Annotated in this window: 93 protein-coding genes and 4 tRNA genes (2 of these 97 only partly in view); 20 read left to right on the top strand and 77 right to left on the bottom strand. The window is 69.9% G+C overall.

Annotation, left to right across the window (positions count from 1 at the left end):
- Nucleotides 1–1,334, bottom strand: the 5' portion of a protein-coding gene (gene leuA, locus OG963_RS30040; RefSeq protein ID WP_371799664.1) for a 2-isopropylmalate synthase. The gene continues 454 nt to the left of window position 1, outside the view; the window shows 1,334 of its 1,788 coding nt (coding positions 1–1,334); it begins with the start codon at nucleotides 1,332–1,334; the stop codon falls past the left edge of the window.
- Nucleotides 1,335–1,627: 293 nt separating this feature from the next.
- Between leuA and OG963_RS30035 the strand changes: the two genes are divergently transcribed.
- Nucleotides 1,628–2,701 (top strand): M4 family metallopeptidase, encoded by a 1,074-nt coding sequence (locus OG963_RS30035; RefSeq protein WP_319736313.1) that lies wholly within the window; start codon nucleotides 1,628–1,630, stop codon nucleotides 2,699–2,701.
- A 109-nt stretch (nucleotides 2,702–2,810) separates the two neighbouring features.
- On the top strand, nucleotides 2,811–3,077 hold the full coding sequence (locus OG963_RS30030) for a protealysin inhibitor emfourin (RefSeq protein WP_030921050.1): 267 nt from the start codon (nucleotides 2,811–2,813) through the stop codon (nucleotides 3,075–3,077).
- A 23-nt stretch (nucleotides 3,078–3,100) separates the two neighbouring features.
- Here OG963_RS30030 and era read toward each other — a convergent pair whose 3' ends face one another.
- The 7 genes from era to OG963_RS29995 all read right to left on the bottom strand — a co-directional run bounded on the left by era (nucleotide 3,101) and on the right by OG963_RS29995 (nucleotide 9,072).
- A complete protein-coding gene (gene era / locus OG963_RS30025; RefSeq protein WP_030921053.1) occupies nucleotides 3,101–4,075 on the bottom strand; it encodes a GTPase Era in 975 nt (324 codons plus the stop codon).
- A gap of 172 nt (nucleotides 4,076–4,247) precedes the next feature.
- Complete coding sequence (locus OG963_RS30020) at nucleotides 4,248–4,601, bottom strand: cytidine deaminase (RefSeq protein WP_030921055.1); 354 nt, start codon at nucleotides 4,599–4,601, stop codon at nucleotides 4,248–4,250.
- Nucleotides 4,602–4,654: 53 nt separating this feature from the next.
- Nucleotides 4,655–5,008 carry an MmcQ/YjbR family DNA-binding protein gene (locus OG963_RS30015; RefSeq protein WP_030921057.1) on the bottom strand — a complete coding sequence of 118 codons (354 nt, stop codon included), beginning with the start codon at nucleotides 5,006–5,008 and terminating at the stop codon, nucleotides 4,655–4,657.
- Nucleotides 5,005–6,297, bottom strand: a complete 1,293-nt coding sequence (locus OG963_RS30010; RefSeq protein ID WP_093774420.1) for a hemolysin family protein — start codon at nucleotides 6,295–6,297, stop codon at nucleotides 5,005–5,007. Before OG963_RS30010 ends, OG963_RS30015 begins: the two co-directional genes overlap by 4 nt.
- The gene (ybeY, locus tag OG963_RS30005) at nucleotides 6,294–6,791 is read right to left on the bottom strand and encodes an rRNA maturation RNase YbeY (RefSeq protein WP_030921061.1); all 498 of its coding nucleotides are present in this window, start codon (nucleotides 6,789–6,791) and stop codon (nucleotides 6,294–6,296) included. The genes OG963_RS30010 and ybeY overlap by 4 nt, the downstream gene beginning before the upstream one ends.
- Nucleotides 6,792–6,803: 12 nt before the next feature.
- Complete coding sequence (locus tag OG963_RS30000) at nucleotides 6,804–7,820, bottom strand: PhoH family protein (protein ID WP_037822277.1); 1,017 nt, start codon at nucleotides 7,818–7,820, stop codon at nucleotides 6,804–6,806.
- 148 nt (nucleotides 7,821–7,968) lie between these two features.
- Nucleotides 7,969–9,072, bottom strand: a complete 1,104-nt coding sequence (locus OG963_RS29995; protein WP_093774418.1) for a carbohydrate kinase family protein — start codon at nucleotides 9,070–9,072, stop codon at nucleotides 7,969–7,971.
- A 357-nt stretch (nucleotides 9,073–9,429) separates the two neighbouring features.
- Between OG963_RS29995 and OG963_RS29990 the strand changes: the two genes are divergently transcribed.
- On the top strand, nucleotides 9,430–10,788 hold the full coding sequence (locus OG963_RS29990) for an MFS transporter (RefSeq protein ID WP_371799663.1): 1,359 nt from the start codon (nucleotides 9,430–9,432) through the stop codon (nucleotides 10,786–10,788).
- Here OG963_RS29990 and OG963_RS29985 read toward each other — a convergent pair.
- The 9 genes from OG963_RS29985 to hrcA all read right to left on the bottom strand — a co-directional run bounded on the left by OG963_RS29985 (nucleotide 10,752) and on the right by hrcA (nucleotide 21,317).
- Entirely contained in the window at nucleotides 10,752–11,744 is a 993-nt protein-coding gene (locus OG963_RS29985; protein WP_093774416.1) for an adenosine deaminase, read from the bottom strand. The genes OG963_RS29990 and OG963_RS29985 overlap by 37 nt on opposite strands.
- 35 nt (nucleotides 11,745–11,779) lie before the next feature.
- Nucleotides 11,780–12,694 carry a ribonuclease Z gene (locus tag OG963_RS29980; RefSeq protein ID WP_093930264.1) on the bottom strand — a complete coding sequence of 305 codons (915 nt, stop codon included), beginning with the start codon at nucleotides 12,692–12,694 and terminating at the stop codon, nucleotides 11,780–11,782.
- Between the two features lie 14 nt (nucleotides 12,695–12,708).
- Nucleotides 12,709–13,068, bottom strand: coding sequence for a histidine triad nucleotide-binding protein (locus tag OG963_RS29975; protein ID WP_093774412.1), 360 nt, complete (start codon nucleotides 13,066–13,068; stop codon nucleotides 12,709–12,711).
- A 128-nt stretch (nucleotides 13,069–13,196) separates the two neighbouring features.
- A complete protein-coding gene (locus tag OG963_RS29970; protein ID WP_256328131.1) occupies nucleotides 13,197–16,439 on the bottom strand; it encodes a S41 family peptidase in 3,243 nt (1,080 codons plus the stop codon).
- 79 nt (nucleotides 16,440–16,518) lie between these two features.
- Nucleotides 16,519–16,965, bottom strand: coding sequence for a hypothetical protein (locus OG963_RS29965; RefSeq protein ID WP_030921082.1), 447 nt, complete (start codon nucleotides 16,963–16,965; stop codon nucleotides 16,519–16,521).
- 196 nt (nucleotides 16,966–17,161) lie between these two features.
- On the bottom strand, nucleotides 17,162–17,908 hold the full coding sequence (locus OG963_RS29960) for a 16S rRNA (uracil(1498)-N(3))-methyltransferase (RefSeq protein WP_030921084.1): 747 nt from the start codon (nucleotides 17,906–17,908) through the stop codon (nucleotides 17,162–17,164).
- Entirely contained in the window at nucleotides 17,905–18,978 is a 1,074-nt protein-coding gene (locus OG963_RS29955; protein WP_371799662.1) for a nitronate monooxygenase, read from the bottom strand. The genes OG963_RS29960 and OG963_RS29955 overlap by 4 nt, the downstream gene beginning before the upstream one ends.
- Nucleotides 18,979–19,163: 185 nt before the next feature.
- Nucleotides 19,164–20,300, bottom strand: a complete 1,137-nt coding sequence (dnaJ, locus tag OG963_RS29950; protein WP_030921089.1) for a molecular chaperone DnaJ — start codon at nucleotides 20,298–20,300, stop codon at nucleotides 19,164–19,166.
- Nucleotides 20,301–21,317 (bottom strand): heat-inducible transcriptional repressor HrcA, encoded by a 1,017-nt coding sequence (gene hrcA, locus OG963_RS29945; RefSeq protein ID WP_030921092.1) that lies wholly within the window; start codon nucleotides 21,315–21,317, stop codon nucleotides 20,301–20,303.
- A gap of 191 nt (nucleotides 21,318–21,508) precedes the next feature.
- Here hrcA and OG963_RS29940 point away from each other — a divergent pair, with 191 nt between their 5' ends.
- Entirely contained in the window at nucleotides 21,509–22,231 is a 723-nt protein-coding gene (locus OG963_RS29940) for an MBL fold metallo-hydrolase (RefSeq protein ID WP_093774410.1), read from the top strand.
- A 25-nt stretch (nucleotides 22,232–22,256) separates the two neighbouring features.
- Entirely contained in the window at nucleotides 22,257–23,078 is an 822-nt protein-coding gene (locus OG963_RS29935; protein ID WP_093774408.1) for a DUF3097 domain-containing protein, read from the top strand.
- 144 nt (nucleotides 23,079–23,222) lie between these two features.
- Here the strand turns inward: OG963_RS29935 and hemW are convergent, their stop codons facing one another.
- From hemW to lepA, 4 genes are all read right to left on the bottom strand, one after another.
- Nucleotides 23,223–24,464: a radical SAM family heme chaperone HemW gene (gene hemW, locus OG963_RS29930; protein ID WP_371799661.1), complete on the bottom strand. Its 1,242-nt coding sequence runs from the start codon at nucleotides 24,462–24,464 to the stop codon at nucleotides 23,223–23,225.
- Nucleotides 24,465–24,497: 33 nt separating this feature from the next.
- A complete protein-coding gene (locus OG963_RS29925; protein WP_176902212.1) occupies nucleotides 24,498–26,471 on the bottom strand; it encodes an ATP-binding SpoIIE family protein phosphatase in 1,974 nt (657 codons plus the stop codon).
- Between the two features lie 205 nt (nucleotides 26,472–26,676).
- Complete coding sequence (locus OG963_RS29920) at nucleotides 26,677–28,566, bottom strand: long-chain fatty acid--CoA ligase (RefSeq protein ID WP_093930268.1); 1,890 nt, start codon at nucleotides 28,564–28,566, stop codon at nucleotides 26,677–26,679.
- A gap of 315 nt (nucleotides 28,567–28,881) precedes the next feature.
- Nucleotides 28,882–30,756, bottom strand: a complete 1,875-nt coding sequence (lepA, locus tag OG963_RS29915; RefSeq protein ID WP_078878834.1) for a translation elongation factor 4 — start codon at nucleotides 30,754–30,756, stop codon at nucleotides 28,882–28,884.
- A gap of 215 nt (nucleotides 30,757–30,971) precedes the next feature.
- Between lepA and rpsT the strand changes: the two genes are divergently transcribed.
- Nucleotides 30,972–31,238: a 30S ribosomal protein S20 gene (rpsT, locus tag OG963_RS29910; RefSeq protein ID WP_030921110.1), complete on the top strand. Its 267-nt coding sequence runs from the start codon at nucleotides 30,972–30,974 to the stop codon at nucleotides 31,236–31,238.
- 242 nt (nucleotides 31,239–31,480) lie between these two features.
- Here the strand turns inward: rpsT and holA are convergent, their stop codons facing one another.
- Nucleotides 31,481–32,467 carry a DNA polymerase III subunit delta gene (holA, locus tag OG963_RS29905; protein ID WP_030921113.1) on the bottom strand — a complete coding sequence of 329 codons (987 nt, stop codon included), beginning with the start codon at nucleotides 32,465–32,467 and terminating at the stop codon, nucleotides 31,481–31,483.
- A gap of 83 nt (nucleotides 32,468–32,550) precedes the next feature.
- Between holA and OG963_RS29900 the strand changes: the two genes are divergently transcribed.
- On the top strand, nucleotides 32,551–32,796 hold the full coding sequence (locus OG963_RS29900; RefSeq protein WP_093774402.1) for a hypothetical protein: 246 nt from the start codon (nucleotides 32,551–32,553) through the stop codon (nucleotides 32,794–32,796).
- A gap of 33 nt (nucleotides 32,797–32,829) precedes the next feature.
- Here the strand turns inward: OG963_RS29900 and OG963_RS29895 are convergent, their stop codons facing one another.
- Both OG963_RS29895 and OG963_RS29890 read right to left on the bottom strand, forming a co-directional pair.
- A complete protein-coding gene (locus tag OG963_RS29895; protein ID WP_093774400.1) occupies nucleotides 32,830–33,714 on the bottom strand; it encodes a YceI family protein in 885 nt (294 codons plus the stop codon).
- A 184-nt stretch (nucleotides 33,715–33,898) separates the two neighbouring features.
- Nucleotides 33,899–34,732: an arylamine N-acetyltransferase gene (locus OG963_RS29890; RefSeq protein WP_093774398.1), complete on the bottom strand. Its 834-nt coding sequence runs from the start codon at nucleotides 34,730–34,732 to the stop codon at nucleotides 33,899–33,901.
- Between the two features lie 101 nt (nucleotides 34,733–34,833).
- Between OG963_RS29890 and OG963_RS29885 the strand changes: the two genes are divergently transcribed.
- Nucleotides 34,834–35,289 (top strand): pyridoxamine 5'-phosphate oxidase family protein, encoded by a 456-nt coding sequence (locus OG963_RS29885; RefSeq protein ID WP_093774396.1) that lies wholly within the window; start codon nucleotides 34,834–34,836, stop codon nucleotides 35,287–35,289.
- Between the two features lie 26 nt (nucleotides 35,290–35,315).
- Here the strand turns inward: OG963_RS29885 and OG963_RS29880 are convergent, their stop codons facing one another.
- The 5 genes from OG963_RS29880 to leuS all read right to left on the bottom strand — a co-directional run bounded on the left by OG963_RS29880 (nucleotide 35,316) and on the right by leuS (nucleotide 43,818).
- Entirely contained in the window at nucleotides 35,316–37,901 is a 2,586-nt protein-coding gene (locus tag OG963_RS29880) for a ComEC/Rec2 family competence protein (RefSeq protein ID WP_371799660.1), read from the bottom strand.
- Complete coding sequence (locus OG963_RS29875; protein WP_371799659.1) at nucleotides 37,898–38,599, bottom strand: helix-hairpin-helix domain-containing protein; 702 nt, start codon at nucleotides 38,597–38,599, stop codon at nucleotides 37,898–37,900. The genes OG963_RS29880 and OG963_RS29875 overlap by 4 nt, the downstream gene beginning before the upstream one ends.
- A 486-nt stretch (nucleotides 38,600–39,085) precedes the next feature.
- Entirely contained in the window at nucleotides 39,086–39,931 is an 846-nt protein-coding gene (locus tag OG963_RS29870) for a DegV family protein (protein WP_371799658.1), read from the bottom strand.
- 138 nt (nucleotides 39,932–40,069) lie between these two features.
- Entirely contained in the window at nucleotides 40,070–40,798 is a 729-nt protein-coding gene (locus tag OG963_RS29865) for a hypothetical protein (protein WP_371799657.1), read from the bottom strand.
- Between the two features lie 152 nt (nucleotides 40,799–40,950).
- Nucleotides 40,951–43,818 carry a leucine--tRNA ligase gene (gene leuS, locus OG963_RS29860; RefSeq protein WP_093774388.1) on the bottom strand — a complete coding sequence of 956 codons (2,868 nt, stop codon included), beginning with the start codon at nucleotides 43,816–43,818 and terminating at the stop codon, nucleotides 40,951–40,953.
- 470 nt (nucleotides 43,819–44,288) lie between these two features.
- Here leuS and OG963_RS29855 point away from each other — a divergent pair, with 470 nt between their 5' ends.
- Together OG963_RS29855 and OG963_RS29850 are read left to right on the top strand one after the other, a co-directional pair.
- Nucleotides 44,289–45,653 (top strand): hypothetical protein, encoded by a 1,365-nt coding sequence (locus OG963_RS29855; protein ID WP_093930272.1) that lies wholly within the window; start codon nucleotides 44,289–44,291, stop codon nucleotides 45,651–45,653.
- Complete coding sequence (locus OG963_RS29850; RefSeq protein WP_093774384.1) at nucleotides 45,650–47,227, top strand: NADH-quinone oxidoreductase subunit NuoF family protein; 1,578 nt, start codon at nucleotides 45,650–45,652, stop codon at nucleotides 47,225–47,227. The genes OG963_RS29855 and OG963_RS29850 overlap by 4 nt, the downstream gene beginning before the upstream one ends.
- Nucleotides 47,228–47,301: 74 nt before the next feature.
- Here the strand turns inward: OG963_RS29850 and OG963_RS29845 are convergent.
- The 9 genes from OG963_RS29845 to OG963_RS29805 form a co-directional block, all read right to left on the bottom strand.
- Nucleotides 47,302–47,374, bottom strand: a tRNA-Ala gene (locus tag OG963_RS29845).
- 125 nt (nucleotides 47,375–47,499) lie between these two features.
- Nucleotides 47,500–47,733 carry a hypothetical protein gene (locus tag OG963_RS29840; RefSeq protein WP_030921150.1) on the bottom strand — a complete coding sequence of 78 codons (234 nt, stop codon included), beginning with the start codon at nucleotides 47,731–47,733 and terminating at the stop codon, nucleotides 47,500–47,502.
- Nucleotides 47,734–48,651: 918 nt separating this feature from the next.
- Nucleotides 48,652–48,724: transfer RNA gene (locus OG963_RS29835), tRNA-Ala, on the bottom strand.
- Between the two features lie 138 nt (nucleotides 48,725–48,862).
- On the bottom strand, nucleotides 48,863–49,516 hold the full coding sequence (locus tag OG963_RS29830; RefSeq protein ID WP_030921157.1) for a histidine phosphatase family protein: 654 nt from the start codon (nucleotides 49,514–49,516) through the stop codon (nucleotides 48,863–48,865).
- The gene (gene rsfS, locus OG963_RS29825; protein WP_093774380.1) at nucleotides 49,513–49,944 is read right to left on the bottom strand and encodes a ribosome silencing factor; all 432 of its coding nucleotides are present in this window, start codon (nucleotides 49,942–49,944) and stop codon (nucleotides 49,513–49,515) included. Before rsfS ends, OG963_RS29830 begins: the two co-directional genes overlap by 4 nt.
- A 116-nt stretch (nucleotides 49,945–50,060) precedes the next feature.
- Nucleotides 50,061–51,791, bottom strand: coding sequence for an LCP family protein (locus tag OG963_RS29820; RefSeq protein ID WP_371799656.1), 1,731 nt, complete (start codon nucleotides 51,789–51,791; stop codon nucleotides 50,061–50,063).
- A gap of 19 nt (nucleotides 51,792–51,810) precedes the next feature.
- On the bottom strand, nucleotides 51,811–52,428 hold the full coding sequence (gene nadD / locus OG963_RS29815) for a nicotinate-nucleotide adenylyltransferase (RefSeq protein ID WP_030921164.1): 618 nt from the start codon (nucleotides 52,426–52,428) through the stop codon (nucleotides 51,811–51,813).
- Between the two features lie 38 nt (nucleotides 52,429–52,466).
- Nucleotides 52,467–52,631 carry a hypothetical protein gene (locus OG963_RS29810; RefSeq protein WP_030921167.1) on the bottom strand — a complete coding sequence of 55 codons (165 nt, stop codon included), beginning with the start codon at nucleotides 52,629–52,631 and terminating at the stop codon, nucleotides 52,467–52,469.
- Nucleotides 52,632–52,715: 84 nt separating this feature from the next.
- Nucleotides 52,716–52,868 (bottom strand): hypothetical protein, encoded by a 153-nt coding sequence (locus tag OG963_RS29805; protein WP_176902209.1) that lies wholly within the window; start codon nucleotides 52,866–52,868, stop codon nucleotides 52,716–52,718.
- Between the two features lie 111 nt (nucleotides 52,869–52,979).
- Between OG963_RS29805 and OG963_RS29800 the strand changes: the two genes are divergently transcribed.
- Nucleotides 52,980–54,125 (top strand): M48 family metallopeptidase, encoded by a 1,146-nt coding sequence (locus OG963_RS29800; protein WP_371799655.1) that lies wholly within the window; start codon nucleotides 52,980–52,982, stop codon nucleotides 54,123–54,125.
- Here the strand turns inward: OG963_RS29800 and OG963_RS29795 are convergent.
- The 5 genes from OG963_RS29795 to proB all read right to left on the bottom strand — a co-directional run bounded on the left by OG963_RS29795 (nucleotide 54,043) and on the right by proB (nucleotide 59,195).
- Nucleotides 54,043–55,179: a hypothetical protein gene (locus OG963_RS29795; protein WP_371799654.1), complete on the bottom strand. Its 1,137-nt coding sequence runs from the start codon at nucleotides 55,177–55,179 to the stop codon at nucleotides 54,043–54,045. The two genes, OG963_RS29800 and OG963_RS29795, sit on opposite strands and share 83 nt — an antisense overlap.
- A 229-nt stretch (nucleotides 55,180–55,408) precedes the next feature.
- Nucleotides 55,409–56,008, bottom strand: a complete 600-nt coding sequence (locus OG963_RS29790; protein ID WP_371799653.1) for a hypothetical protein — start codon at nucleotides 56,006–56,008, stop codon at nucleotides 55,409–55,411.
- 66 nt (nucleotides 56,009–56,074) lie between these two features.
- Complete coding sequence (locus OG963_RS29785; protein WP_093774372.1) at nucleotides 56,075–57,358, bottom strand: glutamate-5-semialdehyde dehydrogenase; 1,284 nt, start codon at nucleotides 57,356–57,358, stop codon at nucleotides 56,075–56,077.
- 82 nt (nucleotides 57,359–57,440) lie between these two features.
- Nucleotides 57,441–57,944, bottom strand: coding sequence for a hypothetical protein (locus tag OG963_RS29780; protein ID WP_030921180.1), 504 nt, complete (start codon nucleotides 57,942–57,944; stop codon nucleotides 57,441–57,443).
- A 144-nt stretch (nucleotides 57,945–58,088) separates the two neighbouring features.
- Nucleotides 58,089–59,195 carry a glutamate 5-kinase gene (proB, locus tag OG963_RS29775; RefSeq protein ID WP_030921183.1) on the bottom strand — a complete coding sequence of 369 codons (1,107 nt, stop codon included), beginning with the start codon at nucleotides 59,193–59,195 and terminating at the stop codon, nucleotides 58,089–58,091.
- Nucleotides 59,196–59,571: 376 nt separating this feature from the next.
- Here proB and rfbC point away from each other — a divergent pair, with 376 nt between their 5' ends.
- Complete coding sequence (rfbC, locus tag OG963_RS29770; protein WP_030921187.1) at nucleotides 59,572–60,171, top strand: dTDP-4-dehydrorhamnose 3,5-epimerase; 600 nt, start codon at nucleotides 59,572–59,574, stop codon at nucleotides 60,169–60,171.
- A 52-nt stretch (nucleotides 60,172–60,223) separates the two neighbouring features.
- On the opposite strand, the gene rfbD is transcribed toward rfbC, so the two are convergent.
- From rfbD to OG963_RS29755, 3 genes are read right to left on the bottom strand one after another with little or no spacing between them, the layout of a single operon-like run.
- Nucleotides 60,224–61,129 carry a dTDP-4-dehydrorhamnose reductase gene (gene rfbD / locus OG963_RS29765; protein ID WP_371799652.1) on the bottom strand — a complete coding sequence of 302 codons (906 nt, stop codon included), beginning with the start codon at nucleotides 61,127–61,129 and terminating at the stop codon, nucleotides 60,224–60,226.
- A complete protein-coding gene (gene rfbB / locus OG963_RS29760; RefSeq protein ID WP_319325024.1) occupies nucleotides 61,126–62,112 on the bottom strand; it encodes a dTDP-glucose 4,6-dehydratase in 987 nt (328 codons plus the stop codon). The genes rfbD and rfbB overlap by 4 nt, the downstream gene beginning before the upstream one ends.
- Nucleotides 62,109–63,179: a glucose-1-phosphate thymidylyltransferase gene (locus tag OG963_RS29755; protein WP_030921196.1), complete on the bottom strand. Its 1,071-nt coding sequence runs from the start codon at nucleotides 63,177–63,179 to the stop codon at nucleotides 62,109–62,111. Before OG963_RS29755 ends, rfbB begins: the two co-directional genes overlap by 4 nt.
- Nucleotides 63,180–63,730: 551 nt before the next feature.
- Here OG963_RS29755 and OG963_RS29750 point away from each other — a divergent pair.
- Nucleotides 63,731–65,794, top strand: a complete 2,064-nt coding sequence (locus OG963_RS29750) for a hypothetical protein (RefSeq protein WP_093774366.1) — start codon at nucleotides 63,731–63,733, stop codon at nucleotides 65,792–65,794.
- Nucleotides 65,795–65,862: 68 nt separating this feature from the next.
- On the opposite strand, the gene galE is transcribed toward OG963_RS29750, so the two are convergent.
- On the bottom strand, nucleotides 65,863–66,834 hold the full coding sequence (galE, locus tag OG963_RS29745) for a UDP-glucose 4-epimerase GalE (RefSeq protein WP_030921202.1): 972 nt from the start codon (nucleotides 66,832–66,834) through the stop codon (nucleotides 65,863–65,865).
- A 280-nt stretch (nucleotides 66,835–67,114) separates the two neighbouring features.
- Between galE and OG963_RS29740 the strand changes: the two genes are divergently transcribed.
- Entirely contained in the window at nucleotides 67,115–69,346 is a 2,232-nt protein-coding gene (locus OG963_RS29740) for a bifunctional glycosyltransferase/CDP-glycerol:glycerophosphate glycerophosphotransferase (protein ID WP_093930278.1), read from the top strand.
- Between the two features lie 22 nt (nucleotides 69,347–69,368).
- Nucleotides 69,369–72,944 carry a bifunctional glycosyltransferase/CDP-glycerol:glycerophosphate glycerophosphotransferase gene (locus OG963_RS29735; protein ID WP_093774362.1) on the top strand — a complete coding sequence of 1,192 codons (3,576 nt, stop codon included), beginning with the start codon at nucleotides 69,369–69,371 and terminating at the stop codon, nucleotides 72,942–72,944.
- 81 nt (nucleotides 72,945–73,025) lie between these two features.
- On the opposite strand, the gene OG963_RS29730 is transcribed toward OG963_RS29735, so the two are convergent.
- The 9 genes from OG963_RS29730 to OG963_RS29690 form a co-directional block, all read right to left on the bottom strand.
- Nucleotides 73,026–75,059, bottom strand: a complete 2,034-nt coding sequence (locus OG963_RS29730; RefSeq protein ID WP_371799651.1) for a glycosyltransferase family 4 protein — start codon at nucleotides 75,057–75,059, stop codon at nucleotides 73,026–73,028.
- Nucleotides 75,060–75,363: 304 nt separating this feature from the next.
- A complete protein-coding gene (obgE, locus tag OG963_RS29725; RefSeq protein ID WP_030921211.1) occupies nucleotides 75,364–76,803 on the bottom strand; it encodes a GTPase ObgE in 1,440 nt (479 codons plus the stop codon).
- Nucleotides 76,804–76,945: 142 nt separating this feature from the next.
- On the bottom strand, nucleotides 76,946–77,203 hold the full coding sequence (rpmA, locus tag OG963_RS29720; RefSeq protein ID WP_028813462.1) for a 50S ribosomal protein L27: 258 nt from the start codon (nucleotides 77,201–77,203) through the stop codon (nucleotides 76,946–76,948).
- Nucleotides 77,204–77,217: 14 nt separating this feature from the next.
- Nucleotides 77,218–77,538 carry a 50S ribosomal protein L21 gene (gene rplU, locus OG963_RS29715; RefSeq protein WP_030921216.1) on the bottom strand — a complete coding sequence of 107 codons (321 nt, stop codon included), beginning with the start codon at nucleotides 77,536–77,538 and terminating at the stop codon, nucleotides 77,218–77,220.
- Between the two features lie 195 nt (nucleotides 77,539–77,733).
- On the bottom strand, nucleotides 77,734–78,795 hold the full coding sequence (locus OG963_RS29710) for an iron-containing alcohol dehydrogenase family protein (RefSeq protein ID WP_030921219.1): 1,062 nt from the start codon (nucleotides 78,793–78,795) through the stop codon (nucleotides 77,734–77,736).
- A complete protein-coding gene (locus OG963_RS29705; RefSeq protein ID WP_030921221.1) occupies nucleotides 78,783–79,535 on the bottom strand; it encodes a sugar phosphate nucleotidyltransferase in 753 nt (250 codons plus the stop codon). The genes OG963_RS29710 and OG963_RS29705 overlap by 13 nt, the downstream gene beginning before the upstream one ends.
- Before the next feature lie 271 nt (nucleotides 79,536–79,806).
- Nucleotides 79,807–83,829 (bottom strand): ribonuclease E/G, encoded by a 4,023-nt coding sequence (locus OG963_RS29700; RefSeq protein ID WP_371799650.1) that lies wholly within the window; start codon nucleotides 83,827–83,829, stop codon nucleotides 79,807–79,809.
- A gap of 232 nt (nucleotides 83,830–84,061) precedes the next feature.
- The gene (locus OG963_RS29695) at nucleotides 84,062–84,844 is read right to left on the bottom strand and encodes a TIGR03936 family radical SAM-associated protein (RefSeq protein ID WP_371799649.1); all 783 of its coding nucleotides are present in this window, start codon (nucleotides 84,842–84,844) and stop codon (nucleotides 84,062–84,064) included.
- 123 nt (nucleotides 84,845–84,967) lie between these two features.
- Nucleotides 84,968–86,197, bottom strand: a complete 1,230-nt coding sequence (locus OG963_RS29690; RefSeq protein WP_093930283.1) for a hypothetical protein — start codon at nucleotides 86,195–86,197, stop codon at nucleotides 84,968–84,970.
- 590 nt (nucleotides 86,198–86,787) lie between these two features.
- Here OG963_RS29690 and OG963_RS29685 point away from each other — a divergent pair.
- Nucleotides 86,788–87,465 (top strand): GAP family protein, encoded by a 678-nt coding sequence (locus OG963_RS29685; protein WP_093774354.1) that lies wholly within the window; start codon nucleotides 86,788–86,790, stop codon nucleotides 87,463–87,465.
- A 57-nt stretch (nucleotides 87,466–87,522) separates the two neighbouring features.
- Here the strand turns inward: OG963_RS29685 and OG963_RS29680 are convergent, their stop codons facing one another.
- From OG963_RS29680 to OG963_RS29630, 11 genes are all read right to left on the bottom strand, one after another.
- On the bottom strand, nucleotides 87,523–89,478 hold the full coding sequence (locus OG963_RS29680; protein WP_030921232.1) for a TIGR03960 family B12-binding radical SAM protein: 1,956 nt from the start codon (nucleotides 89,476–89,478) through the stop codon (nucleotides 87,523–87,525).
- 50 nt (nucleotides 89,479–89,528) lie between these two features.
- A complete protein-coding gene (locus OG963_RS29675) occupies nucleotides 89,529–91,070 on the bottom strand; it encodes a CYTH and CHAD domain-containing protein (RefSeq protein ID WP_093774350.1) in 1,542 nt (513 codons plus the stop codon).
- A 61-nt stretch (nucleotides 91,071–91,131) separates the two neighbouring features.
- Nucleotides 91,132–92,322 (bottom strand): rod shape-determining protein RodA, encoded by a 1,191-nt coding sequence (gene rodA, locus OG963_RS29670; RefSeq protein WP_093774348.1) that lies wholly within the window; start codon nucleotides 92,320–92,322, stop codon nucleotides 91,132–91,134.
- A complete protein-coding gene (gene mrdA / locus OG963_RS29665; RefSeq protein ID WP_093774346.1) occupies nucleotides 92,322–94,496 on the bottom strand; it encodes a penicillin-binding protein 2 in 2,175 nt (724 codons plus the stop codon). The genes rodA and mrdA overlap by 1 nt, the downstream gene beginning before the upstream one ends.
- Nucleotides 94,497–94,557: 61 nt before the next feature.
- Nucleotides 94,558–95,220, bottom strand: a complete 663-nt coding sequence (mreD, locus tag OG963_RS29660; protein WP_093774344.1) for a rod shape-determining protein MreD — start codon at nucleotides 95,218–95,220, stop codon at nucleotides 94,558–94,560.
- 11 nt (nucleotides 95,221–95,231) lie between these two features.
- Nucleotides 95,232–96,251: a rod shape-determining protein MreC gene (gene mreC / locus OG963_RS29655; protein WP_093774342.1), complete on the bottom strand. Its 1,020-nt coding sequence runs from the start codon at nucleotides 96,249–96,251 to the stop codon at nucleotides 95,232–95,234.
- Between the two features lie 108 nt (nucleotides 96,252–96,359).
- Nucleotides 96,360–97,379: a rod shape-determining protein gene (locus OG963_RS29650; RefSeq protein ID WP_030921249.1), complete on the bottom strand. Its 1,020-nt coding sequence runs from the start codon at nucleotides 97,377–97,379 to the stop codon at nucleotides 96,360–96,362.
- Nucleotides 97,380–97,671: 292 nt separating this feature from the next.
- Entirely contained in the window at nucleotides 97,672–98,085 is a 414-nt protein-coding gene (gene ndk, locus OG963_RS29645) for a nucleoside-diphosphate kinase (protein ID WP_030921251.1), read from the bottom strand.
- A gap of 273 nt (nucleotides 98,086–98,358) precedes the next feature.
- A complete protein-coding gene (locus OG963_RS29640) occupies nucleotides 98,359–98,700 on the bottom strand; it encodes a DUF4233 domain-containing protein (RefSeq protein ID WP_030921254.1) in 342 nt (113 codons plus the stop codon).
- Between the two features lie 4 nt (nucleotides 98,701–98,704).
- Entirely contained in the window at nucleotides 98,705–100,228 is a 1,524-nt protein-coding gene (locus tag OG963_RS29635) for a folylpolyglutamate synthase/dihydrofolate synthase family protein (protein ID WP_093774340.1), read from the bottom strand.
- Nucleotides 100,229–100,358: 130 nt separating this feature from the next.
- Nucleotides 100,359–102,980: a valine--tRNA ligase gene (locus OG963_RS29630; RefSeq protein ID WP_093774338.1), complete on the bottom strand. Its 2,622-nt coding sequence runs from the start codon at nucleotides 102,978–102,980 to the stop codon at nucleotides 100,359–100,361.
- A 138-nt stretch (nucleotides 102,981–103,118) separates the two neighbouring features.
- On the opposite strand from OG963_RS29630, the gene OG963_RS29625 reads away from it, so the two are divergent.
- The gene (locus OG963_RS29625; protein ID WP_093774336.1) at nucleotides 103,119–104,102 is read left to right on the top strand and encodes a hypothetical protein; all 984 of its coding nucleotides are present in this window, start codon (nucleotides 103,119–103,121) and stop codon (nucleotides 104,100–104,102) included.
- A 75-nt stretch (nucleotides 104,103–104,177) separates the two neighbouring features.
- On the opposite strand, the gene clpX is transcribed toward OG963_RS29625, so the two are convergent.
- The 5 genes from clpX to OG963_RS29600 all read right to left on the bottom strand — a co-directional run bounded on the left by clpX (nucleotide 104,178) and on the right by OG963_RS29600 (nucleotide 108,850).
- Nucleotides 104,178–105,476 (bottom strand): ATP-dependent Clp protease ATP-binding subunit ClpX, encoded by a 1,299-nt coding sequence (clpX, locus tag OG963_RS29620; RefSeq protein ID WP_030921263.1) that lies wholly within the window; start codon nucleotides 105,474–105,476, stop codon nucleotides 104,178–104,180.
- A 157-nt stretch (nucleotides 105,477–105,633) separates the two neighbouring features.
- Complete coding sequence (locus OG963_RS29615; RefSeq protein ID WP_030921266.1) at nucleotides 105,634–106,317, bottom strand: ATP-dependent Clp protease proteolytic subunit; 684 nt, start codon at nucleotides 106,315–106,317, stop codon at nucleotides 105,634–105,636.
- 47 nt (nucleotides 106,318–106,364) lie between these two features.
- The gene (locus OG963_RS29610; protein WP_018551584.1) at nucleotides 106,365–106,970 is read right to left on the bottom strand and encodes an ATP-dependent Clp protease proteolytic subunit; all 606 of its coding nucleotides are present in this window, start codon (nucleotides 106,968–106,970) and stop codon (nucleotides 106,365–106,367) included.
- 264 nt (nucleotides 106,971–107,234) lie between these two features.
- Nucleotides 107,235–108,623 carry a trigger factor gene (gene tig, locus OG963_RS29605; RefSeq protein ID WP_093774332.1) on the bottom strand — a complete coding sequence of 463 codons (1,389 nt, stop codon included), beginning with the start codon at nucleotides 108,621–108,623 and terminating at the stop codon, nucleotides 107,235–107,237.
- A gap of 150 nt (nucleotides 108,624–108,773) precedes the next feature.
- Nucleotides 108,774–108,850, bottom strand: a tRNA-Pro gene (locus OG963_RS29600).
- A 158-nt stretch (nucleotides 108,851–109,008) separates the two neighbouring features.
- Between OG963_RS29600 and OG963_RS29595 the strand changes: the two genes are divergently transcribed.
- Nucleotides 109,009–109,082: transfer RNA gene (locus OG963_RS29595), tRNA-Gly, on the top strand.
- Between the two features lie 75 nt (nucleotides 109,083–109,157).
- On the opposite strand, the gene OG963_RS29590 is transcribed toward OG963_RS29595, so the two are convergent.
- The gene (locus tag OG963_RS29590; RefSeq protein ID WP_030921275.1) at nucleotides 109,158–109,352 is read right to left on the bottom strand and encodes a hypothetical protein; all 195 of its coding nucleotides are present in this window, start codon (nucleotides 109,350–109,352) and stop codon (nucleotides 109,158–109,160) included.
- A gap of 481 nt (nucleotides 109,353–109,833) precedes the next feature.
- Here OG963_RS29590 and OG963_RS29585 point away from each other — a divergent pair, with 481 nt between their 5' ends.
- Complete coding sequence (locus OG963_RS29585; RefSeq protein WP_093774330.1) at nucleotides 109,834–110,988, top strand: acyltransferase family protein; 1,155 nt, start codon at nucleotides 109,834–109,836, stop codon at nucleotides 110,986–110,988.
- 5 nt (nucleotides 110,989–110,993) lie between these two features.
- Here OG963_RS29585 and OG963_RS29580 read toward each other — a convergent pair whose 3' ends face one another.
- Together OG963_RS29580 and OG963_RS29575 are read right to left on the bottom strand one after the other, a co-directional pair.
- Nucleotides 110,994–111,500 (bottom strand): HD domain-containing protein, encoded by a 507-nt coding sequence (locus OG963_RS29580; RefSeq protein WP_319325032.1) that lies wholly within the window; start codon nucleotides 111,498–111,500, stop codon nucleotides 110,994–110,996.
- 104 nt (nucleotides 111,501–111,604) lie between these two features.
- Nucleotides 111,605–112,750 carry a PP2C family protein-serine/threonine phosphatase gene (locus OG963_RS29575; protein WP_371799648.1) on the bottom strand — a complete coding sequence of 382 codons (1,146 nt, stop codon included), beginning with the start codon at nucleotides 112,748–112,750 and terminating at the stop codon, nucleotides 111,605–111,607.
- Between the two features lie 105 nt (nucleotides 112,751–112,855).
- Here OG963_RS29575 and OG963_RS29570 point away from each other — a divergent pair, with 105 nt between their 5' ends.
- Nucleotides 112,856–114,091 carry a GNAT family N-acetyltransferase gene (locus OG963_RS29570; RefSeq protein WP_371799647.1) on the top strand — a complete coding sequence of 412 codons (1,236 nt, stop codon included), beginning with the start codon at nucleotides 112,856–112,858 and terminating at the stop codon, nucleotides 114,089–114,091.
- 341 nt (nucleotides 114,092–114,432) lie between these two features.
- On the opposite strand, the gene OG963_RS29565 is transcribed toward OG963_RS29570, so the two are convergent.
- Both OG963_RS29565 and OG963_RS29560 read right to left on the bottom strand, forming a co-directional pair.
- Nucleotides 114,433–115,242, bottom strand: coding sequence for an Fpg/Nei family DNA glycosylase (locus tag OG963_RS29565; RefSeq protein WP_093774322.1), 810 nt, complete (start codon nucleotides 115,240–115,242; stop codon nucleotides 114,433–114,435).
- 82 nt (nucleotides 115,243–115,324) lie between these two features.
- On the bottom strand, nucleotides 115,325–115,343 hold the 3' portion of the coding sequence (locus OG963_RS29560; protein ID WP_093774320.1) for a ribose-5-phosphate isomerase. The gene runs 470 nt beyond the window's last position; 19 of the gene's 489 nt are visible here — the last part of the coding sequence; its start codon lies off the right edge, out of view — the gene reads right to left on this strand; the stop codon is at nucleotides 115,325–115,327.

Genomic DNA, 115,343 nt, shown 5'->3' with positions numbered 1-115,343 from the left:
ATCTGCATCCGGCGCGGCAGGTCCAGCTTGTGGTCGTTCTTCAGGACGTAGGCGATTCCGCCCTTGCCGGACTGCGAGTTGACCCGGATCACGGCCTCGTACGAACGGCCGACGTCCTTCGGGTCGATCGGCAGGTACGGCACCGCCCACTCGATCTCGTCGACGGTCCTGCCCTGGGCGGCCGCGTCGGCCTCCATGGCGTCGAAGCCCTTCTTGATGGCGTCCTGGTGGGAGCCGGAGAAGGCGGTGTAGACCAGGTCGCCCGCGTAGGGGTGGCGCGGGTGGACCTCCATCTGGTTGCAGTACTCGCTCGTGCGGCGGATCTCGTCGATCTGCGAGAAGTCGATCTGCGGGTCGACGCCCTGCGAGAACAGGTTCATGCCCAGCGTGACCAGGTCGACGTTGCCGGTGCGCTCGCCCTGGCCGAACAGGCAGCCCTCGATCCGGTCCGCGCCGGCCATGATGGCCAGTTCGGCGGCGGCGACGGCGGTGCCTCGGTCGTTGTGCGGGTGGACCGACAGGCAGATGTGCTCACGGCGCGACAGGTTGCGCGACATCCACTCGAACCGGTCCGCGTGCGTGGACGGCGTCGAACGCTCCACGGTGGCGGGCAGGTTGAGGATGATCTCGCGGCCCTCCTCGGGCTGCCAGACGTCACAGACGGCCTCGCAGACCTCCAGGGCGAAGTCCAGCTCGGTGTCGGTGAAGATCTCCGGGCTGTACTGGTAGCCGAAGATCGTCTCGTCGCCGAGGATCTTCTCCGCGTACTCCATGACCAGCCGGGTGCCGTCCACCGCGATCTGCTTGACCTCCTCCTTCGAACCGCGGAAGACCACGCGGCGGAAGGTGGGGGCGGTGGCGTTGTACAGGTGCACGGTGGCGCGTCGCGCACCGACCAGTGATTCAACAGTTCGCTCGATCAGTTCCTCGCGGGCCTGGGTGAGAACGGAGATCGTCACGTCCTCGGGGATGGCGCCCTCTTCGATGATGGAGCGGACGAACGCGAAGTCCGTCTCACCGGAGGACGGGAAACCGACCTCGATCTCCTTGTAGCCCATGCGCACGAGCAGGTCGAACATCTCGCGCTTGCGGGCCGGCGACATCGGGTCGATCAGTGCCTGGTTGCCGTCACGCAGATCGGTGGACAGCCAGCGGGGCGCAACAGTGATCCGGTTGTCCGGCCAGGTGCGGTCGGGGATTTCGACGGCCTCGTACCGGCCGTACTTGTGGATCGGCATCCCGGACGGCTTCTGCAGCGCGGTGGCGTTGGTGATCGGCGTGGGGCGGCCTACGGAGTTCTCGGCAGAGGTCCGGGGGGGATTCACGGCGGTCATGGCGTACGGCTCCTCGGGGTCCAGCAATGGGACGGCCGACTGTGTCGCTGCAGCACCAGACTCCGCGGGGAGGGGGTCGGCCTACGACTACAGGCCCTCGCCGCGGCAGCTAAGAAGAAGCAGCCCGTAACGCATGATGCAACGAGACTAACCGAGGGGTGCCTGAGACGTCGGTCCGTATCAGTATGCGGGACCGGGCGCCGGTAACGGGTAAAGAGTGATCAATCACTCCATTTCGTCAATCCCGATCGCAATCAGTGACAGATCGGTGACGCGGTGCCACAGTCGGACCCATGCAGCCTCGACCTCAGCACGGGTTCCACCCCGTCTTCTGCACGATCGTGCCGCCCCATGTTCTCGACAAGCTGTCACAGGCCGACGACCCCGGTCTCTCCGGTCCGGCCCGCCGCACCCTGGAGGGTGACGCCGCCCGGCGCACCCGCCGCCAGATGACGACCCTCGTCCCCTCCGTGCCCACCGTGGCCACCGGAACGGAGTCCGACAAGCCCGAGCGCGTCCTGTACGACTGCCGGCACGGCACGCGGCTGCCGGGCTTCAAGGTCCGCTCCGAGGGGGAGCAGCCGACGCGGGACGCGAGCGTCAACCGCGCGTACGCGGGGCTCGGCGCCACCTTCGAACTGCTGCTCACGGCATACGGCCGCCGTTCGATCGACGGCAACGGGCTGCCGCTGATCGGCTCCGTGCACTACGACGAGCAGTACAACAACGCGTTCTTCGACGGCGAGCAGATGGTCTTCGGCGACGGGGACGGCGAGATCTTCCTCGACTTCACCGTCGCCATCGATGTGATCGGCCACGAACTGACGCACGGCCTCACCCAGTACACGGCCAACCTGAGCTATTTCGGCCAGTCCGGCGCGCTCAACGAGTCGATGTCGGACGTCTTCGGCTCCCTGGTCAAGCAGTACTCGCTGGGTCAGACCGCGGACCAGGCCGACTGGCTGATCGGCGCCGGACTGCTGGCCCCCCGGGTCCAGGGGAAGGCACTGCGCTCGATGAAGGCGCCGGGAACGGCGTACGACGACGACGTGCTCGGCAAGGACCCGCAGCCCGCGTCGATGGAGGACTACATCCACACCACCGAGGACAACGGCGGTGTACATCTGAACTCCGGCATCCCGAACCGCGCCTTCTACCTGCTGGCCACGGCGCTCGGCGGCAACGCGTGGGAGCGGGCGGGCCGGCTCTGGTTCGACGTGCTCACGGGCGACGAGCTGGCCGGGGACGCGGACTTCTCGGACTTCGCCCGCCTGACGGTCGAGGCGGCGAAGGACCGCTACGGCGAGGGCGACGAACTGGAGGCGGTGCGGAAGGCCTGGTCGGAGGTCGGCGTTCCGTCCGCCTGACCCCGGGAGCGTGCCCCTCGGACATCCCCCACGCCTTCGAGGCCACGGAGGAGATTGAGGAGCGGGGTTCGGGGCAGAGCGTGGGCATCAGCCCGAGAGGAGTGAGACCTTGCGCATCGAGGTGAGTCGCACCGGCGGTTTCGCCGGCATCGCACGCCGCCGCGAGGTCGACACCTCGGGCCTGGCCGACGCAGCCGACTGGGAGGCCCTGGCCGAATCCGCGCTCGCGGACGGCCGGGGCACCCCACCGCCCGGGGTACCGGACGGCTTCCGGTACCGGATCACGGTCGGCGACCGCACCGTCCACTGCGCGGATCCGCATCTGACCGACGCGCAGCGCGCACTGGTCTCACGCGTCCTCAAGGAGGGCGCGTGAGACCGGTGCGCGGCTGACCCGCCTCAGAATCCGAGCTTGCGCAGCTGCTTGGGATCGCGCTGCCAGTCCTTGGCGACCTTCACATGCAGGTCCAGGAAGACCGGCGTGCCGAGCAGCGCCTCGATGTGCTTGCGCGACTTCATGCCGACCTCCTTCAGACGCTTGCCCTTCGGGCCGATGATGATGCCCTTCTGGCTGGGCCGCTCGATGTAGACGTTCGCGTGGATGTCGAGCAGCGGCCTGTCCGCGGGACGGTCCTCGCGCGGCAGCATCTCCTCGACGACGACCGCGATGGAGTGCGGCAGCTCGTCGCGTACGCCTTCGAGTGCGGCCTCCCGGATCAGCTCCGCGACCATGACCATCTCGGGCTCGTCGGTGAGGTCGCCCTCCGGGTACAGCGGCGGGCTCTCCGGGAGCAGCGGCGCGATCAGATCGGCGAGCAGGTCGACCTGGCTGTCCTTCACGGCGGAGACCGGGATGATCTCGGCCCACTCGAAGCCGAGCTCCTCGCCGAGGCGGGAGACGGCGATCAGCTGTTCGGCGAGCTGCTTGGAGTCGACCAGGTCGGTCTTGGTGATGATCGCGATCTTCGGGGTCTTCTTGATGCCCGCGAGTTCCTTGACGATGAATTTGTCGCCGGGCCCGAGCTTCTGGTCGGCGGGCAGGCAGAAGCCGATGACGTCGACCTCGGCCCAGGTGGTGCGTACGACGTCGTTGAGCCGTTCGCCCAGCAGGGTGCGCGGCTTGTGGAGGCCGGGGGTGTCGACCAGGATCAGCTGCGCATCCTCGCGGTGCACGATGCCGCGCACCGTGTGCCGGGTGGTCTGGGGCCGGTTGGAGGTGATCGCCACCTTCTGGCCGACCAGAGCGTTCGTAAGGGTGGACTTGCCCGCGTTGGGGCGGCCCACGAAGCAGGCGAAGCCGGCCCGGTGGGGGGCGTTGTTCTCAGCCTGCTGCGCAGCAGCTTCTGGGTTAGGTCGAGCGCTCATGGCGCCCATTGTCCCCGATCCGGGCGGCCCTGCCGCACAGCGGGCCGTCGCATGGCCTCCCGGGCGTCGTCCCAGGCCGTGCGGGTGCGGTTCCGACGGGCCCCGACACGGGACGACGGCCCGGTTCTTTCCGGTTCCGGCACCCGCGACCGGGTGCGCTCGGCGGTGCCCCGGCCCGGTGTCAGCCGGCCGTCACGCTGCGCCGGAGCACACCGTCCGGCCCGGCCAGCAGCACCGGGGTCGCCGGCCCGCCCAGGTCCCGTACCGCCGCACGGTCCGCGTCCGACGGAGCTTCGGCCTCGGAGACGATCGCGGCAGCCTCCAGGGAGGTCGCGCCGCTGGCCACGGCCATCGCGACGGCGGTCTGCAGCGCACTGAGCCTCAGCGATTCCAGCTGCACGGTTCCCGCGACATACGTGCGCCCGGTCTCGTCCCGTACGGCCGCGCCCTCCGGCACACCGTTGCGGGCGCGGGCGCTGCGCGCCAGGGTGACGATCTTGCGGTCCTCGGGGCCGAGGTCGGTGCTCTCAGTCATGTGCCGAGCATACGAAGCGGCCGACTTGTTCCCCGCTCCGCCCCCGCGGAGAACTACGCCCGGTCCAGCCGCAACCGTTCCGCCCGAGGCAGCCCGGCCACCACCAAGTCGTACGAGTCCTCGATCAGCTCCCGCAGCAATCGTCCCGGCACCCCGGACACCGTCACCGTGTTCCAGTGCCGCTTGTTCATGTGCCAGCCCGGCGCGATCGCCGCGTACTCCTCCCGCAACCGCACCGCGTCATCCGGATCACACTTCAGATTGACCGTCAGCGGCCGCGCGTCGAGCGTGCTGAGCGCGAACATCTTGCCGAGCACCTTGAACACCGAGGTCTCCGGGCCGAACGGAAACTCCTCGACGCTCGCGTTGAACTCCAGACAGAACGCTTTCAGCTCCTGCGGAGTCATTCCGTCTTCTCCCCCTCCGGCCCCACGGGCTCCACCAGCACCGTGACGATCTTGTTCCGGCGCCCCGCCGGAGACTCCGCGGTCAGCCGCAGCCGGCGCCCGTCGGGCAGGTCCACGACCGCCGACGCCCCGGCGATCGGTACCCGTCCCAGCGCTTTCGCGAGCAGCCCGCCGACCGTCTCCACGTCCTCGTCGTCGTACTCGTCGAGGTCGAACAGGTCTCCGAGGTCGCCGATGTCGAGCCGGGCGGTCACTCGGAAGCAGCCGTTCTCCAGCGCCTGGACGGGCGGCAGTTCGCGGTCGTACTCGTCGGTGATCTCTCCGACGATCTCCTCGAGGATGTCCTCGATCGTGACGATCCCTGCCGTACCGCCGTACTCGTCGATGACGACGGCGACATGGCTGCGCTCCTGCTGCATCTCGCGCAGCAGATCGCCGGCGTTCTTCGTGTCCGGCACGAACGCGGCCGGGCGCATCGCCGTGGACACCAGATCGGCTTCCGACTCCCGGTTGATGTGCGTCTTGCGGACGAGGTCCTTGAGGTAGACGACCCCGACGATGTCGTCCTCGTTCTCCCCGGTGACCGGGATCCGCGAGAACCCGGAGCGCAGGGCCAGCGTCAGCGCCTGCCGGATCGTCTTGTACCGCTCGATGCAGACCAGGTCCGTCCGCGGCACCATCACCTCGCGTACGAGCGTGTCGCCGAGCTCGAAGACGGAGTGCACCATGCGCCGCTCGTCGTCCTCGATCAGCGACTCCTGCTCGGCGAGGTCGACCATCGCCCGGAGTTCGGCCTCGCTCGCGAACGGCCCCTTGCGGAAACCCTTGCCGGGCGTGAGCGCGTTGCCCAGCAGGATCAGCAGTTGTGGGATCGGGCCCATGATCCTGGCCAGTGGCAGCAGGACGTACGCCGCGGCCGTCGCCGTGTTCAGCGGGTGCTGCCGGCCGATGGTCCGCGGCGAGACCCCGATGGCGACATAGGAGACGAGGACCATCACGCCCATCGCGACGGCCAGCGCCTCCCAGGTCTCCGCGAACTCCTTCAGGCAGGCGTACGTGACGAGCACCCCGGCCGCCATCTCGCAGGCGACCCGCACCAGCAGGGCGACATTGAGATAGCGGGTCGGGTCGCTCGCGACCTGTGCCAGCTTGTCGCTGCCGCGCCGCCCGGACCGGACCGCCTCGGCGGCCCGGAAGCTCGACATCCGGGCGATGCCCGCCTCGGCGCAGGCCGCCAGCCAGCCGACGACGATCAGCAGGACGGCTCCGGTGATGAGGGGGGCGCTCACGACACGGTCGGGGCGGGTGACGGACCGGTCAGGCCGTGCTCGGCGCGCCAGCCGTCGACGATCGCCGCCTGGAGACCGAACATCTCGGCCTTCTCGTCCGGCTCCTCGTGGTCGTACCCGAGGAGATGCAGCACTCCGTGGACGGTGAGGAGCTGGAGCTCCTCGTCCATGGAGTGCTGGGTCTCCGCGTCCTCGCCCTGCTTCTTCGCCACCTCGGGGCAGAGCACGATGTCACCGAGGAGGCCCTGCGGGGGCTCCTCGTCGTCCTTGGCCGGCGGACGCAGTTCGTCCATCGGGAAGGACATGACATCCGTCGGACCCGGCAGGTCCATCCACTGGATGTGGAGCTGCTCCATGGCGTCGGTGTCCACCACGATCACCGAGAGTTCGGAGAGCGGGTGGATCCGCATCCGCGCGAGCGCGTAGCGGGCGATGTCGAGGATCGCCTGCTCGTCGACCTCGGTTCCGGACTCGTTGTTGACGTCGATCGACATGGCGCGCTGCGACTACTTCCCGTTGTGGCTGTCTCGGTTGTCGTACTTCTCGTACGCGTCGACGATACGGCCGACCAGCTTGTGCCGGACGACATCCTGGGAGGTGAGCCGGGAGAAGTGCACGTCCTGGACGCCGTCGAGGATGTCCTGGACCTGGCGCAGACCGCTCTTCGTGCCGTTCGGCAGGTCCACCTGGGTGACGTCACCGGTGACGACGATCTTCGAGTCGAAGCCCAGGCGGGTCAGGAACATCTTCATCTGCTCGGCGCTGGTGTTCTGCGCCTCGTCGAGAATGATGAACGCGTCGTTGAGCGTGCGGCCGCGCATGTATGCCAGCGGCGCCACCTCGATCGTGCCCGCCGCCATCAGCCGCGGGATCGAGTCGGCGTCGAGCATGTCGTGCAGCGCGTCGTAGAGCGGGCGCAGATACGGGTCGATCTTGTCGAAGAGCGTGCCGGGCAGGAAGCCGAGCCGCTCGCCCGCTTCGACGGCGGGCCGGGTCAGGATGATCCGGCTGACCTGCTTGGACTGCAGGGCCTGGACCGCCTTCGCCATGGCGAGGTAGGTCTTGCCGGTACCGGCGGGTCCGATGCCGAAGACGATCGTGTGCTTGTCGATCGCGTCCACGTAGCGCTTCTGGTTGAGCGTCTTGGGGCGGATCGTGCGACCGCGGCTGGAAAGGATGTTCTGGGTGAGCACCTCGGCGGGAGTCTCGCCCTGCGGCTCCCCCTGACCGTTGCCGCTCGCCCGGAGCATGGCGATCGAGCGTTCCACTGCGTCCTCCGTCATCGGCTGCCCGGTGCGGAGCACGAGCATCATCTCGTCGAACAAGCGCTGGATCAGGGCTACGTCTACCGCGTCCCCGATGGCGCTGATCTCATTGCCCCGGACATGGATATCGGCGGCCGGGAACGCCGTTTCGATCACGCGCAGCAGCGAGTCTCCCGATCCCAGGAGCATCACCATGGGGTGTGCGGCCGGAATCCTGATCTGGGCACGCGCCTGCGGCTGTGTGGGTGTCTGAGTCATGGGCCGGCCCTCGGGCCTGCACATACCTCCCGTTGCAGGGTTCTCGCTGCTCGACAACCTCTGGATTACCAAGCCTACGACTCCGCACGGACAACACCGAGGGCTTTTTCGTACGCATGGCGAACACACGTGCCCGGATACCCCTGCGTCACGCCGGGCGGCGGAAGCCGATCGTCGGCACGGCCCGGCGCAGCGGCCAGGGCCGGGCGGCCGCGGGCAGCAGGTCCTCCAGGAACGCGTACCGCTGCAGCGCCGCGGGGTCCTGGCCGTCGCAGGTGCGGACCCGCTGCCACCAGGCGGCGATCTCCGCCCAGCCGGGCGCCGACAGGGACCCGCCGAACTCCTGCACGGAGAGCGCCGCGGTCAGTCCGGCGAAGGCCAGCCGGTCGGCCAGCGGCCAGTCCGCCAGGGTGCCGGTGACGAAACCGGCGACGAAGACGTCACCCGCCCCGGTCGGATCGAGCGCCTCGACCTCGATCGCGGGCACCTCGGCGGTGACGGCGGTCGCCGCGTCCACCGCGTACGCGCCCTCCGCACCGAGCGTGACGACGGCGAGCGGCACCCGTTCGGCCAGGGCGTGGGCGGCGGCGCGCGGGCAGTCGGTCCGGGTGTAGCGCATCGCCTCCTCCGCGTTGGGCAGAAAGGCCTGGCAGTGCTCCAGGTCGGGCAGCGCGTCCAGGTCCCACCGGCCGGTCTCGTCCCAGCCGACATCGGCGAAGATCCGGGCGCCGTGCCGGGCCGCGGTGGCCACCCACGGTTCGGTGCGGCCGGGAGCGAGTGAGGCGACGGCGGCGCGGGCGCGTGGCGGGCAGTGCGGGAAGGTCCGGTTCGCCCGGGCGGCGGGCGGCGGGGCCTCGTGGCCGTGCGAGACCATCGTCCGCTCGCCCTCGTACGCCATCGACACGGTCACCGGCGAATGCCAGCCGCGGACGGTGTGCGACATCGAGAGGTCGATGCCCTCGCCCTGCTCGAGGGCGTCCCAGCAGTACTCCCCGTAGTGGTCGTCACCGAACGCCGCGGCGAGCGAGGTGTGGAGTCCGAGTCTGGCCAGTGCGGTGGCCATGTTGGCGACCCCGCCGGGGCTGGAGCCCATGCCGCGCGCCCAGGACTCGGTGCCGCGCACCGGGGCGCTGTCCAGGCCGGTGAAGACGATGTCGAGGAAGACCGTGCCGGTGAGGAACACATCGCAGGCCGGGTCCTGCGGGGCGCGCAGTCCGTCCAGTGGGTCGATGCCTGGATTGTCTGTGCTCACCTTGCACTCCCCGGTCGTGGCAGATCCCGCCAGTGTGCCCGATACGCGTACGCATCCGGAGGGTCCGCGCCGCCGCGCCGGGAGGACGTGCGGCCGACCTGCGTGTACGCACGCTGACCTGCGTAAACAGTCGCAGTTACCCGGCCCGTAAAACTGTAAACACAAATGTGACCCAGATCACATGAGGGTGCCTTTCGGTCGACTGTGCGCACTTGATACAAATTGGCGCGCGAGCATCGCCGTCGGCGTCACCGACGGGTGCGCCGCTTCCCCCGTATTTTCCCGCATCGCCCTCCCCTGCCTTCTTTCCCCGCATCGCCCTCCCCTGCCTTCTTCGGCATGTCTTCAGGAACTTCCATGTCCTCGCGCCCCCGCGCCGCGTGGCCCCTGGTCGCCGTGTTCACCGCCGGTTACCTCGCCGCCTATCTGCTCCCCACCCTCGTCGCCAGGCTCTCCACCCATCTGGGTCTCAGTGCCGCCCAGGCCGGTCTGGTCGGCAGCGCCCTGCTGCTGAGTTCGGCCTGCGCCGGTTTCTCGCTGGCCGGCCGGGTCGAGGTGTACGGACTGCAGAGACCGGCGCGGATCGGGCTGCTCCTGGCCGTGGCCGGGTACGGCTGCGCCGCGCTGACGGCCTCCGTACCGCTGGTGGTCATGGGCGCGATGATCGGCGGCTTCGGCTCGGGTACGGCGACGGCGGTGGCCGCGGCCGGCATCGCCGCGCAGCGCGATCCGCACCGCACCTCGTCCCTGGGACTGCTCAGCGTCTCCGCGACGGCGGGCGTGCTCTATCTGACGATGCCGCACCTGGGCGGCGGCCACCGGCTGCCGTTCGCCTCGATCGCGCTGGTCGCCGTGCTCGTCTGGCCCGCCACCGCACGGCTCGGCGGCTCGGCGGCCACCGGTGCCGGCACGCCCGCCTCCGGGCGGCTGCCGCACCGCCGCTCCGGTCTGGTGCTGGCGGGCGGCATGCTCGTCTGGTCCATGGCACAGAACGCGCTGTGGGGAGTCAGCAGCCGGATCGGGGTGGTTCAGGCCGGGCTCTCCGAGGTCACCGTCGGCGCGGTGTTCGCCGCAGCGCTCGGCGCCGGGCTGCTCGGTGTGATGGGCGCCGGGGTGCTGGGCGCACGGCTCGGCCGGGCCGTACCGATCGGCCTCGGGACGATGATCATCGCGGCCAGCATCGTGCTCAGCTCGTCTGCGGGTGGCCTCGGTTCGTTCGCCGGCGGCGAGATCACGTGGAACACCGTCTACCCGGTGGTCCTGTCGTACCTCATCGGTCTGGCCGCGGCCCTGGACGTACGCGGACGCTGGGCGGTCCTCGCGGGCTCCGCGTCGTCCGTCGGCGTGGCCTGCGGCCCGGTCCTCGGCAGTGTGCTGTCCGAGGTGGCCGGCTATCCGGTGATGGGGCTGATCCTGGGCGCCGTGACGCTGCTGGTAGCCGCCCCGGTCACGGCCGTCGCGCTGCACACCGGTGGCCGTCCGCTGGTGCCCGGTTCGGTCCGCCGCCGGGGCGGCGCTCCCGCGGCCCTGCTCGCCGCCACCACCGGCACGCTGTCCGGTGCGGTGCCGAAGCTGGGCTCACCCGAACAGGCCGTCACGGAGATCAGCGTGCCCGCGCTGCGCCGCAGGCGCCTCGGCAGGAACGCGTTCCGGACGGCCGGTCCGCCGGGTGCGGGCGGTCAGTCGAACGCGTACGCCTCGACCTCCGACAGATAGCGCGACCTGCGCTCCTCGTCGTGGTCGAGGAAGGCCGCCTCGAAGGAGTTGCGGGCCAGCGTGCGCAGCTGCTCACGCTCCAGGCCGAGCGCCTCACGGACCGCGTGGAAGGTGTCTCCGACGTATCCGCCGAAGTAGGCGGGGTCGTCGGAGTTCACCGTGCAGACCAGCCCGGCGTCCAGCATCGCCCGCAGCGGGTGGTCCTCCAGGGTGTCGACGGCGCGCAGCCGCACGTTGGACAACGGGCAGAGCGTGAGCGGCACCCGCTCGGCGACGAGCCGCTTCACCAGCTCCGGATCCTCCATGCAGCGCAGGCCGTGATCGATGCGCTCGACCCCGAGGATGTCGAGCGCCTCCCGGATGTACTCGGGCGGGCCCTCCTCGCCGGCGTGTGCGACCTTCCGCAGCCCGAGCGCCTCGGCCGCCTCGTACACCTCACGGAACTTCGCGGGCGGATGCCCGACCTCCGCCGAGTCGAGGCCGACGGCGCTGATCCGGTGCAGATAGGGCTTCGCGGCGTCGAGGGTCTCCAGGGCCGACGCAGCGGACTCGTCACGCAGGAAGCACATGATCAGCTGGGTGGAGATGCCGTGCTCCTCCTCGCTGCGGTCCAGCGCCCGGCCGAGTCCTTCGACGACGGTGCCGATCGGGACACCACGGGCGGTGTGCGCCTGCGGGTCGAAGAAGATCTCCGCGTGGCGGACGCCCTGGGCGGCGGCGCGGGTGAGATAGGCGTCGGCGAGTTCCTCGAAGTCCTGCTCGGTTCGCAGGACGGCCATCAGCGCGTAGTACAGGTCGAGGAAGGTCTGCAGATCGTCGAAGAGGTAGGCGGTGCGCAGCTCTTCGGTGTTCGCGTACGGCAGCTCCACCCCGTTGCGCGCGGCGAGGACGAAGGCCAGCTCGGGTTCGAGGGTTCCTTCGATGTGGAGGTGGAGTTCGGCCTTGGGGAGTTGCACGGGTTTCTCGCTAACGAATGGTGTTGCTGTTGCTGTCACTGCTGCTGGTGGCGGGTGGGGACGGGAACACTTATCAGGTCCTGGGCGATGGTCAGTTCGCCCTCGAACCCGGCGGCGCGCGCCTGGGTGGCGAAGACGTCCGGGTCCGCGTACCGCTGTGAGAAGTGCGTGAGTACGAGATGCCGTACGCCCGCCTCCCGGGCCACCCCGGCGGCCTGTCCGGCGGTGAGATGACCGTGGTCGGTGGCGAGACGTTCGTCCTCGTCGAGGAAGGTCGACTCGATGACCAGCATGTCGCACCCATCGGCGAGCGCGTACACACCGTCGCAGAGCCTTGTGTCCATGATGAACGCGAAGCGCTGTCCCCGCCTGCTCTCGGACACCTCGTCGAGGCCCACGCCGCCCAGCGAGCCCTCACGCTGGATCCGTCCGACGTCCGGCCCGCTGATCCCGTGCTCGGCGAGCCGCTCGGGGAGCATGCGCCGCCGGTCGGGCTCGACGAGCCGGTAGCCGTACGACTCGACGGGGTGCGAGAGCCTGTGGCTGTGCAGGGTGTACGCGTCCGTCTCGGCGAGGATCCCGTCGGCGGCGACCGGGGCCTCGGTCAGCTGGACGGACTCGCGGTAGGCGGTCGCGTACCGCAGCCGCTCGAAGAAGTGCCGGCCGCTCGCCGGGTAGTGCGCGGTGACGGGGTGCGGTACCTGGTCGAGGTTGATCCGCTGGATCACCCCGGCCAGACCGAGCGAGTGGTCGCCGTGGAAGTGCGTGATGCAGATCCGGTTGATGTCGTGCGCGGCGACCCCGGCCCGCAGCATCTGACGCTGGGTGCCCTCGCCCGGGTCGAAGAGGATGCCCTCGCCGTCCCAGCGCAGCAGATAGCCGTTGTGGTTGCGGTGCCGGGTCGGGACCTGGCTGGCGGTGCCGAGGACGACGAGTTCTCGTACGGACATGGTGCGTCGGCCTGTTATCCGGGAGGCCACTGCATCCCGCGGCCGCCCAGGACGTGGGCGTGCGCGTGGAAGACGGTCTGCCCGGCACCGGCGCCGGTGTTGAAGACCACCCGGTAACCGGTGTCGGTGATCTTCTCGTCGGCGGCGATGTGCCCGGCCTCGCGCAGTATGTCGGCGGCGATCTGCGGTTCGGCGGCGGCGAGGGTGGCGGCGTCGCGGTGGTGGACGCGCGGGATGACGAGGATGTGGGTGGGGGCCTGGGGGTTGATGTCGCGGAAGGCTACGGTCGTCTCGGTCTCGCGGACGATGGTTGCCGGGACGTCTCCCGAGACGATCTTGCAGAACAGGCAGTCGGGCTGCGGTTCTCCCGCCATGGCCGGGCTCCTCGGTCGCGTGGTTGATCCGTACACCGGCATGCTATCGGGCGCGGTTGCCCCGTTCCCGATGCCGGGGCGGCGCCCCGGCATCGAGAACTGGCGAGCAGGCGAGCGAGCCCCGCCACCTACCCCGGCAGACCCGGTGCCGTCTTCGCCGGGCTCTCCGCGAGCCCCTCGAGCGCGATCCGGATCGCCGCGTCCAGCTGCGGGTCCCGCCCCGCCGCATGGTCCTGCGGCGTCATCACGACCTCCACATCGGGATCCACCCCGTGGTTCTCCACGCCCCAGCCGTATCCCTCAAGCCAGAACGCGTACTTGGGCTGTGTCACCAGCGTGCCGTCGACGAGCCGGTACCGGCTGTCGATGCCCACCACACCGCCCCACGTCCGCGTACCGACCACCGGCCCGATCCCGAGCGCCTTGATCGCCGCGTTCACGATGTCGCCGTCCGAGCCGGAGAACTCGTTCGCCACGGCCACCACCGGACCGCGCGGCGCGTCCCCGGGATAGCTGTACGGCTGCATACCGCGCGGCAGGTCCCAGCCGACGATGCGGCGGGCCAGCTTCTCCACGACCAGCTGCGACGTGTGGCCGCCCCGGTTCTCGCGTACGTCCACCACCAGCCCTTCACGGGCCACTTCGACCCGCAGGTCCCGGTGCAGCTGGGCCCAGCCGGAGCCGACCATGTCGGGGACATGGAGGTAGCCGAGGCGACCGCCAGACTGCTCGTGCACGTACGCCCGGCGGTCCGCGACCCACGCGTGGTACCGCAACGCCTCCTCGTCCGCGGTGGGCACGACGACGACATGACGCAGATTGCCGCCGTCCGCCGGCTCGACGGTCAGCTCGACCGGCTTGCCCGCCGAGCCGGTGAGCAGCGGACCGGGTCCGGTCAGGGGGTCGATCTCCTGCCCGTCGACGGCAAGGATCGCGTCCCCGGCGTGGACCGCGACGCCGGGCGCGGCCAGCGGCGAGCGGGCCGCCGGGTCGGACGTCTCGGACGGCAGGATCCGGTCGATGCGCCAATCACCGTCGTCGGTACGGGAGATGTCGGCCCCGAGCAGCCCCTGCCGGCTCGTGTCGTCGTGCCGGCCGCCCTGCGGCGTCACATACGCATGCGAGGTGCCGAGCTCCCCCTGCACCTCCCAGAGCAGGTCGACGAGGTCGTCATGGGTGGCGATGCGCGCCAGCACCGGCCGGTAGCGGTCGAGGACCCCGTCCCAGTCGACGCCGCCCATGTCGGGCCGCCAGAAGTTGTCGCGCATGATGCGGCCGGCCTCGTCGTACATCTGGCGCCACTCGGCGGCCGGTTCGACGGTACGGCGGATCCGGGAGAGGTCGACGGTGTCGCCGCCACCGTCGTGGTCGTCGTCGGAGCCTGCCGGGACACGGCTGTCGGCGGGCACGACGCGCAACTTGCCCCGGGTGTGCAGAACCAGCCGCCTGCCGTCGCCGCTGACCGCGAACCGGCTGACGTCGGAGGCGAGTTCGTCGCTGTGCAGCTTCTCCAGGTCGTACCGTTCCAGGACGGTCTCCGGCCCCCGGGAGTCCGGCGTCGCCCCTGCCGTTCCGAGCACGCCCGTCACCGGGTGCCGCAGCCACAGCAGTCCGTCCTTGGCCGCGCGCAGCGAGGAGTAGCGGGCGGCCTCGACGGGCAGCGGAACGATCCGGTCGGCGAGCCCCTCGAGGTCGATCCGGGTGACGGGCAGCGCGGTGGGGTTGTCCTGATCGCCGTCGCCGGAGCTCTTCTCCTTCTCGGTCGGGCGGCCGTGGCGCTGCGGCCCGAACGGGGAGGGTGTGGTGGCGGCGAGCGTCAGCAGGTGCGGGCGGCAGGCGCCGACGAAGGCCAGGTCGAAGACGTGCGCGTCGTAGATCGGATCGAAGGCCCGCTCGGAGAGGAAGGCGAGGTGCTTGCCGTCGACGGTGAACGCGGGGGCGTAGTCCCGGAAGCGGAGCGGCGTGGCCTCGGCGACCGACAGATCGGCGAGGTGCGCGAGCTTGAGCTGGCTCAGCGGCTCGGGCCCGGGGTGGGACCAGGCGAGCCATGCGGAGTCGGGCGAGAAGACGAGCCCGGAGGCGTCGCCGTGTTCACTGCGGTCGACCTCGTGGACCTCGCCCCTCTCCCGTTCGACGATCAGGATCCGGCCGTCGTGCGAGGCGACGGCGAACCGGCTGCCGTCGGGGGCCGCCGCCAGGTCGAGCACCCTGCCGAGGCGGCCGGCGGCCAGTCGGCGCGGAGCGGTGCCGGGGGCGATCCCGGTGGCGGGTGCGCACTCGAGGGCGTCGTCGCCCTCCGCGTCGGTGACCCAGACGACGTGCTGATCGCCGTCGGCCTGGAAGGTACGGGGCAGTCTGGCCCGCACCCCGGGTTCGACGGCCAGTGCGCGGGCCGGGCCCTCGCGGTGGGTGACCCAGTGGACGGCGCCGCGCGTCCCGACGGCGCTGCCGCGGCCGGTACGGTCCGGGGACGCCGAGTCGAGGTGGCTACCGGCGTGCACGGGGTGCGGCTGGAGGTCGGCGCGCTGGCCGCCGAGGCGGATGTCGAGACGGCGCGGTCCGGCGCCGTCGAGGTCGTCGAGCAGCCACAGCTCGCCGGCCGAGGAGTAGCTGACGCGGGTGCCGTCGGTCGTCGCGTGGCGGGCGTAGAAGCCGTCGGCCTCGGTGTGCCGACGCAGGTCGGAGCCGTCGGGGAGCGAGGAGTAGAGCGCGCCCACGCCTTCGTGGTCGGAGAGGAAGGCGAGACGTTCACCGACCCACATCGGGCATTCGATGTTGCCGTCGAGGCCCTCGTGGATCCGTACGAACTCCGCGACGCCGTCCGGTCCCTGGCCTTCCCCGGGTGCTTGCGCGAGCCACAACTTGCCCGCCGTGCCGCCCCGGTAGCGCTTCCAGGTGGCGGCCTCGCGCCCCATGGTGGCGGAGAGCAACAGGACCCGTCCGCCGGGTCCGTACGCGAGGGAGCCGACCGGGCCGTACGGCAGGGTCCGGGCGGGCCCGCCGTCGACCGGGACGGCGCGGGCCCAGCTACGGCGCAGCGACACCTGCCCCTGGGTGCTGATGACCAGGACGTCGCCTTCGGGGGTCCAGCCGCGTACGGACGTCCTGGCGTCGCCCCAGTAGGTCAGCCGCTTCGAGGGGCCGCCGTCGACGGGCGCGAGGTGCACCTCGGGGGCACCGTCCCGGGTGGAAGTCCAGGCGACGTGGGCGCCGTCCGGCGATATGCGCGGCTGGCTGACGGGCCGGTTGTCGGCGCTGACCCGCCAGGCCCGACCGCCGCCGAGCGGCGCCAACCAGACGTCGTCCTCAGCGGTGAAGGCGATCAATTCGCCCTGGACATGGGGGTACCGGAGATAGGCAGGCTGTGTCACATGGATCACCCTAGGCCGCGGTCGTGCTCCGGGGAACGGGGTTGGCCGGAGTCCGCCCACACCTGCGTGTCGGGCACACTCACTTGCCCCCGGGATATTCGATCACCGTGACGGTCACGGTGACCGTCGGCCGGGCACCGCCACCACCGCCGTTCCGGCCGTCTCCACCCTTCGTCGGCGGTGTCACACCGCCGGTCGAGGGGGCGGCGTCGCAGTCGCCGAGCCCATCGGCCTGCAGGACGGTCCTGTCGCCGACCCTCCCGGTCAAGTTCCCCCGCACACACAGGCCGTTGACCTCCTTCGTGATCTTGCCGGCGAGCGTGATGTCCTTGCCGCCCACGGTCCGGCCGCGGCAGTCGACCTGCGCCACCTGCCGCACCGACGCGGAAGGTGAGGCCGAGGAAGGCGTCGCACCGACGCCCTCGACCTCGGCCGTGCAGTTCAGCCACCGCACATCGACCCCTTTGCCCTCCAGCGCCCCGGTGCCGGCCCGGTCCGTGGTCAGGGCGACGGACGCGGAGTTCATTCCGTCGATCGGCTCACAGGCGACGGCCCCCGCAACCGCCGCACCGACAAGGCACAGTACGGCCGGAATGCGGCGGGTCCGGCCGCGCCCCCATGGACTTGATGCCCTCAATGTCCCCATACGTGGAAGCGTCCCACTACTTCCCCGCCGTGCGGTAGACCGCTTGCGGCCACACCTGACTTACGGTAAGGGGCAGTCAGGCCCAGCGGCCGGTGCGTCCGAGCAGCAGAGCCGTCGCCGCGGTGCCCGCCGTGGAGGTGCGCAGCACGCTCCGGCCGAGCCGGCAGGTCCGGGCGCCGGCCTCGGCGAAGGCTGCCAGCTCGTCCGGCGAGACACCGCCCTCGGGCCCCACGACCAGCATGATCTCGCCCCCGACCGGGAGTCCGACGGTGGCCAGCGGCTCGCTGTCGTAGTCCCGCTCCTCGTGCAGGACGGCCGCGAAGTCCGCTGCGGCCAGGAGTGCGGCAACCTGTTTGGTCGTCATGGCGTCCGTCACCTCCGGGAACAGCACCCGGCGCGACTGCTTGCCCGCCTCACGGGCCGTGTTCCGCCATTTCGCCAGGGACTTGAGGCCACGATCACCCTTCCATTGGGTGATGCAGCGCGAAGCCTGCCACGGCACGATCGCGTCGACACCGGTCTCCGTGAGGGTCTCGACGGCGACCTCGCCGCGGTCGCCCTTGGGGAGCGCCTGGACCACGGTGATACGGGGCGCGGGCCGGGGCTCCTCGTGGACCGTGCCGAGGTCCGTCAGGACGAGCCTGTCCTTGCCCTCGGCGGCCTCCACGACGCCTTCCACCCACCGGCCGTGCCCATCCGTCAGGACCACGTCCTCACCGGCGTGCAGCCGTTTCACCGATACGGCGTGCCGCCCCTCGGGCCCGTCCAGGACGAACCGCGGGCCGCTGGGGACCTGCTCGACGACGAAGACCGGTGCGGTCACTGCGTGCTCCTTGTGCTCACTGCCGCTCGCGCGGCATCCAGTTCTGCGGCGAGCAGTTCGGTCAGCCGGCCGGCCGGCAGCTCGCGTGCCATCCGGTGACCCTGGCCCGCCCACAGGGCCATGCCCTGGGCGTCCCCGGCCTTGGCCGCGGCCTTGCGCAGCCCGCTGGTGACATGGTGCACCTGCGGGTAGGCGGCGGGGGCGTACGGCCCGTGCTCGCGCATGAAACGGTTGACGAGGCCGCGGGCCGGGCGCCCGGAGAACGCCCGGGTCAGCGCCGTCCGCGCGAACAACGGGTTGGTCAGTGCCTGCTTGTGCAGCAGATGGGCACCGGACTCGGGGCAGGCCAGGAAAGCCGTTCCGAGCTGCGCCGCATCCGCGCCCGCCGCGATCACCGCCGCGATCTGGGAGCCACGCATGATGCCGCCCGCGGCGATGACCGGCACCTGGACGGTCTCGCGGACCTCGGCCACCAGGGAGAGCAGTCCCATGCCGGTGCCGTCGTTCTGCGGGTCGTCGCGGTAGGTGGACTGATGGCCGCCCGCCTCGATGCCCTGGACACAGACCGCGTCGGCGCCCGCCCACTGGGCGGCCTGCGCCTCCTCCGGCGTGGTGACCGTCACGACGGTGTACGTACCGACTCCGGCGAGCGCGTCGAAGGTGTCGCGGGTGGGGCAGCCGAACGTGAAGGAGACCACCGGAACCGGGTCCTCCACAAAGATCGCGAGCTTGGCCTCGTATCCGTCGTCGCCGCACGGGTCCGGGTCACCGAGCGGAGTCTCGTACCAGGCGGCCTCACCGACCAGCTGCTGCCGGTACACCTCGACGGCGCTCGGGTCCGCGAGGCTCGGCTGCGGCATGAAGAGGTTGACACCGAACGGCTGGCCGGTCAGCCGGCGCAGCTGTTTGATCTCGTTGTACATGCCGTCCGCCGTCTTGTACCCGGCGGCGAGGAAACCCAGCCCGCCCGCTTCCGCGACGGCCGCGACCAGCTGTGGACAGGACACACCGCCCGCCATCGGGGCCTGCACGATCGGATACCGGCAGAGATCGGTCAACGCGGATGACATGACCGCATCGTGCCACGTCGCCCGCACCCTGCCGAATCAGCCATGAGGCGGCCGGAAAGACATCCGGAGCGGGAGCCCCGAGGGGGATCCGATGACCGGACGGGGTACCGCCAGATGCGAACCGCCCGCCGGTCCAGGACCGGCGGGCGGTGCGTCGCAGTGGGCGGTGACGCGACGGACGGCACTCAGCGGCCGTTGAACGCGTCCTTGAGCCGGGAGAACAACCCCTGCTGTCCCGGCTGGAACTGACCGGTGGGCCGCTCCTCGCCGCGCAGCTTCGCGAGCTCGCGCAGCAGTCGCTCCTGCTCCGGGTCCAGCTTCGACGGGGTCATCACCTCGACGTGCACGATCAGATCGCCGCGCCCGCCACCACGCAGGTGGGTGATGCCACGGCCGTGCAGCGGGACCGACTGACCGGACTGGGTGCCCGGCCGGATGTCGACCTCCTCCAGTCCGTCGAGCGTCTCCAACGGCACCTTGGTGCCGAGCGCGCCCGCCGTCATGGGGATCGTGACGGTGCAGTGCAGATCGTCGCCGCGGCGCTGGAACACCGCGTGCGGCAGCTCGTGGATCTCGACGTACAGGTCGCCGGCCGGTCCGCCGCCGGGGCCGACCTCGCCCTCGCCCGCGAGCTGGATGCGGGTGCCGTTGTCGACACCGGCGGGGATCTTCACGGTGAGCGTGCGCCGCGAACGGATGCGGCCGTCACCGGCGCACTCCGGGCACGGGGTCGGCACGACCGTACCGAAGCCCTGGCACTGCGGGCAGGGCCGCGAGGTCATGACCTGGCCGAGGAACGACCGGGTGACCTGGGAGACCTCACCGCGACCGCGGCACATGTCACAGGTCTGGGCGGAGGTGCCGGGTGCGGCGCCCTCGCCGCTGCAGGTCGTACAGACGACGGCCGTGTCGACCTGGATGTCCTTGGTGGTGCCGAACGCGGCCTCGCCGAGATCGATCTCCAGCCGGATCATCGCGTCCTGGCCGCGCCGGGTGCGCGAACGGGGTCCGCGCTGCGACGCCGTACCGAAGAACGCGTCCATGATGTCGGAGAAGTTGCCGAAGCCACCCTGTCCGAATCCGCCCGCGCCACCGCCGCCGGAAGCGGACAGCGGGTCGCCGCCGAGGTCGTAGACCTGCTTCTTCTGCGGGTCCGACAACACCTCGTAGGCGGCGTTGATCTCCTTGAACCGCTCCTGGGTCTTCGGATCGGGGTTGACATCCGGATGCAGCTCGCGTGCGAGCCGCCGGAAGGCCTTCTTGATCTCGTCCTGAGATGCGTCGCGGCGCACGCCGAGTACGGCGTAGTAGTCCGTGGCCACTTACGACTCCGCCAGGATCTGTCCGACGTAACGTGCCACTGCGCGTACCGCTCCCATCGTTCCGGGGTAGTCCATGCGGGTCGGTCCGACCACGCCGAGTTTGGCGACTGCCTCGTCGCCCGAACCGTAGCCGACCGCGACGACGGACGTGGAGTTGAGCCCCTCGTGGGCGTTCTCGTGCCCGATACGTACGGTCATGCCCGAGTCCTTGGCCTCGCCGAGCAGCTTCAGCAGCACGACCTGCTCCTCCAACGCCTCCAGCACGGGCCGGATCATCAGGGGGAAGTCGTGCCCGAAGCGGGTGAGGTTGGAGGTGCCGCCGATCATCAGCCGCTCCTCCGTCTCCTCGACGAGGGTTTCGAGCAGGATCGAGAGCACGGTGGACACGGTTCCCCGGTCCTCGCTCTCGAAGGATTCCGGCAGATCCTGCACCAGCTGCGGGACGTCCGCGAAACGGCGTCCGACGACCCGGCTGTTGAGCCGGGCCCGCAGATCGGCGAGAGAAGTCTCACCGAACGGCGCGGGGCAGTCGATCATGCGCTGCTCGACCCGGCCGGTGTCCGTGATCAGCACGAGCATCAGCCGGGCGGGCGCCAGCGACAGCAGCTCCACATGCCGCACCGTCGACCGGGTCAGCGAGGGGTACTGCACGACGGCGACCTGCCGGGTCAGCTGCGCGAGCAGCCGTACGGTGCGGCCCACGACGTCGTCGAGGTCGACCGCGCCGTCGAGGAAGTTCTGAATGGCCCTGCGCTCCGGCGACGACAGGGGCTTGACCCCCGCGAGCTTGTCGACGAAGAGCCGGTAGCCCTTGTCCGTCGGGATGCGCCCCGCGCTGGTGTGGGGCTGGGCGATGAAGCCCTCGTCCTCCAGCACTGCCATGTCGTTGCGGACCGTGGCCGGGGAGACCCCCAGCTTGTGCCGCTCGGTGAGCGCCTTGGAACCGACGGGCTCCTCGGTGCCGACATAGTCCTGGACGATGGCGCGCAGCACTTCGAGTCTGCGTTCGCTGAGCATGGCGCACACCTCCAGCTGTGTCACTCGGTGGATCCCGGTCGTTTCCGTCGTTCCTCGAAGAGCCCTGGCACTCGATGCGTACGAGTGCCAGTAATCCCCCGCCAGTGTACGGCGGCCGGGTAGGGCCCTAGCAAGGGCGACCGGCCACGCTACCCCGAGACTGCGCAGGTCGTTGCCGATAGCGTCGCCGCATGGACGCCTCTTGGGAAGAGTTCGGCTGGGAGCGACTCGGCAACGGTGTGGGCCGACGGCGGCTTCCCGGGTGGGACGCGACGGTCGCACTGGTGGTCGGAGCGGACGGGGCGCTGCTCTTCGACACCGGATCGACGCTGCGCGAGGGCGCGGAGGTACGGGCCCAGGTGGAGGCGCTGATCGGCCGGAGGGTGACGCATATCGCACTCAGCCACCCCCACTTCGACCATGTGCTCGGTACCGCGGCCTTCTCCGGGGCCGAGGTGTACGGGGCGGTCGGAGTGACGGATCTCCTGGCCCGCGGAGCGGACGAGCTGCGCACGGACGCCGTGCGCCACGGGGTGCCCGAGGCGGACGCGGCGCAGGCGGCCGATGTGCTGGTGGCACCGCACCACCAGGTGCACGACGAGTGGACCCTCGACCTGGGCGGCGGCCGCCAGGTGCTGCTGGCGAACGTGGGCCCCGGCCACAGCGGCCACGATCTCGCGGTCCTGGTGCCCGGTTCCCCCGCCGTCGTGCTCTGCGGCGACCTGGTCGAGGAGTCCGGCGAACCGCAGGCGGGCCCGGACGCGATCCCGTCGCGCTGGCCGGCCGCACTGGACCGGCTGCTGGCGCTGGGCGGCGAGGACGCGGTGTACGTGCCGGGGCACGGTGCGCTCGTGGACGCCTCGTTCGTACGCGCGCAACGCGACCAACTGTCCACTGCGTTCGGCGTGTCGTGAGCCGTTCCCGTCCTATCGTCGTCCGATGCGCAGCTACCACCCGGATCTGACCCCACCGTGGAAGAAGTCCGCCCCCGTTCCCGAGGTCCCCGCCGAGCCCGATCTGGTCGTGGAGGAGGTCTCCAGCGGCTTCTGCGGTGCCGTGATCCGCTGCGAGAGGACGGCTCAGGGCCCGACGGTGACCCTGGAGGACCGTTTCGGCAAGCAACGGGTGTTCCCGATGGAACCTCGCGGCTTCCTGCTGGAGGGCCGGGTCGTCACCCTCGTACGCCCGTCGGCGCCCGGTCCCGTACGCCCCGCCCGCACGGCCTCCGGCTCGCTCGCCGTCCCCGGGGCGCGGGCGCGGGTGGCACGGGCCGGCCGGATCTATGTCGAGGGCCGGCACGACGCGGAGCTGGTCGAACGGGTCTGGGGCGACGACCTGCGCATCGAGGGCGTGGTCGTCGAGTACCTGGAGGGCATCGACGACCTCCCGGCCGTCGTCCGCGACTTCGCCCCCGGCCCGGACGCGCGACTGGGCGTCCTGGTCGACCACTTGGTCCCCGGTTCCAAGGAGTCGAGGATCGCGGGCGAGGTCACGGACGCGAACGTGCTGGTGGTGGGCCACCCCTACATCGACGTCTGGGAGGCGGTGAAGCCGTCGTCGGTCGGCATCGCGAGCTGGCCGGTGGTCCCGCGCGGCCAGGACTGGAAGACGGGCGTGTGCCGGTCGCTGGGCTGGCCGGAGAACACAGGGGCGGCGTGGCAGCACATCCTGTCCACGGTCCGCTCGTACCGCGACCTGGAGCCGGCGCTGCTGGGCCGGGTGGAGGAGCTGATCGACTTCGTCACGGCGCCCACGGGGTAGGCAGGGCCGCCGCGCCCGCCGTGACCGGGCTCGGACGCCTTCGGTCCGTCCGGGGTGCGCGGGCCGGGATGCGAGGGCGGAGCCCCCGGTTTCGGGCACGACCCGGTGGGGGTGCGGGCGCGCCCGCACCCCCACCGGTCCCCATCAGTCCACCAGGTCCCTGACGACCGCGTCCGCAAGGAGCCGGCCCCGCAGGGTCAGCACGGCCCGACCCTCCGCATAGGACGCCTCCTCCAGCAACCCGTCCGCCACCGCTCGTCCCGCCGCGGCCAGTCCGGCCGGTGCCAGCAGCGACAGCGGACAGCCGTCGACCAGCCGCAGCTCCAGCAGGATCCGTTCGACGCGACGGTCCTCCTCGGAGAGCACCTCGCGTCCCGCTCCCGGCGACCGCCCTTCCGCCAGTGCCTGCGCGTACGCACCGGGATGCTTGACGTTCCACCACCGCACCCCGCCCACATGGCTGTGCGCGCCCGGCCCGGCCCCCCACCAGTCGGCGCCCCGCCAGTACAGCTCGTTGTGCAGGCACCGCCCCTCCGGCGTCCGGGCCCAGTTCGACACCTCGTACCAGGAGAAGCCCGCCGCGGCCATCGCCTCGTCGGCGATCAGATAGCGGTCGGCGTGGACGTCGTCGTCCGTCATCGGAACCTCGCCGCGCCGGATCCGGCGCGCCAGCTGCGTCCCCTCCTCGACGATCAGCGCGTAGGCGGACACGTGGTCCGGCCCCGCCCCGATGGCCGCGTCCAGCGAGGCCCGCCAGTCGTCGTCGGACTCGCCGGGGGTGCCGTAGATCAGGTCGAGGTTGACGTGCTCGAAGCCCGCGGCTCTCGCCTCGGCGACGCATGCCTCGGGTCGCCCCGGCGTGTGCGTACGGTCGAGGATCTTCAGCACGTGCTGACGCGCACTCTGCATCCCGAACGAGATCCGGTTGAAGCCGCCTTCCCGCAGCTCCGACAGATAGGCCGGATCGACGGACTCCGGATTGGCCTCGGTCGTGATCTCCGCGTCGTCGGCGAGCCCGAACTCGTCCCGGATCGCCGCCAGCATCCGTACGAGATCCCCGGCAGCCAGCAGCGTGGGCGTGCCGCCGCCGACGAACACCGTACGGACCGGCCGCGGGTCGTCGCCGAGTACCTTGCGGGCCTGCCGGACCTCGCCGATCAGGTGGGCGGCGTAGTTGTCCCGGGAGGCCAATGCACCGCCGGAGCCGCGCAGCTCGGTCGCGGTGTACGTGTTGAAGTCGCAGTAGCCGCAGCGGGTCGCGCAGTACGGCACATGCAGGTAGAAGCCGAGCGGGCGGTCGGCGGCGCCTTCCAGGGCATGGCGGGGCAGGGCCCCGTCGTCGGGCACGGGTTCACCATCGGGCAGTACGGAAGGCATACCGTCCATTGTCACTCGCCGCCGGCCGTTCCCGGCCCACGCTCATTGGGCCTGCAGCACGACCAGCGCCAGATCGTCGTCCGGGGGCCGCTCGGCGAACTCGTGGACGGCCCGTTTGATGCGGTCCGCGATCCCTTCCGCGGTCAGCCCGGCGCAGCCGGCCAGCGCCTGGGCCAGACCGTCCCCGTCGTCGAACATCAGCGGCCCGGAGCGCCGCTCCGTCACCCCGTCCGTGACGCACAGCAGGCTGTCGCCCGGCGCCAGGTCGAAGCTCTGGCTCTCGTACGCGACGTCCTCGATGACCCCGAGCAGCACCTGCGGCTCGGCGGCGGGCCGCACGGTGCCGTCCGGGCGCAGCAGCAGCGGCAGCGGGTGGCCTGCGCTGGCCAGCGTGCAACGCACCCCGCCGCCGGGCAGGGGCACCATCTCCCCGTACAGCAGCGAGAGGAACCGGGGCTGCCCGCCGTCCGGCAGCTGCTGGCCGTCCTCCCGCAGATGCTGGCCGCCCTCCGTCAGGTGCTGCCCGCCTGCGGCGGCGACCATGAGGGCGGCGGCCTCGGCGGTCTCCATCGCGTCGTCGAGGAGCAGCCGGTTGAGCCGGTCCAGCACCTCGCCGACGCGGAAGCCCTCCCGGGCCAGCAACCGCAGCCAGGGCCGGGCGAGGCCGGTGACGACGGCGGCCTCGGGACCGCTGCCCTGCACATCGCCGAGGATGAAGCACCAGCGATCGCCGGGACACGCGAAGATGTCGTAGAAGTCACCACCGACGACGCCGTCGTCACTGGGCTCGTACACCAGTGAGCTGGTCACTCCGGGGATGTCGGCGACCTTGCTGGGCAGCAGTCCGCGCTGCAGGATGCGGCTGATGGTGGCCTGTCGGGTGTAGGCGCGGGCGGCGCCGACGGCGAGGCCGACACGGCGTACGAAGTCCTCGATCAGCGCGGTCACCCCGTCGGGGACGCGGGCGATGCCCTCCCGTCCCAGGAGTACGGCTCCGAGCGTGCGGCCGCCGGCGGTTATCCGATAGGCGAGCGCGGCCCCCGCACGGCCGTTGGAGCGCCTGTCGGCGCCCGGTCCTGCCCCGTCCTCGTCGGCCCCGGGCCACGGCATGGAGACGGGCCCGGTGCCCACCCGCTCCGGCAGCCGGATCGGGTCCCGCTCCAGCACGGTGCGCAGCTGCCCGGTCTCCGCCTCGTCACGGTGCCAGACGCTCGCGAGCCGGGGGACGGCCGCGGGCCCACCGTTCTCCGGCTCCAGCCAGATCGCGCACCAGTCGGCGAGTCTGGGCACGAGTAACTGCCCGGCGAGCGCCGCCACGATGTCCTCGTCGAGCTGGCCGGCGAGCAGGTCGGACGCCTCGGCGAGGAACGAGAGCGCACCGCGGCCCGCCCAGTCCGCGTCGTCGCGCAGAGCGCGCCGGGCGGTGGGGGCGAGCAGTTCGGCGGTGCGCAGACCGCTCCGGAGCTCCGGCTCCGCGGCCGCCTCGGGCAACGCGGTCCAGTCGTCGACGGGCAGCCGGGCCCAGACGGTCTTGAGGCCGGTGCGGTACGTGATGCCCCAGCGCTCGGCGAGCGCGGCGACGACCTGCAGCCCGCGCCCGACCTCGGCCGGGTCGTCCGGGTCCGCCGCGGGCACCGGGTCAGGGCGTTCGCTGCGTACGGACCGGGCGGGGTGGTGGTCGGCGACCTCCAGCACCAGGGCTGCGGCCTCGTCCTCGGCCGCCTCCTCCAGCCGGAAGAGCAGCTCGACGGTGGTGCCGGCGTGCACGACGGCGTTGGTGACCAGCTCATCGGCGACGGTCACCGCGTCGTCGGCCAGCCGGTCGCTGAAGCCCACCGCCGCGGGCAGCCCGAGCCCGGTCCACTCGGCGAGGGCGGCCCGGACGAACCGGCGCGCGGCGGCCGGCGCGAGGAGATTCCCCGGCAGGCTCGTCCGGGCGACCGGCTGCGCGTCCGCCCGCCCGACGTGGTTTCCGGGACGCTGAACGGTGTCCCGCTGCAAGGGAATGGGCCCCATGGCGCCGCTCCTGACCTGTTCTCGCACGGCCTGTTTGGCGCCGTGTGCCGCTGACGACACGGACAGAGTGACAGACCGACCCTCCCCAGAAGCACCGAGTTACCGAAGTGGGAGGAGAAGACACAGGAACGACGAGCAGGAACGGGGCTTCGGGAACAGCGGTGCGGACGGGGCGGTCCCGCCCCGTCCGCACCGTGGGCCGTGCCTAGGCCTCGCGGGCACCCACGTACATCTCGTCGATGAGGCCCTTGTACTCGCGCTCGACGACCGGCCGCTTGAGCTTGAGGCTCGGCGTCAGCTCGCCGTGCTCGACATCGAGGTCGCGCGGCAGCAGCCGGAACTGCTTGATGGTCTGCCAGCGCTGCAGGCCCCCGTTGAGCCGCTTCACATAGCCGTCGATGAGCTCCACGGCCTTCGGGGACGCCACCACCTCGGCGTACGACCTGCCTTCCAGGCCGTTCTCGGCGGCCCAGCCGAGGATGGTCGGCTCGTCGAGGGCGATCAGCGCGGTGCAGTAGTTACGGTCCGCACCGTGCACCAGGATGTTGGAGACGAACGGGCACACCGCCTTGAACTGCCCCTCGACCTCCGCCGGAGCGACGTACTTGCCGCCCGACGTCTTGATCAGGTCCTTCTTGCGGTCGGTGATCCGCAGGTAGCCGTCCACGGACAGCTCGCCGATGTCGCCGCTGTGCAGCCAGCCGTCGGCCTCCAGCACCTCCGCGGTCTTCTCCGGCTGCCGGTGGTAGCCCTGCATGATGCCGGGGCCGCGCAGCATGATCTCGCCGTCGTCGGCGATCCGTACCTCGGTGCCGGGGAGCGGCTTGCCGACCGTGCCGGTGCGGTAGGCCTCGCCCGGGTTGACGAAGGAGGCGGCGCTGGACTCGGTGAGTCCGTAGCCCTCCAGGATGTGGATGCCGGCACCTGCGAAGAAGTAGCCGATGTCGGGGGCGAGCGCCGCGGAGCCGGAGACACAGGCGCGGAGCCGGCCACCGAAGGCCTCACGGATCTTGGCGAAGACGAGGGCGTCGGCGACCTTGTGCTTGGCGCCGAGGCCGAACGGGACGGACGCCCTGCCGGTGCGCCGGAAGTTGTCCTGGGACACCTTCGCGTGCTCGCGGGCGACCTCGGCCGCCCACTGGAAGATCTTGTACTTGGCGCCGCCACCGGCCCGCGCCTTGGACGCGACGCCGTTGTAGACCTTCTCGAAAATGCGGGGCACAGCGGCCATGTACGTCGGCTGGACCACCGGCAGATTCTCGATGATCTTGTCGATCCGGCCGTCGACGGCGGTGACGTGACCGACCTCGATCTGGCCCGAGGTGAGGACCTTGCCGAAGACGTGCGCGAGCGGCAGCCAGAGGTACTGGACGTCTTCCTTGGTGATCAGGCCGGTCGCCACGGTGGCCTTGGCCATGTACGACCAGTTGTCGTGCGGCAGCCGTACGCCCTTGGGGCGGCCGGTGGTGCCCGATGTGTAGATCAGGGTGGCCAGCTGTTCGGCGGTGATCGCGTCGACCCGCTCCTTGACCGCGCCCGGGTTCTTCGCCAGGAGCTCGGCGCCGCGGGCCTCCAGATCGGCCAGCGAGAGCACCCAGCCCTCGGGGTCGGTCGCGTCGGGCTCGACGCCGTCCGGGTCGATGACGACGACATGGGCGAGGTTCGGGAGTTCGGCGCGGCGCTCACGGGCCTTGGCCAGCTGGCCGGCGTCCTCGGCGATCAGCACCCGGCTCTCGGAGTCGGCGAGGATGAACGACGATTCCTCGGCGTTGGTCGACGGGTAGATCGTGGTGGTCGCGGCGCCGGCGCACATCACGCCGAGGTCGGCGAGGATCCACTCGACGCGGGTGGCGGAGGAGAGCGCGACCCGCTCCTCCGGCTCCACCCCCAGACCGATGAGCCCGGCGGCGATCGCGTACACGCGCTCCGCAGCCTGTGCCCAGCTCAGCGACTTCCATTCGTCGGCGCCCTGTCCGGTGGCCGAGGGGACCGGATAGCGGTAGGCCTCCCCGTCCGGAGTGGCCGCAACGCGGTCGATGAAGAGGGTCGCCACGGAGGGCGGTCGGTTCTCGATCAGGGTCTGTGTGTCGCTCACGACATCCTCCGGGCCTGCGGCAGTGCTTCACGACCGGTTGTTTGGTTGCTGCGTGCTGCTGCTTGTTCCTGCTTACGTGCGTCCGACTGCGTGCTGATCCTGCGTGCGTGATTCCGCTTGTTTAACTCGCGAGTAACTACGAGTCGTGATCAGGGTAGAGCGCACACGTCCGCCGCGTAAGAGGCAATCGGACGCCGCTTCATAACAAACGGACCCCCACGCCGCAGGGTGCTGCGACGCAGGGGTCCGTTGGGGCTACCACCGAGTAGGGGCAGCGTGGTTCAAGCCGGGACAGAAGCGGAAATCCCGCGGGGACTACTTCTTGCCCTTGCTCTCCCCGCCGGACTCGTCGGTGGACAGAACGGCGATGAAGGCCTCCTGCGGCACCTCCACGTTGCCGACCATCTTCATCCGCTTCTTGCCCTCCTTCTGCTTCTCCAGCAGCTTCCGCTTACGGGAGATGTCACCGCCGTAGCACTTGGCGAGAACGTCCTTGCGGATGGCGCGGACCGTCTCACGGGCGATGACCCGGGAGCCGATGGCCGCCTGGATCGGCACCTCGAAGTTCTGCCGCGGGATGAGCTCACGCAGCTTGGCGACGAGCCGCACGCCGTACGCGTACGCCTTGTCCTTGTGCGTGACCGCGGAGAACGCGTCGACCTTGTCGCCGTGCAGCAGGATGTCGACCTTGACGAGCTGGGCGGACTGCTCGCCGGTGGGCTCGTAGTCGAGCGAGGCGTAGCCGCGGGTCTTGGACTTCAGCTGGTCGAAGAAGTCGAAGACGATCTCGGCGAGGGGCAGGGTGTACCGGATCTCGACCCGGTCCTCGGAGAGGTAGTCCATGCCGAGCAGGGTGCCGCGCCGGTTCTGGCAGAGCTCCATGATCGCGCCGATGAACTCGCTGGGGGCGAGGACGGTGGCACGTACGACCGGCTCGTGCACCTTGTCGATCTTACCCTCGGGGAACTCGCTCGGGTTGGTGACGGTGTGTTCGCTGCCGTCCTCCATCTCGACGCGGTAGACCACGTTGGGGGCGGTGGCGATGAGCTCCAGACCGAACTCGCGCTCCAGGCGCTCGCGGATCACGTCGAGGTGCAGCAGCCCGAGGAAGCCGACACGGAAGCCGAAGCCGAGGGCCGCGGAGGTCTCCGGCTCGTACACCAGGGCGGCGTCGTTGAGCTGGAGCTTGTCGAGGGCCTCGCGCAGGTCCGGGTAGTCGGACCCGTCCAGCGGATACAGACCCGAGAACACCATCGGCTTGGGGTCCTTGTAACCGCCGAGCGCCTCGGTCGCGCCCTTGCTCAGGGAGGTGATCGTGTCACCGACCTTGGACTGCCGGACGTCCTTCACACCGGTGATGATGTAGCCCACCTCGCCCACCCCGAGGCCGTCGGCCGGGGTCATCTCCGGGGAGGAGACACCGATCTCCAGCAGCTCGTGGGTGGCGCCGGTGGACATCATCCTGATGCGCTCGCGCTTGTTGAGCTGACCGTCGACGACACGGACATAGGTGACCACGCCGCGGTACGAGTCGTAGACCGAGTCGAAGATCATCGCGCGGGCCGGGGCATCGGCCTTGCCGATCGGTGCCGGGACGTCCCTGACCACCCGGTTCAGCAGGGCGTCCACGCCGACACCGGTCTTCGCGGAGACCTTGAGGACGTCCTCGGGCTGGCAGCCGATGAGGTTGGCCAGCTCCTCGGAGAACTTCTCGGGCTGCGCGGCCGGCAGGTCGATCTTGTTGAGCACCGGAACGATGGTGAGGTCGTTCTCCATCGCCAGGTAGAGGTTGGCCAGCGTCTGGGCCTCGATGCCCTGCGCGGCGTCGACCAGCAGGACCGTGCCCTCGCAGGCGGCGAGCGAGCGGGAGACCTCGTACGTGAAGTCCACGTGGCCCGGGGTGTCGATCATGTTGAGGACGTGGGTGGCGCCCTCGCCCTCGCCCGTGGTGGGCGCCCACGGCAGACGGACCGCCTGGGACTTGATGGTGATGCCGCGCTCGCGCTCGATGTCCATCCGGTCGAGGTACTGAGCGCGCATCTGCCGCTGGTCGACCACGCCCGTCAGCTGGAGCATCCGGTCGGCAAGCGTCGACTTGCCGTGGTCGATGTGAGCGATGATGCAGAAGTTGCGGATCAGCGCCGGGTCGGTACGGCTCGGCTCGGGCACGTTGGTAGGAGTCGCGGGCACGCAGGGTCCTGATTCTTGAGACGCCGAACGCCGTGTCTCGGGTCGATGTCGGGTCGGTCGGATCGATACGTAGCTTCCATCGTCCCACGGCTGCGGGGCAGAGACCGGTTTGGGCCGGTCGGAGCGCGGCTGGTACCGTTGACAGCTGTGCCTCGTGGCTCTTATGGGCGGCGGGGCGCACATCGAAGATCCAACGAACCTGAAAAGGCTCTTTCGTGGCGAACATCAAGTCCCAGATCAAGCGGAACAAGACGAACGAGAAGGCGCGCCTGCGCAACAAGGCCGTCAAGTCCTCGCTCAAGACCGCGATCCGCAAGGCCCGTGAGGCTGCCGCAGCGGGCGACGTCGAGAAGGCCACCACGGCCGTTCGCGACGCTTCGCGCGCACTCGACAAGGCTGTCTCGAAGGGCGTCATCCACAAGAACGCCGCCGCCAACAAGAAGTCGGCGCTGGCCTCCAAGGTTGCCGCCCTCCAGGGCTGAGCTTTCTGATGTAACTGCCGGAACGGACCAGCGGGCCCTCTCTCCCGCCCCTGCCCGGCCCCCGCGCCGCACACCGAACCTGCGTTCGCCACGCGGGTGCGGCGCACCAAGCGAGAACCGAGGCCCCGGTTCGTCACCCTCCCCAGGGCGACGAACCGGGGCCTTCGGCATACCCGCTCTAGCTCAGTCGGTCACGACCGGCACCTGCCTCGCCGTCCCACGGTCAACGGGCCGTCCCACGGTCACCGACCGCTCCGCGCCGCCCGCGCAACAGCAACGACGGCCTTCTCGAGGGCGTACTCGGGGTCGTCCCCGCCGCCCTTCACCCCCGCGTCCGCATCCGCGACCGCCCGCAGCGCGACCGCCACCCCGTCCGGTGTCCACCCCCGCATCTGCTGCCGCACCCGATCGATCTTCCACGGCGGCATCCCCAGCTCGCGCGCAAGATCCGCAGGACGCCCCCCGCGTGCCGAGGACAGCTTGCCGATCGCCCGGACGCCCTGCGCGAGCGCGCTGGTGATCAGCACGGGCGCCACCCCGGTCGACAGCGACCAGCGCAACGCCTCCAGCGCCTCCGCCGCCCGCCCCTCCACCGCCCGGTCGGCAACGGTGAAGCTGGACGCCTCCGCACGACCGGTGTAGTAGCGCCCGACCACCGCCTCGTCGATCGTGCCCTCGACATCCGCGACCAGCTGCGACACCGCGCTCGCCAGCTCCCGCAGATCGCTGCCGATGGAGTCGACGAGCGCCTGGCACGCCTCGGGGCTCGCGGAACGCCCCAGCGCCCGGAACTCCGACCGCACGAACGACAGCCGCTCCGCGGGCTTGGTCGTCTTCGGGCAGGCGACCTCCCGCGCACCCGCCTTGCGCGCCGCGTCCAGCAACGCCTTGCCCTTGGCGCCGCCCGCATGGAGCAGCACGAGCGTGATCTCCTCGACCGGCGCACCGAGGTACGCCTTGACGTCCTTCACCGTGTCGGCGGAGAGGTCCTGCGCATTGCGCACGATCACCACCTTGCGCTCGGCGAAGAGCGAAGGGCTCGTCAGCTCGGCAAGAGTGCCCGGCTGGAGCTGGTCGGAGGTGAGGTCGCGGACGTCCGTGTCGGCGTCGGACGCCCGGGCCGCCGCCACCACCTGCTGCACCGCACGGTCGAGGAGGAGGTCCTCCTGGCCCACGGCGAGCGTGAGGGGGGCGAGCGGATCGTCGGTGGAATTCCTTCTGGTGGCCATCGCCGTCCAGCATCCCACGCGCCACTGACAGCACGGCTCGACCGCCCGTCCCCGCACCCGCCGCCGTACCGGAGAATGGGCAGGTGAGCGATGTGAGACATGTACTGGTGCTGCCCGACCGCGATACGGCGGAGGAGGTGGCCGGAGAGCTCGCCGACCGTTTCGGTGTCGCCGATGAGCCCCAGCTCGTGCGCGACGCACTGGCCGGCGAGGACGACGCCGAGGACGCCCAGTGGCTGGTGGTCGTCGAGGACCCGGCCGGCCGGCTGGACTCCGCAGCGCTCGACGCGTTCGCGGCGGAGTACGAGGGTTGGCTGGAAGCGCCTTAGCGGCGGCGCCCCGCCCGCAGGCCTCCCCCGGGCTCAGCTCTTGGGGACGATCTGGATGTCCATGTCGATGGCGATGCTGGGTCCGACGACGGCGATACCTCGGGCCAGCATGGTCTGCCAGGTCAGCGTGAAGTCCTCACGGTGCAGCTCGGTGGTGGCCCGGCACGCCGCCCGGGTCTCGCCCTCGAGGCCGTTGCCCAGGCCGAGGTACTGGGTGTCCAGCGTCACCGTTCGGCTGACGCCGTGCAGGGTCAGCGCGCCGCTGACGCCCCAGCGGCTGCCGCCCCGGTGGACGAAACGGTCGCTGTAGAACTCGAGCGTCGGGTAGCGCCCGACGTCGAGGAAGTCGCTGGAGCGCAGATGGTCGTCGCGCATCTGCACGTTCGTGTCGATCGACGCCGCATCGATGATGACGTGCATGGCGGAGTCCTCCATGCGGTCGGCGATCCGCACCGCACCGGCGAACGTGTTGAACCGGCCGTGGATACGGGCCAGCCCGATGTGGCGGGCGGTGAACCCGATCTGTGTGTGGTTCGGTTCGATCTCCCAGTCACCGGCGGCGGGCAGCTGCGGGGGTGCGGAGACCTGGAGCGTCACGTCGCCGAGGCTCGCGTGGCCGCTCTCGCCGACGGTGGCCGAACCATGGAACGGAGTAAAGCCCTCCGCCGTGACGGCCAGCCGGTACTCACCCGCCGGGACGGTGGCGAGGACGTTCCCGTAAGGGTCCGTCTCACCGCCGACGACCTTGCGGCCCGCACTGTCCGTGACCACGAACTCGGCCTGCTGCACAGCCACGTTGACCGGATCGAGCACACGGCAGCTCAGCACTCCCGCGGTGCGCGGCACCGCGAGTCCGGCGAGCGGGCTGCCGCCCGCCGCGTGCGTCGCCTTCTTGCTTCCCAGCCAACGGCCGAGCATCTTCAGTACCCCCGGGGGAGATTCACCATGGGGCCTGACGGCTGGACATCGTTGTCGGAGCAGCGGCCCGCCGACGAGCATGCATTCGATCACCCTTGAGGCGTTCGAGGCAAACGGAGCGTCTGGACAGGGCTTGGGAGGAGGTGTTACCGAAGGTCCGAATTGAACGTTCCGCTTGTGTGCGTCAACCGTTCGGTCCTTGAATGCCCGCCTTGCGGACTGTGGGCAGCCGGTCGAGCCGCAGCCCGAAGTGCTCACGGTAGGAGGCGAGCACCTCGGCGTCGGTGGCCAGCGGAACTTCATGTCGCTCGCCACCCACCGTCGTGACGAGGGTGCGTCCGCTGAGGGTGACCCTGCCCATGCCGGTGAGCCGGGAGCAGACCAGAGACCGGGTGAAGTGCGAACCGGGCGAGGTGCGGTGGTACCAGGAGCCGGCCCGGAAGTCCGCCAGAGCCCGCGGTCGCGGATCGAGTCGGTACTGGGGCACCCCGTCACGCAGCACATCGAGATCACCGGCCCCGGCACCTTCCGTGGCGTCGGGAGTCTCCCGGATCCGGTACGTACCCCGCGGGTCCTCCTGGTCCGCACGGTCGTCGAACACGAGCGGAAAATGGGCGTGGTCACCGAAGCCGACATCGGCGAGCCAGGGTCCGGAGCCGTCGTCGGTCTCGACACGCAGCGCGAGATGGTCGTACGGAATTCCGAGTTGTCCGCCGTCCCCGTAGACGCGGGCCTGGAGCAGAGTGACGCCGAAGCCGAGGGCCCGCAACAGAGCCGCGAAGGCGCCGCCCAGTTCGTAGCAGAAGCCGCCCCGCCGGGCGCCCACCACCTTGTCCAGGAGCGCCTTCTCCTCCAGCACGATGTCTTCGCCGAGATGGATCGACAGATTCTCGAAGGGCACGGTCGTGAGGTGCCGCACCTGCAGATCGCGCAGGGCAGCTGCGTCGGGGCGCGCGGGACGGACGGCGCCGATGCGGTCCAAATAGGCGTCGACGGTCTGTGGCGATTGCGGGTCCATGGCCGCAGTCTGTCCCGGTGCGCCGCCGTGCGCCATGATCCGGTGGTCCTAGGACCGCCGACCGAGGTGCGTGGTCGCAAGCACTCGCTAGCGTACGGAACATGACGAATGCGGAGCCGGCGCGCAGCCGGGAACAGCGCAAGCAGGATGTGCTCGACCGCTTGGAGAAGGACGACGACGCCTGGGTGGCGACCGCTTCGGCGGACGGCGTGCCGACGCTGGTGCCGCTGTCGTTCGTGTGGGACCGGGGGACGCTCCTGATGGCGACTCGGCGCACCAATCCGACCGCACGCAATGTGACTCCGACCGGGCAGGCCAGGATCAGCCTGGGCCACACCCGCGATGTGGTGCTCATCGACGCGACCGCCGAGGTCGTGGAGGGCGCGGAACTCTCCCCGGAGTCGGGCGACGCCTTCGCGACGAAACTCGGCTGGGACCTGCGTGGCCGCACCCCCTGGGTGTACCTCCGTTTCACGCCGTACGCCGTCAGGGCGTGGCGGGAGGAGAACGAGCTGTCCGGGCGCGAGCTGATGGCCGACGGCAGGTGGCTGGTCTGAGGCCGGTGCCATCGGCCGGAGAGGGGTCATGAGCGTCCGACCGCCCGCAGCCCCGGCCCGGAACCCGTCACCGCGATCGCGCCGTCCAGGTCCGTGCGGAGCACCACCGCTCCGCCGGCCCTGAGCGCCTCGACGGTACGGGCCGCCGGATGCCCGTACGGGTTGTCCTTGCCCACGCTCACCAGCGCGAGTCGCGGGTGAGCACTGCGCAGCAACGCGGGGTCCTGGTGGGCGGAACCGTGATGGGCGACCTTGAGGACGTCCACCCGCGGCAGCGCCGGGTACTGGCGCAACAACCCCTGCTGGGCCGGTGGTTCGAGATCTCCGAGGAGCAACAGGGTCAGTCCGCCGGTCCGGACGAACAGCGTGACACTGGCGTCGTTGGGCTCCTCCGGTTCGGGAACCGCTGTCGCACCGCCGACGGGCCACAGGACCCGCCAGTCGAGCGGACCGATGCGGCGCCGCTCTCCCGGGGCAGCCCGCATCAGAGGGACCCGTGCGGCGGCGGCCGTTCCGCGTACGAACGCGGCCTGTTCCGGCGGTTCGTCCAGGCCCGTCGTCTGGATCGCGCCCACCGCTCTGCCCCGCAGCACGCCGGGCAGGCCCCGGACATGATCCGCGTGGAAGTGCGTGAGCAGCAGCAGTGGTACCCGGGTGACGCCCAGGTCGTGCAGGCATCGGTCGGCGAGCCGCGGATCAGGTCCGGTGTCGACGACCACGCCTTCGCCGGGTCCTGCCGCCAGCACCATGGCGTCCCCCTGGCCCACGTCGCACATCGCGAACACCCAGTCAGGCGGTGGCCACCCCGTCAGCACCCGGGTCAGCGGCACCGGCCGCAGCACCGCGAGGATCAACAGCAGCGCCGCGGCCGAACACACCCAGGGGTGGCGCGCGATACGGCGGGCGGACAGCACCGTGAGCGCCGTGAGGACGGCGAGCAGCAACGCTCCCTGCCGGCCGTCGGGCCAGTCGATCTCCGCCCCGGGGAAGGCCGCTCCGGTGCGGGCCACGGAGGCGATCCACCCGGCCGGCCACCCCGCGATCCTCGCCAGCAGCTGGGCCACCGGCATGGCCACGGGCGCCAGGGCGAGTGCGGCGAACCCGAGGACGGTGGCCGGCGCCACCGCGAACTCGGCCAGCAGATTGCACGGAATCGCCACCAGGCTGACCCGCGAGGCCAGCAACACGACGACCGGCGCGCACACCGCCTGCGCCGCGGCAGCGGCACCCAGCGCCTCCGCGAGCCGGGGCGGCACCCTGCGCCGCCGCAGCGCGGCACTCCATGACGGCGCGACGGTGAGCAGAGCCCCGGTGGCCAGGACGGAGAGCACGAAGCCATAACTACGTGCCAGCCACGGGTCGTACAGCACGAGAAGCAGAACGGCGGCCGCCAGTGCGGGAATCAACGACCGGCGGCGCCCCGTGCCGATCGCCAGCAGCGTGATCAGGCCGCAGGCGGCGGCCCGCAGCACGCTCGGCTCCGGCCGGCAGACGAGGACGAAGGCGAGGGTGAGTCCCCCGCCGAGCAGCGCGGTCATCCGCAGCGACAGACCCAACCGAGGTGCCAGACCACGGCGTTCGACCCGAAGCGCGGTGCCGGGCGGCCCGATGAGCAGCACGAGCAGAATCGCCAGATTGGCGCCGGAGACCGCCATCAGGTGGGTGAGATCCGCCGCCTGGAACACATCGTGCAGTTCGGGGGTGACCCGTGAGGTGTCGCCGACGACCAGCCCCGGCAACAGCGCACGCGCATCCGGCTCCAGCCCGTCGGTCGCCGTGCGCAGCCCGGCGCGCAGACCACCCGCCGCGTGCTGGAGAAGGGTGGGAGGCCCGATGACGCGGGGCGGGCCGTTGCCGTCCGGCCGCAGGACGGCGGCGTTGCGCTCCCCGCTGTGCAGAGGCGGCGAGAGATGGCCGCTCAGGCGCAGCCGCGTGGAGGGCAGCAGCCGCTGCCACCGCTCCGGCGAACGGTCAGGGGACACGATCACCAGCACCGGGACACGGAGCCGGGTGGCGGCACCGTCGGGCGCCGTCAGCCGGGTGATCTCGGCGTCCAGGAGAAGCGCGACCGGGGTGCTGTGGTCGCCACGGACCTGGGTCCGGGTCTGGCGTGCGTCGGACGTGACGGTCACCTCCGCCTCGACCTTCGCGAAGCGCTGCGCGAGACCATGAATCGGCTGCTGCCGCAGGTAGGCGCTGTGCAGTCCGGCGGCCGTCGCTCCGGCCGCCGCGCACAGCAGAGCGGCTGCGGCCGCGGTCGCGTGCAGTCGCCGTCTCCGTACGGCGCTTCGCCCGCCGTCCCGCGTGTCCCTCTCGCCGGCCGGCCGGGCGCTCGTGCCCCGGGCAGCCGTCCGTGACACAACCAGGAGCGCCAGACCCGCGACGAGACAGACCACTGTCCCCACGGCCGTCCAGCGCCCCGGCGCCCCCACGGCGAGGGCCGCGGCTGCCCAGGTCGACAGTGCGGGCGGGACGAGCCGCAGATCGACCGGGCCGTCCTGCTGCGGGTCGGAGACACCCAGCCGCCGACCCGAGACCGTATGGACGTCCTCATGGATGTCCGGGTGGACGTCCGGACGGTCCTCCGGTCGCGGGTCCTCCGTGGGGCTCATGGCCGTACCAGCGGTTGGAGATCGGCGAACCGGCGGTCGCCGATCCCGTTGACCTCGCGGAGTTCGCCGACGGACCGGAAGCCGCCGTGCTGCGTGCGGTAGTCGACGATGTGCCGGGCGAGAACAGGGCCGACCCCGGGCAGGGTGTCCAGCTGTTCCACCGTCGCGCTGTTGAGGCTGACCGGCCCCGTCACGGGGCCGGCACCGGCGCCCGCGGCACCCCCTGCCGCGGCGGCTCCTCCTGTGGCGCCGAAGGCCTGCGGTCCGGGTGGCGCGCCCACCACGACCTGCTCCCCGTCCATGAGCACCCGCGCCCGGTTGAGCCCGGCGAGATCCACGCCGGTCCGGACTCCGCCCGCCGCCCGCAGGGCGTCGGCGACCCGGGCACCGGACGCCAAGGGGTAGATGCCCGGCCGCCGTACCTTGCCGCTCACATCGACGACGATCCGTCCGCCCGGTCCTCCGGTGGGCGGCGGTCCGGGGGACGGATCCGGAGTGCCGGCCCGATCCACGCCCCGATCCGTGCCCAGGGCCGATTCCGGGGCATGCGCGGCCTCGCTGACCGGATCGGGGGCGCGGACGGACTGCGGACGTGCGGACCAGAAGTGGACGACGGCGAAGACCGCGGCAGCGACCAGGACGACGGTGAGCGCGGCGAGGGTTCTCGGCTCCAGTCCGCACCTGAGCTGCAACCACATCGGGAGGCGCTCCCGAACGGCAGGAACCAGCCGCTCCCACCGCCCGGCCGCGACCGGAGCCGTTGTGACCGCCAGCGTGGTCTCCTCTGCGGGAGCCGGACGCGGTGACGGAGGCGGCGCAGGGCCCACTGTCGGCCGGGCGACGCGCCCCCCGTACGCACCGGCCATGAGCGCGTCCGCGCGATGTCGCGAGGCCGCCGCGACGCCGGCGGCATGCCCACGCGACAACCGTCGTCGTCCAGGTCCGGAGCCGGGACCGTATCCCGGGCCCTGGCCCGCACCGGACCCGCGCCGGGCGCGCACGTCCGACGCCGCAGCGCGGCCGGGTCCACTTCCACTGGTTGCACGGTGTGCTCGATGCACACGATCTGATCGGGGAGCCATGCCTCACGACGCTAGGCACATTCGCCCGAACCCGCCGAGCAGGCCACATTCCAGTGGAAAACCGCCCGGTTGTGGATAACTCCCTCACCCTGACGAGGGAGATCAGCGAGGCGAAACCACCGCTCCGAGCAGACCGGGACCGGTGTGCGCACCGATCACCGCGCCGACCTCACTGACATGCAGATCGACGAGCCCGGGGACACGCACACGCAACCTCTCGGCCAGCCGGTCGGCCCGCTCGGACGCCGCCAGGTGGTGCACGGCGATGTCCACCCGGCCGGTGCCCGCCCGCTCGGCGACGATCTCCTCCAGCCGCGCGATCGCCTTCGAGGCCGTCCGCACCTTCTCCAGCAGCTCGATCCGGCCACCGTCCAGCTGGAGCAGGGGCTTCACCGCGAGGGCCGACCCCAGCAGGGCCTGGGCCGCGCCGATGCGCCCCCCGCGGCGCAGATAGTCCAGCGTGTCGACGTAGAAGTAGGCGGAGGTGCCCGCGGCCCGCTTCTCGGCCGCCACGACCGCCTCGTCCAGGCTGCCGCCCGCCTCCACCGCCTCGGCCGCGGCCAGGGCGCAGAACCCGAGGGCCATGGCGACCATGCCGGTGTCGACCACCCGTACCGGCACCGGAGCATCCTTGGCGGCGAGCAGCGCGGCGTCGTACGTGCCCGAGAATTCGCCCGAGAGGTGCAGCGAGACGATGCCGACGGCGCCGGCTTCGGCCGCAGCCCGGTACGCGGCGGCGAAGACCTCGGGGCTGGGCCGCGACGTCGTCACGGGGCGTCGCTTCTGGAGCGCCAGCGCGAGGGAGCGGGCCGAGATCTCGGTGCCCTCCTCCAGCGCCTGATCGCCGAGGACAACGGTCAGCGGCACTGCGGTGATGCCATGCCGCTCCATCGCCTGGGGCGGCAGGTAGGCCGTGGAATCGGTGACGATCGCGACATGGCGGGACATGAGCGGGAGGTTACCTGCCGGGGCGCCGTCTCGGCAGTCCGACCCCGACCGAGTGATCACTTCCGATCGCTTCGGCCCGCATCCTGCCACGACCGATCACATCGGTTCGAGCCCGGGCCTTCGGCACGCCCGTCCTGCTCAATTGGTCGTCTCGGGCCGCACGGCCTTCTGCCAGGGATAACCGGTCTGCGCCCGGGGGTCCCGAGACGTGAGCGCCTCCGGGCCTTCCTCGCCGGCCCGCGCACCCCGCGCCCGCTCGCCCCCACGCCCATCCGCACCCGCACCGGCACCCGCACCGGCACCGGCACCGGCCGAAGGCTCCTCCACCGTCCAGTGCCGCAGCGCCCCCGCCTCCACATCGATCTGCGTGTTCAGCGCCGCCAGATCGTCGTCGGCGAACTGCCGCGCCCGGTCGCGCGCGGCCCACCGCAGCGACTGCGCCGAGTGCGTGATCCGCTCCGTGCGCTGCTTCAGGCCGGGCAGCAGCGACGCGACCGTCGCCCGGTCGGGCTCGCGCTCCAGCCTCTTCAGCTCGTCGTCGAGCTCCCGCCCGTGCACGCTGAGTCGCTCGAACAGTCCCAGCGACTCCGACAGCGAGGCGTCCTCGGCGACACCCGCCTGCAACGCCTCCTGGGTGGCCCGCATCGACGTCCGCAGCGAGAGCCGCAGCTGTGCCAGCTCTCCGGCCACTCCCACCTGGCCGTAACTCTTGGCCCGCAGCGTGGTCTCCTCGACCGTGCGGCGCGCCTGCGTGATCGTGCGGTCCACGCCACGCTTCGCCGCGCCGATGACCTTGACGCTCACATAGACGCCCAGGGCCATGAACGCGACGAAGAGCAGCCCCAGAATCAGGATCACGGCTTCCATGACGCCCCTTGGATGTCGATTCGGCTGCCGACTACCGGCCCCTCCACCGTAAACGGAACGGGCAGGCCGAGGGTTCCTTCGGAACCCCTAACCTGCCCGTAAGGGAAAGCCCTCACACCGTCGTGAGCCGATCGGCGGCTAGCCGGAGACCGTCACGCAGGGACGATATTGACCAGCTTCGGCGCCCGCACGATCACCTTGCGGATCCCGGCTCCGTCCAGCGCCGCGACCACTGCCGGGTCGGCCAGGGCCAGCGCCTCCAGCTCCTCGTCCGTGATCGACGGGGAGATCTCCAGCCGTGCCTTGACCTTGCCCTTGACCTGCACCACGCAGGTCACGGTCTCGTCCACGACGTACGCCGGGTCGGCGACCGGGAAGTCCTGGTGCACGACCGAATCGGTGTGGCCCAGCCGGCGCCACAGCTCCTCGGCGATGTGCGGCGCCAGCGGCGCGACCAGCAGCACCAGTCGCTCGGCGACGGACCGCGACAGCGGGCCGCCCACCTTGGTCAGGTGGTTGTTCAGCTCGGTGACCTTGGCGATGGCGGTGTTGAAGCGCATACCGGCCATGTCCTGGCCGACGCCGTCGATGGCCTTGTGCAGCGCGCGCAGCGTGTCCTCGCCGGGCTCGGTTTCCACGACGGTGACCTCGCCGGTCTCCTCGTCGACGATGTTGCGCCACAGCCGCTGCAGCAGCCGGTACTGACCCACGACGGCACGGGTGTCCCACGGCCGCGACACGTCCAGGGGGCCCATCGCCATCTCGTACAGACGCAGCGTGTCCGCCCCGTACTCGGTGCAGATCTCGTCGGGCGTCACCGCGTTCTTCAGGGACTTGCCCATCTTGCCCAGGACGCGGCTGACCTTCTCGTCCTGGTGGTAGAACGCGCCGTCGCGCTCCTCGACCTCGGCCGCCGGAACCGCGATGCCGCGGCTGTCCCGGTACACGAACGCCTGGATCATGCCCTGGTTGTACAGCTTGTGGAACGGCTCGGCCGAGGAGATGTACCCCAGGTCGTGCAGGACCTTGGACCAGAACCGTGCGTACAGCAGGTGCAGTACCGCGTGCTCGGCGCCGCCCACGTACAGGTCGACGCCACCGGTCGGCAGGCCCTCTCGCGGACCCATCCAGTACTGCTCGATCGCCGGGTCGACCAGCTGCTGGTCGTTGTTCGGGTCCAGGTAGCGCAGCTCGTACCAGCAGGAACCTGCCCAGTTGGGCATGGTGTTGGTCTCGCGGCGGTACTTCTTGGGGCCGTCACCCAGGTCCAGCGTGACGTTGACCCAGTCGGCGTTCCGCGACAGCGGGGTCTCGGGCTGGGTGTCGGCGTCGTCCGGATCGAAGGTGCGCGGCGAGTAGTCGTCGACCTCCGGCAGCTCCAGCGGCAGCATCGACTCGGGCAGCGAGTGGGCGATGCCGTCCTCGTCGTACACGATCGGGAAGGGCTCGCCCCAGTAGCGCTGACGGCTGAACAGCCAGTCACGCAGACGGAAGTTGACGGTTCCCTCGCCCAGGCCCTTCGCCTGCAGCCATGCGGTGATCTTCGCCTTGGCCTCGACGACACCCATGCCGTCCAGCGAGATCTCGTCGCTCGCGGAGTTGACCAGCTTCGCTTCGTACGAGGCGAATGCGTCGTCCCAGGTGGAGGGATCCGTGCCACGGTCGTCCGACGGCTCGACGACGCAGCGCATCGGCAGCTCGAAGGCGCGCGCGAAGGCGAAGTCGCGCCCGTCGTGCGCCGGGACAGCCATGATCGCGCCGGTGCCGTAGCCCATCAGGACGTAGTCGGCGATGAAGACGGGCACCTTTTCGCCGCTGACCGGGTTGGTCGCGTACGCGCCGGTGAAGACGCCGGTCTTGTCCTTGGCCTCGGCCTGCCGCTCCACGTCGGACTTGGCGGCGGCCTGCTTGCGGTAGGCGGTGACGGCCTCGGCCGGGGACGCGTGTCCGCCGGTCCACACCGGATGGGTGCCCTCGGGCCAGGCGGCCGGAATGATCCGCTCCACCAGGTCGTGCTCGGGCGCCAGCACCATGTAGGTGGCGCCGAACAGGGTGTCCTGGCGGGTGGTGAAGACGGTGATGTCCCCCGCGCCGTCGACCGGGAAGTCGACGCGCGCGCCTTCGGAACGCCCGATCCAGTTGCGCTGCTGCAGCTTGATGGCCTCGGGCCAGTCCAGCCCGTCCAGATCGTTCAGCAGCCGGTCGGCGTAGGCGGTGATGCGCATGTTCCACTGGCGCAGCTTGGCCTTGAAGACGGGGAAGTTGCCGCGCTCGGAACGGCCGTCGGCCGTCACCTCTTCGTTGGCCAGCACGGTACCCAGCCCCGGCGACCAGTTGACGGGCGCGTCGGAGGCGTACGCCAGGCGGTACTGGCCCAGGACCTCGGCGTGCTCGACGGCGCTCAGAGCGCTCCAGTCACGGCCGTCCGGGGTCGGGCGCTCACCGTTCTCGAACTGCGCGACCAGGTCGGCGATCGGCCGCGCCCGGTCCGCCTCGGTGTCGTACCAGGAGTTGAAGATCTGCAGGAAGATCCACTGGGTCCACTTGTAGTAGTCCGCCTCGATCGTCGCGAACGAGCGGCGCTTGTCGTGGCCCAGGCCCAGCCGTCGCAGCTGGGACTTCATGTTCTCCATGTTGGCCTCGGTGGAGGCGCGCGGGTGCGTACCCGTCTGTACGGCGTACTGCTCCGCCGGCAGGCCGAAGGCGTCGAAGCCCAGGGTGTGCAGCACGTTGTGCCCGGTCATGCGCTGGTGACGGGCGAAGACATCGGTGGCGATGTAGCCCAGCGGGTGCCCGACGTGCAGACCCGCACCGGAGGGGTACGGGAACATGTCCATGATGAACTTCTTCGGCTTGGCGGCCAGTTCCGGATCGTCCGCCAGATCACCGGTCGGGTTCGGCGCCTCGTACGTGCCGTGGGCGTCCCAGAAGTCCTGCCAGCGTGCCTCGATGTCGGCAGCCATTGCCGCCGTATAGCGGTGCGGCGCAGCCGCCTCGGCTGCGGAATTCGTCTCGCTCATGATCCTCAAAGCTCCATCGATCGTCATCTGCCCGCGCTTACGGAAACGAAAAAGCCCCTCGCACAGGAGGGGACGCCGCGCCGATTCCAACCAGGCATTCACACCGGTCGGGACTGATCAGCGCGGCTCGCTAAGCAGAAGGCGTACGGCACGCATGGCGTCAGGGTACCGCACAGGCCCGGAGCGCAGCCGGACACTGCCGCTCCGTGGACAACCACGGACGACGGGGCCTCCCGAAAGCCCGAGGAAAGTCCGGGCAAGGCCCGGGAGGAGCCCCAGGAAGCGGCAGCGGATCGTCCGGAAGTCCCCTGCCGGGCCCTGCGAGGCGGCGGCGGAACGTCCGGGAAGCGGGGGTTACTCCGCGTACCGCCCTCTACTGGGGCAACCGCTCAAACCCCGTACTGGCCGGTATGGAGCGACTTAGCATGCCGCAACGGGACCGCTTTGCCGAACAATTCGGAGTTGCCCCAATGAACCCTCATCGCAAGATCCGCTCATCCCCCACCTTGAGCGCCGGACCGAACCGCTCGGTACAGGGCGGGCTCACCGTCGCCGTGCTGGTTCTCATCCCTCTGCTCGCCGTCGCAGGGAGCGACGACTTGCGCGCCGCACTCGATTTCACCACCGGTGTGCTCTCACTGGTCTCGCTCACCGCCGCGGTGGCCTGGGGCCTGATCGCCACCGACCGGCTGTTCCTGTCCTCACGGCAGCGCCTGCTCGGCCAGGGCATCCACCGGGCCGCTGCCGCGGCCTCGCTCGGCTTCCTGCTTCTGCATGTGACCGTGAAGGTCGCGCTCGGGCATGTGGCGCTGCTCGGCGCCCTCATACCCTTCGGTCTCGGTATGCGTGGCACCGCAGGGCTGATCGGCTTCGGCTCGCTGGCGGGGCTGCTGATGGTCGTCGCGGCCGCGACCGGCGCGCTGCGCAGTGCCTTCGCCACCCCGGGCCGCGTAGCGGGCCGCTGGCGCGCGCTGCACGCACTGTCCTACCCGGCCTGGTGTGCGGCGCTGATCCACGGTCTGTACGCGGGCAGGCCGCCCGCGACCTGGGTCGTCGTGATGTACAGCCTCTGTCTGGTCGCTGTGGCCGCCGCCCTGTGCCTGCGGCTGCTGCCGCCGACGACCAAACGCCGGATCACCGAACTGATCGCCGCTCTGATCAAGCCGGATGCCCTCCTCCCCGAACCGGATCCCGCGCTCCGCGAGGCCCCGTTGCCCGGCGCGGAGCGCGTACTTCCGCTCGGGCGGGAGGATCTGGGGCGGGAGGAACTGAGCCGGGAACGCGCCTACGGCGGGCTCGGCCGGGACGAGCTGGGTCGTGATGAGCTCGGGCGAGAGCTACGAGGCACCCCGCTCCCGTCGTCCTTCGACCGCCCGCGCACGCCCCTCTCCGCACCCGCCTCACCGCTGTACGAGGCCCCGTACGAGACTTCGTACGAGGCTCCGCCCCGGTACTCCGACCGTCTGGACACGAGCCCCGACACCGGACCCGTCGGGGGCGCAGGGCCCACTCGCACAGGCCCCGACCCGGGGATCTCCGCCGCCTACCGTGCGGTCTCGCGGGCCGCCGAGAACGCGGTCCCGGTCCCCGGGCCCGGCCCCCAGCAACCGGCCGGCCGTTGGCCCGCTCCCTCACCCGCACCACCGGCCCAGGCGCAGACCCAGACGTTCCGCCCCCCGTACGAGCCCGCTCAGGAGCACCCGTACGACCCGTACGGAACGGACGTGCCGACCGGCCCGCTGCCCGCCGTCGACGAGACCGCACCGCTGCCGGGGCCGCTCTATCCGCCCCCTGCCGGAGAACCCTGGCAGGCACCCGCAGGAGACCGACCGTGAACCTCCCCCTCCCCGACGTGCCCGAAGTCCGTGTCGTCGGCCTACCTCAGCTGACCACCGGGTTCGACCTGGTGGAGCGGCTCGACCTCGCCATGCATCTGAAGGTGCACGGACCGCTCGAACCGATGACCGGAGAACGTCTGGCCGAACTGGCCGAAACCATCTCGCTGCGTGGCCGCGGCGGTGCGGGCTTCCCCTTCGGGAAGAAGCTGCGGGCCGTCGCCAAGGCATCCATCCGGCGTGGGGTGCGGCCCGTCGTCGTGATCAACGGCAGCGAGGGCGAGCCGGCCTGTCGCAAGGACACCGTCCTGCTGAACCGCGCACCGCACCTGATCCTGGACGGCGCCCTGCTGGCGGCGGAGGCGCTCGGCGCCCGCACGCTGATCGTCGCGGTCACCCGTAACTCCACGGAGATCTCCATACGCGAAGCCCTCGCCGAGCGCGGCCTGTCAGACCGGCGCGGACAGCAACTGCGCGCCCGGGTCGTGCGCACACCCGAGCGCATGGTCTCCGGCGAGGCATCCGCGGTCATCAGGGCGGCAGGCGGTGGCCCCGCGCTGCCGCCGGGCCGTCGCGAACGGGCGGCCGAGTCCGGCGTCGGCGGGGCCCCGACCCTGCTGTCGAACGCCGAGACATACGCGCAGCTCGCCGTCGCCGCCCGGATCGGCGCCCGCCGCTACGGGCACACCGGGCTGCCCGACGAGCCCGGCACGGTGCTGCTCACCCTCTCCGGTGCCGTCTCGCGCCCGATGGTCATCGAGGTGCCCACCGGTGTGCCGCTGCGGTACGTACTCCAGCTCGCCGGCGCTCCGCCGCTGCCCCAGGGCGTACTGACCGGCGGCTACCACGGCAACTGGATCGACGCGATGGCCACGCACGACGCCGTCGTCTCCCGGGCCTCGCTGGCGGCGGCAGGCGGCGCCCTGGGCGCGGGCGCGATCCTGCCGATCGGACCCGAGACCTGCCCGCTCGGCGAGTCGCTGCGGATCGCGAACTGGCTGGCCGCCGAGACCGCCGGCCAGTGCGGCCCCTGCAAGCTGGGGCTGCCCGCCGCGGCCGGCGGACTGTCCGACGTGCTGAACGGTGGCGGTCCCGCGGCTCTGGAGGCGCTGCGCGAGGTGACGCAGGCGGTGAAGGGCCGGGGGGCCTGCAAACATCCGGACGGCTCAGCCCGCTTCCTGACCTCGACCCTGTCCGCGTTCACGGACGATCTGGCCGCGCACGTCCTGGACGGCGGCTGCGGTCGGGAGACGGTCGGCGTCCTGCCCCTGCCCGCGCCCGGCTACCAGGACCTGGAGGAGTCCATTCCGAGCGGCGAGAAGCTGGCGGTGGACTGGACGCTCTGCAAGGGCCACGGGCTCTGCGCGGACATCGTCCCGGAGCTGATCAGGCTGGGCCCCGACGGATATCCCGCACTCGCGGACGCCGCGGTTCCGGTACATCTGCGGGGCCGTGCTCAGCGTGCTGTGCGCCGGTGCCCCGCGCTGGCACTCCGAGTCGAGCAGGCACCGGCGGAACGTCCCGCGCTGCCGCCAGGAGCCGCCCGCAAGGCTCTTGGCAGCGGCCGTAGTTGACCTGCACGAACAAGCCCTGACAGACAGGAAGCGGGTCATCCGATTCGGATGACCCGCTTCCTGTTACTTCACTGTGGAGCTAAGGAGAATTGAACTCCTGACCTCCTGCATGCCATGCAGGCGCTCTACCAACTGAGCTATAGCCCCGTGCTGTTTTCCGCCCGGTCTCCCTGGCGACATCGAGAACATTACACGGTCACCCCGGCCCACCACCAAATCGATTCCGCTCGGTGCCGGTATGACCCGATTCGGGCAGCCCCTCGGCGTGGCGCTCAGGCAGTGGCGAAAGAGTAGAAACGCTTGAGGGTGCAGTGCTCCTCCAGGAGCCGCCCGTAGATCGGCTCCCCCTCCAGTTCCCGATATGTCTCGATCGGGTCGCCTTTTATGATCAGCGCCCGCGCACACTCCTCGCACCAGTACTGGTACTCGAGGTTGATCGGGTCCATGTCCCTGACGATGGGCGTACCGCTGCCGCACCAGTCGCACTTCCGCCTGTGTGCACCCATGAGTCAGCCGACGCCGCCTTCGGGAAACTCGGAGGCCTCGAGGGCTTCGGACACTCGGGAAACTTCGGGAACAAGGGGCAGGTCCGCGACCTCGTGGCGGCTCGCAGGCATCGCGCGCTCCCTCCCGTTCGGTCCGTCGCCCCCTCCGGCGGTCCGATTCTGCCATGGCCCCGCAAGGGGGTCAGCCCTGCGGAGAATCGACCGGCCACCGACCTCGTACAAGACCTGCCGGCGCACCGCGATCGCGGCCACCAGGAGCGCGAAGGCGCACGCCTGCAGCGCGTCTGCGAACCCGTGCGCCCCTGACACATCAAGGCGGTTGAGGAAGAGCGTGCCGAAGGCCGCGCCCCCGGACCGGCCGCATCGGGTCACGCTCACCAGGACAGCGCTCGCATCGCCGGCGCCCTCCGGCCGTACGGCGGCCGGCTCCCCCGTGCGGGTGGGACCGCAGCCCCGCACCGGTCCGGCACCCATGATCACCGAGCCGCATACGGTCCGATTCCGACCTACCCCCGTCGCGCATCACAAGCACGACAGTCACCGAAGCGACAGCCGCCGGGGCAAAACCACCCGGAACCAGGACCTTTGGGGAAAGGTCACCTCCGCAGCCACGCGCTGAACCAGCCGGAAGCCGATCAACTGCCCGGTGCCCACAGCCAGTCCGCAGGCGAGCGGAGAGGAGGGCGAAAGCCCGCGAGCCGGGCAGGGCGGGCCCGGCCGGGTCCGAGCAGGCTGCCAGGTCCGGCGCCGATGGCCAGCCCGCGTCACCGTCCGTCACAGGCCGCCGGAGCACCTTCCCGCGGCGGACACCCCGGCCGACGAGAGGAGCGGGGCAGGTGGCGCCGGTGCGCCCACGCCGCCACAGGCGAGTCGGGAACGCGAAGATCCCGCCCCCTGATGGGGACGGGATCTTGATTGTGGAGCTAAGGAGAATTGAACTCCTGACCTCCTGCATGCCATGCAGGCGCTCTACCAACTGAGCTATAGCCCCGCTGTTCGCTGTGTTTCCCTGCGTTTCCGCGCTGCGAACAAGAAGAACTTTAGCCTGTGACCAGCCAGAAAGTGAAATCCGGCCGACACCGCCCGGAGGCGGCCTCCGACCGCCGAACCGGCGCGCCCCGAAGAGGCCCTAGGCGTCGTCCCCGAGCACGGGCTCGGGCAGCGTGCCGGCGTTGTGCTCCAGCAGGCGCCACCCGCGCGCACCCTCGCCCAGCACCGACCAACAGCAGTTGGAGAGCCCGCCGAGCCCTTCCCAGTGGTGCGCTTCCAGGCCGAGCAGCCGCCCGATGGTCGTGCGGATCGTGCCGCCGTGGCTGACCACGACGAGCGTGCCGCCGTCGGGCAGTTTGTCGGCGTGATCGAGCACGACAGGGGCGGCCCGGTCGGCGACCTCGGTCTCCAGCTCGCCGCCACCACGCCGCACGGGCTCACCGCGCTTCCACGCGGCGTACTGCTCGCCGTACTGCCGGACGATCTCCTCGTGGGTGAGGCCCTGCCAGGCACCCGCATAGGTCTCGCGCAGTCCCGCGTCATGGGCGATCTCCAGCCCGGTGATCGCGGCGAGCTCGGCGGCCGTGGCCGCCGCCCGTCGCAGATCGGAGGCGACGATCGCGTCCGGCTTCAGCGAGGCGAGCAGCCGGGCGGCCCGGTGGGCCTGCCCGACGCCGGTCTCGGTCAGCTCGATGTCCGTGGACCCCTGGAATCGGCGCTCCAGGTTCCACGCCGTCTGACCGTGTCGCCAGAGGACGATCCTGCGGCCCCTGCCGCTGCTGCTGCCGTTCAGCTCAGGTCACCTTCCGTGCCGCCGGTGAGCTGGGCGTGCTCCTCGGCCTTGCCGCGAGTCCTGACGGCGTCCTCGGGGAGCGCGATCTCGGGGCAGTCCTTCCAGAGGCGCTCGAGCGCGTAGAAGACACGCTCCTCGCTGTGCTGGACGTGGATCACGATGTCGACGTAGTCGAGGAGGATCCAGCGGGCGTCGCGGTCGCCCTCGCGGCGCACCGGCTTGGCGCCGAGCTCCTTCTGGAGCCGCTCCTCGATCTCGTCGACGATCGACTTGACCTGGCGGTCGTTGGGGGCCGAGGCCAGCAGGAAGGCGTCTGTGATCGACAGCACGTCGCTGACGTCGTACGCAATGATGTCGTGCGCGAGCCGGTCGGCGGCCGCCTGAGCGGCGGCGTTGATGAGCTCGATGGAGCGGTCCGTGGCGGTCACAAGCAGGCTTTCGTCGGCGGTCAGATCAACCTCTAGGGTCTCACGGACCGCCGACAGCCCACGCAGCGATCTTTCGAAGATCCGTCTCGAAGATCTTTCAAGGTGCGGAGCCCCGACTATTTGATCTTGTAGTCCTGGCCGAGAACGACGGACACATCGGCGTTCGCGGCAGGCTTGCCCTGCTTCACCGCGCTCGCCGGCAGGCCCAGGGTCTTGGCGACCTGGGTCGCCTTCTCCTTGTCGGCCGCCGCCTTGTAGACGACCGTGGACGACACCGCGGTGCCGGTGTTCCCACCGCCGACGAAGGCATATCCACCGTTGACCAGCCTGATCCGGGCGGACTCGGTGCCGTCCTCGTCCCCGGTGCCGTTCTTGACGCCGACCCGCACGGCCGCGTCCTGATCCGGGGCCTTCACCGTGCCGCCCAGGATGTCCTTGACGACGCTCTCGGTGGCAGCGTCGGTCAGGGTGCCGTCGGGCTGCACCGGCAGCAGTGCCGTCTTGTAGTCGCCGATCTTGGCGTGCTCGGCGAGCTTCGCCAAGGACGCGCCGAGGTCTCCCTCGGGCAGCGACGGGTCCAGGATCTGCGCCAGCGTCTGCACGGTGACCGTGGCGGCCTTCGGATCGTCCGAGATCTTCCGCAGCACGCCGCGCATGACCTGCCCGAACCGCATGAGCTGCTTCGTCTCGGCCTCACCGGGACCCCGGTAGGTGGCGTACGCGACGGCCATCCGGCCGCTCAAGGTCTGCGCCTCGCCCTTCTTGACCAAGGGCGACGCACCCTTCTTGGTGTCCGGCACATCGGTGTCCGTGTCGACCTCGATGTTGCCGACGAGGTCGACGAGGTTCTCCAGGTACGGGGTGTCGAGCCGCCATGTGCCGCTGATGTCGGTGCCGAGCAGCGTGTCGATGGACTCGCGGGTGCCGTCGGAGCCGTCGTCGTCGACGGACTTGCCGAGGGTGGTGGTGTTGCCCTCGTCGTCGGCGACCGCCAGCGAGTTGGGCAGCAGGACCGTGGTCCCCTGCTTGGTGGTCACGTTGTCGACGAGCAGCGCCGTGGAGGTGCCGCCCTTCTTGGTGTCGTGCAGATGGACCACGATGACGTCTCGCTTCTGCGGACCCGTCGTCGCGGTGTTCTCCTTCTCCGATCCGCCGAGGCCCGGGATCTTGCCCGCGGACCAGAGGTAGCCGACACCGCCGACCACGACCAGGGCCACCACGACGATCAGAGCGACCATCCGGTTGCGGCCGCGGCGGCGTGCCTCCTCGCGCCGCTCGCTGCGGCTCTCGGTGAACTTCAGCCAGTCGATGACGTCTTCGGAGTCCTCGTCGGGCTCCTCGATGAAGGAGAACTGCCCGGTGCCGTAGTCACGGTCCGCGCGGCGCTGCTCGGGAACGGCCGGCTCCGGCTCGAACTCCTGCTCCCGCTCCCGTTGCTGGGGGGCTGGCGCCGGGGCGGCCGTCGGCGTGGAGGCCTGCTGCGGGATGTTCCACTGCGCCGTGGTGTCGACCGCGGCGGGCTGCTGGCCGGTGTCGTAGCCGTATCCGTCGTAGCCGTAGGCCGGCTGCTGAGGCGGCTGAGGCTGCTGAGGCTGCTGAGAGGCGTACGGGTCGTACTGCTGGGGCTGCTGGGACTGCTGGTGCTGGGCGTACGGGTCGTATCCGTACCCCGGCTGCCCCTGCCCCTGCTGTGCATACGGGTCGTACTGCCGCTGGGGCTGCTGGTGTTGCTGCTGCTCCTGTTGCTGCTGCCCAGGCTGCTGATACACCGGCTGCCCGTACTCGTCGTAGCCGACGATCTGCGGCTGCTGGTAGTACGGGTCGTACGGGTTCTGTCGGTCGTTCACCGGTGCCCCTCTCCGTGGCTCATTCGCCGCGGTACAGCTGGCGCTTGTCGATGTAGCGGACCACACCGTCCGGCACCAAGTACCAGACCGGTTCCCCCTGCGCGACTCTCGCACGACAGTCCGTGGAGGAGATCGCGAGCGCCGGGACCTCCACGAGGGAGACACCGCCCTCCGGCAGCCCGTCGTCCGTGAGCACGTGCCCAGGCCGTGTCACACCGATGAAGTGGGACAGCGAGAACAGCTCCTCGGCGTCCCGCCAGGTGAGAATCTGCGAGAGCGCGTCGGCGCCGGTGATGAAGAAGAGGTCCGCGTCGCCATGGACCGTGCGCAGGTCCCGCAGCGTGTCGATCGTGTACGTCGGTCCGCCACGGTCGATGTCACTGCGGCTGACCGAGAACTGCGGATTGGACGCCGTCGCGATGACCGTCATCAGATAGCGGTCCTCGGCCGGGGAAACCAGCTTGTGGCTCTTCTGCCACGGCTGCCCGGTCGGAACGAAGATCACCTCGTCGAGGTGGAACTGGGCGGCCACTTCGCTGGCCGCCACCAGGTGTCCATGATGAATCGGGTCAAACGTCCCGCCCATCACACCGAGTCGGCGTTTGCCGCGGCCGGTAGGCACTTCCTGCTCTCCCATGCGTGCAGAGCCTACTGGCACAGCTGTACGCCTCCGCCTCAGCGGTCGCGGTTGAAGCGGGTGGTGATCCACAGCAGGAGCAGAAGCGTGACGAACGCACCGCCTCCGGTGAGGTACGGGCTGAGGCTTTCGTGGTTACCACCGTGCTCGCCACCCTCGGAGGCGAGAGTGACCAGCTGGTGTGCGGTGCTCGTGAGGCTCATCTTCGGCAGGACCTATCGATCGGGAGTCGGAAGGAAGACGTCGCGGACATCGTATGCGGGGGCCCCGGGCACGCTCACGCCGACTCAGTCGTTGTTGTCGTCGTTGCGGTATCCGCGCAGCAGGAACCAGGCGAGCAAAGCCGCGCCGATGAGCGCGGCGAGCAGCACGATCCGAAGGGTGTTGCCCGGGCCCTGGTCCTCGGATGCGGCGGCAAGCAGAGCAACGGTGTGCGGCATGTTGGGCGTCTCCTCAGTTATCCACAGCCCCCCGCACACCGTAGCCCCAGCACCTACGCTGGGACTTGTCAGGGGGCGAGCGACGTCTCGTACGAACAGGGGGCCCAGTTCATGACCGACAACAGCCACGCGAGTCACGACCGCGTGCCGAGCAGGCAGCGCAGGCGTTTCTCGGGCATCTCGTCCCGTGCGTACGAACACCCGGCGGACCGGTCGGCGCTGGTGGCCCTGCGCAAGCTGAGCGGTTTCGACACGGTGTTCAAGGCACTGAGCGGCCTGTTGCCCGAGCGCAGTCTGCGGTTGCTCTTCCTCTCCGACTCCGTACGGGTGAGTGACGCCCAGTTCGCCCATCTCAACGACATGTTGCGCGACGCCTGTTACATCCTGGACCTGGAGAAGGTCCCGCCGATGTACGTGAACCAGGACCCGCAGCCGAATGCCATGTGCATCGGTCTCGACGAGCCGATCATCGTGGTGACGACCGGGCTGGTGGAGCTGCTCGACGAGGAGGAGATGCGGGCGGTCGTCGGCCACGAGGTGGGGCATGCCCTCTCCGGTCACGCCGTCTACCGCACGATTCTGTTGTTCCTCACCAATCTCGCGCTGAAGGTCGCCTGGATCCCGCTCGGCAATGTGGCGATCATGACGATCGTGATGGCGCTGCGCGAGTGGTTCCGCAAGTCGGAGCTGTCCGCGGACCGGGCGGGGCTGCTGGTCGGCCAGGATTCTCAGGCCTCCATGCGCGGTCTGATGAAGATTGCCGGTGGCAATCATCTGCACGAGATGAATGTGGACGCCTTCCTCGCGCAGGCCGACGAGTACGAGAAGGGTGGCGACCTGCGCGATTCCGTACTCAAGATCCTCAATGTGCTGCCCCGCTCCCACCCGTTCACCACGGTGCGCGCGGCCGAGTTGAAGAAGTGGTCCGAGAGCCGCGACTACCAGCGGATCATGGACGGCCACTACCCGCGGCGCGAGGACGACAAGGACACGTCGGTGACGGACTCGTTCCGGGAGTCCGCCTCGCACTACGCCGATTCGGTGCGCACCAGCAAGGACCCGCTGATGAAGCTCGTGGGCGACATAGCCGGCGGCGCCGGAGACCTGGGCGGCAAGCTCCGCGACAAGTTCACCGGCGGCAGCCACGGTGGCGGTGCGGCAGGCAAGGGCGGCGCTACGGATGACTCCGGAGCGCCCCGGCAGCCGGGGACGGAGGACCCGGAGAGCCCTCAGGGGCCCGGGACAGCCGGGAGCTGATCTCCAGCGTCCCGCAGAGCGCCGTCGTGGGCCGCCCCGTCGTATACGGGTCGGTGCCCGCCGGCCCGCGGGAGGCCGCCCGCTCGCCGGCGAGCAGCGGGTGCAGGGTGCCGGTCGTGTCCGGCGAGCAGGCCTGCGGTCCGGCCTGGACGTAGCTGGTCCGCAGCTCCAGCCGGTGCAGCCGCAGGTCCTCCCGGTCGAAGCGGAAGTGCAGCTCGCGCCGTACGGTGAACAGCGAGACGCCACCCGCTTTTTGCGGACCTGAGACGGCCGGGCGCAGGGCGTACGTGAAGGTGTGGTCCGACACCACCTCAAGGGTGTCGGAGCCCGCCTCGGAGTAGGCCAGGGTCCCCTGGACCCGGATGTCCGGGTCGGCCAGCGCCACCTTCGCCGGGTCGAACCGAACCACCCAGCCGGTCGCGGCATGCTGCCCGTCGTCGGCCGATCGGGTCATGCTCCGGTCGAACTGGTTCGCCTGGTCCGGGTCGAGCAGCAGCCCCACCGGCCGCACCGAGCCGCCGGTGAGGACGTCGGGGTCCAGGGAGGACGCCACCAGGTAGTCCTTCACCGTGGTCAGGGCGGTGGTCACCTGGCTGTCCGAGAAGTTTTCGGTCCGCCGGGTCATCGGAAGGTTGATGCCTGAGGCACCTGTCCGGAAGTGGGCGGCGGGGCTCGTGGCGAAGAGGTCGGCGGCCTTGCCGCCGGGGACGGCGCCTCGGGGCGCCAGGGGTATGACGGTCGAGCGGAGCGGCTCGGCCCGCCTGCCGACGGGTGGCTGGTACGGATTGCTGAGGCCCATGTAGACGGCCGTGGCGAAGGCGATGGCTATCAGGACGATCAGGGCGATGACGGCCCGGGATCCGGTACGGAAGTGGCGGGCCGGGAGGCTGCGTACGGCGCGGGCGTGCTCGCCCATGCGTTCCTGGGCGGAGAATTCCTGGAGCCGGGCAGCACGGACGAACGACTCGTCGAAGACGACGGACCGGTACTCGTCCTCGCCACCACCGGGGAGGCCCTCGGGTGCTCCTTCTGGCGGTTCTCCACGGCCTGTCATGACTTCTCCCGACTCCACGTCACCGGCCGAAGCCGACACGCTACGCACTGCTTCGGCCGAAAGGGCCTCGGGCAGGGCCTGTCCGTCACGGGTTCGCGCGTACGGACGGGTGAGAAGCCCCCTCCTGGGGAGGGGTCACATCTTCAGAGTAGGTCGATTGCCACGAACGTAAACGCCCTGGCGTGTGAGAACTCGATCCGAGTTCTCACACGCCAGGGGGCTGCGCGTATCAGGGCGTGCGTGGGACCGCAGACACCGTGGGGCGGAAATAGTCGGCGGAAGCGGATGGGGCGACGCCGGAGCCGGGCGCGCTGTCCACGCCGGTCGTGGCGGGTGGTGGGATCTGGTCCTGGCGGTGGGCCGAGGCGCCCCGGTAGACGGCACTGAAGGCCAGCGCGACCATGCCGATGCCCATCAGCAGCGCGAGCAGCCAGGCCACGGGGCGGTGCCACCGTGCGGCCCCCCGGTAGGGGCGCAAGGAGCCGCCGTGGCGCCCGTACGGGCCGTTGTCGTAGTCGTCGAGCCCGTCGTGGTCCAGCGGGTCGCCGTAGGGGCTCCCACGGCCGTATGCGCCGCCCGGCCCGTATCCGTCGTCGTACAGCTCGTCGTCGGCGGGGCCACCGCCGGCGCGCGCCCGGGCGGCCTCGGCCTCGGCACGCGCCTGGGCGGCCGCCAACAGCCGCTCGACCGCGGTGGCTTCATGGAACTTGGCAGCCCGGACGAAGTCCTCGTCGAACACCACGGAGGCGAAGTCCTCGTCCGCGCCCCCGCGGTCGTCGTCGGGCTCCCAGCCGTCCGAAAACGGCCTGCCCCCCACGTCGTCCGGCACAGCTTCAGCGTAGCCCCGGCGAGTCGTTTTGGGCAGGGAGACTGCAAACTCGCCGGGCACCGAAGATCACCGTACGTGACCGTCCCCGGTCACGATGTACTTCGTCGAGGTCAGCTCCGGCAGGCCCATCGGGCCCCTGGCGTGCAGCTTCTGGGTGGAGATTCCGATCTCCGCGCCGAACCCGAACTGCCCCCCGTCGGTGAACCGGGTGGACGCGTTCACGGCGACCGTCGTGGAATCCACCAGTTGAGTGAACCGGCGAGCAGCGGCCTGCGACGTGGTGACGATCGCCTCGGTGTGTCCGGAGGACCAGAGCCGGATGTGGGCGACGGCCGCGTCCAGGGATTCGACGACGGCGGCCGCGATGTCGTAGGAGAGGTACTCGGTCTCCCAGTCCTCCGGCGTCGCCGGCACGACGGTGGCCTTGGACGTCTCGGCGAACTCCAGCACCTGCTCGTCGCCGTGCACCGTCACCCCTGCGTCGGCCAGCGCGTCCAGCGCGCGGGGCAGGAATTCCGCGGCGATGTCCTTGTGCACCAGCAGCGTCTCGGCGGCGTTGCAGACACTCGGCCGCTGGGCCTTGGAGTTGATGAGGATGTCGACGGCCATGCCGAGGTCTGTCTGCGCGTCCACGTACACATGGCAGTTGCCGGTACCGGTCTCGATGACCGGAACGGTGGACTCCTCGACGACGGTGCGGATCAGGGAGGCGCCGCCGCGCGGGATCAGTACGTCGACGAGACCGCGGGCCCGCATCAGTTCCCGTACCGAATCGCGGTTCTCGCCGGGCACCAACTGCACCGCGTCGGCCGGCAGACCGGAGCCGCCGACCGCGTCGCGCAGCACCCGGACGAGTGCGGTGTTGGAGGCGTATGCGGAGGACGAGCCGCGCAGCAGAACGGCGTTGCCGGACTTCAGGCAGAGCGCAGCGGCGTCCACCGTGACATTGGGCCGGGCCTCGTAGATGATCCCGACCACTCCGAGCGGCACCCGAACCTGGCGCAGGTCGATGCCGTTGGGCAGGGTCGAGCCGCGCACCACTTCGCCGACCGGGTCGGGCAGCGCCGCCACGTCCCGTACATCGGCGGCGATGGCCCGGATCCGCTCGGGGGTGAGGGTGAGCCGGTCGACGATCGATTCACTGGTCCCGGCCTCGCGGGCGCGGGCCACGTCCTCGGCGTTGGCCGCGACGATCTCGGCCGTCCGCACTTCCAGCGCGTCCGCGATCGCCAGCAGCGCGTCGTCCTTCGCCGCGCGCGGCAGTGGCGCGATGTCGGCGGCGGCGGAGCGGGCCCGGTAGGCGGCCTGGGCGACCGGGGACATGTTGTCGTACGGCGAAAGCGTGGTCATGCCCGCAGAGTAGTGCGCACACAGCGGGCATTCCGCAGGTATCCCGTGATGCGAGACGGCCGTCCCGAGCGGAGCCGACCGGTCAGTACGGGTGCACGCCGACCGGGGCCGCCGGGGGCGGTCCGTATCCCTCGGCGATGCGCTGGTGGTACGTCTCCCGGTCGATGACCTCCAGGCCGACGATCTCCCACGGCGGCAGCTTGGCGCTGGAACGGTGCTCGCCCCACAGCCGCAGTGCGACCGCCGCCGCGTCGTGCAGATCCCGTGCCTCTTCCCAGTACCGGATCTCCGCGTGGTCGTTGGCGTACCGGCTGGTCAGCAGGAAGGGATGGTCGTTGGCGAGCTGTTCGAGACCGCGTCTGACCTCCTTCAGCGGTGTCTCGGTACCCGAGACGCTGAGCGTGATGTGCCACAGCTTCGACCGGGTGTGTTCCTCCTTCGCCGCCACCGGCTCGGGGTCGGTGGTGGTCCCGTCGGCGGTCCGGTCGACGGACCGGACCTCGTCGAAGCCGACACCTGCTCCGACGCTGGTCAAGGCGCGGCCACCCGTTCCTCGGGGCGGCGCCCCCGGGCGAGCTCGTCTCACCGGCGGCCTCCTGTGAATGCGTTGCTGTGCTGTACCCCCGCTGTGTCCCCGTTACAAAGTTGACCAGTCCGGGGCCTGGCGTGGGGCGGTTTTCATGAAGGTCCCTGCCCGAAGTCCGGACTTTCAGCCGTTTCAGGGGGCCGGTCAGGGGTGCAGGATGACCAGATCGTCCCTGTGTACGACCTCGCGTTCGTACGCCGGGCCGAGTTCGCGTGCCAGGTCCCGGGTGGACCGGCCGAGCAGCTGCGGAATCTCCTTGGCGTCGAAGTTGACGAGCCCGCGGGCCACGGGGCGGCCCTGGAGGTCGCGCAGCTCCACCGGGTCCCCTGCGGTGAATTCGCCCTCGACGGCGGCGATCCCGGCCGGCAGCAGCGAGCTGTGGCGTTCGACGACGGCCTGCACCGCCCCGTCGTCGAGGGTGAGCGATCCCTGCGGGGTGGAGGCGTGGGCCAGCCAGAGCAGCCGGTCCGCCGAACGGCGTCCGGTGCGGCGGAAGTACGTGCCGGTGTCGCGCCCGGCGAGGGCGTCGGCGGCGCGGCTCGCGGAGGTCAGGACGACCGGCACTCCGGCGGCCGTGGCGATTCGGGCGGCTTCGACCTTGGTGACCATGCCGCCGGTACCGACGCCCGCCTTTCCCGCGCTGCCGATGGTGACATCGGCCAGATCGGCGGGGCCGGTCACTTCGGCGATGCGTGAGGTGCCGGGGGTACTGGGGTCGCCGTCGTAGAGGCCGTCCACGTCGGAGAGGAGGACCAGCAGATCGGCGCGGACGAGATGGGCGACGAGCGCGGCGAGCCGGTCGTTGTCGCCGAACCGGATCTCATCGGTGGCGACGGTGTCGTTCTCGTTGACGATCGGGAGCGCGCCCATCGCCAGGAGCTGGTCCAGGGTGCGGTAGGCGTTGCGGTAGTGAGCGCGGCGGCTGGTGTCGTTGCTGGTGAGCAGCACCTGGCCGACGCGTACGCCGTAGCGCGCGAAGGAGGCGGTGTAGCGGGCGACGAGCAGCCCCTGGCCGACGCTGGCCGCGGCCTGCTGCCTGGCCAGGTCCCGGGGCCGGCGGTGCAGGCCGAGCGGGGCGAGTCCGGCGGCGATGGCTCCGGAGGAGACGAGGACGATCTCCTTCTCCCCGCCGCTCCTGACCTTGGCGAGGACATCGACGAGCGCGTCGACCCGGTCGGCGTCGAGGCCGCCGGCCGCGGTGGTCAGGGACGAGGAACCGACCTTGATCACGATCCTGCGCGCTTCGGTCACGCCCTGCCTTGCCCCTGCCACGTGCACGTTCCTGCCCTCGTCGTCTTCATCGTCATCGGCTGCGTCTGCCTGGCCGTCAGCGTACGCGAGCGGGGGGACCAGCGGACCGAACAGGCGTTCCCGATAATCGGACTCCCGTTTTCCGTCTTCCGGCCACGAATTGATGAATGCACGACCCGCGGATGGCGCGACAACGAAAGTCGGATCAAATTATTCGCATATTCCATACCGACACGACCGGTCTCGATCATTGCGCAGCAATCCGATCGACCATCGGGACATCCCACTCACCGGAACCATGGACGGCGACAATTCCCGTTAAATTGGCTTTCGACATTCCGGTCTGTCCCGGACGCCAGAACAAGGATGTGATCGCATGCGGCAGCTCTCCTTCCCCGGGGCCTGGGTGCATGAACCCAAGCTCTTCCCGGACAGTCGCGGCAGCTTCCACGAGTGGTTCAGGAGGTCCGACCTCGATGACGCCACCGGACACGGCCTGCAGCTGGCGCAGGCCAACTTCTCGGTCTCCAGCCGGGGCACCTTGCGCGGCATCCACTTCGCCGATGTGCCGCCGAGCCAGGCCAAGTACGTCACATGCGTACGGGGGGTGGTGCTCGACGTCATCGTGGACATCCGGGTCGGCTCCCCCACGTACGGGCAATGGGAGGCGGTACGCCTCGACGACACGGTCCATCACGCCGTCTACGTCGCCGAGGGACTCGGGCACTCCTTCATGGCGCTGACCGACGACACAGCGGTCGTCTACCTGTGTTCCGAGGGCTATGCGCCCGGTCGTGAACACGGCATCAATCCGCTCGACCCCGAGCTGGGCATCGAATGGCCCGAGGGCGTCACGCCGCTCCTCTCCGAGAAGGACGCCGCCGCACCCTCACTGGCCGAGGCCGAGGAGCAGGGCCTGCTGCCGTCGTACGAGGCCTGTCAGGCGTACTACGCGGAGCTGCGCGCCCGAGGCTGAGCCGGCCGGGACCGCGGGAAGTACGGGTGGCCCCGGCGGAGTTCAGCGGGGCTCAGAGGGCGAGGTCACCGCTGCTGCGCCGTTCCGCCGCCAGCAGGGCGGGGAACGCCTCCGCCAGCGCCGCCCGCCAGTCGCGGATCGGTTCCATACCGGCCGCCGCCCAGCGGTCGTGTCCGAGCACACCGAACGCGGGCCGGGGTGCCGGCCGGACGAAGGCCTCGCTGGTGGTGGGGCGGACACGAGCCGGGTCGGCCCCGAGCAGCCGGAAGATCTCCCGGGTGAAGCCGAACCAGGTCGTCTGCCCGCCGCTGGTGCCGTGGTAGATGCCCGCGGGGACGGCGCCGGCCGCGGCGGCCTGTCCGAGCCGGACGAGCCGGTCGGCCAGATCTGCGGTCCAAGTGGGCTGCCCACGTTGGTCGTCGACCACATCGAGGGCGTCCTTGACGCCCTCCAGTTTGATCATCGTTCGGACGAAGTTGGGACCGTACGCGCCGTACAGCCAGGCGGTACGGACGACGTAACCGGTGTCCGGGAGGATGTCCAGCACCGCACGTTCCCCGGCCAGTTTGGTCCTGCCGTAGGCGGTGCGCGGGCCGGCGGCGGCGTCCTCCGGATATGGCTTCTCGGCGTCCCCGGCAAAGACGTAGTCGGTGGAGACCTGAAGAAGCACGACGCCGTGCTCACGGCAGGCCGCGGCCAGGACCGCGGGACCCGTGGCGTTGACCCGCAGCGCCGCTTCCTCCTGGGACTCGGCGTCGTCGACGGCGGTCCAGGCGGCGCAGTTCACCACGACGGCGGGGCGGTGGAACTCCAGGGCGGCACGCACCAGGGCGGGGTCGGCGATGTCGAGGGCCACACGGTTCGCGGCGACCGTGGTGACCGACTCGCCGGCGAGCCGGGCCAGGACGTCCCGGCCGAGCATTCCGGCGGCTCCGGTCACCAGCCAGACGGGGCTCACAGCGCGGCCCTGTCCTTCAGCGGCTCCCACCAGGCGCGATTGTCGCGGTACCACTGCACGGTCTCGGCGAGACCGGTACGGAAGTCCTTGCGGGGCTCGTAGCCGAGCTCGTCGCGGATCTTCGTGCAGTCGACGGAGTAGCGGCGGTCGTGGCCCTTGCGGTCCTCGACATGGATGACGCCGGTCTCCCAGTCGGCGCCGCAGGCTTCCAGCAGCAGGCCGGTGAGCTCCTTGTTGGACAGTTCGGTGCCGCCGCCGATGTTGTAGACCTCACCGGCGCGGCCCTTCGTGCGGACCAGTTCGACGCCCTGCACATGGTCGTCGATGTGCAGCCAGTCGCGGACGTTGGCGCCGTCGCCGTACAGCGGTACCGGCTTGCCGTCCAGCAGGTTCGTGACGAACAGCGGGATGACCTTCTCGGGGAAGTGGTGGTGCCCGTAGTTGTTGGAGCAGCGGGTCACGCGCACGTCGAGGCCATGCGTGCGGTGGTACGAAAGGGCGATCAGGTCGCTGGACGCCTTGGCCGCGGAGTACGGCGAGTTGGGCGCCAGCGGGTCGGTCTCGGGCCAGGAGCCCTCGTCGATCGAGCCGTACACCTCGTCGGTGGAGATGTGCACGAAGGTCTCGATGCCCGCCAGATGCGCGGCGTGGACCAGGGTGTGCGTGCCCACCACGTTCGTACGGACGAACTCGGCGCCGCCGTCGATGGACCGGTCCACATGGGACTCGGCGGCGAAGTGCACCACCTGATCGTGCCCGGCCATCAGCTTGGCGACCAGCTCCGCATCGCAGATGTCGCCCTGCTCGAAGGCGAAGCCGGGATGGTCGCGGACCTCGTCGAGGTTGGCCGGGTTGCCCGCGTAGGTGAGCTTGTCGAGCACGGTGACGGCGACATCTCCGGGCCCCTGCGGGCCGAGCACCGTACGGACGTAGTGCGAGCCGATGAAACCGGCCCCGCCGGTCACCAGGATGCGAGTGGTCATGAGGAGATCTGCACCTTGCTGTGGTCGCCGAGCACGAGTCGGTGGGCGGACGGGGAGCGGGGCGCGGGGGTCACTTCGACGTCATGGCCGATGAGTGACGCCTCGACGCGGCGGACACCGTCGATCGAGGCACCCCGCAGGACGATCGAGTACTCGATCTCACTGTCCTCGATCCGGCAGTCCTCCGAGACCGAGGTGAACGGACCGACATACGCGCCACTGATCACCGAGCGGGCGCCGATGATCGCGGGACCGACGATCCGGCTGCCGCTGACCTTGGCGCCCGCCTCGATCCGGACCCGGCCGATGATCTCGCTCTCGTCGTCGACGTCGGCGCCCTCGACGGACGGCTCGACGGTCTCCAGCACCGTCCGGTTGACCTCCAGCATGTCGGTGACATTGCCGGTGTCCTTCCAGTACCCGCGGATCGTGGTGGAGCGGACGTCCCGCCTCTGGTCGATCAGCCACTGGATGGCGTGCGTGATCTCCAACTCGCCCCGCCAGGAGGGTGCGATGGAGCGCACCGCCTCATGGACGACGGAGGTGAAGAGGTAGACACCGACCAGTGCCAGATCGCTCTTCGGCTCCTTCGGCTTCTCCTCCAGCGCCGCCACCCGGCCGTCGCCGTCGAGTTCGGCGACACCGAAGGCACTCGGGTCGGGCACCCGGGTCAGCAGGATCTGCGCATCGGGCCGGTCGGCGCGGAACTCCTCGACGAGGCCGGCGATCCCGCCGACGATGAAGTTGTCACCGAGGTACATGACGAAGTCGTCGTCCCCCAGGAAACGCCGGGCGATCAGCACCGCGTGCGCGAGCCCCAGCGGCTCGTCCTGCGGGATGTACGTGACCTCGATGCCGAACCGGGAACCGTCGCCGACGGCCGCGCGAATCTCCGCAGCGGTGTCGCCCACAATGATGCCGACCTCGGTGATGCCCGCTTCCGCAATGGCTTCCAGGCCGTAGAACAGCACCGGCTTGTTCGCCACCGGGACCAGCTGTTTGGCAGAGGTGTGCGTAATGGGACGGAGCCGGGTGCCGGCCCCACCGGAAAGTACGAGAGCTTTCATTTTCCCTGCCCGATGGTGAGATTCCGGTCTTGTCGCGACCGCGACCTTCGGGGCGATTTTACTGAGATTCACTGTGCGATCCGCCGCGAAGGGGCCCACGGAATCGAGATGCGCCCGATTGACACTCGGATACATTTTCTTGTTTCGTACATTTCTTCCACCCCGACAGCGGAATGCGGGAATTGCCTCGCGCACCGATCGTGTCTCCGCCCCACCCGGGGCCGCCCGGATCATCCCGGGCGACGGTCCGCGCTCCATCCGTCCGGACCGGCCCGCGACTGTCCGCACACAGGCACCTGACGGGATGTGCACAGCTGCATGGTCATCATCTAGAATGGTTGTACGAAGCTGCATATCGTTACACAGTCCTCACCTGAGCCACACAAGCGGATGACGTGGCTTCTCTACGGTGGGGGCGGATCACACCCGCTTCCGGGGCCCCGGCCCTGGCTTTACCAGTCGGCCCGATCACTGTGCCATCCGGCCGCAATCGCGCCCTGCGCGAGCTCGAGCTGCTTGGAGTCCCCCGAGTGCAACCTCTTCCCCTCACCATGCGGCCTGCCGCGAAGCCCTTCTTGATCTTCGCGCTGGCCGCGTCGTTCGTCGCCCAGGCCACCGCCGCGCTCCTCCCGAACGTCCCCCTGCTCATCGCGGCCACGGCGACCGGTCTCGCGACGGAAGCCGCCCTGCACCGCTGGCAGCCAGGCCTGAACTCGCAGTTCACCAAGGTCAGGGCAGATGTCACGGTACGACAGGTCATACGCGACCTCCTGCTCGTCGTGGGCGTGCTCGAACTGGACAGCCAGCAGCGGGAGACGGCCTACCTCCCCCTCGTCTGCGCTCTGCTCTTCTTCTACGCGCTCCACTTCGCCGGCCACGCCACGGCGATCCTTGTGCGCGCCAGCCGCACCATGCCCCTGCTCACGCGCAACATCGACGCCTCCGCCCTGCGGATCACCCCGGCACCCCCCGCGCTGCTGATGGGCGGCCCGGGACCGCGGCTGCTGCTGTTCGGCCTGCCCGCGACCGCGGGCCTGCTGACGACGGCGGCGAGCGACGAGCCGGAGTTCGCCGCGGCAGGCATCGGGCTTTCGGTCCTGCTCGCCTGCGCCGGACTCGCCGTGCTGCTGTGGCGGCTCGCCCGGCGCCGTCCCGCCTCGCAGGAACAGGCGCTCGCCTGGTTCGACGCCTGGCTCGCCGAGTACCAGCCGACCGTCGGCATGTACTTCTCGGGCGGCTCCTCGTCCGCGTACCAGGCCAATATGTGGCTCGACACGCTGGCCCGGACCGACGGCCGCCCGCTCATCGTGCTGCGCGAGCGCTTCATGATGCAGAAGATCGGCGCGACGGACATCCCCATCGTGTGCATCCCCAGGGTCGCCCAGCTGATGCGCCTCGAGCACTCGACGCTCAAGATGATGATCCACCCCGCGAACTCGGGCAAGACCTCGCAGGTCCTGCGCATCCCGACGATCAAGCACGCCTTCGTCAACCACGGTGAGAGCGACAAGCTCTCCAGCTGCAATCCCTACGCGAAGGCGTACGACGAGGTCTGGGTCGCGGGACCGGCCGCCCGGGAGCGCTACGCCCAGGCCGAGGTCGGCATCGACGACCGTGACGTGGTGGAGATCGGCCGTCCCCAGCTGGCGCCGATCGCACCGTACGCGGGCCCGCCCACCGGCCCGCACACCACCGTGCTCTACGCCCCGACCTGGGAGGGCTGGGACGGCAACCCCGGCAACACATCGGTGATCCTGGCCGGCGAGAACATCGTCCGTGCGCTGCTCGCCGATCCCGGGGTGCGGCTCCTCTACAAGCCGCATCCGATGACGGGTTCGGTCGATCCGCGTGCGGGAGCCGCGAACGAGCGCATGCAGGAGCTGATCCGCGAGGCCAACCGCCGGCGCACCGGCCCCCGGCCCGGCCCCGAGGCCGCGGCCGCGCTCGCCCTGCGGACCGCGGAGCTGGACGGGATAACCGCCTCCTCCTTCCGGAAGGGCTCGGACGACGCGGAGCGGATGCTGGCCCAGGGCGCACCGCCCGCGGGCCGCGCCGAAGCGGTCGCCGCGGCAACGGCCGCCTGGGAAGAGGCCTACTGGGAATCCCTGCCCGACTGGGAGCACCAGATCATCACGACCCCGCAGCCCGCGCTGTACGCCTGCTTCAACCAGGCGGATCTGCTGATCAGCGATGTGTCGAGCGTGGTCACCGACTACCTGGCGAGCGAGAAGCCGTACGCCGTCGCGAACACCAGCGAGCTGCCGGAGGACGCGTTCCGAGAAGCGTTCCCGACGGTCCGCGCGGCGACGATCCTCACCCCGGACGCCGAGGGTGTGGCGGCGCTGCTGCACACCGTACGCAATCCGGAGCACGACACACTGGTCCGCAGCCGTGCCGAGCTGAAGCTTCATCTGCTCGGCCCCTCGGATCCGCCGTCGCTGGAGCGCTTCAACGAGGCGGCACGCAGTCTCTGCGCGAGGGCGGACAGTCACCGTGCGCGCATGGCGCAGCGGCTGCTGTCCATGATTCCGGCGCCGCGCGCGGCCGTGACCGAGGAAACGACGACGTCGGCGGAGGCTTCGAAGTCCCTGCTGAACGTGGCACCCGAGGTGTAGCGCCCGCCGCACCGGCAGAACGGCGAAGGGGCCCGCAGGTATGCGGGCCCCTTCGCCGTCGCTCTTCGTCACGGGTGGTGGTGGAGCCAGCCCTGCCACGCGGAGTCGATCATCTCGTCCACTCCGTACGTGGCCGACCAGCCCAGCTCCGTCCGGATCCGGTCGGCCCCGGCGACCACGCGCGCCGGGTCGCCGGGACGGCGGGCCGTCACCTCCGGGGTGAGGTCGCCGCGGCCGGTCACCTTGAGGATCCGGTCGACCATCTCCTTCACGGAACTGCCCTCACCACGGCCGATGTTGAGCGTGAGATCGGTACCGCTCTCGGCCTCGTCCAGCCTGCGCGCGGCGGCGAGATGCGCGGAGGCTATGTCCTCCACATGGATGTAGTCACGGATGCATGTGCCGTCGGGCGTCCCGTAGTCGTCGCCGAAGATCCTCGGACCCTCACCTGCCGCCAGCCGTTCGAAGACCATCGGGATGAGATTGAATACTCCGGCGTCGGCCAGCTCGGGCGAGGCGGCACCCGCGACATTGAAGTAGCGGAGCGACGCGCAGCGCAGTCCATGGGCCCGAGCGGCTGCGTGGATCAGCCATTCGCCGACGAGCTTCGTCTCGCCGTACGGGCTCATCGGCAGACACGGAGTGTCCTCTGTGACCAGATCCACATCCGGCATGCCGTAGACGGCGGCCGACGAGGAGAACACCAGCCGGTCGACGCCCCCCGCGACCATGCTCTCCAGGAGAGTCTCCAGCCCGGTCACGTTCTCCCGGTAGTAGTGGAGCGGCCGCTCGACGGACTCGCCCACCTGCTTCTTCGCCGCGACGTGCACCACGCCTGTCACATCGTGGTCACGGATCGCCGCGTCGAGCCGCTGCCGGTCGAGCACGCTGCCGATCACCAGGGGGACCCCGGCGGGAACCTTCTCGGCGCTTCCCGTCGACAGGTCGTCGTAGACGACCACCGACTGACCGCCCGCGAGCATCGCACGCACGACATGTGCACCGATATATCCCGCCCCACCTGTAACCATCCAGGCCATTTACGCGTCTCCCTGTACGAGGTCCTACCGTCGGCTTCACTCTACGTGTGGGAAAAATGGAGTCGAGCAAATAGGACCAATCAGCACTATCGTTCAATATGCCCCCTTGCGGGGGAGATGCCAGGACGGACACCTCCGGGTGAAGTCCGGGCCAACGCAGGGCCACAGCGAGCCAATGACGATCAATTACTCTGTCCGGGTACTTCGGCGCCGCCCCGTCGGTCGACGGTACGAATCGGCGCCCACACGGACCCTCGACAGCTCTCTGGACTGGTGAAGGATGCCTCGACTGACACTCATCGTGCCTGCCTACAACGTGCAGGGATACATCCGGGAGTGCATCGACTCCGTACTGCGGCAGGACTTCACCGACTTCGAGATCGTCGCCGTCGACGACTGCTCGCCGGACGGTTCCGGCGAAATCATGGACGAGTTCGCCCGTCGCGACACCCGTGTGCGCGTCCTGCACCTCGGTGAGAATGTGGGCCTGGGCCGCGCCCGCAACGCCGGCATCGAACAGGCGACCGGCGACTATCTGCTGTTCCTGGACAGCGACGACACCCTTGCGCCGGGATCGCTGAGCGCCATCGCCCGGCGGCTCGACACGACGGACGATCCCGACGTCCTGATCTTCGACTACACGCGCACCTACTGGGACGGCCGACGCCTGCCGAACCAGCGCGCCGACCTGCTGGCCGAAACCGGCCCCGCGGCATTCTCGTTGGCGGACCGGCCCGAGCTGCTGGACCTACTCCAGATCGTATGGAACAAGGCGTACCGTCGCGACTTCATCACCCGGCACGGTTTCCAGTTCCCGCCCGGCTATTACGAGGACGCCCCATGGACGTACTCCACCCTGATAGCTGCGGAGCGCCTTGCGGTGCTCGACCGCACGTGCGTCTTCTACCGGCAGCGACGCGAGGGCGGGAACATCCTGCGTACCGTCAGCCGCAAGCACTTCGACGTCTTCGACCAGTACGACCGTGTCTTCGCCTATCTGGACGAACACCCCGAGCTCGACCACTGGCGCACGGCGGTCTTCCGGAAGATGGCCGACCACTATCTGACCATCATGGAAAAGCCGGGCCGGCTGCCGCGCAACGCACGGTCCGAGTTCTTCCACCGGGCCTCCGAGGACTACGGACGCAGGCTGCCGGACGGTTTCGTACGCCCCCCGGGCGGCCGTGGCTACAAGTACGCACTGCTCGGCATGGGCTCCTATCCGGCGCTGGCCGCCGCCACCCGGGCCCGTCGATTGCGCAACCGGTCCAATCTTCGCAGACGCGAACACGTCGTCCGTGCCAAGCGCGCCGCCATGGGGATGTTCTACCGGTCCCAGCTGAGGATGGGACTGGACGAGAACCTGGCGGTGTTCTCCGCCTACTGGAGCCGCGGCTACTCCTGCAACCCCGCGGCCATCGACGCCGAACTGGCCCGCCTGGCCCCGCACATCCGCCGGGTCTGGGCGGTCAGGGCCGACCAGGTCGACCGGGTTCCCAAGGGCGTCGAGGTGGCGGTCGTGGGCTCCCGTTCCTACTGGACGGCGGTGGCCCGTGCCAAGTACCTGGTCAACAACGTGAACTTCGCCAACGCGGTGGTCAAGCGCGAGGGCCAGATCCATCTGCAGACCCATCACGGCACCCCGTTGAAGACCATGGGGCTCGACCAGATGAACTTCCCGGCCTCCACCAGCATGGACTTCGAAGACCTGCTCAAGCGCTGTGACCGCTGGGACTACAGCCTCTCCTCCAACCGCTTCTCGACCACCGTGTGGGAGCGGGTGTACCCGTGCCGGTACACCTCCCTGGAGACCGGCTACCCGCGCAACGACGTCCTCATCAACTCGACTGCCGCGGACGTCGCAAGGGTTCGCCGGGAGCTCGGTCTGAAGGACGGCTCCAGCGTCTTCCTCTACATGCCGACCCACCGCGAGTACCAGAAGGACTTCACCCCGCGGCTCGACCTTCCACGGCTGGCCGACGAACTGGGCGAGGACGTCACTCTTCTGGTGCGCGGTCACTACTTCTACAAGCCGAGCGGGCGGATGGCCGAGCTCCAGACCAGCGGCCGCATCATCGATGTGTCGGCACACCAGCGTGTCGAGGACCTCTACCTCGCCTCGGACGCCCTGATCACCGACTACTCGTCAGCAATGTTCGACTATGCGAATCTTGACCGGCCGATCGTGATCTTCGCTGACGACTGGGACACCTACAAGGCGGTCCGCGGCACGTACTTCGACCTGATGGCCGAGCCTCCCGGCGCCGTTGCGACCAGCCAGTCGCAGCTCACCGAGATCCTCGGATCAGGCGAGTGGCGGAGCGAGAAGTCCGCCACCTTCCGCAGCGAGTTCCGCGAACGATACTGCGACTACGACGACGGTCACGCGGCGGAGCGTGTCGTCCGCAAAGTCTTCCTGGGCGAGGAGAGCCTCCTTCCCGTTGTACCGCTTGCCGAACGCAAGCCGGCACCCTCCCCAGCTCAGGCGCTCGAACCGGTCGAGCGGGTCTGACCCGAAAGGAATCCTGAAAGACATGGCCCCTCGGCTCAGTGTCATCGTTCCCATCTACAACGTGGAGCGCTATCTCCCGGCCTGCCTCGACTCACTGGCGTCGCAGACGCTGCGTGAGATCGAAGTCCTGATGGTGGACGACGGGTCCCCGGACGGCTCCGCGGCGATAGCCGCCGAATACGCGGCCCGCGATTCGCGGTTCACCCTCATACGCAAGGAGAACGGCGGCCTCGGCGCGGCCCGCAACACGGGTATCTCGCACATATCGCCCGACGCGGAGTTCCTGACATTCGTCGACAGCGACGACATCATCCCGCCGGACGCCTACCGCCTGATGACCGCGAGCCTCGACGAGAGCGGCTCCGACTTCGCCACCGGGAACGTCTTCCACCTCAAGGGCGAGAAATCCTGGCAGGTGCCGCTGCTCAAGATGCTGGCGGGCGAGGCCCGCAAGCGGACGCACATATCGAAGAACCCCAGGCTCGTCGCCGACCGCATCGCCTGCAACAAGGTGTTCCGGCGCACCTTCTGGGAGAAGCACGGGTTCGCCTTCCCCGAGGGCATCCTGCACGAGGACATCCCCGTCGTCCTCCCTGCCCACTACCGGGCCGAAGCGGTCGACATCATCGGTGAGCCGACGTACTTCTGGCGGCTGCGCGAGGGCGAGTCCGCCCCGTCGATCACCCAGCGCCGCCGGGACCCCCAGGCGATCAGGGACCGGGTCACCGCGGTGAGCCTGGTCAGCGACTTCCTCGCCCAGCAGCAGGGCTCCGAGTTCGCCGAGTACAAGCGGCAGTACGACGACCGCGTCCTCCGTGACGACCTGCGGCTGTTCCTGCGGGTGCTGCCCGACGCGACCGCCGAGTTCCACGAGGCGTTCCTCGAGGCCGCCAACCGCTACCTCGACACGATCGACCCGCAGATCGTCATGGCCCTGCCCGCGGACCTGCGGGTGCAGTGGCTGCTCGTGCGCAAGCACGCCATGCCCGAGCTGATCGCGCTGCTGGCGTCGCTGCGCCGCAAGGAGCCCGTCGAGGTCTCCGGCGGCTTCCGTAAGTACGCGAGCTTCGCACCGCTGGAGTCGAGCTCCGTCGAGCTGCCCAAGGCCGCGCTGCGCATCGACCAGGACCTGGACCTGCGCGCGCCGCTGCGCTCGGTCGAGTGGAGGAACGGCCGGCTGGTGCTGTCCGGCGACGCCTGGATCGACAAGATAGACATGTCGACGAAGCGCAGCAGCATCAAGGTCGTCCAGCTCAAGCGGGACAACTCGCGGCGCCGGCTCTTCCTGCCCGCGAAGAACGTCCACCGCCCCGAGGCCACCACCAGCTCCGGCCAGAAGCGCTACAACTACGACTGGGCCGGCTGGGAGCTCGAACTCGACCCCGCCAAGTTCCGCAAGGGCGGCACCTGGCAGGAGGGTCTGTGGCACGTCGGCATCAACGTCTACTCCTCGGGCCTGGTACGGCGCAGCGGTGTGTGGGCGCGCGGCGGGTCGGCGGCCAACTTCCCGCCCTACCAGTGGCTCGACAAGGACTTCCGGCTGCTGCCCAGCGTCGAGCGCAGCGCGCTGAAGCTCCGCATCGAGAAGGTCCTCGCCCTCGTCACCGACCGCCGGCTGGACGGCGACGAGCTGGAGATCCGGGGTGAACTGCGGGTCACGCCGAAGCAGGGCGAGACTCTCGACCTGCGGCTGACCAACCCCAAGAGCGGTGAGATCAAGAAGTTCCCGGCGACTGTGGAGCGGACCGGCGACACCGCCACGTTCAGCGTGCGCGTACCCGTCGCCGAGGTGGCCCTGCTCGCCGCCGACGCGGTGGACGATAAGGCCCAGCCCGAGCGCCGACTGTGGAGCACGGCCCTGCTCGGCACGGCTTCCGACGGCACGGAGCGCCAGTTCAGCGCTGTCGTCCGGGAGGGCCTGGCCGACCTCCGCCTCGACCTGCCGGAGAGCTTCGGCGAGGAGGGCGCCCATCAGGAGCTGGCCCTGGTCTCGGGCCACAACGGCTATCTGAAGATCATCGGCCGGGCGCGGCGAGCCGTGATCACCGACGTCTCCGAGCGTGACGGCCGGATCGTCGTCAGCGGCCGCACGAGCCCCCGGCTCGTCGGCGCCGAGCTGGTCCTCAAGGCCCGCAGCCGCTTCGACGAGCGGGTGGCTGCCGTCGAATGGGCCGCTGACGGAACCTTCACCACCTCCTTCGACCCGTCGGCCATGGGCGGCTCCGGCCAGGTTCCGCTCAAGGCGGGACGGTGGAACCTCTTCCTGCGGTCGGAGGAGGAGAACGTCCCGGACGCGGCCTTCGTCATCGACCGGCTCGCCATCGCCCAGTTCCCGCTGCACACCGAACTCGGCGGCCGCCGCTACTGGTTCGAGCACCGCTGGGGCGACTTCCCGCAGCTCAACTGCCGTTCCGAGCTGAGCGACATGGAGCTCGGCCCGTACCGGCAGCTGCAGATGCGCCGCGAGGTGTACGAGCCGGGCCGTGAGCAGCCGCTGCTCGACCAGGTCTTCTACCTGAGCTACAACGGCAAGCAGTACTCCGACAGCCCCCGTGCCATCCACGAGGAGCTGCTGCGCCGCGGCAGTGACCTCAAGCATCTGTGGGCCGTCCGGGACGGCCAGGTCGTCCTGCCGCCGGCCACGGAGAAGGTCCGTATGTGGGGCCGCGAGTGGTTCGAGGCCCTGTCCAGGTCCCGCTACATCGTCACGAACGGGCACCTGCCCGAGTGGCTGGTGCGCCGCCCCGGCCAGGTGATCGTGCAGACCTGGCACGGCACGATGCTGAAGAAGATCGGCCATGACATCGAGACGCTCTACTTCGACCGCGAGTACCAGAACCGGCTGGCGCTCGAGGCGAACAACTGGAGCCTGCTCGTCTCGTCCAACCGGTTCAGCACGCCCATCCTGAAGCGCGCCTTCTCGTACGACGGCGAGATCTTCGAGGCCGGTTACCCCCGCAACGACTACCTCTACTCCCCCGACCAGGAGAAGATCGTCGAGCAGGTCAAGGCGAAGCTCGGTCTGCCCGCCGGGAAGAAGGTCGTCCTCTACGCGCCGACCTGGCGCGACGACCAGTCACACAGCGCCGGCCAGTACCTGTTCGACCTGCGGCTGGACCTGGAGGACGCGCGCCGCAGGCTCGGGGACGACCACGTGCTGCTGATCCGCCGCCACTCCAACGTGGTCGACGCCGTGCCCGGGGCCGGGAACGGCTTCGTCTGGGACGTCTCCGAGTACCCGGACATCGCCGATCTGTACCTGGCCGCCGACATCATGATCACCGACTACTCGTCCGTGATGTTCGACTACGCCCACCTCAAGCGGCCGATGCTCTTCTTCACGTACGACCTGGAGCACTACCGCGACACCCTGCGCGGGTTCTACTTCGACTTCGAGAAGGACTCGCCCGGCCCGCTGATCCGTACCTCCGGTGAACTGATCGATTCCATCCGGAACATCGACGGCGTCTGGCCCGAGTACCGCGAGCGCTTCGACCGCTTCCACCACCTGTTCTGCGACCTGGACGACGGCCGGGCCTCGCAGCGGGTCGTCGACCGCATGCTGGATCAGACCGCGGAGCTCTCCGACGGGAACTAGCCACCCGCGCGCGGAGAAGAAGGGCGGGCCCGCGGAGAGGATCTCCGGGGGCCCGCCCTTCTGTTCCCTGTCCGCGCCGTCCTACGGCTGTACGTCCACCGTCTTGAAGGCGAGCTGCGACAGGGCCGTGAAGTACGGCCTGATCTCGATCCTGGTGACCGGAGGCGGTACGGGCTTGCCGCCGTTCAGCGCCCTGGCCATCCGGCGCCCCACCTTGGCCAGCACGGTCGTGCTGGGCTCGGGCAGTACCCGGACCACCGGGCGGGGGAAGGTGAACACCCCGATCGGTTCCAGGACGTCGGTGGCCAGCTTGCCGACCTGGACCCGGTCCGCTTCCGCCGTCGGCCGCAGCCACATGTCCCAGATCAGCTCGGGTCCCTCGTGCGCACGCACCAGCGCGGCACAGTCGACCCGGGAGGTGATCCGACGGCCCTCCACGGCCGCCACCGGAAAGATCAGCACCTGTTCCTTGTCCTTGCGTTGCACGGCCTCCAGGACCGCGCCCCGGCCGAGCTGCACACCCCAGCCGAGCGCTTCCACCTCGATGGTCTCGGTGCCGACCACCAGCGCGTCGATCTCCACATGGGCGTCACGCACCACGCTGCGGATCCGGAGGCGGTCCATCTCCCCCCGGTGCGGCAACAGCAGCTCCAGAGCCGGGGCGCCGTTCTCCCGGGGCAACGGCACATTGAACACATCGCGTAAGTCGCAGCCGTAACCGTCCACCGTCAGCGGCACCTCGTTGCCCTCCGGGGTGCGTACCGACAGCTCATAGGTCCCCTCGGGCAGTCCGCCTCGCCACGGCACCACGGCGGTGCCCGCGGGGTCGATCGCGAACCGCTCCTCCTGGTCCGGCCTGCCGACCAGGCGGCAGACGATCTCGGCGCCGTGCGCCCGTGGGGGCAGCGCGCCCACGTCGATCCGGACCGATCCCTCCGGGTCCACCTGCGCGCCGGCCGTCGTCGGCAGTGCCCGGCGGGCGAACGCATCGTTCAGGATCGCCTCGAAGCGTTCACAGCTCGCGGGTTCGTGGAAGCGCACGGCATTGCGTACCGCGGCCTCGCCCATCCGTCTGCGGCGCTCGTCGTTCTCGACCAGTTCGAGGACGGCCTCGGCCATGGCATCGGTGTTGTCGCACGGGACGATGAGACCGTCCTCGCCGTGGGTGATGATGTTGCGCGGTCCGTGGTCGGCGTCGGTGCTGACCACGGGCAGACCGGCGGCCATCGCCTCGACGATCACATTGCCGAACGCCTCGCGTTTGGACGGGACCACGAAGATCGACCCCTTGCTGAATTCCGGGGCGACCGGGGCGACCGGTCCCATCAGGGCGACGGTGTTGTGCAGGCCGAGGTTCTCGATCTGCTTGCGCAGATTGGCCTTCTCCGTTCCTTCGCCGTAGATACGCAGCCGCCAGTCGGGGTGCTTGCGTACGACGGTGGCGAAGGCTTCGACGACCGCCGCGAAGTTCTTGTTCTCCTTGAGGAGACCCGCAGCGACGATGACCTTGTTGGTGCTCTTGGACTGCATCGGGGCGGCGGGCACGCAGTTCGGCATGACGGCCAGCCGGTTACGCACGCCGGGCACCTGCCTGCCGATGCTCTCGGCCTCCTCGGGCGTGAGGGCGGTGAGCGCGTCCAGCGAGTGGTACGCCTTGAACAGTCGGCCCTGGTAGTACTTCGCGTAGATCGAGGGCATCGAGTGCTCCTGCGTGACCCGCAGGTAGTCGCCCTCGGCGTACGAGAGCATGATCGTGTTACGCGGGCTGGAGCTCACCACGACGTCGGAGTCGGTGGTCGCCAGGAATTCCAGCAGCCGCAGCTCGGCCAGCCTGCTGACCACCGGCTTCTTCTCCGCCGGGTCGACCGGGTAGACCTTCGGGAAGACCCCGATCAACGGGTGCTCCAGGTCGGAGGCAGGGGAATGCCCCCGCAGGTCGGTGAGAACGTGTACAGAGACCCGCGGGTCGAGCGGGAAGTACGAGGTGTCCCGCACCTTGCGCAACGCGACGATCTCCACCTCGTGCCGGGAGGCGAGTGCACCCGCAAGGTTCTGCGTCGCGCTGACCACCCCGCCCATATGGCACAGGTCGCGTACCAGGAATGAAATCTTCACCAGTGTCTTTCGGCCGGGCCGCAGCTCGCAGCAATCCCCGGGCAGCCCCGCGTGGGTGTCATCACGCTCCCCTGCCCCCTCGGTCGGCGCGAGGGCGGGCTTCTGTCCTCGCGTCGAGCTAGACACGCAGAAGCAACAAAAGGCTGCACACCGGGCGAAAGTTTATCCATTCTTTGGACAAAACACGCCATTTACCCTATGGGATCAAGCCAAATCCTGGGTCTGAAAGCTCCGAGAACGGCCGAGGGGCCTGTCCCGGATCAGAGATTTCTCTGATCCGGTACAGGCCCCTCGGCGTCCCGCGCTACGCGAACGGGTCGAACTCCTGGTATTCCTTGCTGACTTCGTCCCGCTCCGCCTCGCGGTCGCGACGACGCTGAGCGGCCGGACGCGGCGCCTCGAGACGGTGGTCCTCACCACGGCGTCCGAGCATCTCCGCACCCGCCGCCATCGTCGGCTCCCAGTCGAAGACGACCGCGTTGTCCTCGGCGCCGATGGCCACACCGTCGCCCGCCCGGGCGCCGGCCTTCATCAGCTCGTCCTCGACACCGAGACGGTTGAGACGGTCCGCCAGATAGCCGACGGCCTCGTCGTTGTTGAAGTCGGTCTGCCGCACCCAGCGCTCCGGCTTCTCGCCGCGCACCCGGTAGATGCCGTCCTCCTCCAGCGTGACGGTGAAGCCCGCGTCGTCCACGGCCTTCGGGCGGATGACGATGCGGGTCGCCTCCTCCACGGGCTTGGCGGCACGCGCTTCGGCGATCACACCCGCGAGCGCGTAGGAGAGCTCCTTGAGGCCGGTGCGGGCGACGGCGGACACCTCGAAGACGCGGTAGCCGCGCTCCTCGAGTTCCGGTCGGATCATGTCGGCGAGGTCCTGGCCGTCCGGGATGTCGATCTTGTTGAGGACGACGATGCGGGGCCGGTCGTCCAGACCGCCGTACTGCTTCAGCTCCTCCTCGATCATGTCGAGGTCGGAGACCGGGTCGCGGTCGGACTCCAGCGTCGCCGTGTCCAGTACGTGTACGAGGACGGAGCAGCGCTCGACGTGCCGCAGGAACTCCAGGCCGAGGCCCTTGCCCTGGCTGGCGCCCGGGATCAGGCCCGGGACGTCGGCGATGGTGTAGACCGTTCCGCCCGCGGTGACCACGCCCAGGTTCGGGACGAGCGTGGTGAACGGGTAGTCGGCGATCTTCGGCTTGGCCGCGGACAGGACCGAGATCAGCGAGGACTTGCCGGCACTCGGGTAGCCCACCAGAGCCACGTCGGCGACGGTCTTGAGCTCCAGGACGATGTCCCGGGACTCGCCCGGCTCGCCGAGCAGCGCGAAGCCGGGGGCCTTGCGGCGGGCGGAGGCGAGTGCCGCGTTGCCGAGGCCGCCACGGCCGCCCTGGCCGGCCACGAACGTGGTGCCCTGACCGACCAGGTCGGCGAGCACATTGCCGTTCCTGTCGAGCACGACCGTGCCGTCGGGGACCGGCAGGACGAGGTCCTGCCCCTCCTTGCCGGTGCGGTGGTCGCCCGCGCCGGGCTGGCCGTTGGTGGCCTTGCGGTGCGGACTGTGGTGATAGTCGAGGAGTGTGGTGATGTCCTGGTCGACGACCAGGGTCACATCGCCGCCACGGCCGCCGTTGCCGCCGTCCGGGCCGCCGAGCGGCTTGAACTTCTCACGGTGAACGGAGGCACAGCCGTGGCCTCCGTTACCCGCGGCGACATGCAGCTCGACGCGGTCCACGAAGGTGGTCATGGTGGGAACCTCCAGTTACATACCTGCAGAAATGTTTCAAGCTCATGCTGTCTCTCTTAGGAGAAACATGCGAAAGGCGGACCCGCTTCCCAAACGGGAAGTGAGGTCCGCCTCCGCAGAAACCGCTCGACGAGCGCCGAAATTACTCGGCGATCGGAACGATGTTCACGACCTTGCGGCCACGGTGGGTGCCGAACTCGACCGCACCAGCGGCGAGCGCGAACAGCGTGTCGTCGCCGCCACGGCCGACGCCCGTGCCCGGGTGGAAGTGCGTGCCGCGCTGGCGGACCAGGATCTCACCGGCGTTGACGGCCTGGCCGCCGAAGCGCTTGACGCCGAGCCGCTGAGCGTTGGAATCGCGCCCGTTCCGGGTGGACGATGCGCCCTTCTTGTGTGCCATCTTTTCTCAGTCCCTTACTTCGCAGCCGCGGGGATACCGGTGACCTTGATCGCCGTGTACTGCTGGCGGTGACCCTGGCGACGGCGGTAGCCGGTCTTGTTCTTGTAGCGAAGGATGTCGATCTTCGCGCCCTTGTGGTGGTCCACGACCTCGGCCTGGACCTTGATCCCGGCCAGCACCCACGGGTCGCTGGTCACGGCGTCGCCGTCGACCACGAGCAGGGTCGAGAGCTCGACCGTGTCGCCAACCTGGGCAGTGGAAATCTTGTCAACCTCAACGATGTCACCGACAGCAACCTTGTGCTGGCGGCCACCGCTGCGCACGATGGCGTACACGCGGATCTCACTCTCGCTCGGAACGGAAACCCCTGATGCCAGCCGCTCACACGGGTCCGAAGACCCGCGACGATCCGGATTGGACGAGCGGCCTCTCCCGTACGAGCGGGAGGTCAGTGCTCAGAGGTGTGGCGAACAAACGCCGACGGTCAAGGCTACGGGGCCTTGGACAGCCGGTCAAACCGGGCCCCTGATTCAGGCCTCGACGGCCTTCACGTACTCGGCGTAGGCATCCCGGATCCCGTCCACGGACAGGTTCAGGTGTTCCAGGATCGTGTAGCGCCCGGGCCTGGTCTGGGGAGCGAATTCGACCACCGAGACGAACTCGTCCGCCGTGAAGCCGATCTCCTCGGCCAGCACGGGCAGGCCGTGGCTCCGCAGCGTCCGGGCCATCTGCACGGACTCCTCGCGGGCACCGCGCAGATGCATCGCGAACGCCGCGCCCAGACCGCACTGCTCGCCGTGGCTGGCGGCACGCTGCGGGAAAAGGAGATCGAAGGCGTGGTTGATCTCGTGGCACGCGCCGGAAGCGGGGCGGCTGTCGCCCGCGACCGACATCGAGATTCCGGTGATCACCAGCCCTTCGGCCAGCACCTGCAGGAAGCTGTCGTCCCCGATGCCGCCGGGGTGGCGCAGCACCGCCTCACCGGCCTGGCGGGCCATCGCGGCGGCGAGGCCGTCGATGTCCTCGCCCTTGACCTCATGGGCCAGCTCCCAGTCCGCGACCGCGGAGATGTTGGACAGCGCGTCGCCGATCCCGGAGCGCACGAACCGGGCCGGCGCCTCGCGGATGATGTCGAGGTCGATCAGGACCGCGATCGGGTTCGGGACACCGTACGAGCCACGGCCCGCGTCGTTGTCCAATGTGGCGACCGGCGAGCAGAGACCGTCGTGGGAGAGGTTGGTCGCGACGGCGACCAACGGCAGCCCGACACGCGCCGCCGCGAACTTCGCACAGTCGATGATCTTGCCGCCGCCGAGGCCGACCACGGCGTCGTAACGCCCGGACTTCATGGCCTCGGCAAGCTTGATCGCGTCCCCGAGGGAGCCGCCACCGACCTCGAACCAGGAAGCGCTCGGCAGGCTCGACGAGAGCCGCTCGCGCAGCGCCTGACCGGACCCTGCGCTGATCGCCACCGCCAGCTTGCCCGAGCTGGAGATCCGCTGGTCCGCGAGGACGCTCGCGAGATCGGCCAGGGCACCCGCGCGGATATCGACGACGATCGGCGCCGGTATGAGGCGGGTCAGTACTGGCACGCGATCCTCCTGCCCTTGGCGAGGTCCTCGTGGTTGTCGATCTCGACCCACTGGATGTCGCCGATCGGCGCCACGTCGATCTTGAAGCCGCGGTTGACGAGCTCCTGGTAGCCGTCCTCGTAGTACAGGTCCGGGTCACGCTCGAAGGTCGTCCGCAGTGCGTCCGCGAGCTCGTCGGCCGCTTCGCCCTCGATGAGGGTGACACCGATGTACTCGCCCGTCGCGTCCGCCGGGTCCATCAGCTTGGTGATCCGCTGGACGCCCTTCTCGGGGTCCACGACGACCTTCATCTCCTCGTCGGCGAGCTGCTTCACCGTGTCGAGGGCCAGGATGATCCTCTTGCCGTCACCGCGGGCGGCCAGCAGCGTCTTCTCGACGGAGACCGGGTGCACGGTGTCGCCGTTGGCGAGGATCACGCTGTGCTTGATCGAGTCGCGGCCGCACCAGAGGGAGTACGCGTTGTTCCACTCCTCGGCCTTGTCGTTGTCGATCAGCGTGATCGTGACGCCGTACTTCGCCTCGAGAGCCTCCTTACGGGCGTACACGGCTTCCTTGCGGTAGCCCACGATGATCGCGACCTCGGTCAGCCCCACCTCGGCGAAGTTGCCCAGCGTCAGATCGATGACGGTGAGGCTCTCCTCGTCGCCCTCGGGGCCCACCGGCACCAGGGCCTTCGGAAGGGTGTCGGTGTACGGGCGCAGACGCCGTCCGGCACCGGCTGCGAGTATCAGGCCGATCATGAAGGTTCTCCTTGCTTCCTGGTTCTCGTGCTCTACGAGTTCATTGTCCAGTCATGGTGCGTTCACCGACGCCATGAGGACAGTTGCCTCGGTCACTTGAGCGAAGCCGCCCCGGCCGGGTCCGGTTCCGAGCGGTCTCCGAGGACCGGGGCGGGTACGGCAGTGCGCCGAACGCATTCCGACCGGCCACTCGTACGGGGCCGGTCCGGTTGCGTCGGCTGCTGCAGAGGCCGGGCCCGGTCAGGCCCGACCTCTGCAAGGCCTACGGCGACTACTGCTCCGCCGCCGCCGTCTTCTTCGCCGCCGCCTTCTTGGCCGTCGTCTTCTTCGCGACGGTCTTCTTGGCAGCCGTCTTCTTGGTGGCTGCCTTCTTGGCGGTGGCCTTCTTGGCGGTCTTGCGGGCCGTCTTCTTGGCCGGGGCCTCGGCCTCCGCGGCTTCCGGGGCGACGGCGGTGGCGTCGGCCGGGGCCGGTTCGGCCTCGGGCTTCGGCTCGACGGAGCCCGTCACCAGGACGACCTCCGCACCGTCCGCACCTGCGGGCGAGCCCGCGGGGGCGGTGACCTTGCGGGTCACCCGGCGCCGGGCACGCGGCGGGGCGGCCACCTCCTCGGGCGCGGCCTCGACCACCGCGGCCTCGACCACCGGGGTCTCGACCACCACGGCCTCGGCGGCAACCTGGTCCGCTACGGGCAGCGGCACCTCGACCGGCTCGGCCGCGGCAGGCGAGCCCGCCGGAGCGGTCGCCTTGCGCGTCGCCCGACGGCGCGTACGGCCCTGCGGTGCCTCGGCCACCGGGGCCTCGACGACCGGCTCGGGCTCGGTCACCGGCTCCACGACCGCGGTGGGCTCCGGCGCCGTCCTCGGGGCGCCGGCCGGGGCCGATGCCTTGCGGGTCGCGCGCCGACGGCCACGGCCGCGCGAAGCGGCCGCCTCGGCCTCGGCCGGGCTGCTGTACAGCTCCTCGTCCGGTACGAACTCCGGCTCGGGAAGTGCCACCGGAGCGGCGACCTCGGCAGCCACCTCGGCCTCGGTCTCCACCTCGGCCTCTACGTGCTCGTGCTCGTGCTCGACGAGAGCCTCGGGCTGCTCGCCGGCGCCGCCACGGCCGCGCTTCTTCGCACGCTTGCCGTTGCCGCCGCCACCGACCGTGGACGGCTGCTCCATGTGCACGATCACGCCGCGGCCGTTGCAGTGGACACAGGTCTCGGAGAAGGACTCCAGCAGACCCTGTCCCACCCGCTTGCGGGTCATCTGGACCAGGCCCAGCGAGGTGACTTCGGCGACCTGGTGCTTCGTACGGTCGCGACCCAGGCACTCCAGCAGACGCCGCAGCACCAGGTCCCGGTTGGACTCCAGGACCATGTCGATGAAGTCGATGACGACGATGCCGCCGAGGTCGCGCAGCCGCAGCTGGCGCACGATCTCCTCGGCCGCCTCCAGGTTGTTCCTGGTGACGGTCTCCTCGAGGTTGCCGCCCTGACCGGTGAACTTGCCGGTGTTGACGTCGACGACGACCATCGCCTCGGTCTTGTCGATCACCAGCGAGCCGCCGCTGGGCAGCCAGACCTTGCGGTCCAGCGCCTTCATCAGCTGCTCGTCGATCCGGTAGGTCGCGAAGATGTCGACCTCGGAGGTCCACCTCGACAGACGGTCCGTCAGGTCGGGGGCGACGTGCGCGACGTAACCGTGGATGGTCTCCCACGCGTCGTCACCGCTGACGATGACCTTCGAGAAGTCCTCGTTGAAGATGTCGCGGACGACTCGGACCGTCATGTCCGGCTCGCCGTAGAGCAGCGTCGGCGCGTTGGCGCTGCCGTTGCTCTTCGACTTCTTCTGGATGTCCTCCCACTGCTGCTGCAGCCGCTCGACGTCACGGCGCAGCTCGTCCTCGCTCGCACCCTCGGCGGCGGTGCGCACGATGACGCCCGCGTCCTCGGGGACGATCTTCTTGAGGATGGTCTTCAGCCGGGCGCGCTCCGTGTCGGGCAGCTTGCGGCTGATACCGGTCATCGAGCCCTCGGGCACGTAGACCAGGTAACGGCCGGGCAGCGAGACCTGGCTGGTCAGACGGGCGCCCTTGTGGCCGATCGGGTCCTTCGTCACCTGGACGAGGACGGACTGGCCGGACTTCAGCGCGGTCTCGATCCGGCGCGGCCCGTGAGCCATGCCGAGCGCCTCGAAGTTGACCTCACCGGCGTACAGGACGGCGTTGCGGCCCTTGCCGATGTCGACGAACGCAGCCTCCATGGACGGCAGTACGTTCTGCACCTTGCCCAGGTAGACGTTGCCGACGTAGCTGGTGGCCTGCTCCTTGTTGACGTAGTGCTCGACGAGCACGTTGTCCTCGAGGACGCCGATCTGGGTGCGCTCGCCGTTCTGACGGACGACCATGACGCGCTCGACGGCCTCGCGGCGGGCCAGGAACTCCGCCTCCGTGATGATCGGGACACGACGGCGGCCCTGCTCACGGCCTTCGCGGCGGCGCTGCTTCTTCGCCTCCATACGGGTCGAGCCCTTGATGGACTGGACCTCGTCGAAGCCGGTGCCGGGCTCGCGCTCGGCTTCCTTCTTCCGGGGCTCACGGACCTTGACGACCGTACGCTCCGGGTCGTCCGTACCGGCTTCGGCCTCGGGCGAGGCGTCACCGCTACGACGACGGCGACGCCGCCGGCGACGGCTGCTGCTGGAGCCGGAAGCGGACAGCTCGTGGTCCTCTTCCTCCTCCTCGTCGGCCTCGTGAGCGCGCTCGTGCTCGTCCTCGGTCGTGTCGGCGGCGTGCTCGTCGGCGTGCTGCTCCGCGGCTTCCTCCGCCTCGCTCGGCTCACCGCGGCGACGGCGACGGCCACCACGACGGCGACGGCGCGAGGGCCGGTCCCCGTACTCGTCCGACTCGTCGCCCTCGTGCTCGGCCTCGCCTTCGGCCTCCAGCTCGGCCTCGTCCTCGGCCGGCTCCTCGGCCGGGGCGGGCGTCCGCTCGGCGGCCGGCTCGGTCTCGGCGGCCTCACCGCGACGGCGGCGACGACGACGGGAGCCGCCCTGCGGCGCGGCCTCGGCGACGGGGGCCGCCTCAGCAGCTGCCTCGTCGGTCGCGGCGGTCTCCTCGACGGTCTCGATCTCCTCCTCGGCCTCGTCGTAGCGCGAGGGGGTGCCGGCGGCCGCAGCCGCGGCTGCGGCGGTCTCCGGGGTCTGGAACATCGGCTCGGCGAAGACCGGCGCCTGGAAGACGGCCACGGCCGGGCGTGTCGCGCGACGGCTCTTGCGGGCGGGCTCCTCGACCTTTCCGGTGAACTCCGGCCTGCCCGCGGCGGCGGTCGCCCGGCGGCGCTGACGGCCACGCGGCGCGGCGCTCTCGGCCGCCTCCTCCGGCTCGGCGGCCGGCTCCTCGGCCGCAGCGGCCTCGACCGGCGTCTCGGTGACGATCTCGACAGGGGCAGCGGCCTCGGCGGCCTGCGGCGCACCCGCCGGAGCGGTCGCCTTGCGGACCGCACGGCGACGGCCGCGCGGGGCCTCCGGCTCGGCGGCCTCGGCTGCCTCGGCGGCCGGTGCGGCCTCCACCGTCTCAGCGGTGACGGCGTCGGCCGGCGTGGTCTGCGGCGTACCGGCCGGAGCGGATGCCCGGCGACGGGTACGGCCACGGGGCGCCTCGGCCACGACGGCCTCGGCGACAGCGGGCTGCTCGGGCGTCTCGGTCTCGACGGCCGGGGTGGGCTCGACGACCTCCACGACCTCGGCGGCCGCCGGAGCGCCCGCCGGAGCGGTGGCCTTGCGGGACGCCCTGCGACGCGCACGCGGCGCCTCAGCGGCCTCAGGGGTCTCCGCGGCGGGGGCGGTCTCGGTCTCGACGGCCTCGGTGGTCTTCTCGGCCTTCGGCGCACCCGCCGGAGCGGTCGCCTTACGGGTCGCCCGGCGACGCGCACGCGGCGCCTCAGCGGCCTCGGAGGTCTCTGCGGCCGGGGCGGTCTCCGCTGTCTCCGCGGAGACAGCGCTGGTGGGGGCCTCCACGACCTCGGCGGTCTCCGGCGCACCGGCGGCGGCGGTCGCCTTGCGGACCGCACGGCGACGGGAACGCGCCGGCGGCGCGGCCTCCGCCTCGTCGGCGGCGACGGTGGTGTCGGACACTGCGGCGTCAACGGCCGGTATGGCCGGCGCCGCAGCCTCCGAGCCGGCGGCACCCGACGGGGGGCCGGCCGGGCGGGAAGCGGCACGGCGCCTGCGGCGCGGCGGCAGCTTGTCCCCGGGGGTGTTGTTCTCTTCGGCGTTCCCGGTCGTGCCGGGCTCGTTCGGTTCGAGCATGCGGGCGGTTCTCCCGTCACGCTCCCGGGCGCCACGCCTGATTCCGGTCCGGCACGGTCCGCATGGGAAACGCGGTACCGCCGTCCGGGGCGCGGGCGCCGCACGGGAGCTGAATGTCTGGCTCGCCGGTTCCGTACGCGATGTACGCACGGCCTGGCGAAAGTCTTATGGGTCAGCGCGCGGCCCGACCCAGGTGGCTCCCGAGTCCGGGGACTGCGCTACAACGACCGCCTTACGCGGAACCTGCACCTTCCGGCGCCGTCGCGACGGCGGTCCCGGTGGCCGTGGGTAGCACGGTCGGGGCTGCCTCGCGGTCGGGCGCGAGCGGGTCGGTCACCGTGCCGGACTCCTCGTCGAAGAGCCCCTGCGCCAGCCTGGTCACCGCTGCGGGGACCGGCGGCGCCAGGTCGGCCACAACGCGGAGACCGGACACGACGTCGTCAGGTCGCACGGCAGGTGTCACGTGCCGAACAACCAGCCGCAGTATCGCACAGGGCTTGTCCCCCGGCCTATCAGCCTGGGGATCGACGGCTTCCAGGTCCGCGACAGCGGCGCGGGCGTCGAAGGTCCGCATGCCGTTCTTCGTACGGCGCTGGACCTCGACGTTCTCGGCTCCGAGGAAACCGGCGACGGCCTTCTCGGCGTCCTCGAACGGGACCCCGTCGAGCCGCATCTCCCAGACGGAGGCAGTCAGCCGCTCGGCGAGACCCGAGGTGCGGGCCTCCACGGCGTCGGTGATGTCGAGGCCGTCCGGGAGCGACGCGTCGAGCAGGTCGCGCAACGTGTCGGGGTCCCGCGCCTCGGTGAGGGCGATCTCCAGGAACTCGGCCTCGCTGCCCGTGCCGGTGGGTGCGGCATTGGCGTACGACACCTTGGGATGCGGGGTGAAGCCCGCCGAGTAGGCCATGGGCACCTCGGCGCGGCGCAGAGCCCGCTCGAAGGCGCGCTGGAAGTCGCGGTGGCTGGTGAACCGGAGGCGGCCGCGCTTGGTGTAGCGCAATCGGATGCGCTGCACTGCCGGTGCGGGCGGCGGGCCTTCGGGCTGTCGCTTGCCCAGTGGTTCTTCTCCTCGGTGCGGAGCGGACGCGGTGGCACGCCGCCCTCGAAATGCGGGTGGCCCGGGGGTGTCCGGTCCGGCTCACCCCTGCTTTCGCAGGGAGATCTCTGGTTCGGGCGCCGCGCTGGGCACAGTCGTTGTGCTACCCAGAGTACGCGCAAGGGGGGCCACCGGTTCCCGGGGCTCGGGGACCGGGCCCCCGCCGACCAGTGCCCGCCATGCGTCGCGGCGGACCTGGCGCACGGTCTCGCGTGCGGTACGCAGGGCTTCCCGGGCCGCGCGTCCCGCCTCTGCGGCGGCACGTCTGGCCGGGGCCCAGACCATGTCCCGTACGAAGTGTCCGACGGGGGTGCACACGGTGCGGTAGGTCCAGGCCACCGGAGCTCCGACGAGATGCCACGCCAGCCAGGCAAGAGCGCGGCCGACGGCCCGCGACAGGTACCCGGCGACGCGCCAGGCGACACCGGTCGCGGCGGCGACCTCCCGGCCGACCGGAGCGAGGACCCGCCGCCAGAACCACCTCACAGGGGTGACGAGCACCGTCATGACCAGCCAGGCGACGGCTGTGCCCAGTCCTCGGGCCGCCGCGACGACGCCGCTCGCCATCACACCGGCCAGCCACACGATGCCGTGGCCGAGCGGGGTGAGCAGTGCCCGGTACGTCCAGGCCAGCGGCGCGACGATCAGGTACTTCACGAGCCGGTCCAGGGCGAACGCGAGCGGCACCAGGAGGTACCGCCACACGCCGGCCACCGGCCATACGAAGAGAGCGGTGAGTACCCACACCGTCACGGCGGCGACGCCCCGTCCGACGGGGGTCAGCAGGGTGCGGTACACCCGGCGCAGCCCGTGCCCGAGCGGGGTGAGGACCGACGCGTAGAGCCGGACGGCCGGCGCGACGACGCCGTACCGGACCACGGGCACGACCACGTGACGCCACAGCGCCACCCACGGCCACACGAAGACCGCCGCGCCCAGCCACCGCACGCCCCGGCCGACCACGGCGGCCAGCCATCGCAGTCCGTGCCCCAGCGGGGTCAGGACCGACTCGTACAGCCGGACCAGCGGGATCACCACGAGGACCCGGCCCAGCCAGGCCAGCGCCCGCCCCACGGGGCGCAGCAGCATCCGGTCGGCGGCGCGGGAGGTGGCGACGAGCGCGTCCCAGACCATCCGTACGGGCAGGACGATCACCAGCACCACGATGCGTACCGGAATCCTGATGAGCGTGGTCAGACAGCCCTCGCCCGACTCGTAGTGCGCGGGCGCCTGATGGGCGCCGTACGCGCGGGGCTGCTTCTCCTGGTCCATGCCGGACAGGACGCGAGGACCCGGCCCAGGGTTTCCCGGGCCGGGTCTTCGTCATCGAGCTGTCACCCGAACCGTGACGTGCGGTGTCACCGGGATGTGGGTGTCCATCGGGGGCGGCCGCTCGCCGACGTACCCGCAACCGCTCGGCCGTTCCGGCCGCGACGGAGCCGGAACGGCCGGTGCGACCCGATCCGATGCAGCGCCGTTGCGGCTCGGCGCGCACCGGGCATGTCGACTCGACCCATGTGGTCCGAGCGCTCGGAGCAGTGAGCAAGTCGGCGCATCGGCGGGGGACTTGGCGAGGATCCGATCTCGGCCGTACCCAGCGGCGGATCCCGGTGCTCAGACCTGCCCGCCCACCTCGTATCCGACAGGCACGGGCGAAACCAGGGCGCGGACCGAAGAGGGTGCCGCCGCGCCCGGACTCGGCCCTCACCCGTTCGACGCCGGCACCGAGCCGCACAGCCGATGCCGCCCGACAATGTGCGAAGGGGCACAGGAGCGGGTGGAACACGCACCCCTTGTGTCGTCTCCCCCGGCGTGCCACCCGCCCGCGTCGGGCTGCCCGATCCCCCCTCGCGGAGGCCCCCTTGGGACACGCAGCAGGCGATGTGCTCGGCCTGGCGGCAGGTGTCGCGGTCAGCCCGCTTCCCATCGTCGCGATGATCCTGGTCCTTGCCACACCGCGCGGCCGTCTCAACGGCTCTCTGCTGGCCGTCGGCTGGATCCTGGGGCTGGCGGTACTGGGGGCGATCATGCTGCTGGTCGGGGGCTCCGGCGGCGGGTCCACCGACAAGCACCCCGCCACCTGGGTAGGGGCGCTGAAACTCGCTCTGGGTGTGTTGCTGGTCCTCTTCGGCGCCCGCCAGTGGCGTCGTCGCCCCACCGACGCCAATCAGGCTCGACTGCCGCAGTGGATGGCCGCGATCGACCGCTTCACCCCGGTCAAGGTCCTCGCGCTGGGGCTGGCGCTGTCAGCGGCCAACGCCAAGAACGCACCCCTGACCGTTGCCGCGGGCGCCTCGATCAGCTCTGCCGGAATCCCCGTGCCGCAGCAGATCGCGACACTCGCCGTCTTCGTCCTCATCGCGTCGCTGGGCGTGCTCGCACCGCTGGGCGTCTACCTGCTCATGGGCGAACGGGCGAAGGACGTGCTCGGCAACTGGCGCGACTGGGCGGTCCTGCACAACGTCGCGGTGATGGCCGTGCTCTTCCTGGTTCTCGGGCTCAAGCTGGTCGGGGACGGCGTGAGCATCCTCGCCTCTTGAGGTGGCTGCCGAAGCGGCAGCCACCTCGTCCTCACCCGACCGAGTGCCTCGCTCGCCTCAGTGCGCGTGCCCGCTGGGAGCAGGCGCAGCGTTCTTGACCGCCAGCGGCAGCAACTTCTTGCCGGTCGGCCCGATCTGGATGGACGTGTCCATCTGCGGACACACGCCACAGTCGAAGCACGGGGTCCAGCGGCAGTCCTCGACCTCGGTCTCGTCGAGCGAGTCCTGCCAGTCCTCCCACAGCCAGTCCTTGTCGAGACCGGAGTCCAGGTGGTCCCAGGGCAGGACCTCCTCGTACGTGCGCTCACGGGTGGTGTACCAGTCGACGTCCACGCCGAACCCGGGGAGCGTCTTCTCGGCGCAGGCCATCCAGCGGTCGTACGAGAAGTGCTCGCGCCAGCCGTCGAAGCGGCCGCCGGCCTCGTAGACGGCGCGGATGACCGAGCCGATGCGGCGGTCGCCGCGCGAGAGCAGGCCCTCGACGATGCCGGGCTTGCCGTCGTGGTAGCGGAAGCCGATCGAGCGGCCGTACTTCTTGTCGCCGCGGATCTTGTCGCGCAGCTTCTCCAGGCGGGCGTCGGTCTCCTCGGCACTGAGCTGCGGTGCCCACTGGAACGGGGTGTGCGGCTTCGGCACGAAGCCACCGATGGAGACGGTGCACCGGATGTCGTTCTGCCCGGAGACCTCACGGCCCTTGGCGATGACGTTGACCGCCATGTCGCCGATCTGGAGGACGTCCTCGTCGGTCTCGGTGGGCAGGCCGCACATGAAGTACAGCTTCACCTGGCGCCAGCCGTTGCCGTACGCGGTGGCGACGGTCCGGATGAGGTCCTCTTCCGAGACCATCTTGTTGATGACCTTGCGCATGCGCTCGGAGCCGCCCTCGGGGGCGAACGTGAGGCCCGAACGGCGGCCGTTGCGGGTCAGCTCGTTGGCCAGGTCGACGTTGAACGCGTCGACGCGGGTCGAGGGCAGCGAGAGGCCGATCTTGTCCTCGGTGTACCGGTCGGCGAGGCCCTTGGCGATGTCGCCGATCTCACTGTGGTCCGCGGAGGACAGGGACAGCAGGCCGACCTCCTCGAAGCCGGTCGCCTTGAGACCCTTCTCGACCATGTCGCCGATGCCGGTGATGCTCCGCTCCCGCACGGGGCGCGTGATCATGCCGGCCTGGCAGAAACGGCAGCCGCGGGTGCAGCCGCGGAAGATCTCGACGGACATCCGCTCGTGGACGGTCTCGGCGAGGGGGACGAGGGGCTGCTTCGGGTAAGGCCACTCGTCGAGGTCCATGACGGTGTGCTTGGAGACCCGCCACGGCACGCCCGACTTGTTCGGCACGACGCGGCCGATACGGCCGTCCGGGAGGTACTCGACGTCGTAGAACCTCGGTACATAGACGCCACCGGTCTTCGCGAGCCGGAACAGCACCTCCTCGCGCCCACCGGGGCGGCCCTCGGCCTTCCAGCCACGGATGATCTCGGTGATCTCCAGGACCGCCTGCTCGCCGTCGCCGATCACCGCGCAGTCGATGAACTCCGCGATCGGCTCGGGGTTGAAGGCGGCGTGGCCGCCCGCGAGGACGATCGGGTCGTCGAGGCCGCGGTCCCGGGCGTCGAGGGGGATGCCCGCGAGGTCCAGGGCGGTGAGCATGTTGGTGTAGCCGAGCTCGGTGGAGAAGCTCAGCCCGAAGACGTCGAACGCCTTCACCGGGCGGTGACTGTCCACGGTGAACTGCGGGACCTTGTGCTCGCGCATCAGCTCTTCGAGGTCCGGCCAGACGCTGTACGTGCGCTCGGCCATGACGCCGTCGCGCTCGTTGAGTACCTCGTACAGGATCATGACGCCCTGGTTGGGCAGTCCGACCTCGTATGCGTCCGGGTACATCAGCGCCCAGCGGACGTCACACTCGTCCCACGGCTTGACGGTGGAGTTCAGCTCACCGCCGACGTACTGGATGGGCTTCTGCACATGCGGGAGCAGAGCTTCGAGCTGTGGGAAGACCGATTCGACAGACATCGCGAACTTTCGAGAGCCGGCAGGGGTGACCATCCAGCGTACCCCGGCGCTCAGCCTTCCAGAGCCGCCCGCAATTTCGGCCGGGACGCCCGCTCCCACACCTCGGGAAGCTCCTGTTCGCGGGCGGCGGCGGTCGCCTCCTCGTGCCCGTACAGCAGTCCCCAGGTGAATGCTGTCTCCCCCGCGGCGTGCGCCTGGGCGGCCAGTGTGCGCAGGGCGTCGCGGGCGACGACGCTGTCCTGGTGGTCGCCGAGCAGGGTCTGCACGGCCTTCATCCGCCGGGCGAACTTCTTGGCGGGACGGCCCAGCGCGGCGGTCGCCGCCTCCCCCGCGTACCGGGCGCGTTTCGCCGCCTTGCGGGCGTCGTGCATGGCGAGGTCGCGGTCGGGGCCGGGCCGGAGTTCCAGGGCGTGGCCGATACGGGTGGCGAGGCGCTCGTAGTCCCGCAGCACGGCCCGGGGCAGTGCGTCCTCGGGCGCTTCGGCGCCGGCGGGCAACAGCGGCGGCGCGGCCCGAAGCGCGTCGAGGCTTTCCAGGAGAGCCAGGTAGCGCTTCCCGTCGAGTACGCCGACGGTCCGGCGCCGGGAGCCCTGCCGATGGGCCACGGACCAGATCCGGAGCCGGCCGCGGACGGGGCCGAGGACCAGGGTGCGGGGCAGGTCGGCGACCGCGGCGCGCAGTCGTTCGTCGAGGACCTCCTGGTCGCGGTCGATCCCGAGCTCGGCCGCCAGCCATTTCAGCTCGTCGCCGACGGGGTCGGTGACGGTGCGGTCGAGGATCTTGCGGTACGTCCTGAAGGCGCTGCGCAGTCTGCGGGTGGCGACCCTCATCTGGTGCACGGAGTCGGGGAGGTCGCGGCGTACGGCGGGGTCGAGTGCGACGACGGCGGTGATCTGGTCGCGTACGTAGGCCATGACGTGGTCGCCCGCCGTCCGGGGACGTGGTGCGGTCTTCTTCGCGGCGCGCTGCTTCTTCGGGGCCGTGTTGGTTCCCGGGGCTGTCTCGGCAAGGGCCCGGGCCAGTTTGGAGGCCGACGCGGACGGCCTTACGCCGGCCTTGCGGAGCCGGTGTTCGACGGCGTCGAGGAAGGCGGGGTCGCCGTCGTCGGCGAGTTCGACCTCGATCTCGGTCCAGGCCGCTGTGCCGCTGCCGCCGGCCAGCCGAACGGCCCGGACCTCGTCGACGCTGAGTTCGGCGAGGAGCGATCCGTCGGGGCCGAGCAGATGGTGGACGTCGCGCGAGGAGAGCAGCCGGACGACGGGGACGAGTTCCGTCTCCCTGACCCGGGAGCGCAGCAGTGCGGCGAGGCTGCCCGGGAGGGTGTCGGAGAGCGGGGCCTGGATCTCGTCGCGGATGCCGGAGGCGACGGGGAATTTGAGGTGCCAGCCCTCGTCGTCACCGCCGGTGCGGCGACGCAGGGTGAGTGAGTCGGCGGCGAGCCGCTGGTCCTCGGTGTCGTAGTAGACGGCGTCGAGTTCCATGACGCCGCGGTGGTCCACGGCCGCGACCCCGGCCACCCGGGTGAGCTCGGGGAGCCGGGTGTCGACGGTGGCTTCGTACTTCCGCTCGATTTCACGCTTCGAGTCCGCCATGCACCGAATCTAGACGCGTTTGCCGCCGTCCGGCAGGGGGCCCGGCAGGCGGGTCACCTGCTCAGGCCGTTATCGGCCGCTGCATCCTGATCGACTGCAGCAGTCCGACGGCCACCCAGACGGCGAACATGGACGACCCTCCGTACGACACGAAGGGCAGGGGGAGCCCGGCGACGGGCATGATGCCGAGCGTCATGCCGATGTTCTCGAACGCCTGGAAGGCGAACCAGGCGATGATTCCGGCGGCGACGATCGTGCCGTACAGCTCGGTGGTCTCGCGGGCGATCCGGCAGGCGCGCCACAGGACGACGCCCAGGAGGACGAGGATCAGTCCGGCGCCGAGGAATCCGAGCTCTTCGCCCGCGACGGTGAAGACGAAGTCGGTCTGCTGCTCGGGGACGAACTGGCCGGTGGTCTGGGTGCCCTGGAAGAGGCCGGTGCCGGTGAGTCCGCCGGAGCCGATCGCGATGCGGGCCTGGTTGGTGTTGTAGCCGACGCCCGCCGGGTCGAGTGCCGGGTTGGCGAAGGCGGCGAAGCGGGCGATCTGGTAGTCGTCGAGCAGGCCGAGCTGCCAGACGGCGACGGCTCCGGCGATTCCGGCGCCGAGGAGGCCGAAGATCCAGCGGTTCGACGCCCCGGAGGCGAGGAGCACGCCGAGCACGATGACGGCCATGACCATGACGGAGCCGAGGTCCGGCATTCCCATGACGATCACCATCGGGAGGAGCGCGAGGCCCAGCGCCTTGGCGACGGTCCGGTGGTCGGGGTGCACCTGGTCGCCCGCGTCGACGCGGGCGGCGAGGACCATCGCCATGACGAGGATGATGGTGATCTTGGTGAACTCGGACGGCTGCAGGGAGAAGCCGCCGCCGATGATGATCCAGGCGTGGGCACCGTTGACGGTGGCGCCGAGCGGGGTGAGCACGGCGAGGACCAGGAGCACCGAGAGGCCGTAGAGGATCGGGACGGCGCCGCGCAGGGTGCGGTGGCCGAGCCAGATCGTGCCGACCATCAGGGCGAATCCGATGCCGGTGTTGAGGGCGTGCCGGAGCAGGAAGTAGTACGGGTCGCCGTGGGTGAGGGCGTCCCGGCCGCGGGTCGCGGAGTAGACCAGGGCGGAGCCGATGAGGGAGAGCGCGATGGCGGAGCCGAGGAGCGGCCAGTCGAGCCTGCGTACGACGGAGTCGCGGGCGGTGAGCCGACCCCACGCGGAGCGCTTGGGGGCGTACCGGGAGACGGAGAAGCCGGACATCAGTCGCGCCTCCCGAGCACCGCGGCGAGTGTCTGCTCCGCCGGGACCTTCTGCGAGTCCGGGTCATAGGGCTTGATCGTCGGGGCGTCGATCGAGCCGTCGTGCTGGATCTTGGGCAGGGACTTCTCCGGGTGTGGCAGCAGCGCCTTCTTGAGGTCCTGCTTGCCGGAGTCGTCGAGCCCGTAGATCGCGTCGTAGATGTTGCGGACGGCAGGCCCGGAGGCGCCGGAGCCCGTACCACCTTGGGAGATCGTCATGACGATCGAGTAGTCCTTGGTGTACGTGGCGAACCACGAGGTCGTCTGCTTGCCGTAGACCTCGGCCGTGCCCGTCTTGGCGTGCATCGGGATCTTGTCCTGCGGCCAGCCGCCGAACCTCCAGGCGGCGGTACCGCGGGTCGCGACGCCCGCCAGTGCCCCGTCCATCGCCTTCAGGGTCTTGGCGCTGGCCGGCAGCTTGCCGTGCGACTTGGGCCCGATCATGCTGACGTGCTTGCCGTCGGGGCTGACGATCGCCTTGCCGACGGTCGGGTCGTAGAGCGTGCCGCCGTTGCTGATGGCGGCGTAGATGGTCGCCATCTGGATCGGGGTGACGAGGGTGTCGCCCTGGCCGATGGAGTAGTTGATCGAGTCATAGGCGTGCAGCTTCATGCCCTCGAGGCAGTTCTCGTGGGCGAGCACGGTGTGGAAGTCCTTCTTCTTGGGCCACTGCTTGGCCTGTTCGCACCAGGTGTCCTTGTTGGCCTTCCAGAAGTCCTTCTTCCACTGACGGTCGGGGACACGGCCGGTGACCTCGTTGGGGAGGTCGATGCCGGTCTCCTTGCCGAGGCCGAACTCGTGGGCGGTCTTGAAGAACCAGTCCTTGGCGTTCTTCTTGGGCTTCATCCCGCCGTCCTTCTGCCACTGCTGGTAGCCGAGGGCGTAGAAGACGGTGTCGCAGGAGACCTCCAGAGCCCGGCCGATGCTGATGGGACCGAAGTTCTCGGACTCGAAGTTCTTGTAGGTGTGGCCCTCGGCGGTGTACGAACTGGTGCACGGGTAGTGCCCGTCGAACGGGTAGCCCGCCTGGATGGAGGCCGCGGTCGAGACGACCTTGAAGATCGAGCCCGGTGCGGCCTGGCCCTGGATGCCCCGGTTGAGCAGCGGATAGTTGGACTTCTTGCTGGTCATCCGGGCGTAGTCCTTGCCCGAGATGCCGCCGACCCAGGCGTTGGGGTCGTAGTCGGGCAGGGAGGCCATCGCGACGACGCGGCCGGTCTTGGCCTCCATGACGACGACGGCGCCGGAGTCCGCCTTGTAGTTCTCGTTGGTGTTCTTGTCGAACTGGGTGCGGGCGACCTTCATCGCGTCGTTCAACTCGTACTCCGCGACGGCCTGGACCCGGGCGTCGATGGAGGTGACGACGCTCGATCCGGGCTCGGCCTTGTCGTCCTTCGCCTGGCCGATGACCCGGCCGAGGTTGTCGACCTCGTAGCGGGTGACACCGGCCTTGCCGCGCAGTTCCTTGTCGTACGTACGCTCCAGGCCGGATCGGCCGACCTGGTCGGAGCGGAGGTACGGCGAGTCGGTGTCCTTCGCCTTGGTGATCTCTTCGTCGGTGACGGGCGAGAGGTAGCCGAGGACCTGGGCGGTGTTGGCCTTGCCGGGTGCGGCGTAGCGGCGTACGGCCGTGGGTTCGGCGGTGATGCCGGGGAAGTCCTCGGCACGTTCGCGGATCTGCAGGGCCTGCTGGGTGGTGGCCTCGTCGGTGACCGGGATCGGCTGGTACGGCGAACCGTTCCAGCAGGGCTGCGGCGTCTTCGCGTCGCACAGCCGGATCTTGTCGAAGACGTCCTTCGGCTTCATGCCGAGCACATCGGCGAGCCGGGTCAGGACGCCCTTGCCGTCGTCGTCCATCTTCATCAGATCGGTGCGGTTGGCGGAGACGACGAGGCGGGTCTCGTTGTCGGCGAGGGGCACTCCCCGCGCGTCGAGGATGGAGCCGCGGACCGCGGGCTGGACGACCTGCTGGACGTGGTTGCTCTTCGCCTCGTCGGTGTACTCCTGGCCGTTGCGGATCTGGAGGTACCAGAGGCGGCCGCCGAGCGTCAGCAGCAGGGAGAAGACGAGGACCTGGATGATGATGAGCCGGATCTGGACCCGCTGGGTCCGGCCCGTCTCCGGGATGTTGCTCACGGGGCGCCCCCGGTAGTGGTCGGTCCGGGGGTCAGAGGGGTGTCCCCGGCGAGGTTCGGCCTCACAGTCGCTTGACTCCCTTGATCCGTCCGGCCCGTGCCGCTCGGCTGCGGGCAGCCTTCAAACGCATTCCGCCGCGTGGGCCGCCGATCCTGAGTCCGGTGCCGGAGGAGAGCCAGCCCGCGGCCATGTCGCCGCCGCTGGAGGACTCGGAGAGCGGGTCGTTCTCGGTGCGTCTGGCGAGCGCCATGATCAGTGGAACGGTGAACGGCGCGAGGAGCAGGTCGTAGACGGCTGCGGTGAACAGCAGGCTGCCGAGGCCGACATGACGGGCGGCGGTGTCCCCGACGAGGGCGCCGACGAGGGCGTACAGCAGGGTCGATCCGATCGCTGCGGCCACGACGGCGGCCATCGGGACGAACGCGGACTTGAGCCGGCCGTTGTCCGGCCGGACAAGTCCGGCGCAGTAGCCGATGACGCAGAGGACCAGGGCGTACCGTCCGGCGGCGTGGTCGGCGGGCGGTGCCAGGTCGGCGAGGAGTCCCGCGCCGAAACCGATCAGGGCGCCCGCGACATGTCCGTACACGAAGGCCAGACCGAGGACGACGAGGAGCAGCAGGTCGGGGACGGCGCCGGGGAGCTGCAGTCGGGCGAGTACCGAGACCTGGACGACCAGCGCGATCACGACCAGGGCGGTGGAGAGCAGAGTCCGGTTGAAGCGCATGGGGATCAGCTCTACCTCTGCTCGTTGACCGTGTTGCCGGTGGATCCGGTGGGGCTCGGACTCCCGCTGGGGGTCCCGTTGACGTTCCCGACCACCTTGCCGTTGGTGTCGACGATGTCGCCGTTGGGCGAGATCGTGACGGTGACCGTCGGGGTGGGCTTCGGCTTCTCGGCCTTCTTCGGCAGGACCATGTCGCGGGGGTCCTCGCGCGGTGCCTGGACGACGATGCCGACGATGTCGAGCTTGCTGAAGGCGGCGTACGGGCGGACGTAGACGGTACGGGTGAGGTCACCGCCTGACGGGTCGACACGGACGACCTCGCCGACCGGGACGCCCGGCACGAACGGCTTGCCCTTGCTGGAGCCGAAGGTGACCAGTCGGTCGCCCTTCTTCACCTTGGCCTTGCCGTTGAGGAACTGGACGGACAGCGGACGGTCGCCCTGGCCGGTGGCGAAGCCGAGCTCGTCGGTCTTCTCCATCCGGGTGCCGACGGTGAAGTCGGGATCGTTGGCAAGGAGCACGGTCGCCGTGCCCGGCCCGACGGTGGTGACCCGGCCGACGAGCCCGTCGCCGTTGATGACGGTCATGTCGCGCTTGATGCCGTCGTCGGAGCCGGCGTCGATGGTGACGGTCCAGGAGAAGCCCTGGGCCGCTCCTATGGCGATGACCTCGGCCGCCTTGATGCCGTACTGCCCGGCGGACGACTTCTTCAGCAGCTTGTCGAGTTCGCGGACCCGGTTGCGGTTGCGGTCGTCGCTGCCGAGCTTCGCCTTCAGCGCGGCGTTCTGCTGTTCCAGGACGGCGATCCGGTCGTGTCGTGCACCGGATGCACGGATCGCCCCTATGGCGTTGCCCACCGGATCGACGGCTGCCGCGACGCCTTTCTCAACCGGCCCGAAGGCCGTTGCGGCGCCCTGCCGGGCGCCGTCCACCGGCGACTCCTCGCCGCCGCGGATGTCCACCGTAATCAGTGCGAATGCGATGGCGATCAGCAGCACCAGGAGCAGCCGGCTCTCTCGTGTGTCCCTCACGTGCGGCGGCCGTGCCTTCCTCGTCGGAATGTTCGTGCCTGTATATCAACGATCCGCCGTACGGGCGGCAGCGCCCGTACGGCGGACCGCTGTGTTGTCGACCCGGTGTCACCTGCGGGGCTGGGCGTCCAGCACCTGCTGGAGCGCCTCGAACTCCTCGACACACTTGCCGGATCCGAGCGCCACCGAGTCCAGCGGGTCCTCGGCGATATGGATCGGCATGCCGGTCTCGCGGCGCAGCCGCTCGTCCAGTCCGCGCAGCAGCGCACCGCCGCCGGTGAGGACGATGCCGCGGTCCATGACGTCACCGGACAGCTCCGGCGGGCACTTGTCGAGCGTCGTCTTCACGGCGTCGACGATCGCGTTGACCGGCTCCTCGATGGCCTTGCGGACCTCGGCTGCGGAGATGACCACGGTCTTGGGCAGTCCGGAGACCAGGTCGCGACCGCGGATCTCGGTGTGCTCGTCCTTGTCGATCTCGTACGCCGAGCCGATGGTGATCTTGATCTGCTCGGCGGTCCGCTCACCGAGGAGGAGCGAGTACTCCTTCTTGATGTGCTGGATGATCGCGTTGTCCAACTCGTCGCCGGCGACCCGGATCGACTGGGCAGTGACGATTCCGCCGAGCGAGATGACCGCGACCTCGGTGGTGCCGCCACCGATGTCGACGACCATGTTGCCGGTCGCCTCGTGGACCGGGAGGCCCGAGCCGATGGCCGCGGCCATCGGCTCCTCGATGATGTGCACCTGGCGCGCGCCGGCCTGCGTCGACGCCTCGATGACGGCGCGTCGCTCGACCCCGGTGATGCCGGAGGGCACGCAGACGACGACCCGCGGTCGGGCCAGGTAGCGGCGCTTGTGGATCTTCAGGATGAAGTAGCGGAGCATCCGCTCCGTGATCTCGAAGTCGGCGATCACGCCGTCCTTCAGGGGGCGCACGGCAACGATGTTGCCCGGCGTACGCCCGATCATCTTCTTGGCCTCGGAACCGACTGCCAGGATGCCGCCGGTGTTGGTGTTGATGGCCACGACGGACGGCTCGTTCAGAACGATGCCGCGCCCCCTGACGTACACCAGCGTGTTGGCAGTCCCGAGGTCGATAGCCATGTCACGGCCGATGAACGACATTGAGTTCCCCTTGTTCCCCATGAGGATGCGTCGGGCCTTCCCAAGAAAGCGATGATGGCTTGTTTTTGGTAGGCGAAGTGAGCGCTGCGGGCGTGGAAGATTCCATCGTAGTGCCGTATGCACGGACACCGCGCGAGGGGCCTTCGCCAGTGTGGGCGGAACGGGTGGCCGTTCCACTCATGGTGACGCTACGTCGGAGGGATGCGTTCCCCCGATCGGCGGTCATATGCCGAAGGGCGACCGAATTACTTCGGTCGCCCCAGGTCATCAGCGCTGTTCGGCTGATCCGAGGTCAGGAAAGTCCCGGAAAGAACAGCTTCAGTTCTCGCTCTGCGGACTCCTCGGAGTCCGAGGCGTGGATGAGGTTCTCACGGGTGATGGTCCCGAAGTCGCCACGGATCGATCCGGGCGCGGCGGAGATCGGGTCGGTCGGGCCGGCCAGGGCGCGGACGCCCTCGATGACCCGCTCGCCCTCGGCGACCAGGACGACGACCGGGCCGGACTGCATGAACTCGACGAGCGGCTCGTAGAACGGGCGACCGACGTGCTCCGCGTAGTGCTGCTCCAGGGTCGCACGGTCCAGCGTGCGCAGCTCCAGCGCGGTGACCTGCCAGCCGGCCTTGCGCTCGATCCGGCCGACGATCTCGCCGATCAGCCCACGCCGGACGGCGTCGGGCTTGAGAAGGACGAGGGTGCGCTGAGTCATGTGCGGCTCCTTGAAGGCATGCGGGTGCGGTGAGGCGAGATTACAGGGATACCCGGACGGGCCGACGGCCGGGTTTGCCCGCCGTGACCGGCTTCAGCCGGCCGCGGGGACCTGGGCACCGTCCGTCACCCCCGGCGGGCGCGCGCCGACAGCCACGGCACCTCGCCGGGTGGCCGGAACACCCGGATACATCCAGTATGCGGACGCCCCTCCGCCTTGCGATGCACCGCATCCGACGCCGCGCGCCGATCCACCGGGGATTGCGGGACAGCCTCAGCTGGTCGCTTCCTGCGCCGCCCAGCGGGCCTTGGCCTCGTCGATCTTCCGCCCGTAGTGCACCGAGGCCCACCACAGTGCGCCGAAGAGCAGGCCGAGGATGTACATCATCGGGATGAAGAACCCGCCGGCGACCAGCGCGATCTGCAGCGCCCAGCCGAGCTGCACCCCGCCGGGACGAGTGATCACGCCACAGAGCAGCACGGACAGCAGCATGCCGATGCCGCAGACCGTCCAGACGGTCGCGTTCGACAGGTCTTCGGACTTCATGGCGACGAGTCCGGCGAAGCCGATCACGAAGAATTCACCGATCAGCGTCGATGCACAGAGCGTACGCACAGGGTCAGTGCCTTCCCAGAAGCAGCCGGGCCTCGCCGACCGTGATCACGGAACCGGTGACGAGGACGCCGGCGCCCGCGTACTCGTTCTCCTCCTCGGCGAGGGTGATCGCCGCCTCCAGCGCGTCGTCGAGGCGCGGTTCGACCTGGACCCGGTCGCCGCCGAAGACCTCGACCGCGATGGCGGCCAGTGCGTCGGCGTTCATCGCGCGGGCGGTTGAGTTCTGTGTGATGACGACCTCGGCGAAGATCGGCTCGAAGGCTTCGAGGAGCCCCCGGACGTCCTTGTCGTCGCTGGCTCCGACCACACCGATCAGCCGGGAGAAGCCGAAGGCCTCGGACAGCCCGTCGGCGGTGGCGCGGGCACCCGCCGGGTTGTGCGCGGCGTCCAGGACGACCGTCGGACTGCTCCGTACGACTTCGAGGCGGCCGGGCGAGCGCACCGAGGCGAAGGCCCGGCGGATCGTGTCGTGGTCGAGCGAGCCGGGCTGCTCGGCACCGATACCGAAGAACGCCTCGACCGCGGAGAGCGCCACCGCCGCGTTGTGCGCCTGGTGGGCGCCGTACAGCGGGAGGAAGATCTCCTCGTACTCGCCACCGAGGCCACGCAGGGTCAGCAGCTGCCCGCCGACCGCGATCTCGCGGGAGACGATGCCGAACTCCATGCCCTCGCGGGCGACCGTGGCGTCGACCTCCACGGCCTTCTTGAGCATCACCTGAGCGGCGTCGACCGGCTGCTGCGCCAGGATGACCGTGGCGTCCTGCTTGATGACACCGGCCTTCTCACCGGCGATCTCGGCGTGCGTGGTGCCGAGCCGGTCGGTGTGGTCGAGCGAGATGGGGGTGACGACGGCGACCGAGGCGTCGATCACGTTCGTCGCGTCCCAGCTGCCGCCCATGCCGACCTCGACGACCGCGACGTCGACCGGCGCGTCGGCGAAGGCCGCGTACGCCATGCCGGTCAGCACCTCGAAGAAGGAGAGCCGGTACGGCTGCTGGGCGTCGACCATCTCGACGTACGGCTTGATGTCCTGGTAGGTCTCGATGAACCGCTCGGGGTCCATCGGCGAGCCGTCCAGGCTGATCCGCTCGGTGATCGACTGGACGTGCGGCGAGGTGTAACGGCCGGTGCGCAGGTCGAAGGCGCCGAGCAGCGCCTCGATCATGCGGGCCGTACTCGTCTTGCCGTTGGTGCCGGTGATGTGGATCGAGGGGTACGCGTGCTGCGGCTCGCCGAGCACGTCCATCAGTGCGGCGATGCGCGCCACCGAGGGTTCGAGTTTGGTCTCGCCCCAGCGGCCGGCGAGCTCCTGCTCCACCGCGCGCAGCGCCTTGTCCACCTCCGGGTCGGCGGGGCGGGCGGGGACCTCGTCGCCCGGGACCGGTCCCGAGGCGGTGCGCAGGGTGCGGCTGCCGGCCTCGATCACCGCCAGGTCGGGGTCGCGTTGGGTCGCTTCGTCGACGATCTCCGCGAAGGTGTCGTCGGACTCGGACGCGTCGTGCCGGTCGGAAGGGCGGGGCTCACTCACGGGGCCCAGTCTACGGACCGGGACGGACATCCGGCGCAGCGCCCGGGCAATGGGCACGAATGGGCGCCCGTACGGCGAAGCCCCCGTGCCCCTGGTCGGTCAGGGGCACGGGGGCTTCGCACTCAGGTCATCAGCTCTGCGGCAGGTTCGCCAGCTGAGCGGTGATCCGCGCGATGTCCGCGTCGGCCTTGGTGAGCCGGGTACGGATCTTGTCGACCACGTTGTCCGGGGCCTTGGCCAGGAACGCCTCGTTGCCGAGCTTGGCGTTGGCCTGGGCCTTCTCCTTCTCGGCGGCGCCCAGGTCCTTCGTCAGTCGCTTGCGCTCGGCCTCCACGTCGATGGTGCCGGACAGGTCGAGTGCGACGGTGGCCCCCGCGACCGGCAGCGACGCGGTGGCGTGGAAGCCGTCCCCGGCGGGCTGCAGGCGCAGCAGCTGGCGGATGGCCGCCTCGTGCGGGGCCAGCGCCGTGCCGGTCAGGGTGAACTCGGCCGGGACCTTCTGGCCGGGCTGCAGGCCCTGGTCGGAGCGGAACCGGCGGACCTCGGTGACGACCTGCTGAACGAGCTCGATCTCCTGTTCGGCGGCCTCGTCGCGGAAGCCGGAGTCCTTCGGCCAGTCGGCGATGACGACGGACTCACGGCCGGTCAGGGAGGTCCAGAGCGTCTCGGTGACGAACGGGACGACCGGGTGCAGGAGCCGCAGCATCACGTCGAGGACCTCACCGAGGACCCGGCCGGAGACCTTGGCCTGCTCGCCGCCGGCGAAGAACGTGGTCTTCGACAGCTCGACGTACCAGTCGAACACCTCGTCCCACGCGAAGTGGAAGAGCGCCTCGCTGAGCTTGGAGAACTGGAAATCGTCGTAGAACGCGTCGACTTCGGCGACTGTCTTGTTGAGCTTCGACAGGATCCAGCGGTCCGTCGCGGACATCTGCGACGGGTCGGGCAGCTCGCCCTCGATCGTGGCACCGTTCATCAGCGCGAAGCGGGTGGCGTTCCAGATCTTGTTGGCGAAGTTACGCGAACCCTGGACCCAGTCCTCGCCGATCGGGACGTCGACACCGGGGTTGGCGCCGCGTGCCAGCGTGAAACGCAGCGCGTCGGAGCCGTACTTGTCCATCCAGTCCAGCGGGTTGACCGCGTTGCCGAAGGACTTGGACATCTTCTTGCCGAACTGGTCGCGGACCATGCCGTGCAGAGCGATGGTGTGGAAAGGCGGGGTGCCGTCCATCGCGTACAGGCCGAACATCATCATCCGGGCGACCCAGAAGAAGAGGATGTCGTAGCCGGTGACCAGGACGGAGTTCGGGTAGAACTTCGCCAGGCTCTCGGTCTGCTCCGGCCAGCCGAGCGTCGAGAACGGCCACAGACCGGAGGAGAACCAGGTGTCGAGGACATCGGTCTCCTGCGTCCAGCCCTCGCCGCTCGGCGGCTGCTCGTCGGGGCCGACGCAGACGATCTCCCCGTCCGGGCCGTACCAGACGGGGATGCGGTGACCCCACCACAGCTGACGCGAGATGCACCAGTCGTGGAGGTTGTCGACCCAGTCGAAGTACCGCTTCTCCATCTCCTGCGGGTGGATCTTGACCCGGCCGTCGCGGACCGCGTCGCCGGCCGCCTTGGCCAGCGGGCCGACCTTGACCCACCACTGCATGGACAGCCGAGGCTCGATCGTCGTCTTGCAGCGCGAGCAGTGGCCGACGGAGTGGACGTACGGCCGCTTCTCGGCGACGATCCGGCCCTCGGCGCGCAGAGCGCCGACGATGGCGCTGCGCGCCTCCAGCCGGTCCAGTCCCTGGAAGGGACCGTGTGCCGTGATGATCGCGTGCTCGTCCATGACGGCGAGGCTCGGCAGACCGTGCCGCTGGCCGATCTCGAAGTCGTTCGGGTCGTGCGCGGGCGTGACCTTGACGGCGCCCGTGCCGAACTCGGGGTCGACGTGCTCGTCGGCGACGACCGGGATGCGGCGGCCGGTGAGCGGCAGCTCGATCTCCTTGCCGACCAGGTGCTTGTAGCGGTCGTCCTCCGGATGGACGGCGACGGCCGTGTCGCCCAGCATCGTCTCGGCACGGGTCGTCGCGACGACGATGGAGTCCTCGCCCTCGCCGTACCGGATGGAGACGAGCTCGCCGTCGTCGTCCTGGTACTCGACCTCGATGTCCGAGATGGCCGTGAGACAGCGCGGACACCAGTTGATGATGCGCTCGGCCCGGTAGATCAGCTCGTCGTCGTAGAGCTTCTTGAAGATGGTCTGGACGGCCTGGGACAGGCCCTCGTCCATGGTGAAGCGCTCACGCGACCAGGCGACACCGTCACCCAGGCGCTTCATCTGCCCGGAGATCTGTCCGCCGGACTCGCCCTTCCACTGCCAGACGCGGTCGATGAAGGCCTCGCGCCCCAGGTCGTGGCGGGACTTGCCCTCCTTGGCGAGTTCACGCTCGACGACGTTCTGCGTGGCGATACCGGCGTGGTCCATGCCGGGCTGCCACAGCGTCTCGAATCCCTGCATCCGCTTGCGGCGGGTGAGGGCGTCGATCAGCGTGTGCTCGAAGGCGTGGCCCAGGTGAAGGCTGCCCGTGACGTTCGGCGGCGGGATGACCACGGTGAACGGAGGCTTGTCGCTCGTCGCGTCGGCCTCGAAGTAACCACGTTCTACCCAGCGCTCATACAGCTTCCCCTCTACCTCGGCCGGTGCGTACTGGGTCGGCAGTTCGGGGTTGCTGGCTGGCGTCTGCTGAGTGTTCTCGGTCACGGGGGACAGTTTAGGGCCGTCACAGTCGTGCACTGAAACCGGTTTGTTCAGTAACGGTGTGGCTCCCGCCGCCCCATGTCTGCGGGGCTTCCGACAGGATGTTCGGAACGCATAAGCATTCTGGAGGGGACAGCGCAGATGAGCCACAACCAGCCGGGCCCGTACGGGGGCCAGCCGCCGCAGGGCCAGCCCGGACCGTACGGCAGCCAGCCGCCGCAGGGTCAGCCCGGCCCGTACGGCCAGCAGCCGGGCCCGTACGGCGGTCAGCCGCCGCAGGGCGGCCAGCCGGGGTACGGATACCCGCAGCAGGCCCCCCAGGGTGTTCCGCAGCAGCCCCAGCCGGGCTACGGCTATCCGCAGGCCCAGCAACCGGGCCCGTACGGCCAGCAGCCGCAGGCTCCGTACGGCCAGGCCCCCTACGGTGGCCAGGTCCCGATGCCGCCGGCCCCGCCGAAGAAGAAGACGGGTCTGATCATCGGCGTCGTGGTCGTGGCGCTGGCGGTCATCGCGGGTGGGGCGTACTTCCTGACGTCGGGCGGGGGCGGCAGCACATCGGTCGCGGACGACGGCAAGACGTACAAGCTGACGACGCCGGCGACGGTGCTCGGAGGCACGTACAAGAAGGCGCCGAACAGCAGCGATGACAAGATGACGGACGACGACCTGAAGGACTTCGAGCAGTACGGGGTGGCCAACCCCAAGAGCGCATCGGGCAGTTACACGTCCGGGGACGCGGCCGCCCAGAAGATGCTGTCCTTCAGCGGCGTGTACGGCGAGATCGAGGATCCCGCCGCTGTCGTCGACGCCATGTTCGGCAAGATGAAGACCGAAGCCGCCAAGGACAAGGACTCCAGTGGCGAACTGGTGGGCAGCCCGAAGACCTACACCCCGGCCGGGTTCGAGAACGGCATCCTGAAGTGCCAGGAAAGCAAGATCTCGGGCGAGAGCGGATCGGCCAAGCCCACGTCCATGCCCATCTGCATCTGGGGCGACCACAGCACCGTCGCCTTGGTCCTCGACATGGACATGGCCGCGATGATGACCGGGAAGAGCACGTCGGTGGAGAGCGCCGCCAACAACGCGGCCAAGCTCCGCAACGACGTCCGCGTCGAGGTCAAGTAGCACTTCGCCGGCACTGAAAAGGGGCGCCCGGCCAGTCACCTGGCCGGGCGCCCCTTCACGTACGTATCGCTGCCGCTACGCGGACTTCTCGTGCCGTCCGCCGTCGTTCTTGCCGATCGTGCGCGGCTCGCGCGGGACCAGCGTCGGGTTGACGTTGTTGCGGACGACGTCCGCCGTGATGACGACACGGGCGACGTCCTTGCGGGACGGCACCTCGTACATCACGGACTGCAGGACCTCCTCCATGATGGCCCGAAGACCACGCGCGCCGGTGCCGCGCAGGATCGCCTGGTCGGCGATGGCCTCCAGCGCCGGGCGATCGAAGTCCAGCTCCACACCGTCGAGTTCGAACAGCCGCTGGTACTGCTTCACCAGTGCGTTGCGCGGCTCGACGAGGATCTGCAGCAGCGCCTCGCGGTCCAGGTTGTGGACCGAGGTCAGCACGGGGAGACGGCCGATGAACTCGGGGATCATCCCGAACTTCACCAGGTCCTCCGGCATGACCTCCTGGAACTGGTCGCTCGCCTCGATCTCGCGCTTGGAGCGGATCGTCGCGCCGAAGCCGATGCCCTTGGCGCCCGCCCGGGACTCGATGATCCTCTCCAGGCCGGCGAAGGCACCGCCCACGATGAACAGCACGTTCGTCGTGTCGATCTGGATGAACTCCTGGTGCGGGTGCTTCCGGCCGCCCTGCGGCGGCACGGAGGCGGTGGTGCCCTCCAGGATCTTGAGCAGCGCCTGCTGGACGCCCTCGCCGGAGACATCACGGGTGATCGACGGGTTCTCGCTCTTGCGGGCGACCTTGTCGATCTCGTCGATGTAGATGATCCCGGTCTCGGCCTTCTTGACGTCGTAGTCCGCGGCCTGGATCAGCTTCAGCAGAATGTTCTCGACGTCCTCGCCGACATAGCCGGCCTCCGTCAGCGCCGTCGCGTCGGCGATGGCGAACGGAACGTTGAGCATGCGGGCCAGCGTCTGCGCGAGGAGCGTCTTGCCGGAGCCCGTGGGGCCCAGCAGCAGGATGTTGGACTTGGCCAGCTCGATGGCGTCGTCCCGGCCCTGCGCGCCGCCGTTCTCGCCTGCCTGGACCCGCTTGTAGTGGTTGTACACAGCGACCGAGAGGGCCTTCTTCGCGGGCTCCTGACCGACGACGTACCCCTCGAGGAACTCGTAGATCTCGCGCGGCTTGGGGAGTTCCTCCCACCGCACCTCGGAGGTCTCCGCGAGCTCCTCCTCGATGATCTCGTTGCAGAGATCGATGCACTCGTCGCAGATGTACACACCGGGTCCCGCAATGAGCTTCTTCACCTGCTTCTGGCTCTTTCCGCAGAACGAGCACTTGAGCAGGTCGCCGCCATCACCGATGCGTGCCACGAGGTGCTTCCCCTTCGCCTGGGAGCAGCTTGGTGCAGCGGCTCCTGGTGCCTCTATCCGACGGTACCTTGCCTGGCCCCCCGTTCGGGCCCCCCTTGGCACGGTTCACACGGCCACGACCGTGTGAACCGACCGTGCCAAGGGGTAAAGACCGACGTCAGGCCATCGCTCCGGCCGCGCTCTTGCGGGTGGAGACGATCTGGTCGACGAGCCCGTAGGCGAGGGCGTCCTCTGCGGTCAGGATCTTGTCGCGCTCGATGTCGTCGCGGATCTTCTCCAGCGGCGTGGTGGAGTGCTTGGCCAGCATCTCCTCCAGCTGGGTACGCATCCGCAGGATCTCGTTGGCCGCGATCTCCAGGTCGGAGAGCTGCTCACGGCCCGTCTGCGAGGACGGCTGGTGGATCAGCACACGGGCGTTGGGCAGTGCCATGCGCTTGCCGGGCGTACCGGCGGCGAGCAGCACGGCCGCGGCGGAGGCCGCCTGGCCCATGCAGACCGTCTGGATGTCCGGCTTCACGAACTGCATCGTGTCGTAGATCGCGGTGAGCGCGGTGAACGAGCCGCCGGGGCTGTTGATGTAGATGGAGATGTCGCGGTCCGGGTCCATCGACTCCAGGCACAGCAGCTGCGCCATGACGTCGTTGGCGGAGGCGTCGTCGATTTGGACGCCGAGGAAGATCACGCGCTCCTCGAAGAGCTTCGCGTACGGGTCGTACTCACGCACACCCTGCGAGGTGCGCTCCACGAAGCGCGGCACGATGTAGCGATTGTCCACCTGCGGGCCGGTGTAGAGACCGCTCGCGGAGGCGCCGGGGAAGTTGTTCATGTGGGTGTTCACCATCCTGGTGGCGTTCTGGGGGCTGGGGCTGCGGGCTGGACGGACAGGGCTCAGGCCCCGGTGCCGCCGCCGCCCGGAACGCCCGAGGCGATCGTGATGATCTCGTCGATGAGGCCGTAATCCTTGGCCTCCTCCGCGGTGTACCAGCGGTCACGGTCACCGTCGCGAATGATCGTCTCCACGGTCTGACCGGAGTGGCGGGCGGTGATCTCCGCCATCCGCTGCTTCGTGCGGAGCAGGTACTGCGCCTGGATCTTGATGTCCGACGCGGTACCACCGATGCCGGCCGAACCCTGGTGCATGAGGATGTCGGTGTTCGGGAGCGCGAAGCGCTTGCCCGCGGTGCCACCGGTCAGCAGGAACTGGCCCATCGAGGCCGCCATGCCCATACCGATGGTGACCACGTCGTTCGGGATGTACTGCATGGTGTCGTAGACCGCCATGCCGGCCGTCACCGAGCCACCGGGGCTGTTGATGTAGAGGTAGATGTCCTTGTCCGGCTCCGCGGCAAGGAGAAGCAGCTGCGCCGTGATCTTGTTGGCGATGTCATCGTCGACCTGCTGACCGAGGAAGATGATGCGCTCGCCGAGCAGTCGGCTGTAGACCTGGTCGCCGAGGCCACCACCGAGGGACGGCTCTCCGGCGGCGTAAGGCATCAGATTCGTCACGTATCCACCTGCTCGTCTCTGACGGCTCCGGCCGTCTCAGCGTCTTCGTACCGGGCGGGCGGGGACTCCCCCACCCTTCCTATTCATGGACCCTAACGCGCAGGTGGGACAACGCCATCCCGCTTCCGCAACTGTTCGCTGGGAGCGCAAGCTGAGCAGTGCGCACAAGGGTTGTGGGGGTTGGCCACCGATATGACGACGGGCTCCGGACGCTGAGCGTCCGGAGCCCGTCGTACGGGTTCAGCGCGAGGCTCAGGCCTCGGTCTTCTCCTCGTCGGCGGCCTCGGTGTGACCCTCGGCGGCCTCGACCGTCTCGATGGCCTCTTCCTCGTCGTCCTCGAGCTCGACGAGCTCACCGTTGGTGTCGACGACCTTGGCGGCCTCGACGACCACGGCGAGCGCCTTGCCGCGGGCGACCTCGCCGACGAGCATCGGCACCTGGCCACCCTCGACGACGGCCTGGGCGAACTGGTCGGGGCTCATGCCGGAGGAAGCAGCGCGCCGCATGAGGTGCTCGGTGAGCTCCTCCTGGTTGACGTTCAGCTTCTCCTTGTTGACGAGCTCGTCCAGGATGAACTGGGTCTTGATGCCCTTGACCGCCTGCTCGGAGGTCTCGGTCTCGAACTCCTCGAGGGTCTTGCCCTGGATCTCCAGGTACTTCTCGAGGGTCAGACCCATCTGGCCGAGCTGGTGGTGCTCGAGGTTGTGCTTGCGGGTCTGCACCTCGTCCGCGAGCAGCTTCTCGGGGATCGGGACCTCGGCCAGCTTCAGCAGCTCGTCGAGGACGCGCTCCTGGGCCTGGGTGGCCTGGTCGTACTGCTTGGTGTTCTCGAGGCGCTTGCGGCTGTCCGCCTTCAGCTCTTCGAGGGTGTCGAACTCGCTCGCCATCTGGGCGAACTCGTCGTCCAGCTCGGGGAGCTCACGGGCGGCGACGGCGGTGACCTTGACGGTGACCTCGGCCTCCTTGCCCTCGGCCGAGCCACCCTTCAGCTCGGAGGTGAAGGTGGCCTCGCCACCCGCCTCCAGGCCGGTGACGGCCGCGTCGATGCCGTCGAGGAGCTCGCCGGAACCGATGGTGTACGAGACACCCTCGGCCACGCCGTCCTCCAGGACCTCGCCGTCGACCTTGGCCTGCAGGTCGATCGTCACGACGTCGCCGTCCGCGGCGGCGCGCTCGACCGGGTTGGTGGAGGCGAAGCGGCCACGGAGCTGCTCCACGGCCTTCTCGACGTCCTCGTCGCTGACCTCGAGGGCGTCCACGGTGACCTCGATGCCGGAGTAGTCCGGGATCTCGATCGCGGGGCGCACGTCGACCTCGGCGGTGAAGGCCAGCAGCTCGCCGTCCTTCAGCTCGGTGATGTCGACCTCGGGCTGGCCCAGAACGTTGAGCTCACCCTCGTTGACAGCCTCGGTGTAGAACTTCGGGAGGGCGTCGTTGACGGCCTCCTCCAGCACAGCACCACGGCCGAACCGCTGGTCGATGACGCGGTTGGGGATCTTGCCCTTACGGAAGCCCTTCACCGTGACCTGCTGGTTGATCTTCTTGTACGCCGCGTCGAGGCTGTCCTTGAGCTCCTCGAAGGGCACCTCGATGCTGAGCCGAACCCGAGTCGGGTTCAGGGTCTCCACGGCGCTCTTCACGGTTCGGTCTCCTTGGTGGCTGACTTCTTGGGGTTCTGCTCGGCCACCGGACAGCGGCTCCGCGGATCGAGCCCGGTACATCAGACACACGGGCACGCAATTTGCATAGTAACGGCAAGGGGGATGACTCCCACAATGCGATCTTGCCTGTGGTCGGGGTGGCCGGATTCGAACCGACGACCTTCCGCTCCCAAAGCGGACGCGCTACCAAGCTGCGCCACACCCCGTCGGTGCGACACGTAGGGTACATGCAGACCGGCAGTGCACAGACCGCTTTACGGGGGCGGCGTGGATTGCGGCACCCGGTGCCGCGATGAGGTGTGCGGACAACGTCCGCGACCCGCTACGATGCTCCTCGTGCCGCGGTCCGAGGAGTGCGGCGCATGCGGGCGTAGCTCAATGGTAGAGCCCTAGTCTTCCAAACTAGCTACGCGGGTTCGATTCCCGTCGCCCGCTCCATGCGTGGGCCCGGTTCGGCGAATTGTTCGTCGGACCGGGCCTTCTGCGTTCCGCGTCCGCCTTCTGCGGCGCGGATCAGAAGCTGATGTGGTTGATGGTCTCCGCTATCGAGTTCATGAACCTGTTGATCGACGGCGCCATGCCGGTCGATGCCAGGAAGAAGCCGAAGAGCACCGCGACGATCGCGGGTCCGGCCTTGATGGAGCCGCCTCGGATCAGCACCACCAGGATGATCGCCAACAGAAGCACCACAGACAGTGAAATGGCCACGACTGATCACACCCTTGGTCGGTCCGCCTTGCCGGCCCGGAAGCGTGCGCACGGGCACTCCTCCGCTGCGTCCATCGTGCCACCAACTCCCCTGTGGTTGCTGCCAGGTGACGAATGGAACTGTCGGGATCGCGCCATCCTCACGCCCCGCGTGCGCGGGGGCGGACAGGGCCGCCGCCCCGCCCGTCCGGGGCTACGCCGGGGAGACGGCCGGCAGCACGGGGACATCCGCGGACGTCGGTCGAAAAAGCCCGGGACCGTGATCGTTTCCATATCCACACAGGTCGTTCACACGCGTTTCCACGACCTCCGGTGCGATGAAATTCACTCCATCCAACCGCCTGGCGATATGCCCCATTTAAGGAGGATCAATCGGGCCATAGGGGGCGGTTTTCGGTAGTTTCACTTTCGATTGGACGGGAACACGCAATATCTGTGGACGGTTTTACGAATTCCAATCGAGGCGTCTAAGGTGCTTTAGATGTTCCACGCTCCGAACACATTTCAGAGGGCCCCGCTCCCCCCAGCGACCCGGGAGTCGGAGCCCAGACGCCAGGGCGGCACGACCCTCACCGCGGCTCCCCCCGTACCGGTGGCGAACCGGCCTTCGGCGGCCGCGCCGACGAAGCGGCGTGACGCCTACTTCGACAACGCCAAATATCTGGCGATCGTGCTGGTCGCGGTGGCGCACGCGTGGGTGCCGGTGATGGACGGGAGCCGGACCGCCCGGGCGCTGTACATGGTTGCGTACACGTTTCACATGCCGGCCTTCATCATCATCTCCGGTTATTTCTCACGCTCGTTCGACATGAGCGCCAAGAAGATGAAACGCCTGGTCACCGGGGTCGCCGTGCCCTATGTGGTCTTCGAGACGGCCTACTCGCTCTTCAAGCGGTACGCGGACGACTCGCCGGACCATCCGATCAGCCTGATCGACCCGTGGTTCCTCACCTGGTTCCTGGCCGCGCTGTTCATCTGGCGGCTCACCACGCCCGTCTGGCAGGCGCTGCGCCACCCGCTGCCGGTCGCGCTCGTCATTGCCGTGCTCGCGTCGTTCTCCCCCACGATCGGTGACGACCTCGACCTCCAGCGGGTCCTGCAGTTCCTGCCGTACTTCGTGCTCGGACTCCAACTGAAGCCCGAGCACTTCCAGTTGATGCGTCGGCGTGAGGTGCGGATGCTGGCGCTGCCGCTGTTCGCCGGGGCCGCGTTGTTCGCGTACTGGGCGGCGCCGCGGATGCAGCTGGGCTGGTTCTACCGCAGCAACAGCGCCCCGGAGATGGGCGCCCCGTGGTGGTCGGGTGCGGTGATGACCCTGATGATGTTCGGTTGCGCGCTGCTGCTCACCATCGGGTTCCTGGCATGGGTGCCGCGTCGGCACATGTGGTTCACCGTTCTGGGCGCCGGGACGATCTGCGGCTATCTGCTGCACGGTTTCCTGGTCAAGGGCGCCGGCTACGTCGGGTTGTTCGACCGGTACGAGTGGCTGGCCTCGCCGGGCGGGCTGGTCGTCGTCTCGCTGTTCGCGGCCGCCGCGGTGACGCTGCTGTGCACCCCGCCGGTGCGACGGGTGCTGCGCTGCGTGACCGAGCCGGACATGGACTGGGCGTTCCGGCGGGACGCCGCCAAGCTCTGAGTGGATCAGCCCTTCGTGGTGTTGGCCGGATCCGGCTGTTCGATGGGCGATTCGCCGGCGTCGAGTCCGAGCAGCGCGCGTACCTGCGCATATTTCGCGGTCAGCCGGGTACGCGTCGCCGGGTCCAGAACCGCGAGGCGGGTCGGGTCGGCGTTGTGGGCTAGGTCGGATTCCTTGATCAGCAGGGCGCCGGGGGTGGCGAGGATGCGCCGGGTGTACGCCGCCACATCCTCGCCGTCCCGTTTGGTGACGGCGAGGACCATGTCCTTGACCGGCTGCGGCAGCGCGGCGGCCGCCAGCCAATCGGCGGACAGCGCGTCGTCCTCGACCGCGTCGTGCAGCCACGCGGCGGCGATCTGGTCGTCGCTGCCGCCCCTGGCCCGTACACCGTCCGCGACGGCGGCGAGGTGTTCGGCGTACGGGCGTCCCGCCTTGTCCTGCTGGCCGGCGTGCGCGCTGCGGGCGGCGGCCTCGACCTCGGCCAGGGTCAGGGGTGTGCGTGGCGTGGGCATGCGCCGACTCTACGGACGGGCGGTCGTCGGGCACAGGGCCGCGTGGACGCGCGTCGTCACGACGGCCGGGCACCGAGTGCCCGGCCCTGGCTGCTCCGTACGCTTCAGGACCGGCGGGACAGCAGCAGCAGCGCCCGGTCGTCGTTGACGTCCTTCGCGCACGCCTCGATCAGATGCCAGGCCGCGCCGTCGAAGCCGGTGACGACATAGCGGTCGGCCTCGCCGGTCAGCCGGTCGATGCCCTCCGCGATGTCCCGGTCGGACGCCTCCACCAGGCCGTCCGTGAAGAGCATCAGCACATCGCCGGGGGCCAGTGAGCCCTTCACCGCGTCGAACTGTGCCCCGTCGTACACCCCCAGGAGCGGGCCCTCCGCAGCCTTCTCCTCCCACCGACCGCTGCCCGCGTGCAGTTGCAGGGCCGGCGGGTGGCCGGCGGAGAGGAGCTCGTAGTCGCCCGAGTCCAGGTCCAGCACCAGATGGATGGAGGTGGCGAAGCCCTCGTCCCAGTCCTGGCGCAGCAGATAGGCGTTGGCCGCGGGCAGGAAGCCGTGCGGCGGCAGCGAGCCGAGCAGGCCGCCGAACGCGCCGGACAGCAGGAGCGCGCGGGATCCCGCGTCCATGCCCTTGCCGGAGACATCGGTGAGTACGACTTCCAGGGTGCGGCCGCCGTTGGTGCGGGCCGCGACGACGAAGTCGCCGGAGAACGACTGGCCGCCCGCCGGGCGCAGCGCCATCTCACGGTGCCAGCCCTGCGGCAGCCTCGGCAGGGCGCTCTGCACACGGATGCGTTCGCGCAGGTCGAAGAGCATGGTGCCGCCGCGCCGCCACGGGACGCCGACCCTGGCCCGGAACTGGGCGAGGATCAGTCCGAAGAATCCGCACGCCGCGACCACCAGGACGGTGCCCGGGGTCACCCGGGCCGGACCCTCCGAGTACGGGCCGAGCGCGATCGACTCCACGATCAGGGCTGCGGCGGCGGTCCCGTACAGCCCGAGCAGGCTGGCCGGTCGCAGCAGCAGTCCGCCCGCGACGATCGGCAGGACGAGCGCTGCCGGTGCGCACCACACCGCGTTCAGCAGCGTGCCGCAGGTGATGGCCGGGACGGTCAGCAGCAGGCCGGCCAGGGCGATCCAGTCGGAGCCGTCGCCACGGAAGTAGTCGACGCCGGATTTGCGCAGCGCTATGCGCGCCCGGTGCGCCGATTTCTGCAATCGGGCCGGGTACGAGTCTGCTCCTGCGCGACGGGCCATTGCGGGGACCTTATCCACACGAGCGCCTCGGGTGCAGGGGGACCCCTGTGACAATGCGTTCGAAAACGGGTCGCCCGTCTGCCGTACCCCTGGTAGGCATGGCATATGACTACTCAGCTGCGGGTGTTGCGTCCGTCCGAATGGAACGAATGGTTCGGGAGCCTGGAGCTCGCGTTCGGCGGAGTCGTCGCCGACTCTCCGGAGGAGCGCGAGCTCTGGGAGGCGCTGACCGAGCACGAGCGGTCGATCGGCATCTGGGACGGCCCGGACGTGGTCGGCACGGCGGGGGCCTTCAGCTTCCGGCTGGCGGTGCCCGGCGGCGCCCTGGTGCCCGCGGCCGGCGTGACGATGGTGAGTGTCGCGTCCACGCACCGCAGGCGCGGCCTGCTGACCTCGATGATGCGGCGTCAACTCGACGACGTGCGGGCACTGGGTGAACCCCTCGCCGTGCTGACGGCCTCGGAGCCCGCGATCTACGGCCGGTTCGGGTACGGGTCCGCCACGAGGCAGATGTCCCTGGAGATCGACACGGACCGGGTGCGGCTGACGGTGCCGGACGGCACGGACGAGGTACGTCTGCGGTACGCCAGGCCGGACGAGGCGACCACTGCGTGCGAGGGCGTGTACGAGCGGCTGGTGGCGGGGCGGCCGGGGACGCCTGCGCACGGGCCCGGCTGGGAACGGCGGGCTCTGCTCGACCCGGCGAGCGCGCGACGGGGGGCGTCGCCGCTGCAGTGCCTGCTGGCCGAGCGGGCGGGTGAGGTCGTCGGGTACTCGACGTTCCGCATCAAGCCGGACTGGGACACCGCGGGCCCCAAGGGCCGGATCGCCGTGGACGACCTGTCGGCGCTGGACCCTGCGGCGTACGCGGCGCTGTGGCGGTTCCTCTTCGAGATCGACCTGACGTCGACGGTCGAGGCACGGAACCGGCCGGTCGACGATGCGGTTCTGCATCTCGTCTCGGACGTACGCCGGTGCAACATCAAGCTGCGCGACTCGCTGTACGTACGGCTGGTGGAGCTCGGCGCGGCGCTGGAGGCGCGGGCGTACCGGGCGTCGGTGGACGTGGTGTTCGAGGTCGAGGACGCGTTCTGCCCGTGGAACGCGGGGCGTTGGCGGCTCACGGCCGACACGAAGGGCGGCGCGTCGTGCAAGCGGACGGATGACCCGGCGGATCTGGCGCTCTCCGTAAGGGAGCTGGGGACGGTGTACCTGGGCGGCGAATCGCTGGTCTCACTGGCGCGGGCCGGGCGGGTACAGGAGCTGCGGACGGGTGCGGTGGCGGAGGCGGCGTCGGCGTTCTCGGGCATGGTGGAGCCTTGGCTTCCGCGGGGGTTCTAGCGGGAAGTGACGTTGACGGGGCGCCGGCGGACGTTTCGGGCCAGGAGGGGGCACGCGGCCCTGAAGGGCACCTGCGGGCGGGGAAATTGAGCCCGCCGGGCGATCGAGGACGTTCGGGGCGGTGCGGAATGCGCGCCGGAGCGCAGGATCAAGCGCGTCCGGCGTGCGGACGCGCTGCCAAGGGCTGTCCCGTAGTCGCTGGTGGATCAGCGCGCGGCGTCGGATGCGGTGCATCGCAAGGCGGAGGGGCGTCGTCGGACTGGACGTATTCGGGCGTTCCGACGAGGCGGCGAGGTGCCGTAGCTGTCGTCGTGCGCCCGCCAGGGATCACCGGACAGCCCTTAGGCGCGCTGGCAGGTCGGACACCAGAAGAGGTTGCGGGCCGCCAGGTCCGCCGCGCGGATCTCCGTGCCGCATATGTGGCACCCCTGCCGAGCCCGCCGGTACACGTACACCTCGCCCCCGTGGTCGTCCACCCGCGGCGCCCGCCCCATCGCCTCCGGCATGTGCTCCGGACGCACCGTGTCGATCCGGTTGTTCCGTACGCCCGCACGCATCAGTGTCACCAGGTCCGCCCAGATCGCGTCCCACTCCGCACGGGTGAGGTCCTTGCCCTGGCGGTACGGGTCGATGCCGTGCCGGAACAGGACCTCCGCCCGGTAGACGTTGCCGACGCCCGCGATGACCTTCTGGTCCATCAGCAGCGCGGCCACCGTGATGCGGCTGCGCGAGATCCGCCGCCAGGCGCGTTCGCCGTCCTCGTCGGCCCGCAGCGGGTCCGGGCCCAGCCGGTCGTGTATCGCGCGCTTCTCGGGTTCCGTGATGAGGGCGCAGGTGGTCGGTCCGCGCAGGTCCGCGTGGTGGTCGTCGTTGGCCAGGCGCAGACGGACGGTGTCCGTGGGCGGCGGAACGGGTGTCGTACCGAAGTGGAGCTTGCCGAACAGGCCGAGGTGGATGTGGATCCATCCGGCGTCCTCGAAGCCGAGGAACAGGTGCTTGCCGTGCGCGTCGACGCCGGTGAACGCACGGCCGTCGAGGAGCGCCGCACTGTCCGAGAACCTGCCCTGCGGGCTGCTGACCCGCACCGGCCCACCCACGAACCGGTCGCGGTGGTCCGCGGCCAGGCGATGGATCGTGTGTCCCTCGGGCACGGTGGCGGCTCTCCTGAGTCACGTGGGATACGGGGAAATGGCTGTGCCGCCGGGCGGGCCGGCGGCACGGGGGGCAGGGCGGTCAGCCCTGCTGCGGGTGG

This window comes from Streptomyces sp. NBC_01707, from assembly GCF_041438805.1.
GTDB lineage: Bacteria > Actinomycetota > Actinomycetes > Streptomycetales > Streptomycetaceae > Streptomyces.
Note: the sequence above shows the minus strand (reverse complement) of the source record. Positions and strands in the feature narration are given on the sequence as shown.

Bases quoted from the DNA above. Each gene is read 5' to 3' on its own strand.
- obgE (WP_030921211.1), bottom strand. From the start codon at position 76,803: ATGACCACCTTCGTGGACCGCGTCGAGCTGCATGTCGCCGCGGGTAAC.
- OG963_RS29700 (WP_371799650.1), bottom strand. From the start codon at position 83,829: ATGCTCGAACCGAACGAGCCCGGCACGACCGGGAACGCCGAAGAGAAC.
- OG963_RS29735 (WP_093774362.1), top strand. From the start codon at position 69,369: ATGGCCCCTCGGCTCAGTGTCATCGTTCCCATCTACAACGTGGAGCGC.
- OG963_RS29680 (WP_030921232.1), bottom strand. From the start codon at position 89,478: ATGTCTGTCGAATCGGTCTTCCCACAGCTCGAAGCTCTGCTCCCGCAT.
- OG963_RS29895 (WP_093774400.1), bottom strand. From the start codon at position 33,714: ATGCTCGGCCGTTGGCTGGGAAGCAAGAAGGCGACGCACGCGGCGGGC.
- leuS (WP_093774388.1), bottom strand. From the start codon at position 43,818: ATGAGCGAGACGAATTCCGCAGCCGAGGCGGCTGCGCCGCACCGCTAT.
- OG963_RS29965 (WP_030921082.1), bottom strand. From the start codon at position 16,965: ATGAACTCCGCGTCCGTCGCCCTGACCACGGACCGGGCCGGCACCGGG.
- OG963_RS29810 (WP_030921167.1), bottom strand. From the start codon at position 52,631: ATGAGCCTCACGAGCACCGCACACCAGCTGGTCACTCTCGCCTCCGAG.
- rpmA (WP_028813462.1), bottom strand. From the start codon at position 77,203: ATGGCACACAAGAAGGGCGCATCGTCCACCCGGAACGGGCGCGATTCC.
- OG963_RS29675 (WP_093774350.1), bottom strand. From the start codon at position 91,070: ATGGCGGACTCGAAGCGTGAAATCGAGCGGAAGTACGAAGCCACCGTC.
- OG963_RS29795 (WP_371799654.1), bottom strand. From the start codon at position 55,179: ATGACAGGCCGTGGAGAACCGCCAGAAGGAGCACCCGAGGGCCTCCCC.
- OG963_RS30000 (WP_037822277.1), bottom strand. From the start codon at position 7,820: ATGACTCAGACACCCACACAGCCGCAGGCGCGTGCCCAGATCAGGATT.
- OG963_RS29875 (WP_371799659.1), bottom strand. From the start codon at position 38,599: ATGTGGTTGCAGCTCAGGTGCGGACTGGAGCCGAGAACCCTCGCCGCG.
- OG963_RS29650 (WP_030921249.1), bottom strand. From the start codon at position 97,379: ATGTCGTTCATCGGCCGTGACATGGCTATCGACCTCGGGACTGCCAAC.
- OG963_RS29755 (WP_030921196.1), bottom strand. From the start codon at position 63,179: ATGAAAGCTCTCGTACTTTCCGGTGGGGCCGGCACCCGGCTCCGTCCC.
- era (WP_030921053.1), bottom strand. From the start codon at position 4,075: ATGGGCGCCATGAGCGCTCGACCTAACCCAGAAGCTGCTGCGCAGCAG.
- OG963_RS29890 (WP_093774398.1), bottom strand. From the start codon at position 34,732: ATGGACCCGCAATCGCCACAGACCGTCGACGCCTATTTGGACCGCATC.
- OG963_RS29570 (WP_371799647.1), top strand. From the start codon at position 112,856: ATGACTACTCAGCTGCGGGTGTTGCGTCCGTCCGAATGGAACGAATGG.
- nadD (WP_030921164.1), bottom strand. From the start codon at position 52,428: ATGGGAGAGCAGGAAGTGCCTACCGGCCGCGGCAAACGCCGACTCGGT.
- OG963_RS29940 (WP_093774410.1), top strand. From the start codon at position 21,509: ATGGACGCCTCTTGGGAAGAGTTCGGCTGGGAGCGACTCGGCAACGGT.
- holA (WP_030921113.1), bottom strand. From the start codon at position 32,467: ATGGCCACCAGAAGGAATTCCACCGACGATCCGCTCGCCCCCCTCACG.
- mreD (WP_093774344.1), bottom strand. From the start codon at position 95,220: ATGCGCTTCAACCGGACTCTGCTCTCCACCGCCCTGGTCGTGATCGCG.
- OG963_RS29625 (WP_093774336.1), top strand. From the start codon at position 103,119: ATGAGCCACAACCAGCCGGGCCCGTACGGGGGCCAGCCGCCGCAGGGC.
- OG963_RS29740 (WP_093930278.1), top strand. From the start codon at position 67,115: ATGCCTCGACTGACACTCATCGTGCCTGCCTACAACGTGCAGGGATAC.
- OG963_RS29585 (WP_093774330.1), top strand. From the start codon at position 109,834: ATGTTCCACGCTCCGAACACATTTCAGAGGGCCCCGCTCCCCCCAGCG.
- OG963_RS29800 (WP_371799655.1), top strand. From the start codon at position 52,980: ATGACCGACAACAGCCACGCGAGTCACGACCGCGTGCCGAGCAGGCAG.
- hemW (WP_371799661.1), bottom strand. From the start codon at position 24,464: ATGGACGGTATGCCTTCCGTACTGCCCGATGGTGAACCCGTGCCCGAC.
- ndk (WP_030921251.1), bottom strand. From the start codon at position 98,085: ATGACTCAGCGCACCCTCGTCCTTCTCAAGCCCGACGCCGTCCGGCGT.
- OG963_RS30035 (WP_319736313.1), top strand. From the start codon at position 1,628: ATGCAGCCTCGACCTCAGCACGGGTTCCACCCCGTCTTCTGCACGATC.
- OG963_RS29975 (WP_093774412.1), bottom strand. From the start codon at position 13,068: ATGGCGGGAGAACCGCAGCCCGACTGCCTGTTCTGCAAGATCGTCTCG.
- OG963_RS29980 (WP_093930264.1), bottom strand. From the start codon at position 12,694: ATGTCCGTACGAGAACTCGTCGTCCTCGGCACCGCCAGCCAGGTCCCG.
- rodA (WP_093774348.1), bottom strand. From the start codon at position 92,322: ATGTCCGGCTTCTCCGTCTCCCGGTACGCCCCCAAGCGCTCCGCGTGG.
- OG963_RS29990 (WP_371799663.1), top strand. From the start codon at position 9,430: ATGTCCTCGCGCCCCCGCGCCGCGTGGCCCCTGGTCGCCGTGTTCACC.
- OG963_RS30020 (WP_030921055.1), bottom strand. From the start codon at position 4,601: ATGACTGAGAGCACCGACCTCGGCCCCGAGGACCGCAAGATCGTCACC.
- galE (WP_030921202.1), bottom strand. From the start codon at position 66,834: ATGGCCTGGATGGTTACAGGTGGGGCGGGATATATCGGTGCACATGTC.
- OG963_RS29805 (WP_176902209.1), bottom strand. From the start codon at position 52,868: ATGCCGCACACCGTTGCTCTGCTTGCCGCCGCATCCGAGGACCAGGGC.
- OG963_RS29610 (WP_018551584.1), bottom strand. From the start codon at position 106,970: ATGCCTTACGCCGCCGGAGAGCCGTCCCTCGGTGGTGGCCTCGGCGAC.
- OG963_RS29885 (WP_093774396.1), top strand. From the start codon at position 34,834: ATGACGAATGCGGAGCCGGCGCGCAGCCGGGAACAGCGCAAGCAGGAT.
- OG963_RS29580 (WP_319325032.1), bottom strand. From the start codon at position 111,500: ATGCCCACGCCACGCACACCCCTGACCCTGGCCGAGGTCGAGGCCGCC.
- OG963_RS29785 (WP_093774372.1), bottom strand. From the start codon at position 57,358: ATGACCACGCTTTCGCCGTACGACAACATGTCCCCGGTCGCCCAGGCC.
- OG963_RS29615 (WP_030921266.1), bottom strand. From the start codon at position 106,317: ATGGTGAACACCCACATGAACAACTTCCCCGGCGCCTCCGCGAGCGGT.
- OG963_RS29870 (WP_371799658.1), bottom strand. From the start codon at position 39,931: ATGTCCCGCCATGTCGCGATCGTCACCGATTCCACGGCCTACCTGCCG.
- OG963_RS29925 (WP_176902212.1), bottom strand. From the start codon at position 26,471: ATGGGGCCCATTCCCTTGCAGCGGGACACCGTTCAGCGTCCCGGAAAC.
- OG963_RS29840 (WP_030921150.1), bottom strand. From the start codon at position 47,733: ATGGGTGCACACAGGCGGAAGTGCGACTGGTGCGGCAGCGGTACGCCC.
- OG963_RS29935 (WP_093774408.1), top strand. From the start codon at position 22,257: ATGCGCAGCTACCACCCGGATCTGACCCCACCGTGGAAGAAGTCCGCC.
- rfbB (WP_319325024.1), bottom strand. From the start codon at position 62,112: ATGACCACTCGCATCCTGGTGACCGGCGGGGCCGGTTTCATCGGCTCG.
- OG963_RS30015 (WP_030921057.1), bottom strand. From the start codon at position 5,008: ATGACTCCGCAGGAGCTGAAAGCGTTCTGTCTGGAGTTCAACGCGAGC.
- OG963_RS29575 (WP_371799648.1), bottom strand. From the start codon at position 112,750: ATGGCCCGTCGCGCAGGAGCAGACTCGTACCCGGCCCGATTGCAGAAA.
- OG963_RS29880 (WP_371799660.1), bottom strand. From the start codon at position 37,901: ATGAGCCCCACGGAGGACCCGCGACCGGAGGACCGTCCGGACGTCCAC.
- hrcA (WP_030921092.1), bottom strand. From the start codon at position 21,317: ATGCTCAGCGAACGCAGACTCGAAGTGCTGCGCGCCATCGTCCAGGAC.
- OG963_RS29750 (WP_093774366.1), top strand. From the start codon at position 63,731: ATGCGGCCTGCCGCGAAGCCCTTCTTGATCTTCGCGCTGGCCGCGTCG.
- OG963_RS29865 (WP_371799657.1), bottom strand. From the start codon at position 40,798: ATGGAAGCCGTGATCCTGATTCTGGGGCTGCTCTTCGTCGCGTTCATG.
- rfbC (WP_030921187.1), top strand. From the start codon at position 59,572: ATGCGGCAGCTCTCCTTCCCCGGGGCCTGGGTGCATGAACCCAAGCTC.
- OG963_RS29690 (WP_093930283.1), bottom strand. From the start codon at position 86,197: ATGGACCAGGAGAAGCAGCCCCGCGCGTACGGCGCCCATCAGGCGCCC.
- OG963_RS29855 (WP_093930272.1), top strand. From the start codon at position 44,289: ATGAACCCTCATCGCAAGATCCGCTCATCCCCCACCTTGAGCGCCGGA.
- ybeY (WP_030921061.1), bottom strand. From the start codon at position 6,791: ATGTCGATCGACGTCAACAACGAGTCCGGAACCGAGGTCGACGAGCAG.
- OG963_RS29705 (WP_030921221.1), bottom strand. From the start codon at position 79,535: ATGATCGGCCTGATACTCGCAGCCGGTGCCGGACGGCGTCTGCGCCCG.
- OG963_RS29955 (WP_371799662.1), bottom strand. From the start codon at position 18,978: ATGTCATCCGCGTTGACCGATCTCTGCCGGTATCCGATCGTGCAGGCC.